Annotated in this window: 89 protein-coding genes and 2 pseudogenes (1 of these 91 cut by a window edge); 72 read left to right on the forward strand and 19 right to left on the reverse strand. The window is 43.7% G+C overall.

The features are described 5' to 3' along the window. Positions 1–243 precede the first annotated feature (243 nt). The 3 genes from BM358_RS09995 to BM358_RS10005 all read left to right on the forward strand — a co-directional run bounded on the left by BM358_RS09995 (position 244) and on the right by BM358_RS10005 (position 3,797). Positions 244–1,884, forward strand: a complete 1,641-nt coding sequence (locus tag BM358_RS09995) for a helix-turn-helix domain-containing protein (RefSeq protein WP_049828401.1) — start codon at positions 244–246, stop codon at positions 1,882–1,884. Positions 1,885–2,012: 128 nt separating this feature from the next. Further along, on the forward strand, positions 2,013–2,984 hold the full coding sequence (locus BM358_RS10000; protein WP_023988518.1) for an ABC transporter substrate-binding protein: 972 nt from the start codon (positions 2,013–2,015) through the stop codon (positions 2,982–2,984). 24 nt (positions 2,985–3,008) lie between these two features. Further along, positions 3,009–3,797 carry a hypothetical protein gene (locus tag BM358_RS10005; protein ID WP_028541349.1) on the forward strand — a complete coding sequence of 263 codons (789 nt, stop codon included), beginning with the start codon at positions 3,009–3,011 and terminating at the stop codon, positions 3,795–3,797. A gap of 95 nt (positions 3,798–3,892) precedes the next feature. Here the strand turns inward: BM358_RS10005 and BM358_RS10010 are convergent, their stop codons facing one another. Beyond that, entirely contained in the window at positions 3,893–4,117 is a 225-nt protein-coding gene (locus BM358_RS10010; protein WP_028541348.1) for a hypothetical protein, read from the reverse strand. A gap of 146 nt (positions 4,118–4,263) precedes the next feature. Here BM358_RS10010 and BM358_RS10015 point away from each other — a divergent pair, with 146 nt between their 5' ends. Beyond that, complete coding sequence (locus BM358_RS10015) at positions 4,264–4,839, forward strand: TetR/AcrR family transcriptional regulator (RefSeq protein ID WP_028541347.1); 576 nt, start codon at positions 4,264–4,266, stop codon at positions 4,837–4,839. A gap of 165 nt (positions 4,840–5,004) precedes the next feature. Here the strand turns inward: BM358_RS10015 and BM358_RS10020 are convergent, their stop codons facing one another. The 3 genes from BM358_RS10020 to clpP are packed head-to-tail and all read right to left on the reverse strand — an operon-like array spanning position 5,005 to position 6,568. Then, entirely contained in the window at positions 5,005–5,670 is a 666-nt protein-coding gene (locus BM358_RS10020) for an MBL fold metallo-hydrolase (RefSeq protein ID WP_028541346.1), read from the reverse strand. 48 nt (positions 5,671–5,718) lie between these two features. Continuing rightward, positions 5,719–5,925 (reverse strand): hypothetical protein, encoded by a 207-nt coding sequence (locus BM358_RS10025; RefSeq protein ID WP_028541345.1) that lies wholly within the window; start codon positions 5,923–5,925, stop codon positions 5,719–5,721. Positions 5,926–5,983: 58 nt separating this feature from the next. Continuing rightward, positions 5,984–6,568: an ATP-dependent Clp endopeptidase proteolytic subunit ClpP gene (gene clpP / locus BM358_RS10030; protein ID WP_028541344.1), complete on the reverse strand. Its 585-nt coding sequence runs from the start codon at positions 6,566–6,568 to the stop codon at positions 5,984–5,986. A 200-nt stretch (positions 6,569–6,768) separates the two neighbouring features. On the opposite strand from clpP, the gene BM358_RS10035 reads away from it, so the two are divergent. From BM358_RS10035 to BM358_RS10040, 3 genes are all read left to right on the forward strand, one after another. Then, a complete protein-coding gene (locus BM358_RS10035) occupies positions 6,769–7,494 on the forward strand; it encodes an RNA polymerase sigma factor (RefSeq protein ID WP_028541343.1) in 726 nt (241 codons plus the stop codon). Between the two features lie 43 nt (positions 7,495–7,537). After that, positions 7,538–7,699 carry a hypothetical protein gene (locus BM358_RS26425; protein WP_155252341.1) on the forward strand — a complete coding sequence of 54 codons (162 nt, stop codon included), beginning with the start codon at positions 7,538–7,540 and terminating at the stop codon, positions 7,697–7,699. Between the two features lie 212 nt (positions 7,700–7,911). After that, positions 7,912–8,319, forward strand: coding sequence for a hypothetical protein (locus tag BM358_RS10040; RefSeq protein WP_028541342.1), 408 nt, complete (start codon positions 7,912–7,914; stop codon positions 8,317–8,319). Positions 8,320–8,467: 148 nt separating this feature from the next. Here the strand turns inward: BM358_RS10040 and BM358_RS10045 are convergent, their stop codons facing one another. After that, positions 8,468–8,998, reverse strand: coding sequence for a DUF4303 domain-containing protein (locus BM358_RS10045; protein WP_028541341.1), 531 nt, complete (start codon positions 8,996–8,998; stop codon positions 8,468–8,470). 249 nt (positions 8,999–9,247) lie between these two features. Between BM358_RS10045 and BM358_RS10050 the strand changes: the two genes are divergently transcribed. After that, entirely contained in the window at positions 9,248–9,721 is a 474-nt protein-coding gene (locus BM358_RS10050) for a DUF2798 domain-containing protein (protein ID WP_028541340.1), read from the forward strand. Between the two features lie 237 nt (positions 9,722–9,958). Here BM358_RS10050 and map read toward each other — a convergent pair whose 3' ends face one another. Together map and BM358_RS10060 are read right to left on the reverse strand one after the other, a co-directional pair. Further along, positions 9,959–10,705, reverse strand: coding sequence for a type I methionyl aminopeptidase (gene map / locus BM358_RS10055; protein ID WP_023988527.1), 747 nt, complete (start codon positions 10,703–10,705; stop codon positions 9,959–9,961). Positions 10,706–10,731: 26 nt separating this feature from the next. Beyond that, on the reverse strand, positions 10,732–11,454 hold the full coding sequence (locus BM358_RS10060) for a TetR/AcrR family transcriptional regulator (protein ID WP_028541339.1): 723 nt from the start codon (positions 11,452–11,454) through the stop codon (positions 10,732–10,734). 399 nt (positions 11,455–11,853) lie between these two features. Here BM358_RS10060 and BM358_RS10065 point away from each other — a divergent pair, with 399 nt between their 5' ends. The 6 genes from BM358_RS10065 to BM358_RS10085 all read left to right on the forward strand — a co-directional run bounded on the left by BM358_RS10065 (position 11,854) and on the right by BM358_RS10085 (position 20,761). Then, positions 11,854–12,126, forward strand: a complete 273-nt coding sequence (locus BM358_RS10065; protein ID WP_028541338.1) for a CD3324 family protein — start codon at positions 11,854–11,856, stop codon at positions 12,124–12,126. A 261-nt stretch (positions 12,127–12,387) separates the two neighbouring features. Beyond that, entirely contained in the window at positions 12,388–13,359 is a 972-nt protein-coding gene (locus BM358_RS10070) for an alpha/beta hydrolase fold domain-containing protein (RefSeq protein ID WP_028541337.1), read from the forward strand. Then, positions 13,359–13,490 carry a hypothetical protein gene (locus BM358_RS26770; protein WP_256253353.1) on the forward strand — a complete coding sequence of 44 codons (132 nt, stop codon included), beginning with the start codon at positions 13,359–13,361 and terminating at the stop codon, positions 13,488–13,490. Before BM358_RS10070 ends, BM358_RS26770 begins: the two co-directional genes overlap by 1 nt. A 98-nt stretch (positions 13,491–13,588) precedes the next feature. Further along, complete coding sequence (locus BM358_RS10075; protein ID WP_028541336.1) at positions 13,589–15,655, forward strand: thioredoxin domain-containing protein; 2,067 nt, start codon at positions 13,589–13,591, stop codon at positions 15,653–15,655. Positions 15,656–16,055: 400 nt separating this feature from the next. Further along, on the forward strand, positions 16,056–18,056 hold the full coding sequence (locus tag BM358_RS10080) for a methyl-accepting chemotaxis protein (protein WP_023988532.1): 2,001 nt from the start codon (positions 16,056–16,058) through the stop codon (positions 18,054–18,056). A 143-nt stretch (positions 18,057–18,199) separates the two neighbouring features. After that, positions 18,200–20,761 carry a hybrid sensor histidine kinase/response regulator gene (locus tag BM358_RS10085; protein WP_028541335.1) on the forward strand — a complete coding sequence of 854 codons (2,562 nt, stop codon included), beginning with the start codon at positions 18,200–18,202 and terminating at the stop codon, positions 20,759–20,761. Between the two features lie 5 nt (positions 20,762–20,766). Here BM358_RS10085 and BM358_RS10090 read toward each other — a convergent pair whose 3' ends face one another. Then, positions 20,767–21,453: a response regulator transcription factor gene (locus BM358_RS10090; protein ID WP_023988534.1), complete on the reverse strand. Its 687-nt coding sequence runs from the start codon at positions 21,451–21,453 to the stop codon at positions 20,767–20,769. 591 nt (positions 21,454–22,044) lie between these two features. Here BM358_RS10090 and ectB point away from each other — a divergent pair. After that, a complete protein-coding gene (ectB, locus tag BM358_RS10095) occupies positions 22,045–23,307 on the forward strand; it encodes a diaminobutyrate--2-oxoglutarate transaminase (RefSeq protein ID WP_023988535.1) in 1,263 nt (420 codons plus the stop codon). A gap of 88 nt (positions 23,308–23,395) precedes the next feature. On the opposite strand, the gene BM358_RS10100 is transcribed toward ectB, so the two are convergent. The 3 genes from BM358_RS10100 to BM358_RS10110 all read right to left on the reverse strand — a co-directional run bounded on the left by BM358_RS10100 (position 23,396) and on the right by BM358_RS10110 (position 27,740). Next, a complete protein-coding gene (locus BM358_RS10100) occupies positions 23,396–23,914 on the reverse strand; it encodes an NAD(P)H-dependent oxidoreductase (protein WP_028541334.1) in 519 nt (172 codons plus the stop codon). A gap of 170 nt (positions 23,915–24,084) precedes the next feature. Then, a complete protein-coding gene (locus BM358_RS10105; protein ID WP_028541333.1) occupies positions 24,085–25,209 on the reverse strand; it encodes a GGDEF domain-containing protein in 1,125 nt (374 codons plus the stop codon). Between the two features lie 95 nt (positions 25,210–25,304). After that, on the reverse strand, positions 25,305–27,740 hold the full coding sequence (locus tag BM358_RS10110; RefSeq protein ID WP_028541332.1) for a glycoside hydrolase family 94 protein: 2,436 nt from the start codon (positions 27,738–27,740) through the stop codon (positions 25,305–25,307). A 224-nt stretch (positions 27,741–27,964) separates the two neighbouring features. On the opposite strand from BM358_RS10110, the gene BM358_RS10120 reads away from it, so the two are divergent. Next, positions 27,965–28,699: a thioesterase II family protein gene (locus BM358_RS10120; protein ID WP_028541331.1), complete on the forward strand. Its 735-nt coding sequence runs from the start codon at positions 27,965–27,967 to the stop codon at positions 28,697–28,699. Between the two features lie 19 nt (positions 28,700–28,718). Then, on the forward strand, positions 28,719–29,573 hold the full coding sequence (locus BM358_RS10125; protein ID WP_023988540.1) for a sugar phosphate isomerase/epimerase family protein: 855 nt from the start codon (positions 28,719–28,721) through the stop codon (positions 29,571–29,573). A gap of 92 nt (positions 29,574–29,665) precedes the next feature. Here the strand turns inward: BM358_RS10125 and BM358_RS10130 are convergent, their stop codons facing one another. Then, complete coding sequence (locus tag BM358_RS10130) at positions 29,666–30,034, reverse strand: DUF423 domain-containing protein (RefSeq protein ID WP_013310289.1); 369 nt, start codon at positions 30,032–30,034, stop codon at positions 29,666–29,668. Positions 30,035–30,350: 316 nt separating this feature from the next. Between BM358_RS10130 and BM358_RS10135 the strand changes: the two genes are divergently transcribed. The 16 genes from BM358_RS10135 to BM358_RS10210 all read left to right on the forward strand — a co-directional run bounded on the left by BM358_RS10135 (position 30,351) and on the right by BM358_RS10210 (position 48,047). Next, on the forward strand, positions 30,351–33,299 hold the full coding sequence (locus BM358_RS10135) for a glycoside hydrolase family 48 protein (protein ID WP_177235821.1): 2,949 nt from the start codon (positions 30,351–30,353) through the stop codon (positions 33,297–33,299). Between the two features lie 134 nt (positions 33,300–33,433). Further along, complete coding sequence (locus BM358_RS10140) at positions 33,434–33,937, forward strand: ferritin (RefSeq protein ID WP_013310291.1); 504 nt, start codon at positions 33,434–33,436, stop codon at positions 33,935–33,937. A 289-nt stretch (positions 33,938–34,226) separates the two neighbouring features. Continuing rightward, positions 34,227–34,775 carry a GNAT family N-acetyltransferase gene (locus BM358_RS10145; protein WP_023988541.1) on the forward strand — a complete coding sequence of 183 codons (549 nt, stop codon included), beginning with the start codon at positions 34,227–34,229 and terminating at the stop codon, positions 34,773–34,775. A gap of 57 nt (positions 34,776–34,832) precedes the next feature. After that, positions 34,833–35,951, forward strand: coding sequence for an LLM class flavin-dependent oxidoreductase (locus BM358_RS10150; protein WP_028541329.1), 1,119 nt, complete (start codon positions 34,833–34,835; stop codon positions 35,949–35,951). A gap of 216 nt (positions 35,952–36,167) precedes the next feature. Continuing rightward, entirely contained in the window at positions 36,168–38,195 is a 2,028-nt protein-coding gene (locus BM358_RS10155) for a S9 family peptidase (protein WP_028541328.1), read from the forward strand. Positions 38,196–38,307: 112 nt separating this feature from the next. After that, entirely contained in the window at positions 38,308–39,411 is a 1,104-nt protein-coding gene (locus tag BM358_RS26430) for a DNA alkylation repair protein (protein WP_028541327.1), read from the forward strand. 177 nt (positions 39,412–39,588) lie between these two features. Next, on the forward strand, positions 39,589–41,178 hold the full coding sequence (locus BM358_RS10165; protein WP_028541326.1) for an acetate--CoA ligase: 1,590 nt from the start codon (positions 39,589–39,591) through the stop codon (positions 41,176–41,178). A gap of 47 nt (positions 41,179–41,225) precedes the next feature. Continuing rightward, positions 41,226–42,458 (forward strand): aminopeptidase, encoded by a 1,233-nt coding sequence (locus BM358_RS10170; RefSeq protein WP_028541325.1) that lies wholly within the window; start codon positions 41,226–41,228, stop codon positions 42,456–42,458. 230 nt (positions 42,459–42,688) lie between these two features. Further along, positions 42,689–43,279: a TetR/AcrR family transcriptional regulator gene (locus tag BM358_RS10175; protein ID WP_023988547.1), complete on the forward strand. Its 591-nt coding sequence runs from the start codon at positions 42,689–42,691 to the stop codon at positions 43,277–43,279. An 18-nt stretch (positions 43,280–43,297) separates the two neighbouring features. Then, positions 43,298–43,924 carry an HXXEE domain-containing protein gene (locus BM358_RS10180; RefSeq protein ID WP_023988548.1) on the forward strand — a complete coding sequence of 209 codons (627 nt, stop codon included), beginning with the start codon at positions 43,298–43,300 and terminating at the stop codon, positions 43,922–43,924. A gap of 120 nt (positions 43,925–44,044) precedes the next feature. Then, positions 44,045–44,740, forward strand: a complete 696-nt coding sequence (locus tag BM358_RS10185; protein ID WP_028541324.1) for a DUF4309 domain-containing protein — start codon at positions 44,045–44,047, stop codon at positions 44,738–44,740. A 150-nt stretch (positions 44,741–44,890) separates the two neighbouring features. Beyond that, the gene (locus BM358_RS10190) at positions 44,891–45,418 is read left to right on the forward strand and encodes a TetR/AcrR family transcriptional regulator (protein WP_028541323.1); all 528 of its coding nucleotides are present in this window, start codon (positions 44,891–44,893) and stop codon (positions 45,416–45,418) included. A gap of 213 nt (positions 45,419–45,631) precedes the next feature. Beyond that, positions 45,632–46,222 (forward strand): sulfurtransferase TusA family protein, encoded by a 591-nt coding sequence (locus BM358_RS10195; protein ID WP_028541322.1) that lies wholly within the window; start codon positions 45,632–45,634, stop codon positions 46,220–46,222. Further along, the gene (locus tag BM358_RS10200; protein WP_049828400.1) at positions 46,219–46,734 is read left to right on the forward strand and encodes a DsrE/DsrF/DrsH-like family protein; all 516 of its coding nucleotides are present in this window, start codon (positions 46,219–46,221) and stop codon (positions 46,732–46,734) included. Before BM358_RS10195 ends, BM358_RS10200 begins: the two co-directional genes overlap by 4 nt. A 76-nt stretch (positions 46,735–46,810) precedes the next feature. Continuing rightward, positions 46,811–47,077, forward strand: a complete 267-nt coding sequence (locus tag BM358_RS10205) for a metal-sensitive transcriptional regulator (RefSeq protein ID WP_013310304.1) — start codon at positions 46,811–46,813, stop codon at positions 47,075–47,077. 289 nt (positions 47,078–47,366) lie between these two features. After that, a complete protein-coding gene (locus BM358_RS10210) occupies positions 47,367–48,047 on the forward strand; it encodes a YetF domain-containing protein (protein ID WP_028541320.1) in 681 nt (226 codons plus the stop codon). A 25-nt stretch (positions 48,048–48,072) separates the two neighbouring features. Here the strand turns inward: BM358_RS10210 and BM358_RS10215 are convergent, their stop codons facing one another. Beyond that, positions 48,073–48,513: a GerAB/ArcD/ProY family transporter gene (locus BM358_RS10215; RefSeq protein ID WP_231517176.1), complete on the reverse strand. Its 441-nt coding sequence runs from the start codon at positions 48,511–48,513 to the stop codon at positions 48,073–48,075. On the opposite strand from BM358_RS10215, the pseudogene BM358_RS10220 reads away from it, so the two are divergent. The 9 genes and pseudogenes from BM358_RS10220 to BM358_RS10260 all read left to right on the forward strand — a co-directional run. After that, positions 48,513–48,722: pseudogene (locus tag BM358_RS10220) on the forward strand (IS3 family transposase); the annotation flags it as partial. The gene BM358_RS10215 and the pseudogene BM358_RS10220 sit on opposite strands and share 1 nt — an antisense overlap. Positions 48,723–49,006: 284 nt before the next feature. Beyond that, the gene (locus tag BM358_RS10225) at positions 49,007–49,858 is read left to right on the forward strand and encodes an alpha/beta fold hydrolase (protein WP_028541319.1); all 852 of its coding nucleotides are present in this window, start codon (positions 49,007–49,009) and stop codon (positions 49,856–49,858) included. 319 nt (positions 49,859–50,177) lie between these two features. Beyond that, positions 50,178–52,100, forward strand: coding sequence for a BglG family transcription antiterminator (locus BM358_RS10230; protein ID WP_231517172.1), 1,923 nt, complete (start codon positions 50,178–50,180; stop codon positions 52,098–52,100). A gap of 133 nt (positions 52,101–52,233) precedes the next feature. Continuing rightward, the gene (locus BM358_RS10235) at positions 52,234–52,551 is read left to right on the forward strand and encodes a PTS sugar transporter subunit IIB (protein ID WP_023988560.1); all 318 of its coding nucleotides are present in this window, start codon (positions 52,234–52,236) and stop codon (positions 52,549–52,551) included. Between the two features lie 58 nt (positions 52,552–52,609). Continuing rightward, positions 52,610–52,924, forward strand: a complete 315-nt coding sequence (locus BM358_RS10240) for a PTS sugar transporter subunit IIA (RefSeq protein ID WP_023988561.1) — start codon at positions 52,610–52,612, stop codon at positions 52,922–52,924. Between the two features lie 69 nt (positions 52,925–52,993). Then, positions 52,994–54,286, forward strand: coding sequence for a PTS cellobiose transporter subunit IIC (gene celB / locus BM358_RS10245; protein WP_023988562.1), 1,293 nt, complete (start codon positions 52,994–52,996; stop codon positions 54,284–54,286). A gap of 104 nt (positions 54,287–54,390) precedes the next feature. Then, positions 54,391–55,863 (forward strand): glycoside hydrolase family 1 protein, encoded by a 1,473-nt coding sequence (locus tag BM358_RS10250; protein ID WP_197032078.1) that lies wholly within the window; start codon positions 54,391–54,393, stop codon positions 55,861–55,863. Between the two features lie 517 nt (positions 55,864–56,380). Further along, positions 56,381–57,106, forward strand: coding sequence for a YjjG family noncanonical pyrimidine nucleotidase (locus BM358_RS10255; protein ID WP_028541317.1), 726 nt, complete (start codon positions 56,381–56,383; stop codon positions 57,104–57,106). Then, positions 57,103–57,568 (forward strand): annotated as a pseudogene (locus BM358_RS10260) (GNAT family N-acetyltransferase). Before BM358_RS10255 ends, BM358_RS10260 begins: the two are co-directional and overlap by 4 nt. Before the next feature lie 122 nt (positions 57,569–57,690). On the opposite strand, the gene BM358_RS10265 reads toward BM358_RS10260, so the two are convergent. Further along, entirely contained in the window at positions 57,691–59,967 is a 2,277-nt protein-coding gene (locus BM358_RS10265) for an alpha-galactosidase (protein WP_028541316.1), read from the reverse strand. Between the two features lie 82 nt (positions 59,968–60,049). Continuing rightward, the gene (locus BM358_RS10270) at positions 60,050–61,036 is read right to left on the reverse strand and encodes a LacI family DNA-binding transcriptional regulator (RefSeq protein WP_025723649.1); all 987 of its coding nucleotides are present in this window, start codon (positions 61,034–61,036) and stop codon (positions 60,050–60,052) included. A 177-nt stretch (positions 61,037–61,213) separates the two neighbouring features. On the opposite strand from BM358_RS10270, the gene BM358_RS10275 reads away from it, so the two are divergent. The 16 genes from BM358_RS10275 (at position 61,214) to BM358_RS10355 (ending at position 80,563) form a co-directional block, all read left to right on the forward strand. Further along, the gene (locus tag BM358_RS10275; RefSeq protein ID WP_028541315.1) at positions 61,214–63,022 is read left to right on the forward strand and encodes a cache domain-containing sensor histidine kinase; all 1,809 of its coding nucleotides are present in this window, start codon (positions 61,214–61,216) and stop codon (positions 63,020–63,022) included. Further along, the gene (locus BM358_RS10280) at positions 63,015–64,118 is read left to right on the forward strand and encodes a response regulator transcription factor (RefSeq protein WP_028541314.1); all 1,104 of its coding nucleotides are present in this window, start codon (positions 63,015–63,017) and stop codon (positions 64,116–64,118) included. The genes BM358_RS10275 and BM358_RS10280 overlap by 8 nt, the downstream gene beginning before the upstream one ends. A gap of 197 nt (positions 64,119–64,315) precedes the next feature. Continuing rightward, complete coding sequence (locus BM358_RS10285) at positions 64,316–65,617, forward strand: ABC transporter substrate-binding protein (RefSeq protein WP_028541313.1); 1,302 nt, start codon at positions 64,316–64,318, stop codon at positions 65,615–65,617. A gap of 79 nt (positions 65,618–65,696) precedes the next feature. Then, a complete protein-coding gene (locus BM358_RS10290) occupies positions 65,697–66,575 on the forward strand; it encodes a carbohydrate ABC transporter permease (protein WP_023988569.1) in 879 nt (292 codons plus the stop codon). Positions 66,576–66,603: 28 nt separating this feature from the next. Beyond that, positions 66,604–67,446, forward strand: a complete 843-nt coding sequence (locus tag BM358_RS10295; protein ID WP_028541312.1) for a carbohydrate ABC transporter permease — start codon at positions 66,604–66,606, stop codon at positions 67,444–67,446. 489 nt (positions 67,447–67,935) lie between these two features. Beyond that, on the forward strand, positions 67,936–68,637 hold the full coding sequence (locus BM358_RS10305) for a response regulator transcription factor (protein ID WP_023988571.1): 702 nt from the start codon (positions 67,936–67,938) through the stop codon (positions 68,635–68,637). Further along, entirely contained in the window at positions 68,634–69,620 is a 987-nt protein-coding gene (locus tag BM358_RS10310) for a sensor histidine kinase (protein WP_028541311.1), read from the forward strand. Before BM358_RS10305 ends, BM358_RS10310 begins: the two co-directional genes overlap by 4 nt. 101 nt (positions 69,621–69,721) lie before the next feature. After that, the gene (locus BM358_RS10315; RefSeq protein WP_023988573.1) at positions 69,722–70,501 is read left to right on the forward strand and encodes an ABC transporter ATP-binding protein; all 780 of its coding nucleotides are present in this window, start codon (positions 69,722–69,724) and stop codon (positions 70,499–70,501) included. Beyond that, positions 70,467–72,479 carry an ABC transporter permease gene (locus BM358_RS10320; protein ID WP_028541310.1) on the forward strand — a complete coding sequence of 671 codons (2,013 nt, stop codon included), beginning with the start codon at positions 70,467–70,469 and terminating at the stop codon, positions 72,477–72,479. Before BM358_RS10315 ends, BM358_RS10320 begins: the two co-directional genes overlap by 35 nt. A 209-nt stretch (positions 72,480–72,688) precedes the next feature. After that, the gene (locus BM358_RS10325) at positions 72,689–73,792 is read left to right on the forward strand and encodes a TolC family protein (protein ID WP_028541309.1); all 1,104 of its coding nucleotides are present in this window, start codon (positions 72,689–72,691) and stop codon (positions 73,790–73,792) included. A 35-nt stretch (positions 73,793–73,827) separates the two neighbouring features. Continuing rightward, positions 73,828–75,297: an efflux RND transporter periplasmic adaptor subunit gene (locus BM358_RS10330; protein ID WP_028541308.1), complete on the forward strand. Its 1,470-nt coding sequence runs from the start codon at positions 73,828–73,830 to the stop codon at positions 75,295–75,297. After that, positions 75,294–76,031 carry an ABC transporter ATP-binding protein gene (locus BM358_RS10335; protein WP_023988577.1) on the forward strand — a complete coding sequence of 246 codons (738 nt, stop codon included), beginning with the start codon at positions 75,294–75,296 and terminating at the stop codon, positions 76,029–76,031. The genes BM358_RS10330 and BM358_RS10335 overlap by 4 nt, the downstream gene beginning before the upstream one ends. Next, positions 76,028–77,242: an ABC transporter permease gene (locus tag BM358_RS10340; protein ID WP_028541307.1), complete on the forward strand. Its 1,215-nt coding sequence runs from the start codon at positions 76,028–76,030 to the stop codon at positions 77,240–77,242. Before BM358_RS10335 ends, BM358_RS10340 begins: the two co-directional genes overlap by 4 nt. A gap of 68 nt (positions 77,243–77,310) precedes the next feature. Continuing rightward, positions 77,311–78,204, forward strand: a complete 894-nt coding sequence (locus BM358_RS10345; protein WP_028541306.1) for a polysaccharide deacetylase family protein — start codon at positions 77,311–77,313, stop codon at positions 78,202–78,204. A 40-nt stretch (positions 78,205–78,244) separates the two neighbouring features. Further along, positions 78,245–78,721 carry an RNA polymerase sigma factor gene (locus tag BM358_RS10350; protein ID WP_023988580.1) on the forward strand — a complete coding sequence of 159 codons (477 nt, stop codon included), beginning with the start codon at positions 78,245–78,247 and terminating at the stop codon, positions 78,719–78,721. A 240-nt stretch (positions 78,722–78,961) separates the two neighbouring features. Continuing rightward, positions 78,962–80,563: an alpha-amylase family glycosyl hydrolase gene (locus BM358_RS10355; RefSeq protein WP_028541305.1), complete on the forward strand. Its 1,602-nt coding sequence runs from the start codon at positions 78,962–78,964 to the stop codon at positions 80,561–80,563. A 333-nt stretch (positions 80,564–80,896) separates the two neighbouring features. Here BM358_RS10355 and BM358_RS10360 read toward each other — a convergent pair whose 3' ends face one another. The 4 genes from BM358_RS10360 to BM358_RS10375 form a co-directional block, all read right to left on the reverse strand. Then, on the reverse strand, positions 80,897–81,679 hold the full coding sequence (locus BM358_RS10360; protein ID WP_049828399.1) for an HAD family hydrolase: 783 nt from the start codon (positions 81,677–81,679) through the stop codon (positions 80,897–80,899). A gap of 30 nt (positions 81,680–81,709) precedes the next feature. Continuing rightward, complete coding sequence (gutB1, locus tag BM358_RS10365) at positions 81,710–82,759, reverse strand: 2-amino-2-deoxy-D-mannitol dehydrogenase GutB1 (RefSeq protein WP_028541304.1); 1,050 nt, start codon at positions 82,757–82,759, stop codon at positions 81,710–81,712. Between the two features lie 33 nt (positions 82,760–82,792). Continuing rightward, positions 82,793–84,034, reverse strand: coding sequence for an aspartate aminotransferase family protein (locus BM358_RS10370; RefSeq protein WP_023988584.1), 1,242 nt, complete (start codon positions 84,032–84,034; stop codon positions 82,793–82,795). 114 nt (positions 84,035–84,148) lie between these two features. Then, positions 84,149–85,357 (reverse strand): MFS transporter, encoded by a 1,209-nt coding sequence (locus BM358_RS10375; RefSeq protein WP_028541303.1) that lies wholly within the window; start codon positions 85,355–85,357, stop codon positions 84,149–84,151. Positions 85,358–85,849: 492 nt separating this feature from the next. Between BM358_RS10375 and BM358_RS10380 the strand changes: the two genes are divergently transcribed. The 14 genes from BM358_RS10380 to BM358_RS10440 all read left to right on the forward strand — a co-directional run. Continuing rightward, entirely contained in the window at positions 85,850–86,758 is a 909-nt protein-coding gene (locus tag BM358_RS10380; RefSeq protein ID WP_023988586.1) for an AraC family transcriptional regulator, read from the forward strand. A gap of 117 nt (positions 86,759–86,875) precedes the next feature. After that, the gene (locus BM358_RS10385; protein WP_028541302.1) at positions 86,876–87,940 is read left to right on the forward strand and encodes a Gfo/Idh/MocA family protein; all 1,065 of its coding nucleotides are present in this window, start codon (positions 86,876–86,878) and stop codon (positions 87,938–87,940) included. A 429-nt stretch (positions 87,941–88,369) separates the two neighbouring features. Continuing rightward, entirely contained in the window at positions 88,370–91,210 is a 2,841-nt protein-coding gene (locus BM358_RS10390; RefSeq protein ID WP_028541301.1) for an alpha-amylase family glycosyl hydrolase, read from the forward strand. Positions 91,211–91,475: 265 nt separating this feature from the next. Continuing rightward, positions 91,476–92,504, forward strand: coding sequence for a helix-turn-helix transcriptional regulator (locus BM358_RS10395; RefSeq protein ID WP_028541300.1), 1,029 nt, complete (start codon positions 91,476–91,478; stop codon positions 92,502–92,504). Positions 92,505–92,663: 159 nt separating this feature from the next. Continuing rightward, positions 92,664–93,458, forward strand: a complete 795-nt coding sequence (locus tag BM358_RS10400; protein WP_028541299.1) for an SDR family NAD(P)-dependent oxidoreductase — start codon at positions 92,664–92,666, stop codon at positions 93,456–93,458. Positions 93,459–93,551: 93 nt separating this feature from the next. Next, a complete protein-coding gene (locus BM358_RS10405; RefSeq protein WP_028541298.1) occupies positions 93,552–93,854 on the forward strand; it encodes a putative quinol monooxygenase in 303 nt (100 codons plus the stop codon). Positions 93,855–94,380: 526 nt separating this feature from the next. After that, a complete protein-coding gene (locus BM358_RS10410; RefSeq protein ID WP_028541297.1) occupies positions 94,381–94,908 on the forward strand; it encodes a GNAT family N-acetyltransferase in 528 nt (175 codons plus the stop codon). Next, entirely contained in the window at positions 94,905–95,108 is a 204-nt protein-coding gene (locus BM358_RS26775) for an SAM-dependent methyltransferase (protein WP_231517168.1), read from the forward strand. Before BM358_RS10410 ends, BM358_RS26775 begins: the two co-directional genes overlap by 4 nt. A 42-nt stretch (positions 95,109–95,150) precedes the next feature. Beyond that, positions 95,151–95,549, forward strand: coding sequence for a class I SAM-dependent methyltransferase (locus BM358_RS26780; RefSeq protein ID WP_231517167.1), 399 nt, complete (start codon positions 95,151–95,153; stop codon positions 95,547–95,549). A gap of 374 nt (positions 95,550–95,923) precedes the next feature. Next, on the forward strand, positions 95,924–96,709 hold the full coding sequence (locus BM358_RS10420; RefSeq protein WP_028541296.1) for an S-layer homology domain-containing protein: 786 nt from the start codon (positions 95,924–95,926) through the stop codon (positions 96,707–96,709). Positions 96,710–97,338: 629 nt separating this feature from the next. Continuing rightward, entirely contained in the window at positions 97,339–98,559 is a 1,221-nt protein-coding gene (gene fabD / locus BM358_RS10425) for an ACP S-malonyltransferase (RefSeq protein WP_028541295.1), read from the forward strand. Then, on the forward strand, positions 98,534–104,614 hold the full coding sequence (locus BM358_RS10430) for an aminotransferase class III-fold pyridoxal phosphate-dependent enzyme (protein WP_231517166.1): 6,081 nt from the start codon (positions 98,534–98,536) through the stop codon (positions 104,612–104,614). Before fabD ends, BM358_RS10430 begins: the two co-directional genes overlap by 26 nt. 565 nt (positions 104,615–105,179) lie before the next feature. Continuing rightward, positions 105,180–114,053, forward strand: coding sequence for an amino acid adenylation domain-containing protein (locus BM358_RS10435; RefSeq protein ID WP_371263075.1), 8,874 nt, complete (start codon positions 105,180–105,182; stop codon positions 114,051–114,053). Positions 114,054–114,076: 23 nt separating this feature from the next. Next, a protein-coding gene (locus BM358_RS10440) for a non-ribosomal peptide synthetase (protein WP_028541294.1) crosses the window boundary here: on the forward strand, positions 114,077–115,343 show its start. It continues 3,359 nt past the right edge of the window; only the first 1,267 of its 4,626 coding nucleotides appear in the window; its start codon is at positions 114,077–114,079; the stop codon falls past the right edge of the window.

Here is a 115,343-nt window from a genome sequence, read left to right on the forward strand (position 1 = left end):
AATCTGTGATCAATCTCTTATCGGACGTTCTACCTTTTATAGTCATTATTTGGATAAGTACGACTTGCTAGAAAAAATAGTTAAACAGTATGCTTGATGTCTATTCAGTGGGTTTTGAAAAATGGCAAAGATGCGAACATCATTTTTCTTTTAGATCAAATGCAAGAATATATTATTAATCAGTTAAAGTCTGACTTGTATCAAGGTTAAATGTTTTAGCTAGTATGAGGGCGGTGAGATTACTTGGTTGAGATAGAAAAGAACTTTAAACATAAAGAATATGCACCCCTCGAAGGGATGTGTTTCAAGCTACGAGAAATTGAGCATATCAAGAATCAAGCAAATGATTGGGAGCTAAGACTTCAGTTTATCGAATCCCACATGATTCTTGTTGCGGCAAGCGGTCAAGGCTGGCTAACGATTGATGGGCAATTCATCGAACTTCGACAGGGCAGCGTTTACGTGTGTACGCCAGGAGAACTCATCGAAGCAGCCGCGCACTCCTTTGATGAACGAGGGTTTTATTATCTTCGATTTGATGTTATGGACGATGAGGTATCTTCAGCCCATTCGATGCAGATTATTAAGAAGAACAGCCCGTTTCCGGCTAAAGGGGAAGTTATCGTTACGTCGCCTGTTTCTGTTAATACGTTGTGCGATACCATTAACCAATACTTGCAGGATGAGGATCATTTAAAACGATTTCGCGGGCAAATTCTCTTTCAAGAACTGCTGCATACCATCTTGCAAGATGCCCATCTTGAACAAGGAAACGATTCGGAAACAGCCCTAGACTATATCAAAGGCTATATAGAGCAGCATTACCAGAAAGAACTGACAATCGATCACTTGGCCAAGGTGGGGGGAATGAGTACCCGTCATTTTATGCGATTATTCAAAAAAAGGTATGGCTGCAGCGCGATCGACTATTTGGCAGTGTTCCGAATCGAGCAGGCACAACAGCTGATGAGGTCGGGTGGGCAAAATCGTCTTCGAGATATTGCACGACATGTAGGTTACCATGACGATACTTATTTTCGGCGCAAATTTAAACAGGTATCGGGCGTGCCTCCAGCGGCATTTATGCAGAACAGCAGAAAAAAAATAGTCGCCTACGATTTCCCCAACATTGGACAATTGATTGCGCTTCAAATTAATCCTTTCGCCGCAGCAGCCGATCACCCATGGACTGGTTATTACAAGCGAAAGTATCACATGGATGCCGTGCTTCCTCTAAGTTCAAATCAATGGATCAAGAGAGAAGAAATTCGACTTGCTGAACCCGATTTTATTGTTGGTATCGACACTCTGGTATCTCCTGAGGAACAGGAAATGCTGAGGAAAATTGCACCTGCATTTTTTGTACCCTGGGTGAAGAACGATTGGCGTACGCATTTGCGCTTAATTGGGAAATTTCTGGACAAGACCGTAGCAGCCGAGACTTGGCTTGAAAAATATGATCGAAGGGCTCTTTTTGTAAGAGAGCAAGTGAAACATGTATTCAAGGATGATCGTCTCCTCATTCTGAGAATCACCGGTGATCGTTACAATGTTTTGGGCAGTAGAAGCCTAGGCACAGTATTTTACGATGATCTGCATGTTCTGCCTGTGCAAGGTGTCGATCTTTTGAGTCAAAATCAGCAGATAACGCCTGACCAACTAGCGAATTTTGATCCAGATCGTTTATTGCTCATCGTAGACGAGGACATTCAGTCACAATTAAGTTGGCAAACACTCATGAATTCTAAGCTATGGAGTGATTTGAAAGCTGTCAGGAACAGCCGGGTGGACTTCCTTCCCTCATATCCTTGGGTAGAATATACGGCTTTCACTCATGAGCTTATGCTGGATGAAGTTTTAAAGATTTGGCGGGATCGTGCATGAAAAAAAGTCGCTATCGTCAATATTCCGAAATTATAAATTCATCTATACTCCTAATATATGATAATGATAATCAATTTTAATTAGAGGTTGTCATAAATAAATCAAATGATCAGGAGGACCACCGAAGAATGAAGCAACAACGACATATAATCGCAGGTTTAATTATCGTATTGTTCGTCATTGTAAGTACTGCTTGTGGAGCCAATAATGCAGGAAACACAGCTAGCAATTCTGAAAAAGCGAATAAAGGAGCCACTGCTGAGCAGCACGTTATTTCAACTTTAAAAGGGGACCTTAGTATTCCAACGGAGCCCAAAAGGGTCATTGGACTCTCTGTTGTTTACCCAGAGTTGTTATATGCACTTGGCGTTACGCCTGTTGCGGTACAAAACTATCATCCGGATTTCCCATCCTATTTAAAGGAACCGTTTAAAGATACACTGAAGATGGGAATTGCCCAAACTCCTAATTTTGAAGCTATTCTGGCCTCTAAGCCGGATTTAATTATTGCCCCTACGTGGTGGTCCGATAAGGATTATGCTCAGCTTTCCAAAATTGCACCAACGGTGCTTTTACCGCAGCGGGATGATTGGCGTGATGAGTTACGGGATATTGGCAAGGTTCTAGGCAAAGTGGAACAGGCTGAAAAGGTCATTCAGGATTTGCAAACGAAAGAAACTGAAGCGAAGGAGAAACTTCATTCTCTAGTTGGTGACGAGACAGTCATGTACATGATGATTATGGCGAAGGAGATCGTTATTTACGGAGAAAATAGTGATCGGGGAATCTTCATCCATAAGACATTAGGTCTAAAGCCGATTAAAGAATATCCACAGGGTGAGCTAAGTCTATCCATTTCATTGGAAAAAATACCGGAATATAATCCTGACCATATCATTTTGCAGTTAGATGATGACTCCAGTCAAGAAGTTCGGAATAGATATGAGGAAATGCTGAACAGCTCTTTATGGAAAAACATGACAGCCGTGAAAAAAAAACAGGTTCACATGATGGGAGGCAAGGAATGGTTTAGTCTTGGCATGTCTCCATTGGCAGATCTTCATGCTATTAACGATGTCGTTCATGCTTTTGAAAAATAGAGAACAATAATGGGAGTGTATGCTATGGGCACGGTTGATTTTCAACATTTGGAAGAAAAATTTTTCCTTACTTTGAATGAGCTCGATAAAACCGTGCTTACCATCCCTGCATTTGATCTATTAAAAGTTGAAAATATGAATCACTTAATCGACACATACGGCACGCTCATCAAAGCTAAAGAACGTTCAGCAGCAGCAGCTTTTTTTATTAGCTGGTACGCCGGGGTATGCGGTGCGATGCAGCACATGCTGTATCAAGGCAACGTGTTGCTGTTGGATTTATCATTATCTAATTTATCCGTACAATTATATGTAGTTGACGGCTATCCGCTTTTTTCATTTAAAATCAACGAAGTGCGATTTAACCAAATTTCGATAATGGACTGGGATGAGGGGGAGAAGAAATCGCTTGATTCCTTTTACAGGGAACAGGTAACGCCTATAATCCAACTTTTGTCCCAACTGGCCCCCATAAACGCTATTCCATTATGGGGACAAATCGTTAATGCGTTGTATGCTCAAATGGAAGAAGAGTTGGCCGAAGCGTCTGATGAAGAAAGTAGAACCAGGATCATTTCTTTTTTCAAATTGCTCACACACGATGTCGATGCTAGTGCGTTCGGACTCCGTAATAACCCGTTTAATGTTAAACCAAATTTCATTGAACACCCAAATATCCCTGATCAAAAAATGTTAGTGAAAACAGCTTGTTGCCTGGCTTATTGCTTGGATCGTGAATTTGGTTACTGTTACGCATGTCCGCGATTAAAAGAAAAGGATCGGGCATTAATGAGAGCGAATGGACGTTGTTGAAAAAACATCTGCTTTGATTGGATAATAACGATTGAAGCTATGGAACTACGATTTTGATGGGCATGTTGCGTACGAACAATATATTTTTACAGTTGTTATATGAATTTCTTCATTTCATTAAATGCTAACTCCCTGTGACCTGCTACCACCTGTTTCTTTAGTAAATACTTTGGTGTAATGGACGCAGCATTGATTAATTCTTGTTGGATTTGTGCGAGTCGGCTAATAGGTACGTATTGATCATCTTCTTGATAATAATCATTGATAAAACGATTAATTTGAAGATTGAATTGTTCATTATTGACATAGGATTTAAACATATATTTTCCTCCTTCAATTTGGGTATGTGCTTACTATAGAGTATAGTTACTACATAAAAAATAATTAGTATCGCATAATCTGTAAGATGTCTTACATGTTATATATGAAGTGTTCGAAAACTTACACATAAGGAGCAAGTGGTTGAATGAATGAAGATATCAGAATTTATAAAACAAAAATAGCTATTGAGCGAGCTTTAATAGAATTACTCCAACAAAATCATTTTAAAGAAATTACGATCAAAAAAATCTGTGATCAATCTCTTATCGGACGTTCTACCTTTTATAGTCATTATTTGGATAAGTACGACTTGCTAGAAAAAATAGTTAAACAGTATGCTTCTGATTTTAAAGTTGAAATTGAGCAGCGTTTTGATCCCATCGAAGATGGTAAGGTGGCAAATGCCATAGAACTTGTAACCGATAAAATGATTAAAAATAAGCTCGAAATTTCAACATTGTTAGCCGTTCATGAAGTAACAGCAGATCTACGTAAGGAATTTGAACAAATTTTGTTTAGGACTTGCTTAGATTATTTAAAGCAACAGAATTCTTCAACTTCGATCGCATTAGAGTATTTAGCAGAACTATATGCTGCTAACTCAATGATGTCTATTCAGTGGGTCTTGAAAAATGGCAAAGATGCTAACATCATTCTTCTTTTAGATCAAATGCAAGAATATATTTTTAATCAGTTAAAGTCTGATCTATATACAAGTTAGCACACGTGGAGTATGGGTTGCAGGAATAAACAATGAAGATCTATTTTGTGAAATGCAAAATAACACTTTGTTAAAGTTCAATCACGAATTAACAAAGTGTTATTTTAAATAATCTTCTCGTTCACAACATTGTTTCACCAAAGATAACTTACCGGAACTTTAACTTTATAATCCTTGGGTAAGTCCTAATATCTGATCATTCACATGTACATTACTTAATCCCCCGTGATAACAAACTACGGATGCAATGTCGAGATCCAAATACTTTTTTAATGAGAGATGAGCTACTTTTATATCGGGTGTGGTCGGGACATGAATTCCCGCGAGAATCCCGTTTACACTGTACATCGAATCCCCGGCAATAAGAGTTTTACTTTGCCTTAAATAAAGGCTGATATGACCCGGAGTATGCCCAGGCGTATGGATGACGCGAATCCTGCCGCAAAACGGCAGTTCCTGACCATCTATTAAGGTATCGTCCACTTTGCCCTTCGGGGGATTCACAAGGTGACCATCTTTTAAAAGAGGGATCTCCCCCTGAATATACGGCTTATCCAGTTCGTGTGCATAGACTTTAATATGACTGCCACACTCCTGCAAAATCTCAGGAAGACTTCCTATATGATCCACATCTTGATGCGTCAAAATCACAGCTTTTAGTTGGTCAAACGACACGCCTACCTTTTCCATAGCCACGCGTAAATCTTCCATTTGCCCAGGGAGTCCTGTGTCTATTAAAACAGCCATTTCTTGATCCCACAAAAGAATAGGGTGAATCATATTCCCATGAAAATCTAGCTGAAGCATTTCTACCCCCTGTGAAATTTCCATAATATCGGGCCTCCGTACAATGTAATTGCCACCCATGCTAGAATAGGTTCATGGGGCGAATCCAACTCTATAGCGTTGCCGTTCCTTAATGTCAATGGATACGGTGCGAATGGATGTAATAGGAATAACAAGCGTCTGATATTGCGTAAGGTATTTAACGAACTTGTCGTCAATCTGATCCAATATCCCGTCGCATACATTTGTCCCATCTATAAAATGAATAGTTACTTCCTTGCCTTGTAAGTTTGCTAACATGATATCACCTCGTATTATTTCTTGAAGTTTCTTGAAGATCATTAGGTTTTGAGCATCTTTACAAAGAAGTTATCACTTGATCAATAACACCATATTCCAGTGCCTCTTGAGCGGACATGTAAAAATCCCGGTCCATATCTTTTTCGACTTTTTCAAAAGATTGCCCGGTCCGTTCAGCTGTGATACGGGTTGCCTTTTCACGAGTCCATAAAATTCGTTCTGCGCTGATCGCAATATCGCTAGCTTGACCTTGTGCGCCGCCGTGCGGCTGATGGATCATGATTTCACTGTTCGGCAACGCCGAACGTTTCCCTTTGGCGCCCGCCAGCAAAAGGATCGCGCCAAACGAAGCAGCAAATCCCGTACATATCGTGTGCACATCGGGTTTGATGTACTGCATCGTATCATAAATGGCAAATCCTGCGGAAGTAGAGCCACCCGGGCTGTTGATATACATGTAAATTTCTTTTTCCGGATCTTCTGCCGCCAGGAACAATAATTGAGCAATAATACTGTTAGCCAAATGATCATCGATGGCTGCCCCGACAAACACAATACGATCCTTTAAGAGTCTGGAATAGATATCGTACGATCTTTCACCTTGAGCGGTTTGCTCGACAACATAAGGAACATAAACACTCATTTTTTATACCCCCAATTTCCTGTTTCCAGTTGATTTCTCCTTGTAAACGAACCGAGGCCGTAAAAAGATACGGAGGTTTCAATGGGAAAACGATTTACGTAAATGGTGTAACTTTTACAACCACTTGTTCGTTTACATTGGAGGTAGCAAATGGCTTTGCTCTAGGAAAGGGCAGAATAAGACCGTGGAGGAGAGGACCTATGCGCATAGATGATTCTATACAAATGACAGATAATATAATAAACATCGAGAACTTGGAGGAATTACAGGCGGTCCTGAAACGTTACTGTCTGTCGCTTACGAAATCAAATTGGGATGCGGAAGAACTGGCTCAGGACACTTGGATAAAAGCATTAGGTAAGTTAAATAGCTTCGAGCATACAAATCCCGAAGCGCTTTTGCTACGGATTGCTAAGAACACCTGGATTGATGATATACGGAGAAAAGCAGTCTACACTCGGATATTGAATAGGGACCAAGCGAAAGTAACTGTACCCGATCATGGATCTTTTGAAATCGAGATAGCGTTGCAATCCTTAATGAATCATTTATCTCCGCTTCAGAGAACTGTTTTTTTGCTGCGAGATGTGTTTGGATATTCGATTCGTGAAACATCCGACATGCTTGAAACAACGGAGGGAGCGGTAAAAGTTGCACTCCACCGGGCACGAAAATCGCTTGGAGCAGTCAGGGAAGATCTTCTCAAAGGAGAGTTATCCTTACCGGAAAGTGAAAACTCGAAAACTTTTCTGAGAGCGTTGACGGCGGCATATCAGATGGGAGATATTGCAGCAATGGTTATGCTCTCCCATCAGGATGAAATGGAGCCGGACGTGGTGATCGGAATCGTCAATCATAAGCTGCACCGGAGTCTCGCTACAATAAAACAAACGGATTCCCATACCATGAGTATGATAGCGGCGTAGTTTGCGAAAAGAAATGCGGAGCTGATCATAGTGGTTGTTTCTGATGAAACAAGTTTCAGCCAATCCAATTTACGAACAGATTGTTCGGGATTACAGGCAGCAGGGTGAAATCATGCGGGGCAGTAACAGAGGCAGCGCACAGCCAATAATGGCAAAGAGTCCATGGTGGCTGTGCGGAAATATCGGGTTTATCATTCAGGAATAATATTTAATTTTTTATATTAGAAAGTGAACCCTGAGAGCTAACCCTTTTAACGTGAAGGAGCAGTGTTTTATAGAATAGCCTTTGCTTGATGCAGTGAAAAAGTTAGACCTGCCAACAAACATTGCGCATGACGACCAGCCCGTTTTCTGACTAGTACAAGCTAAACGGGCAAATTTTAACTTCAGGTACCCGTTGATTTTGGGAGGTAAACAATGAATTTGAATGAAATTAAAAAGTTGCCAGATAATATGTCTAAAGAACAATTAGAATCCTATCTTATTCATTATTTGGATTCGATTGAAAATATAGAGAAGATTAATACGCTTGAAATGTTAGAATGTTTTTCAGAATTTGCTGATAGGAGAGCTAACACCTATGAATTGTTAAGTGATTCGTTCAGAAAAAGAGTAGATCGTTTTGTACTTAAATTATGGAATGATACATCTTCGGAGATAGTCGATGTTTATTCATCCGTTGTTGTTAATCTAAATTTAAAAATGAGTTACAACTTAATGAAAGACTCTTTAGAAAGAGATCTAAATGAAGAAATCCGAGAAATTATCGAGGATACAATTAACGAGATAGGCGAGGATATAGAGGTCCCATTTAAATTGAATTGATATGTAGATTTTAAAGTTATATTGGGGAAGTGTCAGCTTAGCTAGTACGCCCCCGTGTAGATCAAGAGGATACTATCGGTGCATTGGACAAGCACATTGCGAATTTGTCTGGTAAAACAATCTACCTGTAATATTTCAAACTGTACTTCTATTGATAACGATGCAAGAAGTCATCAACTAATTTGGCGTTTGTCATCTGAATTACAGACTGATTTTCCAGTTCCTCGGCCATATCATCATCCGTCATGGACACGAAAAAAATAATATCTTCTTTGGATTGGCCGAATTGATTAAAGAGTACATCGTCTGTTTCCTTAACTACCTTGGCCATAATTTTTATCACTTCATCTTTATAGTCAAACACATTTTCGGTTGCATACAGAAATTTGCTAATATGATTGAGATGTGTTGTATCGCCATATTGATATTCGCTTAATCCCCATCTATAATAATTTTCATCTTCCTTGCTGTTGCACAGGCCTTGGGCTTTCATGTTTGTGATATGTCTAACAAGTGATTCCTCCGTATTAACAGCAAGAAACAAGGTGATAGAATCGCTGTCTGTGCCAAAAGCACAAGCGTAAACCCGCTCATTCTTCACTTCTTCCAGTATGCTTTTAAGATCATCCAAAAATCCTGCCCTAAATCTTTCCTCAAATTCACTTAGAAAATTGCTCATCTGATTCATATACTCCTTAATGTCTCTTTTGATAAACTTAGATTATCAGATTTCTCTAATTAAAGTTAGCTGGAGTTTGTTCAATTAACTGAAAAAAAATGTTTTAGAAACCCTTTTATTTGTTTAAAAAAAGTTGTTATAATTGTTAGATCAGTGTGTAGAGATATTGGTACTAGTTTTAATGACCAAAAATATATGTCGCATGATACGTCTACCATCTGAAATATTTTTATTTCGGAGGGAAACAATATGTATAAGGAAGAAAGACTGCCTCAAAACGCAAAAGAAGGTATATTATTTTTATTGATTATTTCAATTATTTCAGTAAACACGATCGCCCCAATTATTATGGGATTGGAGCGCGGCTTTAGTAAAGAAAATTATTTAGAAACGCTAAAGATTATTCCGTTTATGTGGATTATCGTTGTTTTGTTAGTAAGATTGGTTGCGGGACCGTTAGTGGGTAAAGTGATACCCAAATTCGTAGGACAAACAGATGGATTTAATGCTAGAGTTTTATTGAATACTTTATTGAATGTTACGGTCTTATCTGTTCTTCTAACCATTATAGGAACTTGGGTTGGTACGAAACAAATAAGCCTAGAACCTTTTCAGAACTTCTTTCATAGTTGGTTTAGAAATTTTGGTGTAGCATTTTGGATTGAGCTATTGATTGCTCAGCCAATAGCAAGATTTGCAATGAAAAAAATACACGCAAGATAGGCTAGCCAAGAGAGAGTGTAAATCCGTAACACGATACCAAAGTCATAATAAAAAACCGCATAACAATGTGGTTTTTCGTAAATCGGTAAAGTTACAAACCATGTAGAAAAAGCGCTGGTCCCAGGCTGGAACCAGCGCTTTTTCGCGTTTCAGATTACGAACTTTCGTCAAGCCAGGCAGGCCGGGTTGGCGACTTATTTCCTAAAATGACGCATTGCCGTCCGTTCGCCTCTATGCTTACTGGGCCGTTAAAATCAGTGGTCCGTCCGACGTAACTGCGATCGTATGCTCATATTGCGCTGACAACTTGCCGTCGGCCGTTCTCGCCGTCCACTGATCGTCGTCGATCGTGATACGGAACGTACCTTGGTTGATCATCGGTTCAATCGTAAACACCATGCCTTCCTTTAACCGAATGCCTTTGCCGGCTACGCCGATATGCTCGTAGCTTGGCTCCTCGTGCAGGCTCCGCCCGATCCCATGCGCCAGCAGATCGCGTACGACCGAAAACCCGTTTGATTCCGCATGCTGTTGAATCGCCGACGTTATGTCGCCGAGCCGGCCCCCCGGGAGTGCCCGGGCGATCCCCAGATCCAAGCATTCCTTTGTCACCTTCATTAATTTTTGCGCTTCCGGCCGGATATTGCCCACCGCATAGCACCAGCACGAATCGCCAAACCATCCGCCGTATTCCACGACGATGTCGAGCTTCAGCAAGTCGCCGTCCATAAGCGCCTGGTTCGAAGGAATGCCGTGGGCCACCACATCGTTGACCGAAATGCAGGTTTCGGCGGGGAAACCGTTGTACCCTTTCGTAAACTGCTTGCCGCCCAGCTTGGTGATGTGTCTGGCAACAAAGTCATTGATTTCCCGGGTGGTGATCCCAGGCTCGATCAGTTTGGCCACCTCGCGGTAGCAGTCCGCAACGATTTGGCTCGCCGGCTTCATTTCTTCGATTTCCCTAGGTGATTTTAGAATGATCATCTTTGTCTATTCGCTCCTTATCAATTCTATAATTTTAAAAACCGGGCGATATCCATGGCCTCCTCGTGCAGCTTTCCGCGGCGAAGCGAAAGCGAGGCGCAGCCGACCAAGGCGGCCAGCAGCATTTCCGCGCGCTGTAGCGGATACGGCGGCTCCGCCGCGTTTCCGCCGGAAGCGGCAGTCCCGTCCACCGCATGACCGGTTTCCAGCAGCGCGGCAAGCGGCGCGAGCACCTCCCGGCGAAAGGCGGCCGAGAGCGGGGCCGAGCGCGCTTCAGGCAGCGAGGCAAAGCCCTCACCGGCCAGCTTATGCAGCAGGTACAGGGCGTGGTCCTCCGCCCAAAGCTGCAGCAGCCGAATGCCGGCGACGGCGACGGGGCCAAGCTCTGCGGCAGCGGCCGGTTCGCGGCTTTCGCTTTGGGAATCCGCGGCAGCCGAGTTCCCGGTGTCCGCCGCAGCAGCCAAGCCGAAATGCCAGCCCGTTGGCGCCTCCCCCGAAGCCGAAGCGCGCGGGGCCTCCAGCCATCCCCCGGCCCGCTCCAACGCGTCCCATAGCAGATCGTGGAGCAAATTGCCCTTATTGCTGTAATAATGGTATACCGTGCCATAGCCGAGTCCCGCCTGCACAGCCACATCGCGGATTTCCAGTAAAGGCCCTTTATTCAAAAACACATCGGCAGCGGCTTTCCGGATTTGCGCCAGACGCCGCAGCCGGATCTCTTCGTTTTGTTCCTTCGTGCGTGGAGACATCTCGTCCGTCACCTCTTTTATTTTTGACCTTCTCTTATGTCAATATAAAACATCGGCTTGCAAATAACAAGAGTCGGGCAAACAAAAGTCCCGGCAACACCTCATAAACGAATGAAGATCAGTTATATATCAGCTCAATTTTAATGGTTGGATTGTACTGATATCATTTAGCTGGTCCCAGGTGAGCAGAAGTTATGCTATACTTGCGAAGTAAAAGGGGGTGCCTACTAATGGAGAATCTATTGGGATTGTCTGTGACTTCTTACACTCATGCAAAGCCAATTATTAGGAAAGCGTTACTTTGTATGGGGCGAAACAATTTTTAACGCTGAACAAGCTTTTTTAATATTTTTGGCTTTGCACCTTATTTTAAAGAATCAAAATAAGGGGCGAGCAAAATTGAAATATACGAATGCTACAAAAGTTTTACCTCAAAAACTAATTATGGAAATTCAAAAATATGTTCAAGGAGAGACTCTGTATATTCCCAAGCCAAAAACGGAATATATGAATTGGGGCAGTTTGAGTGGCGGGAGAAGGTTGCTTGAACAGCGAAATGCCGCAATCAGAAATGCTTTTCAAAATAGCAGCAGTATCGAGCAATTAGCTAAGGAGTTTTTCCTCTCTACCGAAACCATTAAGAAAATAGTTTATTCACATAAAAATACCTAGTTTGTAAAGTGGCGTGGTACTCTACCCGCATAAATGAATTTAATTTTGGCCTCATAACGTGGTGAGCTTAGGGCGTGATCGGATGATCGCTGTGAACGACCAATCCGTCACGTCTTTTTTTATGCCAAAAATGATTCTAACTCGTTGTTTTCATTTATAAAGCTTATTTTAATCTTTAAAATATGAATATAAACGACAGCAACAATTGAAATATGTATTGATTCATTGTCTTTAAAACAAGAAAGCGGGGAAACGATTACAATGAGGGAGCAAAAAAGTAGAAGTAGACATCTGATTGATCCAGAAATTATCAGTGCAGTTGATTTAATACCAACAACCGATCTTACCGAATCTACACTAATGGAAGCACGTAAAAATCAATCTCAAATGATGCAACAAATAGATGTAACGCAGATGTTCCCTATTACATTAGAAAAAAAGATTGTGCCAAGCTATTTTAGGGGTCCAGATATTCAATTAGAAATCATTAAGCCCAAACAATCAAAGCATCATAAGATGCCTCTATATTATTCGATACACGGAGGCGGGATGGTCTTAGGAAGTCCAGTCGTGGATCGTCCTGCTAATGCATCTCTTGCTTCACAACATGGTTTTTGTTGTGTATCTGTGTACTATCGCCTAGCACCAGAGCATGTACAGCCAAGTCAGTTACAGGATTGTTATTCGGGCCTAAAATGGTGTATTGAACATGCGGAAGAGTTAGGGATAGATACTCAGAAAGTTGCCGTAGGGGGCAGCAGCGCTGGCGGCGGATTGGCGGCTGGCCTAGCCTTGTACATTCGTGATCAGAAGGAATTCGAAATCCATCATCTAAGATTAATGAGGCCAATGCTAGATGATCGCACAAGCACCGCACCAGAGCATCCATACGCAGGAGAGTTTATTTGGACAAAACAAAGCAACTATTTTGGCTGGAAATCTGTATTGGGGGATGAACCGGGTCAGGAGGAGGTAAGTGAGTATTATGTGCCGGCCCGTGCTAAGTCATTGGCCGGATTACCACCGACTTATATAAATATAGGTACCCTTGATTTATTCATTGATGAGGTCTTAGTTTTTGCAAAACAACTGGCCATTGATGGTGTCTTAGTGGAATTACATGTCTATCCCGGGTACCATCATATGTCTCCCGCGTTTCCGGATGCGCATTTTTCAAAAGAAGGGGCTAGAACAAGTGAATATGCCTTACTGAAAGCTCTGGAGATGTTCTAATGAGTATAATGTTAAACTCCTCTAATAAGCTCCGACCTCAGCGTGTCAATGTCGCCAAGGTGATTGCGTTAAAACTCAAGTTGATCGTGCTGGATGAGCCGGTGAGGGAGAGGGATACTGATATATTCTAATCTGATATTATCTTTTTTCATCCCTTCCGACTTTTACCATTCATTTAGGGTAAAATAGTACCAAGCATAAAATCCAACTACGGAAGTGGTGATGTCCCATGACAACGAGCAGCAAACCGAATAGACTAGCCAAGGAAAAATCACCTTATTTGCTACAGCATGCTCACAATCCAGTAAATTGGTTCCCTTGGTCAGATGAGGCTTTTGAAACTGCTAAGCGTAATAACAAGCCTATTTTCCTATCTGTCGGCTATTCCACTTGCCATTGGTGCCATGTAATGGGGAGAGAATCTTTCGAGGATGAAGAAGTAGCTGAGGTATTAAACAGGGATTACGTATCCATTAAGGTGGATCGTGAAGAACGTCCGGATGTGGATCATATCTATATGTCCATCTGCCAGACGATGACGGGGCATGGAGGCTGGCCACTGACGATATTGATGACGCCGGATCAGAAGCCTTTTTTTGCGGGGACGTATTTGCCCAAGGAGCAGAAATTTGGCCGTGTCGGACTGTTGGAGCTGCTGGACAAGGTGGGTACCCGGTGGAAAGAACAGCCTGAAGAGCTGGTGGAGTTGAGTGAGCAGGTGCTTACCGAGCATGAGCGGCAGGACTTGCTTGCAGGTTATCGCGGTGAACTGGATGAACAGAGTTTGAATAAAGCTTTCCATGAATTCAGCCACACCTTCGATAAGGAATATGGCGGCTTCGGGGAAGCTCCTAAGTTTCCTTCTCCGCATAACCTGTCTTTTTTGCTGCGATATGCACAGCATACGGGAAATCAACAGGCACTGGAAATGGCAGAGAAGACGCTGGATGCGATGTCCCGGGGCGGAATCTACGACCATATAGGCATGGGGTTCTCACGATACTCCGTGGACGAGAAATGGTTGGTGCCGCATTTTGAAAAAATGCTGTATGACAATGCTCTGTTGGCCATCGCGTATACAGAGGCTTGGCAGGTGACAGGCAAGGAACTGTACCGACGGATTACAGAACAAATCTTTACATATATCGCAAGAGACATGACGGATGCAGATGGTGCCTTTTATTCGGCGGAGGATGCGGATTCCGAAGGAGAAGAGGGGAGATTCTACGTCTGGGACGACTCTGAGGTAAGGGCTGTACTAGGCGATGAGGATGCCGCCTTTTTCAACGATTTGTATGGAATTACACCTTACGGAAATTTTGAAGGCCACAACATTCCAAACCTGATTGATATCAATCTGGAAGCCTATGGGATCAAGCATGACTTGACTGAGCAGGAACTGGAGCAGCGGGTTAGTGAGCTACGCGCCAAGCTGTTTGCTGCCAGAGAGCAACGTGTTCATCCTCACAAGGATGACAAGATTTTGACCTCGTGGAACGGGTTGATGATTGCTGCTCTGGCGAAGGCGGGACAAGCTTTTGGAGACACGAGATATACAGAGCAAGCTCGGAAGGCTGAGACGTTTTTGTGGAACCATTTGAGACAGGAGAACGGACGGCTGTTGGCACGTTATCGGGACGGAGAAGCAGCTTATCCCGGTTATGTAGATGATTATGCTTTTTATGTGTGGGGCTTGATCGAGTTATACCAGGCGACCTTCGATATAGAGTATCTGCAACGGGCGTTGACGCTCAATCAAAATATGATCGATTTGTTCTGGGATGAGGAACGGGACGGATTATTCTTTTATGGGTCAGATAGTGAGCAGCTAATTGCCAAGCCTAAAGAAATCTATGACGGTGCGATTCCGTCGGGTAACAGCATCGCGGCCTATAATTTTGTGAGGCTTGCGCGGCTAACGGGTGAATCTCAATTAGAGAACTATGCAGCCAAGCAGTTTAAGGCTTTTGGCGGTATGGTTGCTCATTACCCGTCAGGCCACTCCGCGTTACTCAGCGCGTTGTTGTATGCGACGGGAACGACGAAGGAGATTGTGATTGTAGGTCATAGGGACGATCTGCAGACCGTACAGCTCATTCAGGCAGTTCGAGCTGGGTTCAGGCCGAATACGGTCGTTATTTTGAAGGATGAAGGACAGTCGGAGATTGCAGAGACGGTTTCTTATATCCGTGATTACGATCTTGTGGAAGGCAAACCAGCCGTATATGTGTGTGAGCATTTTACCTGTCAGGCACCTGTTACCAGGCTTGAAGATCTGAAGGTGTTGTTGGATTGAACGGAATAAAGCGATCAAACCTAATCCCCTTGGGGGTAGTAAGCATATGGTGATTATCGAAAATGACCCTATGTTTGCTACCTTCAAGGGGATTATTTTCATGTTAAGAGGTAGGTATAGTGAAATGAAACTAATATTTTCTTAACATGTGCTACGCATTTTTTTTAATATTTTTTAGGTATATTATATCAAAGAACCGGTTCCGACCAGCCTTGCTGTTTTCGAAAATAAGTACATATACCTATTTAACTAGCGTGTTTATATCTTTTATGTCCAAGCGTTTTAGCAGCAGATGTGAAAAATGTGAAAGAGAGTCTGTCGGGTGATTGTCATCATCGGCAAGACGAAGAGGTTCACCATAGGTTAGGAAATCTAGGTAATGAAATGGAGATGTTTATTAATGAAGAAGTTATCGGGAAAAAAGTGGCTAGTCGCAAGGATGCTCAGCAAAAATTTTAAAACGAAGCTAATGGTCGCCTTTATTGCCTTTCTGATTTTACCGTCCATGATCGTGGGGGCTTTGTCGTTTGTGAGCGCCAGTCAGCAGATTCGAAACCAGATTGAAGAAAGTGCCGAGCAGGCTATCATCCGCACTAATTTTATTATTGATAGTACTATCGAACCCAAGGTACATGACGCAGAATATTTTGCAGAAAGACTAAAAGGCAATCGGGTAGAGACGGAGGAACAAGCGGCCAAACTGGAAGAATTTTTCAAACAATATGCTGCACTTCATCCTGAAGCAGAATCCATCTCTTATGGTACGAAGGATGGTAAATTTATAACCTATCCACAGAAGCAATTACCGGACAATTATGATCCACGGGTCAGACCTTGGTACGATGAAGCGATAAAAGAGCAAGCAAAGACAGCGATTAGTTCCCCCTATCTTTCGGCAAGCTCGAAGCAAATGACGGTTACGGTGTCCCGGGCAACGTCAGATGGATCGGGTGTTATTGGCATTGACCTGAAAATTAGTGGTATTAAAGAGACGTTGAACAATATTAAAGTAGGTCATGAAGGTTATGCCATATTGCTGGACAGCAACCATACCTACATTGTACATCCGACGAAGGAAGCAGGCACCAAAATTACAGATATTGAATCACGCATGTTTCAGAGCGATACTGGTGAATACGAGTATGAGTATGAAGGCCAGCCCAAATATATGAACTATGCGACTAACAAGCTGACTGGCTGGAAGATAGGCGGAACGCTGTATTTGTCTGAAGTCGATGAAGCAGCAGGACCGATTTTGATCAGCACTTTACTAACCATCGTCGGTTGTCTTGTGATTGGTATTATCATTGTTTATTTCCTGATTCGTTCCATCATCAAACCGATTTTAAAGTTAAAAGAACAAGCGGTAAATGTGAGCGCCGGAGATCTAACACAGGACATTCAAGTAAAGAGCGAGGACGAGATCGGAGAATTAGGAGTGGCTTTTCAAAATATGCAGAATAACCTGCGATCTGTCATTCAGAACGTAGGGAACAGTGCAGATCATGTCGCAATTTCTTCGAATGAACTCACAATAAGCGCGGAACAAACCAGTGCTGCAAGTGAGCAGGTGTCCCAGGCTGTGCAAGAAATTGCCAGTGGTGCAGAGAAGCAGACTACAGGGCTGGAAAATAATTCGGTGGCCCTGGATGAAATTGCACAAGGGATCACCCAAATTGCTGAACGATCGATTTTGGTAGCTGATTTGGCCAAACGATCTGCCTTGCAAGCCGAGGAAGGACGAAAGTCTGTTGAGCAGACAGGCGAGCAAATGAATTCCATTCATCAATCAGTAGAGCGTTCCAACCAGATGATTCAAACCTTGCAAGCCCGCTCTCATGAAATCGGTGAAATTACGAAAGTTATCGGTGATATCTCCAATCAGACAAACCTGCTGGCATTGAATGCAGCTATTGAGGCAGCCAGAGCGGGTGATCATGGAAAAGGCTTTGCCGTCGTTGCTGATGAGGTGCGTAAGCTGGCAGAGCAGTCTCAGACATCCGCCACACAGATTGCCACCTTGATTGCCGAAATTCAGCATGAAACCGAAACAACAGTGAAGACGATGGACAGGGTCACGACTGAGGTGCAGGATGGACTGCAGATTTCCAAAGCAACCATTGTCAAGCTAGGTCATGCGATGGAAGGCATTCGAGAGACAACGCCTCAGGTAGAGGAGGTCGCTGCGATTGCAGAGCAAATATCAGCCAGTGTACAAGAAATTGCAGCGACAGCCAACGAGCTGGCGACGATTGCAACCGGTAATGCCGCCACATCTGAGGAAGTTGCTGCCTCCTCACAAGAGCAACTGGCTTCCATGGAGGAAATATCAGCTTCTGCACAGTTGCTTTCAACGATGGCTGCTGATTTGAAGGTAATGATCAGTCGTTTCAAATATTAAAATGAACTTGAACCCTATGGAATGTATAGTACAATGAATGCTCGGGACAGTTCTTTAAGCCTTATGGCATAAGGAATCTGTCCTGAGTTTTTTTATATTTTCGATATCTCACAAAACATGGAAGATTATAAGGGGGCGAACACTTGGTTCGAGATTTAGTGCTATATGCTATCTTGATATTATTGTTAGTTTTGATTTTTCAGCGGCAGCTTGTTCGTCAGGCGATTACAGGTGTTTTTTATGGAGTGGCAGGAATTCTGTTCTTATATTTTGGCATAAGTGATAAAACACTGCTGACCTGCGTGCTGGAGCTGGGGATGGGTCTAATGTTCATGACGCTGTTTGTGCACGCTTTAACCACCGCTAAGTATTCATATGGACAACGTTTGTTAGACAAAGATCGTGATCTGCTGAATTTACTTCGGGTTCAACCTGGCTTTACCTTTAGGCTGGAGAAAAGTGGTGATGAATTTTATTATAGGCTGCTTGAAGGTGAATTGCTGGAGCGCGTGGGTCTGAATCTACAAGTCAACTACAATAAAAGGGAGCATGTGAAGCGTCTCGGGGACATTTTGGAGCTTTCCTCTGAAACGATGGAGCAGCTAAGTCAATACTACAAACAGGCCTGGTTCGGTGATCGGACCGTATTTGAATTGGAGTTTTGGGAATATTCGGCTCTCATTACCTTACATCCGGTTAGGGAGGACGGGAATACCAGGCATGTTATCGGTCACGTGTTGGATATTACAGAGTATAAAGCCTCTGAGCAGAAGCGAAAGGAGATGGACGAGGCTAACCGTGCGAAAAGCACTTTTTTGGCTCATATGAGTCACGAAATTCGCACCCCGCTGAATGGAATCATCGGTCTGTCAAAGCTGTTAAATAAGACTGAACTGACTGCCGTTCAAAGAGATTACCTCCACAAGCTTCTCGCTTCCTCTCGTACCCTTTCATCCATGCTCAGTAACGTATTGGACTTTTCCAAAATGGAAGCCGGCAGTCTGGAACTGGAAAAGGTAGAATTCGAGCCGGAAAAAATGCTTCGGCATCTCGCAGATACCGTTGGAACTTTACTTGAAGATAAGGAAATAGAGGTCGTATTTATAACGGACCCGGCGTTACCGAAAAGCTTTAAGGGAGACCCTCTTCGAATGGAGCAGGTGCTTTCAAATCTTCTGACCAACGCCATCAAGTTTACGGATCAGGGACATGTATTGTTACAGGTAAAAATGCTAAGTCAGCAGGAAGGGCGAGTAGGCGTTTCTTTTATGGTAGAAGATACGGGCATAGGAATTTCCGAGACGTGTATAGACAAGCTATTCGTCCCTTTTATCCAGGCGAGTACATCAACCAGCCGCAGATATGGGGGCTCTGGGCTGGGTTTGGCCATTAGCAAGCATTTGGCTGAAGCTATGGGCGGGAAAGTAGAGGTGAAAAGTCGATTAGGAGAGTACAGTCAATTTTACTTTAATGTCGAGCTGGAAACTGGGGAATTGAATGCAGGAAGCACACGAATAGAAAAACAAATCAAAGGCAAAGCCTTAATTGTTGCGCAGCATGAACTGGTGAGATACAGCTTGAACGAACTACTGCAAGACTTGGGATTAAAAACATTCACTAATTCATCCTTCCAAGAAAGTGTGGACGCTTTTCAAAAGGGTGAGCATTTTGATTATGTTATCATCGATATGGGGATGGAAGGTTTGAGAGAACTGGACTCCCGGAGGCAGTGGCTTCAAATGCTGGATAGGCAGATAACTCAGATTATTGGACTTACAACCGTGTTTCAGATGGAAACAATAGCTGCAGGGGACATGAATCATAGTGTGGATGCCTTTTTGTCCAAGCCCGTTACCCGAAACGCTCTGCTGGAGGTTCTCTGCTGGAAGAAGGAACAGTCAGTGCCAGCAGATGGTAATACTCTGGAGACTCATGCGACGATGAGTTCCCACAATGAGATAGGGGATACAACACAGAAGTATCAAATTCTCATAGCAGAGGATAACGAAATTAACCAGGTGGTGATTACCGAGTTTTTAGCAGAGCGTAACTTTGAGGTAACGATGGTCACGAACGGAAGAGAACTAATAGCGTTACTGGAACTGCGTTACTGGGATATGGTGCTGCTTGATTTGCATATGCCAGAGATGGATGGTTTTGAGACGGCGAGGCATATTCGGAGAAACAAAGCTTTTAACAGGCTTCCCATTATCGCTTTTACCGCTGATGCTGTGCAGCATGAACAGGAAGTTTGTCTTCGTGCTGGTATTAATGCCGTGTTGTTCAAGCCTGTCCATGAACTGACCGCTGCTAGAGTATTAACTAGCTGGATTAATTTAGCGTGGCTGCAAGATTTACATGGTATTCACGCTGAGCAGTCGATAGCAGGCATGGATGGCAAGGTGTATATTTTTCAATTTGCCCTTTATAAATGGATACAGGAATACCAGTATCTCGATAAAAGAGTTGTGAGAAAAATGGACAATGGGCAGTTATCTTCTGCTCTTCGATTAATCCACTCACTTAAGGGAGGAACGGGGAACCTGTGCGCGCCTGAGTTGCTGGCAAAGGTAATAGAGCTGGAAAAGGCATTGAAGCGCAGCAATGAAACCTCAACAGGAGCACTGTATCCAGACTGGAAAAAGCATCTGAGCACGGTTCAGAAGGATATTAACCAAATCAAGTCATCACTTCCCTGGAGCTGACCGTGTTATTGCATAAATTTGTAGCCGATTCCCCAGATGGTCTTGATTAATTGCGGTTTCTTAGGGTCTTTTTCGATTTTTCTGCGTAAATGGTTAATATGTACGTCCACAGCCCTTTCATTAATAAAGGAGTCTGTGCCACGGAGAGCCTGAATCAAAGCATACCTGCTGAATACAATTCCCCGGTTCAAATAAAAAAGCTTCATGAGCTCAAATTCTGAATATGTTGTCTCCACATTCTGTCCGTTAACGGTAATCATTCTTCTCGCTAGATCCAAAGTAATGCCGGTTTCAGGTTCAGGTGCTCTGCCTCTTCCTTGCAAGCGCGTGATTTCAATACGACGGAAAAGAGCCTCCATCCGTGCTTTTAGCTCTTGCATACTAAAAGGCTTGCAAATATAATCATCTGCTCCCAACGTAAGTGTACGAATACGCTCTGATATGTTGTTTTCTGTAGAAATCACGATGATGGGCACGTCCGTATGCTTGCGTATGAGTGGGCAGGGATTTACCCCATCCAAATCTGGAAGCAGCAGATCCAGCAAAATAATATCGGGCTGTACGATCTCAAGCCGGGCAATACCCTCAGACGCTTGTTCCACTCGAGTAACGTTGTAGTCTTCTCCTGTTAAATACAAGGAAAGGGTCTCTCCCAACATATTGTCATCTTCAATAATTAAAACATTAGACATGATCATATTTCCTTATCTTTCTATCAAATTCGAGCCAAATAGTTAGGATAACTGCAATGTTTACAACAAGTTTTTGGCAGGTCCTGTTGATAGAGTAAACTCCTTTGGACAGTCTGTCAAAAGATCAGGTTTGTTGTGACAATCCTGTGGACAATTAGTCCAGATGTATATCTATTTGATATGGAAATGTACTATTTTTGAGATTTATTACTATAATACGACATTTTTCGTTTTCTTTTAACAATATACTACAAGCCATTGATGATAAATTACAAAAATTTAACAAAACACATCAGAAACATGCATTGACTTAAATGAAAATTATGGTATTTTATTACATAGGAGTTGACATCCTCTGATAGGCCTCTTAGAAAAACCCACTATTTAATCTTCTACTAACATACTCTCATGTGCTATCTCTGTATTTAATTTTCGTACTTTAATTGTTCTTGTGATCATACTTATGATTCTTTGGTGTGGATATCCCAGTGTGAATTCAGACTGTCTACTCATTTAGATTACATATTTACATTTTTTTTGCTTTCCATGCTTGTATTTTTTAAAATCAGGTCAGCGGGAGGACGAGAGATCATGAACACATTCGAAGCGCTGGAGTCCAATGTAAGATCCTATTGCAGAAGTTTTCCAGTTGTTTTCAACAAAGCTAAAAACGATGTACTGTACACGGAGGCAGGCAAGGGTTATATTGACTTTTTTGCTGGGGCAGGGGCTTTGAACTATGGGCATAATAATGATTTTATGAAAAACCGGATATTGGATTATTTAAGTTCCGATCGGATTATGCATGGTCTGGATATGTACACGACAGCTAAGCAAGAGTTTATTGAGTCTTTTTCAGAGCGTATTCTCCAGCCCAAGGGCTTGAATTATAAGCTGCAATTTTGCGGACCGACCGGAACCAATGCGGTGGAAGCAGCACTGAAACTTGCACGCAAGGTGAAAAACAGAAATGGTATTTTCGCTTTTATGGGCGCGTTCCACGGAATGTCGCTGGGTAGTTTATCTATTACCAGCAACAACTCCATGCGAGAGAGCGCAGGGGTTCCCCTGAACAATGTTACCTTCATACCTTATAACAGCACATTTAACGGAATGGATACCATTTTGTATATGGAGCAGCTTTTAACAGACACCCACTCGGGTGTGGAAAAGCCTGCCGCGATCATTTTGGAAACGGTACAGGCTGAAGGCGGTATTCATATTGCAGATACCGAATGGCTGCGTGATTTGCGACAGCTGTGCGATGACCATGATATTTTGCTCATTGTTGACGATATTCAAGTCGGTTGCGGTCGAGTTGGTTCGTTCTTCTCATTCGAGCGGGCGGGAATTGTTCCTGATATGGTTGTTTTGTCCAAATCGATCAGTGGATACGGTTTGCCAATGTCTCTGTTGCTACTCAAGCCAGAATTGGATATATGGAGTCCAGGTGAGCATAACGGCACCTTCCGTGGAAATCAGCTTGCTTTTGTCGGGGCAAAGGCTGCGCTGGAGTTCAGAGATACGGTAGAGCTGGAAGCACAAGTGAAGGAAAAAGAGGCTTTTGTTCAGCAGTTCTTGCGTGAACATATCCAATCGATAGATCCTCTAATTGAAATTCGCGGCATGGGACTAATCTGGGGAATTGATGTATCCCATCTGGGAGAAGCGTTCGCCAAGGAGGTAGCGACTCTCTGCTTTAGTAGGGGACTCATTATTGAACGTGCTGGGCGTAACGATACGGTAATTAAAATCATGCCAGCGTTAACGATAAGCTTGGAAAACTTGCGTAAGGGCTGCGACATTATTAAAGAAAGTATGGCACAGGTAACCAGTACGTTGGTTACGATGTAAATCGATCAGTAAAGCCCCTTGGCTGGAGCTGCCGTCTGCTGTAAAGCAGGTATGGCAGGCGCCGTCCAAGGGGCTTTCTAGTAAAAAATTAAGAAATAACCGTTTGCGCGTATTTTTGTGCGGATTGCTCTAGTTGCTCATCGGTCAAAACTGCAGCACCATATTGTACGAAATAAGGGAGCAATTTGACACCAATCATATGGCCTGTAGCTTCCAGAGGTCTCAACAGCTCTTCGATCGTATACCTGTTCCGTCCGTCATGTTGGTAATTTTCCTCAACGCTGGCAGCAGACAAGGCGATCAACAACTCTTTGCCCTGTAGCTTGCCACCTTCGCTTCCATAAGCCCAGCCGTAGGTTAGAACCTTATCCAGCCATTTTTTCAGTAGGGAAGGAGTGCTGTACCAGTAAAAAGGGAATTGCAGAACGATACGGTCATGCTGCTCTAGCAGTTCCTGCTCCTGGGCGACATTGATTTGCTCATCAGGATATACTTCATACAGGTTGTGAACGGTCACGCCGGATTGTTTCTTGAGTTCTTGCACCCATCTTTTGTTAATGCGAGATTCCGCAAGATCAGGGTGAACGACAATAACGAGGGTTGACATTTAAAAAACCATCTCCTTCGAACTTATTTATTGTTAGTAAATAACCAATACATATGTAACTATTTTAGTTTCAACTTATGGAATTGTCAACTCTATTACATTTTAAGTTCTATATTCAAAAGACTCCGGCAAGCTCATGCCGGAGTCTCATCAAATGAAGTGTTTTTACATTAAGCGATATGATTAAGAGCAACAATTTTGTTTTTCCCGGAGCGCTTAGCTTGATACAGATAGTCATCTGCTTGCTGAAAAAATACATCTTTATCTTTGTTCATTTCCTCTGTATAGCTTTTCAGTCCAATGCTTACGGTTACAGAAACGAGTTGCAATTTCTCCTGAAAGGTCATTTTCTCCACTTCACGACGGATGTTTTCGACGATCTGATAAGCTTCTTCGAAAGTATGCTCGAACATCAAAATAGCAAATTCCTCACCGCCATAGCGAGCCGGAATGTCATTTGCGGTAATCTGTTCTGTAATGATTTGCGAGATGCCTTCCAAAATTTTATCTCCGAACTGGTGTCCGTAAGTATCATTGATCTTCTTGAAATTATCAATATCCACTAACGCCAGATGGATGATCGCGCCTTGTTCGGCATATTCGAGTGCTTTTTCATAAAAGTTTTGAAAGGACAAATGATTGTACAGCTTTGTCAAACCATCAGTCATTGACATTTTGCTGATAATCGCGTTACTGATCATTAATTCCTGTTGCGCGCGCTTTGTTTTATACAAATCCACTAACAAATCGCGGCCGCTGGCCTGAATAATGAGAGCAATAAAGGTGGACATAATCAAAAAGGTTGGAATCGCCACGATATCAAAGTCTGACAAATAGGTACGAAATGATGCATCCACTGCCAGCAACAGAAAAAAGACGACTACTTGTAATACAAAGGAAAGCCATATTAAGCGGCGATTGAAGAACAGGATAGAAGAGAAAATAGGCAACAAGCACAACGCTGTAATAATCCGGATATCATAGTTTAGGCGAATAATCATCCAGCAAATGACGGTACTTGCCATAAACAGGATCACAAAAGAATACCTGTTAAATTTAAAATGAGCCAACTCTGCCAGTAAGTTGGAACCACTCATGATTAGCGTGGGAACAATAAGGGTTCCGACGTAAAATTCATAAGGCGAAGCGTGGTAATCAAGAAATAAGTAGCTGCCCAGCTGGACGATAAAATGTACAGCTATAATCATCCAATACAGTAATAACATTTTGCGTACCCAGCGGGCTTGCTTTGTTTTGTAATCCATGGTTTGAGTAAGCCGTTTTGTCTTGTTCATGATGTCACCACACTTAATGTATCTTTAGCCATTCTCGTATTATAAGATACTATGTGATGAAGTTGAAGCTAATTTTTTTGAAGGCCATGAACTTGTTAGCCTAGCAACACTTTTACTTGGTGGATAGCCCCGTCCCCTGCAACCGGCAGAATATTATTCGTAAGGACGGTGCCATCTAAGGTAACTGTGACTACACCCTTGGAGACATGCTGTGGATTCGTGATATGAATCACGTAGGTATCACCGCGGAAGACACGGGTGACTGTGAATTCGTCCCAGGCTGTAGGAATGCACGGATCAATACGCAGACCATCCCATTCGGGCTGAATACCGAGAATGGATTGAGTAATAGCTATAAAGTTCCATGCCGCTGTACCCGTCAGCCAGGAATTTTTGGCTTCGCCTGCATGAACAGCATCCTTGCCCGCAATCATTTGAGCGTACACATACGGCTCGGTGCGGTGAATGTCGCTAATGTCCTCTAGATAGGCGGGGGCAATTTTGCTATATAGCTCGAAAGCGCGATCCCCACGTCCTATTACGGCTTCCGCCATCATAATCCAAGGGTTATTGTGACAGAAAATACCGGCATTTTCCTTATACCCGGGAGGGTAAGATGAGATTTCGCCCAGATTGATGTAGTAGCGAGAATACGGTGGATTTTGCAGCACAATGCCGTAGGGAGTTTCTAACCGATCACGTGTAGAATCGAGAGCTTTTTGAGCTAGACCTTCTTCAACGCCAATTCCTGCCATGACACAGAAACCTTGAGGTTCAATGAAAATTTGGCCTTCCTCACAATCCTTGCTTCCTATTTTGTCTCCATAATGGTCATAAGCACGTAAGAACCATTCTCCGTCAAAACCATGCTCCAATGTGGCTGTTCGCATACGATCCACATATGCCTGAGCGGTTGCTGCTTCTTCATCCAGTCCTCTGCGCTTGCAAAGCTCAATAAAATCCGGTCCCGTATATACAAATAGTCCGGCGATGAACACGGATTCGGCTATTCGACCCTCCAGATTCTGAGTTGTCTGATAGGACTCATCTGGTGTAGCAGAAAAACAGTTGAGATTCAGACAGTCGTTCCAGTCAGCCCGGCCAATGAGTGGAAGACCATGCGGGCCCAGATTACCCACAACGTGGTAAAAAGAACGCTTCAAATGTTCAAACAGCGTAGCCGTACGCTCTACATTTCCGTCAAAGGGCACTTGTTCATCCAGTATGCCAAAGTCTCCCGTTTCTTTGATGTACGCTGCGGTACCGACAATAAGCCACAACGGATCGTCGTTAAAGCCACCGCCAACCTCGTGATTTCCTTTTTTGGTTAACGGTTGGTACTGATGATAAGCTCCGCCGTTTTCAAATTGAGTAGAGGCGATGTCGATAATCCGTTCTCTTGCCCGCTCCGGTATTTGGTGGACGAAGCCGAGCAAGTCCTGATTCGAATCCCGGAAGCCCATTCCACGCCCGATACCAGATTCAAAATACGAGGCGGAACGCGACATATTGAACGTAACCATACACTGATAAGGGTTCCATATGTTTACCATTCGGTTCAGCTTGTCGTCGTGGCTTTGAAGGGTATACTTGGACAGCAGATTATTCCAATAGGTCCGCAGCTCACTCAACGCTCGTTCTACATCAGCTTCATCCGCAAACTGCTTAATCATGGCATGTGCTTGTTTTTTATTAATAACACCGGGCGACTCCCATTTTTCTTCCTCGGGATTTTCCACATAACCGAGTATAAAGTTACAGCTTGTTTCTTCGCCTGGCTCCAGCGTTACCTCAATGCAATGTGATCCGACAGGGGACCATCCGCTGGCAATAGAGTTCGAGGCTTGCCCAGCGGCGACCGATTGAGGCTGATCTAATCCGTTGTAGAGCCCCAGAAAAGCTTCACGGTCTGTATCATAACCCGCTAGCGGACGATTAGCAGAGAAAAAAGCATAGTGATTGCGACGTTCACGGTATTCCGTTTTGTGATAAATGACAGAGTCTTGTATTTCAACCTCGCCGGTGTTCAAGTTGCGCTGATAATTGGTCATATCGTCATAGGCGTTCCACAGACAAAATTCCACGAATGAAAAGAGTTTGATCTTTTTGGTTTGTAACGATGTGTTCTGAAGCTTAACCTGATGGACCTCGCCGTCAAAGGAAAGGGGCACAAAAGCCAGCTGGGTGGCCCGAATACCGCTGCGTTCTCCCATAATTGAGGTATAGCCAAGTCCATGGCGGCATTCATACTGCTCCAGCTCCCGTTTGACTGGCATCCAACCTGGAGTCCAATAATCCCCATCATCATAAATATAAAAATATCGACCACCGTTATCGACAGGAATATTGTTGTACCGGTAACGTGTTAAGCGACGTAAGCGAGCATCCCGGTAAAATGCATAGCCGCCACTTGTATTGGAGATTAGTCCAAAAAATCGTTCATTACCTAAATAATTAATCCAGGGATAAGGGGTTTGAGGGGTGTGGATGATATATTCTTGATTGACATCATCGAAAAAACCGTACTTCATGGCGCAGAACTCCTTTCGATTTGAAAAAATAAAAGACCCAACACATGATTATATTCAAACATAAAGCCGTTCTTTCTTTAGAAAGACATTTCCTGCCTTATATAAAATGTGCTTGATTTTCTCAACCTATCTTCTGGAATTTGCAAAATATTTGAAATGGGTAAATATACCTTTTTATGCTAAAATGAAAAAGTTAGAACTTAGCAAGGCAGGAGGTTGCAAGAATGGCACCTATCACATTATTTTTCATCCCGTATGCAGGCGGATCGGCGTCGGTCAGCTTCAAATGGAAAAAGTTGCTGCTTCCGCAGATTAAGCTTGTTCCACTGGAATTAGCGGGCAGAGGTATTCGTTCTGGGGAACCGCTAAAGGAAAGCATTGAGGAGATGAGCGAGGATCTGTTGCACAAGATCAGCGAAGAGATAGCCCCCGGCGATCCTTATGCCATATACGGCCACAGTATGGGGACGATGATCTCATTCGAGCTGTACTACAAGCTGGTGGACGGTGGATATGGCAAGCCTGCTCATCTGTTCGTTTCGGGTGGACGGGCACCGCATGTCCCAAGAAATTCCCCGTGGTTACACGATCTGCCCGCAGATCAGTTCAGGACGCATTTGCAGCGGTACGGTCAGCTTTCGGAAGCGATTTTTGACAATCGGGAATTATACGACTATTTTATGCCGGTGTTAAGAGCGGATTTCAAAGCTGTCGAGTTGTATAGGTACATGGCTAAAGCCGCACCTTTACATTGTCCTATCACCGCTTTGACGGGAATGACCGATAACACGGTGACCTTACAAGATGCGGAGGCATGGGCACACCATACGGATCAGCAATTTCGTATGTTTACCTTTGAGGGAGGACACTTTTTTATTCATGATGAAGTGGAACGGATTACGCACATCATCAATGAGACCTTGGAGCAGAGTACGGTAAAAAGTAGCATACAACAATAAAAATAAGAGGTGATTTTTAGTGACAGTAGGTGTATTGGCACATTTGTTTGGCAAGTTGCCTTATCGTGAATTGGCTGCAAAGGTAGGCGCAGCGGGCTTTACTCATGTTCAGCTGGCTCCGTGGAGAGCGATCAGTGATGTGGATTTTAATAAACCGGGTAAGTTCAATCCGGGATTGGCACTGTCTATCGCAGAAGAATTTCGTAAGCATGGTGTATCCATATCGGTGCTCGGGTGCTATTTACATTTTTTTATACAGGATGAGGAATTGCTGCGTGAAAATGTAGAGCGCTTCAAAGAGCTGATCCGATATGCGGGTCTGTTAGGAGCACCAATGGTTGCAGCCGAAGTCGGACGTAATGAGGATGGTACCGCCTATACGGAACGTGACTGGAGAGTTGTAAGGGAAGTAGTGCGTGAATTAGCAGATGAAGCGGAGAAGTGGGGCGTATTCGTAGGATTGGAAGCTGCAAACGATCACTTGGTCGGAACTGCCGTAGAGTTGGCTGCCTTTCTGGAGGAAGTACCTTCTTCACACATCGGTGTTGTGATTGATCCGGGTAATCTGCTGAAAACGGAAAATCTGGCGCAGCAGGATGAGATCATCCGCGAAGCTTTCCAACTGCTGGGCCCTCGGATTATCGCAGCGCATGCCAAAGACCGGCGGTTGTCATCGTCAGGTAAAATTGAGACGGTGCCGCCAGGTTTTGGTGACATGAACTATGCCCTCTACATGGAACTGCTGGAGCAGTACAAGCCGGGGGTTCATATTATTATGGAAGCTGCTCAGGAGCATGAGATGGCAGAATCCAGACGTTATATCGAAGGTCATCGGATAGCCGCTCAGAAGGCGCAACAAGTGCAGACGAAATAATGTATTCTTTCATATACTCAGGAATGCTACGTCAATAATTCGAGAGACTTGGAAGCGCCTCCTTTTCCAAGTCTCTGTTCCTTTATCCTTGTTTAACCTTGCACAACCGCCACGATCACAATGACCCAGCTTGCCAAAAAAGCCAACCCGCCAATGGGGGTGATTGCCCCAAGCTTTTTCACACCAGATATACTAAGGGCATACAGACTGCCGGAGAACAGGAGAATACCCACCAGCATAACCCAGCCTGCGGTAACGATGAGAGAAGAATGGACAAGGCTGTCAGCAAGAACTCCAAGCAGCAGCAAACCCAGTCCGTGAGCGATTTGATATTGAATTCCTGTCTGGAATATGCTCATCATGTCTACGGAAAGTCTCTTTTTCAATGCGTGTGCGCCGAACGCTCCCAGAGCTACGGCTAAAAACATCACGATACAACCAAGCAATAGCAAAATTTTCATGTTTTAACGCCTCCCTGTGAAATAGTACCGATTCCAATCGATTTCGTCAATTTTCCTTGTGAATCTCTAAACTTATAGAATTTTTCGACTCTCATTTGGCGCCTAGTGTGGTATATTTTTTCCAGGGCCAATGCGAAGCATTTGGAGCAATAGACAGCGTGTCCTCCACCTTTTTTATGGGAAAGTGAGGTGATGATGCTGTCTTTTTGTGCTGTCGTTTTTCGGAATAAAATCTTGTGTAAAGCCAAAATTGATAATGGAGAGGATGAATGCAAAAGTGATCAGCAGAAAATCAGTGTTCAGGAAATCTGTCTCTATGGTCATGTCAGCCATTTTGGTACTTCCGTTAACCTTGGGCTTATTTCAGGCAGGACCCGACCGTGCATCAGCCGCAACACCGGAATCGACACGCTTTTTACAATTGTATAAACAGCTGAAGGATCCGGCTAGCGGATACTTTTCAAAAGAAGGCATCCCTTATCATTCCGTTGAAACGCTTATGAGCGAGGCTCCAGATTACGGACACTTAACGACTTCGGAAGCGTACAGCTACTGGATGTGGCTGGAAGTGCTGTATGGTCATTATACCGGGGATTGGGGGCATTTGGAATCCGCATGGGACAACATGGAGAAATATATCATTCCTGTTAATGAAGGCGACGGTAAGGAAGAGCAGCCGACAATGAGTAACTACAACCCGAACAGCCCCGCCACCTATGCCGCAGAATACTCACAGCCGGATCAATACCCAAGCCGTCTGAGTGGACAGTATGGTGGTGGCAAGGATCCACTGGACTCTGAGCTGAAGGCAACCTATGGCAACAACCAGACTTATCTGATGCACTGGTTGTTGGACGTGGATAATTGGTACGGCTTCGGAAATCTTCTGAATCCGTCGCATACAGCAGCCTATGTAAACACCTTCCAGCGCGGGGAACAGGAATCGGTCTGGGAGGCTGTACCACACCCATCGCAAGACAATCAAAAGTTTGGCAAGCCTAATGAAGGCTTTATGAGCTTGTTTACCAAGGAAAATAATGCCCCGGCACAGCAATGGCGTTACACGAATGCCACCGATGCAGATGCACGGGCAGTTCAAGCGATGTACTGGGCTAAGGAATTGGGATATGACAACTCCGTATATTTGGATAAAGCCAAAAAGATGGGAGACTTTTTGCGGTACGGCATGTACGATAAATACTTCCAGAAAACCGGAAGCGCTTCCAATGGAAGTCCAATTGCTGGTACGGGCAAGGATGCCAGTCTTTATCTGATGGCATGGTATACAGCCTGGGGCGGCGGACTTGGCCAAAGCGGCAACTGGGCTTGGCGTATTGGTGCCAGCCATGCACATCAGGGCTACCAAAATGTCGTCGCAGCGTATGCGTTGTCCGATCAAGATGGTGGATTAATACCGAATTCACCAACGGCGGGACAGGACTGGGCGACCTCGCTGAAGCGCCAACTGGAGTTTTATACTTGGCTGCAATCCGATGAGGGGGCCATTGCAGGTGGAGCGACGAATAGCTGGGATGGTGCCTACAAGGCTTATCCATCTGGCACAAGTACCTTTTATGGCATGGCTTATACAGGGGCTCCTGTATATAACGATCCACCGTCGAACAACTGGTTCGGGATGCAGGCTTGGCCTGTCGAGCGAGTTGCCGAGCTGTACTACATTTTAGCCAAGAAAGGGGATACTTCGTCCGAGCAGTTTAAAATGGCTAAACAAGTGACGGAAAACTGGATAGCGTGGTCCAAGAGCTATGTATTTGCCAACGAACGGCCTGTGACTGATGCACAGGGATACTATTTGGACGCTCAAGGTAAGCGTATTCTGGGTGGCAAGAATCCGAAAGTGGCTACTACAGCGGCTAAAGGTGAGTTCTGGCTACCGAGCAATCTGGAATGGAGCGGAAAGCCTGAAACCTGGAGCGGATTTGCCAATCATAAAGGGAATACCAATCTCCATGTGGTAACAAAGAATCCGGGGCAGGATGCCGGAGTGCTGGGCAGCTATGTTAAAGCACTTACTTTCTTTGCTGCTGGAACGAAAGCTGAAAAAGGAGACTATTCCGAGTTAGGCAAGGAAGCTAAGGATCTGTCTAAAGCTTTGCTTGATGCTGCATGGGGTTATAACGATGGTATAGGCATTACAACGAAGGAAGCGCGCGAAGATTATTATCGTTATTTTACCAAAGAAGTGTATATCCCGAGCGGCTGGAGTGGTAAGACTGGGCAAGGCAACACGATCCCTGGCACCGACGCTACACCGTCTGATCCGTCTAAAGGTGGTAATGGTACGTATTCCAGCTACAGCGATATCCGCCCTAATATCACCAAAGATCCGCAATGGTCCTATCTTAAAGATAAATACACGACTTCATGGAACAAGCAGACCAAAAAATGGGATAAAGGCGCTCCAGAATTTACGTATCACCGTTTCTGGTCCCAAGTTGATATGGCAACGGCTTATGCCGAGTATGACCGTCTCATTAACGGTAGTGGACCAACCGAGCCTACAGCTCCCAAAGCTCCGGCAAATGTGAAGGCAAACGCAGGGGATGCTCAGGTTACACTGACCTGGAGCAAAGCGACGGGTGCCGATAGCTATACGGTCAAGCGCTCCACAACCAGTGGTGGCCCATATACTACAGTAGCAACAGTAACAGACAGCACTTACAAGGATACAGGAGTGGTGAATGAAACCACTTATTATTATGTGGCAAGTGCAACAAATTCTTTAGGAACCAGCCCGGATTCTGCCGAGGTCAGTGCCAAGCCTACGGCAGCACCCATTCCAGCAACGGGAGATGTGATTGCCCAATACCGCGTGGGCGACACCAACCCGGGAGATAACCAGATTCGGCCACTGTTCCGTGTTGTAAACAAGGGTAAAGAGGCAGTTGATCTGAAAAATGTCAAGCTGCGATACTACTACACCGTAGATGGCGACAAGTCACAGGAATTCCATTGTGACTATGCACAGTTGGGCAGTAGTAACGTTCAGGGACGTTTTGTGAAACTGGATAAGGCCGTTACAGGCGCAGATTATTATCTGGAAATCTCCTTTGGAGCTGGTGCGGGAAGTCTGGCAGCAGGGGAAAACACAGGGGACATTCAGATTCGCATGAACAAGACGGACTGGAGCAACTATAACGAAAGTGATGATTTTTCCTATGATCCAACCAAGACATCTTATACGGATTGGGGCAAAGCACCATTGTATATAAATGACAAACGTGTCTGGGGTCTGGAGCCTTGATTGTAAACTAATTGTAGAGATTACGGGCGGAATGTGAGATCATTTAATTCACTTCCGTCCGTTTTTTTGTGATCGGATTCGTGGTACACTATGATCGTTACATTATTACATACATGACCGAGGTGACCTGAGACATGAATGACAATTTGGCACAGGCTCTGAATGAGCAAATGAACTTTGAATTTTACTCCGCTCACGTATATCTGGCGATGGCTGCTTATTGCTCCAGTGAAAGTCTGGATGGGTTTGCAAACTTCTTCCTGGTACAAGCTGAGGAGGAACGGTTTCATGCCATGAAACTGTATAAATACATTAATGACCGTAGAGGACGCGCCACATTGGCTGCATTGCCGGAGCCAAAAAACAGCTACGATTCCATGCTGGACGTATTTGAGCATGGCTACAAGCATGAGCAGCAAAACACGCAAAAATTTTATCATCTGGCTGACTTGGCCCTCGATGGACGCGAGCATGCAACGATCCATTTCCTGAAATGGTTTATTGATGAGCAAGTCGAAGAGGAAGCTCTGTTCGACAGTGTTATCCAGAAGCTTAAGCGCATTGAAAGAGACAGCAACGCCTTTTATATGCTGGACAGCGAGTTTGCCAAACGCAGCTTTACTGCCCCTGCGGAGTAATACAGCATACATGGTTTGTTTTGAATGCCGGAGATAAGACCAGCATTTTATTCGTCTAGAAAGTAGAGGAGCCCGATTTTCGGGCTTTTTTGCGTTGACTTTAATTAACGAATTCCCATCTTTCGAGGGGCTATTGTTATTTTAAATGGAGTTATAGAAAAAATTAATTTGTCGCTGGATGGTGAGCATGCTACAGTTATGTTAACTTTTATATCTCATTAAGTAGATAGGATTAATTATTTTGGTGATTCACGAGCATTATAATAACACTATAGGGAGGCGGGTTAGTATGAGTGAAATCTATCGTCTGGCACTCCAAGAGGATGCAGAAAGATTGCAGTATGTGACGTATGAGGCGTATGAAACAATTCGGCAGTTGGAGCTTCGATGGCCTGCCGCTCAGGCAGATGTTGCTCTCATTCAAGAAAACATTAAAAATAATGATTGCTATGTGCTGGAAGTAGACGGTGTCATTCAGGCTACCGTTAGCCATCTCAAAAATAGAGCCCTTAATTTTATAACCGATCTACCGTTTGTGATGTGGTTTGCTGTAGACCCGGCTGCCCAGGGCAAAGGATATGGGAAAAAACTGCTGAATTGGGTAGAGCAAACGATTATTCGTGACAAGGTCGGTGCTCCTGCTGTGACACTGGCGACTGCGGAAAAGCATCCCTATTTGCTATCCATGTACGAGCGTTGGGGGTATGAACGTATCCATGCTTTTGACCATGGAACAGGGGACGGGACGATGCATTTACTGCGTAAAGTGGTGAATCCTGAATTATTCTCCACCTACATTCGTGAAAAAAATGAAGCTGAGACAGCTAACCGAAATTAGACGCGACCATAGGGAACGGACGAAGCCGATTCGTTCGCAGAAGGGGGGCAGGAGCGAATGAAGTTTGTATTGTTCAGCCTAATGGCTAATCTGCCTAATGCGATTACCGGAGAAGCCTGGAGTTCGCAGCAAAAATTCCAAAATGTAATTAAGCAGGCTGTGCTCGCAGAGGAGCTTGGTTTTGATGCGTATGGTGTGGGGGAACGGCATGGTACGCCTTTTTTGTCGTCTTCACCTCCACTCGTTCTGACCGCTATAGCAGCGAGAACTGAACGGATTCGTCTGCTGACGATGGTAACGGTGCTTAGTATTCTTGACCCGGTACGCGTAGCTGAGGATTATGCGACATTGGATCATTTATCGGGCGGAAGATTAGAACTGATTATCGGAAAAGGCAATGATCCACGCCATTATCCGTTGTTTGGAATTACGGAGGAAGAGCAGTGGGAATCGTTAGCAGAACGCTATCGTCTGCTCAAACGGCTATGGAGCGAGGAAGAGGTTACGTGGGGGGGCAACTATCGGCCCCCGCTGTATCAGGTCACGACACAGCCACGCCCGTATCAACAGCAAATTCCGATATGGCATGGAAGTGCCTCCAGTACATTATCGACGGAGCTGGCTGCACAATATGGAGAGCCGTTATTTTCCTCAAATTCTTTCCATCCTCAGGCCAAGTATAAAGCCTTAATTGATCATTACCGTGAACGGCTCGCTTATTACGGTCATGATCCTGCTCAAGCCGTAATTGGTGCCGGAGCCGGGAGCTTGTATCTGGCGGATACAGACGAGGAAGCGATCAGACGCTATCGCCCGTATTATGATGCTTACCACTCGACGACGGCGGCTCAACATAATCAATCCCCGTTTACAAATTTGGAGGACAATATCCGCAACGGTCCAGTTCTGATTGGTTCTGCGGACAGCGTTCTTGAAAAAATACGGAACTATTATACTGCGTTCGGCCATCAGGTACTCAGCATAAGCGTGGATGGGCTGGGAGAGCAGGAGCAGCTTGAACAGCTGCATCGGTTTGCCGAGGATATCATTCCTGTGCTGCGGCGCGAGATTCCCAGCACTATTTGGCAGCAGATGCCGAACCTACACAAAGAAAATAGATCACTGGCTGCTTTACCTAAAGGGGCTTCCTCCATTTCTCCTATTTTCCAATTGTGATTGATGAATAACGTTACCCTCTCTCATGAAAGCAACCGAAGTAGCGGTGTTTTCGGGTCGATAGCGACTGAGAGAGGGTCTTTTTATTTTTAGACAAATTGACAGAGATAAATAAAAAGAGTAACGTAATTGTATATTTACTAAAATCATATAAAATTAATCGGGTTAATTAAAATGTGAGATGTAGAACCTAATGATATATAAGGAGGAATTTTTTTGAGCAACTCGCAATCTAGCACGACTAAGCGCTGTATAACAGCCGAGGATTTATATCGACTTCACTGGGTTAGCGATCCAGCTATTCATCCCCTCAGCGGTGAAATCGCTTACGTAGAGCAGCATATTAATAAAGAGCGGACAGATTATAACTCAGGAATTTGGCTATTATCGTCCGAAGGCGCTAGCGCATTACCCTTTACATACGGACCGAAAGATGAAACGCCTGTCTGGTCACCAGATGGATCACAACTAGCTTTTCTCCGTACAACAGACGGCAAGCGCCAGGTGTGGATTATTCCAGAACGCGGAGGGGAGGCACGACAGCTTACACACGTAGAGAACAATGTTCGTTCATTAGCCTGGTCTCCTGATGGGACCTGCATATCGTTTGTAGCTAAAACGGCCGAGAACCCGTCAAGCCCTACATCCGATGGAGGAACTCAGGAGGCACAACTTAAGGGACGAGTCGTTAATCGAACGAAAGCTAAATCCGACGGATATGGACTGTGGGATGATACTCGTGATCACTTGTATGTAACTGATGTGACTTCGGGGCACACAGTTCAACTGACTTCCGGCGCTTATGATGTGGCGGAGCCTGTGTGGTCACCGGATGGTCAACGTATTTTATTCGTCGCCAGAATAGCAGAGCATTCGAAAGAGGATACGGATTTACGTAAGCAAAATGATTTGTTTACGATAGCCCCTGCGATTTCAAATGGTGATGCAGCAGCACCGCTTAAGCTGACCCATTCTAAACTGCACATCGAGAGTGCCGCTTATTCTCCCGACGGTTCAACGATTGCCTTTTACGGTCATGATCGACATGCCAAAGACGCTACTCAGACCCGACTGTACACGGTTCCTTCCAGTGGGGGGACGGCAGTATGCGTTAGTGAGACGCTTGACGCTCACCTCGGTAATGCGGGTATGAGCGACATGCGTTCACATCTTCATGTAGGACCACCACGCTTCAGTGCGGACGGTCAATCTCTGTATACGCTGGTTACCCATGAAGGAAATGTGCACGTATATCAGTTTGCGCTTGATAGGACTTTTAAAATTTTAACCCAAGGAGAGCGGGAAATTTACCAATTCGAGCTTACTTCGGATGAGCAGCATATCATTGCCGCCTCCACCGATGTAGCTTTACCAGGTGATTTATTCCAGATTGCGATTCATTCAGGAACTGAGGAACGGCTGACACGAGTGAATGATTCTCTGCTTGATGAGATTGAGATCAGTGTGCCTGAGAGCTTCTGGACTGAGGTTGAGGATGGACGACGGGTGCAGGGATGGGTGATGAAGCCTGCTGGGTTTAAGGAGGGGGTATCCTATCCTGCTATTTTGGAGATTCACGGTGGTCCTCATGCCATGTATTCCAATTCTTTTTTTCATGAATTTCAGTTGCTGGCCGCTCAGGGGTATACAGTCATCTACACGAATCCGGGAGGAAGCCGAGGGTATGGACAGTCTTTCACCAATGTCGTCCTTGGAGATTACGGCGGACACGATTACACCGATCTGTTGAGTGCAGTGGACGAGGCTATACGTCAGTTCCCATTCATTCATCCGGAAAGGCTGGGTGTAACAGGAGGCAGCTATGGTGGCTTTATGACAAACTGGATTGTCGGCCATACCGATCGTTTCCGCGCAGCTGTGACCCAGCGCTCCATATCTAACTGGCTGTCCATGTATGGAGTGAGTGACATAGGGTACTCGTTTACTGAAGATGAAGTCGGCGGGAATCCGTGGGACGATTGCGAGCTCTTATGGAAGCAATCTCCGCTGGCTTATGTGCAGCAAATCAATACACCGCTGCTCATATTGCACGGGGAGCAGGATCTGCGATGTCCTATAGAGCAGGGAGAGCAGCTGTTTACAGCATTACGTCGCTTGGGGAAACCTACGCAATTTGTCCGTTTCCCAGCTTCAAGTCACGAGCTTTCACGAAAAGGGCACCCGCAGCTTCGCGTGGAACGATTGCAACGTATTACCAATTGGTTTGCCCAACACGAATTATAAGTAAATCGATTTCTTGTATTAATGTAAAAATGTCAGGTCCTAATCATAGGACTTGGCATTTTTAGTATGCCTTGCTACAATTCTCTCAACCTCATACAAAAGGAGATATATAATGGCCGAGCCCTTAAAAAATATGTACACGGAGAATTTTCTTCAACAATTCGGTGAAAAAGTACAGTCTGCGTACAGGCCGTTCGATACCATCGGATTCATCCATCAAGTGATGGATAAAAAATGGGATGAGCTGGAGCTAAAAGAACGAATACGGCGTATTTCGTTAACATTAGGGGCATTTTTGCCCAGTAAATATGAAGAAGCTCTGGATATTCTTTTTGCTATAGACGAGCATTGCAGCGGTTTCCCGTACTTATTCTTTCCGGATTTTGTGGAGGTGTATGGGCAGGGGGAGGAGCATTGGACGCTTTCCATGGAAGCGCTGGAGCGTTTCACACAGAAGTCATCTGCGGAGTTTGCCGTCAGACCCTTCCTGCTGCGCGAACCGGAACGGATGATGCGCCAGATGACGGTCTGGGCAGGGCATCCGAGCGAGCACGTCCGCCGTCTTGCCAGCGAAGGCTGTCGTCCACGACTGCCGTGGGGGCAAGCGTTGCCCATATTTAAGCGCGATCCCGCTCCGGTATTGGCCGTGCTGGAGCTGTTGAAAGCCGATCCCTCACTGTATGTACGTAAAAGTGTAGCCAACAACCTGAACGATATTGCCAAGGATCATCCTGATGTGGTCATTGCTACGGCTCAACGGTGGAAAGGAACACATCCTGACACCGACTGGATTGTGCGTCATGGCTGTCGGACCCTGATTCGCAAATCCATCCCCGAAGTGATGGCAATGTTCGGCTATGCGGATGAAACAGACGGGGCGCCGTTAGTCACGGGAGCCTCTTTCACCACAGACCCTGCCATGCTAAAGCTTGGTGATAGCTGTGAGTTGAGCTACGCGCTTCAGCTTCGTGAAGGTGACCCGGTACGAGTCCGCATCGAGTACGGCATCGACTTTGTGAAGGCGAGAGGACAAGTCTCACGTAAACTGTTTTTGCTATCTGACAAAACGGTCCCTGGAGGAACCCATCTTACAGGTACACGGACACACCGTTTTGCAGACCTGACAACTCGTCGCCATTATGCGGGAGCGCACCGGATTGCACTGCTCGTAAACGGTCAGGAAGCGGCTTCTACAGTGGTAGAACTCCAGTTGTAAATCACGATAGTAGTGAAGAAAAAGAGCCTGTAATTAGGCTCTTTCTTTTTGTCGTTCGCTTTACCAAATTTATTTTTTTCCAAAAAAATGATTCTGGTATTAGAACCTGGTACTAAGACGTGTTATACTACAGTAAGAAAGTGGATCTCATCTTATGTATAAAGGGGAAGGTATAATTTGACAGATCAACAACAATGGCTTGCGCCTGAATATTACAATATGACTTCGGAAATGGAACACCATGATGCTGGTAAAACCGCACTCAAGTGGCTGAGTGAGACAGGAGAATACGAAGAAATCACCTACGGAGAGCTGCTGAAAAAGGCTAACCGACTGGCTGGAGGACTCGCAAATCTGGGATTTAACAAAGGTGACAGAGTTCTGGTCGTAGTACCACGGCGTATTATTGCGTATGTAATTTATCTGGCCTGCTTGAAGCTGGGGCTTGCTGTCATTCCATCTTCAGAAATGCTACGTGCCAAGGATATTGCATATCGTCTTCGCCATTCAGAAGCGCGCGCAGTCATTGCCTGGACCGGAGTAACAAGCGAAGTGGACAAAATAAATGATGATTTGCCTGCTCTGGATTATCGCATCGTGGTCTCCGGGGACGACACGGCAGATGTATCTGGCTGGCTCTTGCTGAATGAGCTGATGGATGGACAGGAAGATACTTTTGAAGCTGTGAAGACGCACCGTGACGACATGGCTATTCTGGCCTATACTTCGGGCACCACGGGAAATCCTAAAGGTGTTGTACATAGCCATGGCTGGGGATATGCTCATCTGCGGATAACATCACCATGGTTGGATATTCAAGCTTCAGATATAGTATGGGCTACTGCTGCGCCGGGATGGCAAAAGTGGATTTGGAGTCCGTTTTTATCCGTACTGGGAAATGGAGCGACCGGATTCGTATATAATGGTCCGTTTCGTCCAGGTCGGTATTTGCAGTTTATGCAGCAGTATGGAATCCAAGTATTGTGCTGTACGCCGACAGAATATCGGATTATGGCGAAAACGGATGGTTTGGATCAATATGATCTATCCCAATTGCGCAGCGCAGTTTCAGCGGGAGAGCCTCTCAATCAGGAGGTCATTAACAAGTTTCAGGAGCAGTTCAACATTACGATTCGTGACGGCTACGGTCAAACAGAGAGCACATTAATTATTGGTAATTTAAAGGATGCACCTCTGCGTACAGGCTCGATGGGCAAATCCATTGCACCGGGACTCGTTGAGGTCGTAGACGAGGATGGCATTCCGCTGGCTCCGGGGCAAGTGGGGGATATTGCAGTGCGTGCCGATCTGCCGGCGTTATTCCATACGTATTACCATGATCCAGAACGCAAATTAGCTAGTGTCCACGGAGATTATTTTGTTACGGGAGACCGGGCTCGCAAAGATGAGGATGGATATTTCTGGTTCGAAGGACGTGGGGATGATATCATTATCAGTTCTGGCTATACCATTGGTCCTTTTGAAGTAGAGGAAGCGCTTATGAAGCATGACTCCGTGCAGGAATGTGCTGCCGTAGCCAGCCCTGACGAAATCCGTGGACATGTTGTAAAGGCTTTTGTCGTACTCAAAGCTGGAGTAGAAGGATCACCGGCGTTAGTGAAGGAACTGCAACATCATGTGAAAACATGGACGGCGCCTTATAAATATCCACGAAAAATAGAGTTTATTCAAGAGCTTCCTAAAACTAGCTCGGGCAAAATACGAAGAGTGGAGCTGCGTGAACTGGAGAAGCAATCCGTACTGTAGTGATGAAATCATTCAATATAATCAAAACGGAACAGGAGCGTGGAAAAATGAGTACATTTGAATCATTGTTGGAGCAATACGCAGAACTGGTCGTAAGAGTAGGGGTTAACATTCAGCCCGGACAGGCGTTTTTGGTAACTGCACCACTGGAAACTGTTGAGTTTACACGCCTGATTGTCAGCAAAGCCTATGAAGCAGGCGCTAAATATGTACAGGTAGAGTTCGAGGATGATTCCATTACACGTAGTCGTTTTGAACATGGTGACGAAGCCAGCTTTGATTACTACCCTACTTGGAAGGCAGAAATGATGGAGAAATTTGCCGAAGAGGGTGGAGCCACACTAACGATTAAAGTGCCGAACCCGGATTTATATCAAGGCATTGATCCACAAAAGGTATCTCGTGCGACTAAGGCGGCAGCTACGGCGAGAGAAGGTTTTTCCAAATATACCCGAAATCATAAAATTAGCTGGTGTTTGATTAAAGCGCCGACGAAGGCTTGGGCCGATAAAGTATTTGCAGATATAGCAGAAGAGGATCGTATACGTGTCATGTGGGATACAATCTTCCAAATGAACCGTGTAGATGGCTCTGATCCTATTCAGAATTGGCAGAAACATTTGAAAAACCTTGAACAGGTACAAGACAAGCTGAATCATAAAAAGTATAAAAGCCTCCATTATCGTGCACCAGGAACAGATTTGAGAATTGAACTGGCTGACGGTCATATTTGGCGCAGCGGTGGTGGTGAGAACGAGCACGGAGATTATTTTGTCGCGAATATGCCGACAGAAGAAGTGTTCACGATGCCTAAGCGTACAGGTGTGAATGGTCATGTCACAAGTACCATGCCACTCAATTTAAATGGACAACTGGTGGATCGCATAACGTTTACCTTTAAGGACGGTAAAGTCACTGAATATACAGCAGAATCCGGCGAGCAGCATCTGACTCATTTGCTCACTACGGATGAAGGGGCCAGCTATTTGGGAGAAGTTGCACTGGTGCCGCACGATTCACCGATTTCCAATCTCAATCGCATTTTTTACAATACAGGTATCGACGAAAATGCCTCCTGCCACTTGGCTCTAGGCAGTGCGTATCCATTTAATATGGAAAATGGGACACAAATGAACCGGGAGGAGCTGCTCCAGAACGGTGCCAATGTCAGCCTGACTCATGTGGACTTCATGATCGGCTCAGCTGAACTGGATATTGACGGCGAATTGCAAGACGGAAGCAAAGAAGCCGTGTTCCGCAAAGGAAATTGGGCTATTTAGGCCTTTTTTCAATCTCCATTCAATCGACCCGCAAACGATCTCATTCGTTATGCGGGTTTTTCTATTCCCTAAATCTCAAATTGCTCCTTGTTTTGTGAAATATAAAGTGCTAAACTGAGTTCAAACAGTAATTTAAACAACGTTTTAATTATTGTTTGAAAAGTCATTTACATAAAATCGTCCCATTTCATTCATCCGTTATGATGGGACGAAACAGGAGGAGGAAAAACATGAATCACCCAGACAAAAAACAACAAACCAAAGAAAAAATCTTAGACGCTACGCTGGAATTTATTCAAAAGGAAGGTTTTGAAGCGGTTACAATCAGAAAAATTGCCGACCTATCTGCTACTAATATTTCTTTAGTTAATTATTATTTTGGCTCCAAGGAAAATCTGCTCAGTGAAGCTATTGAAGTGATATTAAATGGCTTTCAGCACACCTTTTCTATTTTGGACAATACAGCGATGCCCCCCCAAGATAGACTGAAACAATTTTTACTTAACTATCTACAGGTCATTCGTCAATATCCAGAGCTTCTTTCGCGAATTATTGCCATGGGCAGCACGCCCTTTACATCTCAACAGGAATACGGAAGGTTTTTAAACATCATGGGATTTCCAAAGGTTCAGAGCACGATCAAGGAGCTGACAGGTGAGCAACAGCCGGAGCGCTTGTTAGCGATGATGCTGCAAATATTTGGAGCTATTTTTCTGCCTGCACTGATGAGTCCGATTCTTGAATCAGGGGCAGTTGTGGAAATACCTTCAATAGAGGAACAATTAAATCTGCTGTTCGAAAGATATTTTGATCAAAAATAAATCATAGGGGTGACTAATATGAATTTTTTAAGAAAATATTGGCAAGATGCAGGGGCTATAATCGGTGTGGTTGTATGTATTGTTTTACTTATGAATCCAGCTATCCTTTCGGATATAACAGGCATGTTATGGTTGAGTTTTGTAGCTATATTATTTCATCAATTTGAGGAGTACCGCTGGCCTGGATATTTTGCTGGTTTATTTAACAATGTTATGTTTAAAAGTGATACACCGGATCATTACCCCTTAAACACTCAATCAGCGATGATTATCAATGTAGCAATTGCCTACGTGTTTTATCTGCTCCCCGTATGGTTCCCGCAAGTAGTCTGGCTTGGACTCGCACCAATTTTTATGGGATTCTTTCAGGTCGTTTGGCACGGTATCGTTGTCAATATTAAAGCAAAAACCTTATATAATCCTGGCTTGTTTACGGCACTTCTCCTGCATGTTCCAGTCGGAATCTGGTATATTCATGAAATAGTACAGCGAGACATCCCAACGGCAATAGACTGGATTGCGGGTACGATCTACTTTGTTTTTGCTGTATACATCTTCATCATTAAAGGGAATATATGGTTGAAGAAGAGTGACTCTCCTTACTCCTTTTCTAAACAACAGCTGGGAGCTTACGGTCGTAAATAGGGTATGTTAGAAAATCATCAATGTCCTTGTTTACAAGTTGGATACAAGTAGAGGTATTCTGGAAACGAGGTTCGGTTACACTTGCTTTGTACCCATGAACAAGGAAAGAGTGATCTTATAATGCAGCATACACATCAATCTCATGATCGTAAAAAATTGGCTTGCAAGCTAATCACCACTAGTGCTTTCTTGGCTATAGGTTTTGCTGTGATGACAGGATGCAGCAATAGCGGGGAAGCAAAATCAACTGCTCCTACTAAAGCAGAAACAGTCAAATCACCTGCTAGTTCTACAGATCAAAACACGGATCCCAATACTAATGGGCAAGGCTCAACCTCTACCCATCAAGAAACTGCCAGTAGTACAGCTTCATCTCACAGTAAACACAGCTCCGCAGCCGCTATATTCAGCGCAGCCAAGCAGGGGACCTTACCGAATTTGCCTAAAGGTCTTGGCTTGGGAACTAGCAGCGATCTGTTATTTGAGCTGTGGGGGAAATCCGAGTCAGGTTCTACAGGTCCTATGAGAAGCTACGCTAAGTATCATACAGACATCGTGCTGGATGGAAGCGATAAAGTTACAGAAATTACATCTTCCGATCCAGACTATAAGAAGTTGCTTATCAAACAAGTTGTTGACGAATTGGGCCAACCTACGGAAACCGTTGACACCTCTAGAGACATACCTGACACAGCAGAAGCTTATTATACGATCAATAACACATCAGGACTTAGTTATTATTTAGTATTTTCCTATCAAACCAAAACGCAAAAGGTCAATTATATCCGATTATATTTTAACTCTAAGACGCCATAATTGGATGTATATAACAGAGTCGTTTCCGTCAGAATTGCGGAGGCGACTTTGTTCAAACTCATTGCATTTTTAGGTTATGTCGTTTATACTCATTTGTAATTGATTAATCACTAATCAGAAAACTGTGCTAAATAAAAGGATGAAAAAAACATGGCTAAAGCTACGTCAACATCTATAAATCGCCAAAAGGAAATCATATCTGCTGCCATTGAAGTGTTTGCAGAGATGGGCTACTACCGAGCTACAACAGCCAAAGTTGCGGAACGGGCCAATATTTCTCAGCCCTATGTCTTTCGTTTTTTCGCTACCAAGGAAGCGTTGCTTGTTGAAGCCTTGAAGGTTTCATTTGCACGTATCATAGACTCTTTTCACAGAGTTATTCATTCGGCCTCATCTGAACAGCTCGAGCAAGAGCTAATTGCAGCCTATTCGCAAATTATGATGGAATACCGCAATGAAACACTTTTGCAAATGCAGGCGCAGACGATCCGCGAGGATGAGGTTGTAAGCGTGATGCAGCAAGGATTCCGTGAAATTCATACGACGGTTTATGATGCTTTCCGACGGGCAGGTATTGAACAAGCAATGGAAAGAACGATGCTTTTTCTCGCCAGAGGTATGCTGTGTAATATTTCGATGTCGCTGGATCTACCAGAACTGATGAAAAAAGACGATTAATTTTGGTTTATGTATTAGAGTCGCGTTTTTGCGCGGCTTTTTTTGCTTTTAATTTTATTTTGTTCAAGACATGATTTCATTTGCTTCTGAGAAAAAACGGCCAAATAAGTTGACAAGAGAAGCGAGTCTCGTTATTCTAATACCCATAGGGGTATATGTATAAAGAAATTTAACTAAACTAAGTCCCCTCAAAAAACAGGCGGAGGTTATAGAATGTCATCAACTAACAATATCCAAGCAGATCATATTCTTGATTGCAAAGGGCTAGCTTGTCCTATGCCTATTGTAAAAACAAAAAAGGCTATGAATGAGCTCGTTCCCGGAAAGATTATAGAGGTTCAGGCGACTGACAAAGGTTCATTAGCCGATTTTCAGAACTGGGCTAAAAACACCGGACATCAATATTTGGGCACCCTCCAAGAAGGAGATGTAATGCGACATTATTTACGAAAAGCAAATCCGGCTGAAGTGAAGAAGGAGCAAATATTTTCTTCTACGATAAGCCATGAAGAGCTACAAGCAAAATGTTCTGGAAAAGAGAACTTCATTTTGCTTGATGTTCGTGAACCCGCTGAATTTGCGCTTAAACATATCCCTGGATCTAAGCACATCCCTCTTGGCGAACTGGAGAACAGACTTTCTGAGCTGAACTTGGAAGAAGAGATCGCAGTGATTTGCCAAGCTGGAGCACGCAGTGAAATGGCTTGTCAGTTCTTAGTTTCCAAAGGCGCTAAAAAAGTCAAATCTGTGCTTTCAGGCATATCCGAATGGGCTGGAGAAACTAAGGGAAGCGAATCCATATGAGTACAACAGCAGGAATTTATACAAATAATCAAGAACATGTTCAGTCCAAAACAACGATTGTATTATTCAGCGGGGAGCTGGATAAGGCGATTGCTGCATTCATTATTGCGAATGGAGCGGCAGCATATGATCATGAAGTAACTATTTTCTTTACTTTTTGGGGGCTAAATACGCTGCGCAAGGATGAAATCGTGAGCACCAATAAGGGAATGCTCGAAAAAGCCTTTGGCTGGATCATGCCTCGTGGACCCAAAAAGCTTGCACTATCCAAAATGAATTTTGCCGGACTCGGTCCACAGATGATCAAGCATGTCATGAAAAAGCACAATGCGCTTTCCTTGCCGCAGCTTATAGAGTTGGCACGAGAGCAGGGGATCAAGCTCGTCGCCTGTACCATGACCATGGATTTGTTAGGACTGCAGCAAGAAGAGCTAATCGACGGTTTGGAATATGCTGGAGTAGCCGCCTACTTGGGGGATGCTTCGCAGGGGAAGGTGAATCTATTTATTTAGGGTATCCTATTTATTTTTTTGGTTTATAATATACCTATACGTGTATATGGTAAGTCAAAAAAGGAGTGCATTACTTATGGATTACAATTACAGTGATGAACTGAAAACGCGCCTGAGGAGGATTGAGGGACAGGTACGTGGGGTACTTCGTTTAATGGATGAAGGTAAATCGTGCAAAGACGTCGTTAGCCAGTTATCTGCCGTACGTAACGCATCAGATAAAGCGATTGCCCAAATTGTAGCAGAGAATCTGCAACGATGTATATTGGAAGAGCAAGAGGCAGGAGGAGACACGGATAAGCTGGTTAAAGAAGCGATTCAGCTTCTTGTGAAAAGTAGATAATCATGTCTCCAGAGTCCATGCTAGCGGGCAATGATGTTACTATGTACAAAATTACGGGAGCTGGCATATTGCCTTTACCCAGCCACATATATTGGACGTTGTTAAGAAGTTTTTTGATAAACATCTGAAAGATTAAGATTATATACTAGCCATAATTTAAAAGTTCGCTGCCTCTAGTTGGTAGCGGCTTTTTTAATTGGACAATTTTAGGAATAACCCTCTGTTTATGCTGAGGTAGACAGGTGTATATAACACATAAGGAAAACAACTTCTTCCGGGAGGCCTATTTATGGAGGTATTTGTTACGATTGGTGTCAAATTGATCATCAGCTTTTTTGGCTTGTGGATCATTACTTTTATTACAGGTCGAAAAACACTCAGTCAGTTAACACCACTCGATTTCCTAACATCATTGGTGTTAAGCGAAATTGTGGGAAATACGTTATATGACGATAAGGTGACCATTGGGCAGCTTTTATTTGCTTTGGCACTATGGTGCGCGCTGGCCTACTTTTTTGAAAAGGCGACGACCCGTTTTGTGAAATTTGGATATATGGCAGAAGGTCGAACAGTGCTACTCGTGGATAAGGGCCAGGTCAATCAAGAGATGCTTGAAAAATATGATATAGAATTTACCCAGCTGCTCTCCATGCTACGCCAGCAAAATATTTTTTCTCTTCGTGAGGTCTGGTACGCCACGTTAGAAACGAATGGTTCATTGTCAGTCATGCGCAAACCCGAATACGAGCCACCCGCCGCTCAGGATATGGGAATAGATGCACAGCCTGACCTTTTTTCTGTAACAGTCATTGATAAAGGAAAGCTCCTGAACGAATCTATGCGTGGGAAGTCAATCGATATTGAAGAGATTAAAGTAAAGGTGCGCGAGCAGGGATATGATAGTATCGACGAAATCGCCTACGCAGAGTTTAGCGAGGATGGAACAATTCACATCGTGCCGATGAAATAGAAAATGTACAGTAAAAGAGGCTGAATTACGAAGCAGGCTGTTTTTTTAGCTTCTTTCTTTTTCTAATAACTATTACTATAAAAAGCAATAATGGGAGGATAAACTGAAAAACAGGAAACCAAAAAGTAACCACAGTCTTCCGACCCGTCATAATATGATGAGTGTAGTTAGGGGATAGAAATGAAAGCCCATAAATGAGAGCCCCGAGAGGCAGAACCCATTTTTTAAATCCAATTTTAGTTATTCTTTCAAGCCCTATCACAGCACTATTAAAAAATGCGACCATTTTAATAATTAAGCCAAGAAAGAGGAGCAAGGTGAAAAGTGCATCCATGCGTTCGAACACTTCTGCCAATTCAATCAACTGAACAGTTTCCAAAAGAGGCAGTGTGCTGCCTGCGGCGATCTTGGGACCCAGAACAAAAATAATTAGTTGATTAATAAATGTCAGGGCAAGAGCAGTAATCAAGGCGTGGAAATTGCCTAGACAATGCCTGTATAGAATCCTTCTTTTCCCATCTTAAAACAGAGAAGATTTATTTAACGAAACCCGGAACCCTAGCGGAGGTAGAACAACACGTACGGGAGTACATTTCATTTTATAATGAAAATAGATTTCAGAAAAAATTAAACAACCGTTCCCCGATTGAATACCGAGAAACGGTTGCTGCTTAAAGATGTCTTTTTAGTTCTGTCTACTTGACAGGGGTATGACCATTATCGCGTTTTTTTTGTTTCACAAAAGATGTGCTTGTCAAAAATCCAGTATGGATCCCATAAGTCAAGACAAGTAAGACAAAAATAACCCAGTTTTGTTTTTGAAAAAGCCATGTTAAACTTTTCTCCTAAAAATAAATGTACTTTCTGAGGTGAGTTGAAGTGTTGGAACGTTCTATGGAGAATACAAGGGAATTACACAAAGGAAAGGGAGTGATTTAAAAAAGAAAAGGAGATTATAAATGAGCACTTATCAAACAGTTATTAGTGATGGATTTGAGCTGAAATATGCTATAACAGGTAACGGAAGGCCGATATTGGTGATCGGCAGTAGTGTATATTATCCTCGCTTATTTTCAGACCATTTATATAAAAAGTTTCAGTTTATTTTTCTGGATCATAGAGGGTTTGCAAAACCGACTCGAGCTTTAAAACCAGAAGACTATACTTTGGATAAAGTTATTAATGATATAGAAACAGCAAGACAATGCCTTAATCTAAACGAATTTATCATATTAGGACATTCCGGGCATGCCTTTATGGCTTTGGAATATGCTAAACAATACCCGGACTATGTTCAAAAAGTGGTGCTTTTAAATTCAGCACCTACGAACAGCCAGGAAAGACAGCGGCGAAGCGCTTCATTCTTTTATGAAACGGCCAGTCCAGAAAGAAAGGAACGTTTTGAAAAGGACATTGTTTTATTAGAGGAAGATATCAAAAGAGACCCTGATAGAAGGTTTGTTCACATGTGTATACGAATGGGAGCCCAAAGCTTTTATGATTATGCCTATGATGCGGCTTACACGTGGAATGATGTGTACACGAACATGCCTATCATTGATTATTTATGGGGAGAAGCTTTCGGTAACATGAATTTGATACAATCCCTGGCGGATATCCATAAACCCGTATTTATTGGTTTGGGAAGGTATGATTATTTGGTTGCACCTGTTTCATTATGGGATAGGGTCGATGACACCTACGAGAACGTGAAAAAGGTGATTTTTGAACATAGTGGGCATAACCCGATGTTTGAAGAACCACATTATTTTGATCAAACATTAGCCAAATGGATTAATGAAGATCACTAGGATTTTAAACGGTCGATTCCTATTTAATAAGGAGTCGACTTTTTTGATGTTAACAAAGATCATAACTGAGCTTAGGAAAGGCGTATAACATGGAGTTGAAGAAACTTGTAATCACGTTTAATAAGGTCATTAGCAATTGACTTCATGCTGCGCCCAAACAGAGCTTATATCGAGTATTTTCTTCGGATGTCACTGCCATGTTCGGTGAGTTTGTTTGACAGAGAATAAAATTAGTAATACTGTGAATTCTAAATGACACTCCGTCTGTCATTTCCATGACTTAAATTTAATAAGTAAGTTTAAAGAAAGAGGGATAAGATTGTTTTCAAAACGGCAAAAAGAAATACTCTTATACTTAATTAGTTCTAATCATCCTGTTACTGCTGCATGGATTTCTAAAGAATTAAATGTTAGTGATCGAACCATACGTAATGATTTGAAATATATACAAATTAAGTCTGCTTCATTGGGTCTAAATTTAGAATTGATTAGGGGAAAAGGATACGACATAAAAATTACCGATAAAGATTTGTTTAATCAAAATTTCAATGACTTAACTAATGATAAACTCAGTCATTCTACAATTGACTTTTCTGAACAAGATAACCGAGTTATTTATTTGTTGAGCCGTTTCTTGTTAGAAAATAGCTATATAAAATTAGTGACTATTGAAGAAGAAATGTTTGTATCTAAATCTACAATACAAAACGATTTAAAAGAAGTGCGAAAAATATTGGAAAAGTACAACCTGAATTTAGTAAATCGCCCCCACTACGGCTTGTATATAGAGGGTGATGAATTTATGAAACGAACATGTTTATCAAATTATTTATACAAAAGAGAAGAAAACTTCGATCAATCTCATGAGGAATTTCCTTTATTTGATAAAAAGGAATACAAGAAAATTAAAGAAGTAATAATCGAAAAAGTAAACAAATACAAAATTGAAATATCAGATATTTCTTTAGAAAACCTTGCTATTCATTTAATTATTGCTTGTAAGAGGATCGAAGAGGGATTTTTAATTGATAATCCGTCGGTATATTTACAAAAAGACTACCCTTTCGAAGAAATAGTGGCCCATGAAATTGTCAAAGAAATAGAAGACATTACAGGATTGCTATTTCCTGATTCGGAGATCAATTATGTTATTACCCATTTGGTAGGTACTAAATTGCTTCCAAAAGAAAGTTTGTCAGAGTACAGTAAGTTGGATGAAGTCGGATCCATTGTGAGTTGTATTCTGAATAAATTACAGAAAGAATTAAATTGGGATTTCAATCATGACGTTGAATTCATTCAAGCACTCACACTTCACATTAGGCCTGCAATGAACAGACTTAGGTACAAAATGAATATTAGAAACCCCTTATTAAATGAAATTAAAGTAAATTATCCAGCGGCATTTGAAGGAGCTCTTATAGCCAGCAAGTGTATTAACAATTTTTTGAATTTAGAAGTTGGAGAACATGAGGTGGCTTTTATCGCTTTACACATTGGAGTTGCTTTAGAAAGAATGAAAAATAAAAACAACAAGATAAAAAAAGTGATTATTGTATGTGCTTCAGGTGTCGGAAGCGCAAAATTACTGTATTATCGATTAATTAATTTATTTGAAAATAAGTTACAAATTGTAAATACAATCAGTTATTATAAATTAGCAGAAGCCGATTTATCCTCTATAGATTTTATAATCAGTACAGTTCCGATCAAAGAGGATATAGGGATACCCGTCTATGTAGTAAATACCTTTTTAGATGATAAGGATCTAAATCGAATCAGGAACCTCTTATCCTCTTCAGAACAGCAAAGAGAAGCTCATACTTATCTTGAGCCATCCCGGGTGTTTGTGAAAAAAGAATTAACAACAAAGGAAAGCGTTATTCATTTTTTAAGTAGTAAGTTGGTTAAACAAGGTCTTGTACCTGATGATTATGTATCTTTAGTATTAGAAAGGGAGGCATTGGCTTCAACAAGTTTTGGTAATCTAGTAGCCATTCCACATCCGACTCTTCCCGTTACGACAGAAACTTTCTGGACCATATGTACGTTAAAACGCCCAATTCGATGGAATGATAAGCAAATGGTACAGTTGATTTGTTTGTTAAACATTAAAGAAGGAAACAATGTCGATTTAGAAAACATGTATAAGAAACTCGGTTCGCTTATAGAGAATAAGGAGATCGTCCAACGAATTCTTGCCAAAGACTCCGTGGAAGAAATCATGCAGTTACTAAACTGAAACAACAAGGAGCCGTTTTTTACACCACAAACGTTTCCTATTGTTTTTGGAAAAAGGTTCGGTTAAAAAGAAAGCGATTTAATTGTAAACTTAAGTTGTTCAGTAAATGAAGGAATTTAAGGGGGAAAAGATTATGAATACAATTATGTTAGTATGTGCAGCAGGAATGAGTACAAGTTTATTAGTAACGAAAATGCAAAAAACAGCTGAGGAAAAAGGCATAAAAGTAGATATTTTTGCCAAATCGGCTTCTGAAATTGAATTTACTTTGAAAGAGAGAAATGTAGACGTCATATTATTAGGGCCTCAGGTGAAATATTTGAAAAAGCAATTAGAAACTAAATTGGCAGATAAAAATATTTTTATTGAAGCTATTAATATGCAACATTACGGTATGATGAACGGTGAAAAAGTGTTAGAAGATGCATTACAGTTAATAAAAAGCAAATAACAAAGGATTTGAATTAAGAATTTGTTACTAAACAATAAAAGATAAGAGGGGAGAAGTTATGGTAAAAGAAGAATACTATACGGTGGCGTTTAACATTATTAGTAACGTAGGTACAGCTAAAAGCTTAGTAATTGAGGCACTTTATGCGGCAAAAGAAGGAGAATTTCAATTAGCAGAAGGAAAGTTAGAAGAGTCAAAGCAATTTTTTAGAGAAGGACATAGAGCGCATTCTTCATTAGTAAAAAGAGAAGCAAATGGAGAGCAACTTGATTTCTCACTGATATTAATGCATGCAGAAGACCAACTCATGAGTGTAGAAACCATTTCACTGCTTGTTACAGAAATGATCGAGCTATATAAGCGTTCAAAATAGAGATTGTTCAAGCCAAATAGAAGTGGCATCGCTACAAGAAATTACATCTTCGGGAGAGGACACGATGTTATGGGTAAAATAACTGAGTTTTTAGAAGAAAAGGTAATGCCAATTGCAGGCAAAATTGCTGGTCAACGGCATTTACAAGTACTTCGCGATGCAATGGTTCTAACAATCCCATTTATTATTATCGGTTCCGTGTTTCTAATCTTAGCAAATCTGCCAATTCCAGCTTATATAAACTTCTTAAAAGCTCATCCAGATATCAAAGCAACCTTACTTTATCCTTACAATGGTACATTTAATCTGGTCGCATTAATTGCCACCTTTGCTGTCGGATATAGGCTAGCTGAGAGTTATAAAGTGGACCCACTTGCTTCAGGGGCTGTAGCATTATGTTCGTATTTTGTTGTCACGCCTAATACAACTTTTACGGTAGATAAAGTGGTCACAACAGCAATGAATGTTAATTACTTTTCGAGTCAAGGCTTATTCGTAGGATTGCTTATTGCAATTTTCTCGACAGAAATTTACCGTAGGGTCGTTCAAAAGAATATTGTTATCAAAATGCCAGATGGAGTTCCGCCCACTGTTGCAAAATCCTTTACAGCAATTATTCCAGGTTTTATTGTCATCGTGAGTGTATGGGTTATACGTTTACTTGTTGAAAACTTTACTCATTTTGAAAACGTTCACACTATCGTCGCAAAACTTCTACAACAACCTTTAACCAATGTTGGTACAAGCCTAGTTGGTACAATCTTTGTATTCTTATTAATCAATTTGTTATGGGCGATTGGGTTACATGGTTCTACAATTGTAGGTTCTGTCATGTTACCTATCTGGTTACAGTTGACATCAGAGAACGCAGCTGCCTACGCAGCAGGATTACCCGTCGATAATATTGTTACGGCAGAATTTAGATATCTTATCTTTATCGGTGGATCCGGTGCAACACTTGGTCTTGTGCTCGCAATGTTTTTCTTTTCTAAGAGTAAACAATTGAAGCAAATGGGACGACTAGCCATTGGACCCGGACTATTTAATATCAATGAACCGTTAATCTTCGGTATGCCAATCGTATTAAACCCAATCATTTTGATTCCGTTTCTTATAACACCAGTTATTAGCGTGTTGATAACCTATCTATCTATGTATTATGGATGGGTAGCGAGCCCCATTGGTGTGTTGCCTCCTGGGACAATGCCGATACTTATAGGCGGATATCTGATGACTGGCAGTGTCTCGGGGATCGTCTTACAGCTTATTTTGTTTGCTGTATCCTTTGTTATTTACTTCCCGTTCTTTAAGATCATGGACAATCAGAAATATAAAGAAGAACAGAAGGCGCTTGCAAGCTAAGATGAGATCATCAATTAAAGCCTGTTAGAGTTTCTTAATGCATTTCTGTTCATAAAAATAATAGTTTGTTGACATAGGATCTATGTACTAATAGGAGGGTTATCATGTTTCAAATGAAAACAAAATTTCCAGAAGATTTTTTGTGGGGTGGAGCAACGGCTGCAAATCAACTAGAAGGAGCAAGTGATGTTGGCGGCAAGGGACTTTCTCTGGCTGATGTATATACGTTTGATGAAAAGATGCCGAAAGAGCAATGGTCAGATCAGTGGCATTTAATGACTCATAAGCAAATAGAAGAAGCTCAAGATCCTGCAAGTAAAAAATATTATCCCAAAAGACATGGGATAGACTTTTATCATCATTATAAAGAAGATATCGCATTATTTGCAGAAATGGGCTTTAAAGCTTATCGCATGTCAATTGCTTGGACTCGTATTTTTCCGAATGGTGATGAGTTAGTACCCAATGAGGAAGGATTGTCGTTTTATGATCGTGTTTTTGATGAACTGAATAAGTATGGAATAGAGCCTGTTGTTTCCTTATCTCATTATGAAATGCCACTACATCTTTCAACAAAGTATGGTGGCTGGGTGAATCGTAAACTAATAGATTTCTTTGTTCGTTTTGCTTCAACTGTATTTGACAGATATAAAAACAAAGTGAAATATTGGATGACTTTTAATGAAATTAACTGTGTGACTCATCACCCATATGTAAGTTTAGGGGTTATTGAGGAAAATCACCCTAATATTGAACAAGCAAAATTTCAAGGCGCTCATCATCAATTTGTAGCAAGTGCTCTTGCAACCAAAGCATGCAAAGAGAGTAATCCTAAAGCAATGGTAGGATGCATGGTTAGTTATCAGTTACTTGTTCCTTATAGCTGTGATCCAGATGATGTTCAAGCTACAGTAGATAAACAGCGTACCTCATTGTTCTTTACAGATGTTCAGGCGAGAGGCTATTATCCTGCTTACACAGCTAAAATGCTTGCAGAAAAGAATGTAGTACTGGAAACAGAACCCGAAGATGAACAAATTATGAGAGATTATCCGGTTGATTACGTGTCCTTTAGCTACTATATGTCTAGCGCAGTCAGTGCACATCCAGAAAGAATCGAAGGAGCGGTAGGAAATCTACTTACAGGAGGAGTTAAAAATCCTTATTTGCCAACAAGTGATTGGGGATGGCAGGTTGACCCTAAAGGTCTACGAACTGCTTTAAACCAATTGTATGATCTTTATCAAAAACCATTATTTGTTGCTGAAAATGGATATGGCGCTTTAGATGTATTAGAGGAGGGCGATAAAATTGAGGATGATTATCGTATTTCTTATTTAAAAGAACATATTAAACAAGTAAAAGAAGCAATTGCAGATGGTGTAGATGTATTTGGCTACACGAGCTGGGGCTGTATCGATATGATTAGCGCCGGAACTAATCAAATGTCAAAACGCTATGGATATATTTATGTAGATCAGGACGATATGGGCAGAGGTACAAAACGTCGCATAAAGAAAAAATCATTTTATTGGTATAAAAATGTTATTGCTACGAATGGAGAACAATTAGACTAAATTTTTAAAAGGAGAATGGTTACCTATAGGCTTGTCTCATCAGGGGCAGCTTGAGGAAGCATTCTCCTCTTTTTATAAATCGATATGTCAGCGGCTTGGCAAAACGCATGCGCTTCTCACTAGCTCAAATCGTCAATCAGTTCATGTTCGTCACCAATATCCAACTTTAGCGAAATATTGTTATCATAGGTTCCAACGGTAATCTTTTAATTTCAATTAGGACAGCCAGAAAATCAAAAACATATAGAAGATGATAAACAATAAACAAGATTGACAAAATATTAGAAGAAAGATACGATCTCGATTTATCTGATAAAACAAACAAAGTAAATAAACTGTTGGGTAATATTACTTCATCCTGGTTGTCGTGACTTGACGGCTTAACTAGGATCTGTATAATAACCGGGAGATCATGTTACATTGATAGTTTAATTCCCGTTTTTTATGCCCTATCAGAAAACAATTCTAAGACTCATAGAACTGAACAATTTAGTAAAGCAATGATATGGAGGTCGTTATGAAATACGAAATTATTTTATTTGATGTCGATGATACGCTGTTTGATTTTAAAAAGGCAGAGAGTCATGCGCTACATAATACGTTTACCCAATTTGGCTTGCCCCAAGCGGCAACTGAGTATAAAGCCAGTTATGATGAAATCAACGGCGCGTTGTGGCGAGAGGCAGAGGAAGGACACATTACCTCAGCGCAACTGCGTGTGGAACGGTTTAAGCGATTATTTACTATTCATGATCTAGATTTCAATCCAAATGCCTTTAGTGCAGCATATTTACGTTATTTGGGTGAAGGTGCTTTTTTGATGGACGGAGCGGTAGAATTATGTGATATGCTGTCTGATTGTCGTTTGGCGATTATTACGAATGGAATCAAAGAGGTGCAAACCTCCAGAATTCAGCTTTCACCGCTGCGTGATGTATTTGAGCAGGTAATTATTTCAGAGGAAGTGGGTTGCCAAAAGCCACAAGCTGGTATTTTCGATTATGCATTTACTAAGCTAGCCATTTCAGATAAAAGTAAGGTTCTCATGGTCGGTGATTCTTTGACCTCGGATATTCAAGGAGGGAACCAATACGGAATCGATACCTGCTGGTTCAACCCTGCTGGGAAAACAAACGTGTCTGGCATTCAACCCACTTATGAAATAAAAAGCCTGATGGAGTTATCGAATCGTGTACTTTCAAAGCGTCTCGTACTGAAACGTACATCGGCTGAAATTAGATGAATAATGTCGAAATCAGAAGGCCGGAAATTAAGGACATCGAAAAGATAAATGAATTGTTTAGAATTGTGATTATAGACACGTTTACTAAAGAAGGCATTGGTCATATGCTGGAAGACATAGATGAGGAAATTGAGACTAAGAGGGTATATTTGGAACGTGACTTTGAGAGTCACGGTGAACAACGATACTTCTTAATCGCTGTAGATGGGAATCATATAATAGGTTCTATTGAATATGGACCAGTAAGTGAACTAATAAGTAAATCTACCAATGCTACATTTAAAAATTTGTGCGAGGTAGGAACTGTACTTGTTCACCCTGACTACAGATAGTAGATATCGTATTGCGCAGAAAATATGGAAAAAGAAATTTGGAACTCCTGATTATTTATTAAAAGATTATTGGGGAGCAGGCTCTGATCATATGATATGGAGAATCAAAGTCAAGGATGCTATTAAATGATCAATTGCTTGGCAATCTCTTGTGTGTCTTTAATCTACAAGGACCAAAGTTATAAAACAAGGCAGGCCGGAAAATCGGCCTGCCTTGTTTTAATTTTTTTATCGTCACTGGCTGGTCCATGATTAGCAGGAGACAGCTTTAAGGCGGAAGGTAGAGCTGGCGAAATCTCCAGTGAGATCGGAGACCACAAGCCCAATTCTCATTAGGCGGTCACCTCCGAAAATTTCTCCATCAAATGCTACGCGGAAGGGGGAACCGTCATCTTCCACTAAGGTATTACCCGTATGGACTGCAGTGTTGCCCGTCGCTCCGTGTTCGATTATATACTTTTTATCTGGGTCAAGTCCTTTTAGAGTTAGTCGCCGGATGGGCCCATTCGGTTCAGCTAGTACACGGAAGTAAGCGACAAAAGCTTCGGACTGGTCCTCGCTAACGAACATCCAGGCCGTGTCGCCTCGGCCCTCAAATGGACTAAGGAGTCGATACATATCTCCTTGCTGTACAAGGGAACGAATTTCCTTATACTGGGCGATTTGTTTGGCAGCGAGCTCCTTTTCTTCATTTGTAAAGGCAGTTAGGTCAAGTTCGTAGCCAAAATTCCCGCTCATTGCCACGTCGCCGCGTATAGCGAGGGAGGTGATTCGCCCCACCTGGTGATTCGGTACATTCGATACGTGTGCGCCCATGGTACTGGCCGGATACACGATGCTTGTGCCATACTGGATAGCCAATCTTTCAATGGCATCAGTATCGTCACTGGTCCATGTCTGCGGCATATAGTAGAGCATTCCTGGATCGAATCGTCCACCGCCTCCGGAACAGCTTTCGAACAAGATGTCCGGGAACTGGGAAGTCAGACGTTCCAGAAGATCGTAAAGTCCGAGCATATAACGGTGCGCAGTTTCCTTTTGTCGCTCGCTAGGAGCTGTAGCCGAAGCAATCTCCGTCATATTACGGTTCATGTCCCACTTGACATAAGTAATCGGAGCGATCGAGAATACGGAGCTAAGCGTCTCGTACAAGTAGTCGCATACTTCCTTGCGGGAGAGATCGAGCACCAGTTGGGATCGGCCTTCCGTCCGCCGCCGACCTTCCGCATGCAGGCACCAGTCGGGATGGTTACGATACAATTCACTATCAGGTGATACCATTTCCGGCTCAACCCACAAGCCAAACTGTAATCCTTGTTCATTAACCCGTTTGGCCAGGTCGGCAAGGCCGCCAGGCAGCTTTCGGCGATCTTCAAACCAGTCCCCAAGCGAATTGTCGTCGTTGTCGCGCTTACCAAACCAACCATCATCTAGAACAAAGAGCTCAATTCCAAGGGGGCCTGCTTCCTTGGCAATTGCTTCGATTTTATCGGCGTCGAAGTCGAAATACGTGGCTTCCCAATTGTTCACGAGAATAGGACGCTCTTTGTCACGGTAAGTCCCCCGGCACAGGCGTGTGCGATAGAGTCGGTGATAGGTGCGTGACATGCCCCCAAGACCTTCTTCGGAAAAGACCAATACGGCTTCAGGAGTCTGGAATGACTGACCTGGCTCAAGCCGCCAGGAGAAGTCAAAGGGATTGATTCCGATACTTACACGAGTCTGATTGAACTGCTCTACTTCCGCCTGTGCGACGAAGTTGCTGCTGTAGATTAGACTGAAACCGTACACATCCCCACGGTCTTCAGTCGCATCAGGACGAAGCAATGCCAGAAATGGATTCATTTGGTGACTGCTGGAACCCCTTCGGCTCTCGAGTCGAATGGAACCAGGTCCGAGATCGCGTCGTTGGATATGTCTTTCCCGAACCCAGGCTCCAGGTAAGTAGAGAGCTTGGTAGTTGGAATCGGCGAAGTCGACTGAGGCGCTCATGGCGTGTTCAATATTCATGGTAGCGCTTCCCTTTTGTTCAAAAAGAGTAGACCTCGCAATGGCACTGTGATTCGCAAATACAGTATAGAGCAGTGTAGTCTTAAGCCCAGAGTATGGATCTTCAAGGATCAAAAAGAGGGTTGTGGCTTCATCATCCGATTCGGTATAGACGGAAGGAAGTCCCTCGAGCTTTGGTTTACCCGGTTCAATACGGTAACCACTATATTTCAGCTCCGTAGTCCGAGTCCCGTCCGCAAGTGCAACCTGGTAAGCTGGTTGACGAAAGTCGCTTGTTCCATACTGGGGGTATTCCTGTGGAAGCGTGTCCAAAGAAATTGTACGGCTGGAAGAAACGGGAGTGGGAGAGAAGGAGCAACGCTCCCTAAGCTCCAATATACTTGCGAGACTTTGGTCATGATGAAGTTGAGCTCCCCAATAGACATGTGCGGGATATCCTTCTACAAGCTGGATAATATAGCTGCAATCCTTGGACTGCAAATGAAACAAACCAAGCGCCTCGTTAACATGAATGTTCATGATATTCACTCCTTAGGGGGTTATCATTATTGTTTTACGTAAGGATACTGATCAATGACAATAAGACTCTCAAGTACTGATTTTAGCCTTTTTTGCATGAACTCTCCCGAATGACAAGCTTAGTCCCGATCACGCTATACGCAGGTGGTTCACGCCCCTCAAACCGTTCAGAGAGCAGTTGCACGGCAGCCTTTCCCATCTGTTCAGGATAGGCACGGACGGTGGTTAGCGGAGGCTGCACGAAGGCTGCCATCTCAATGTCGTCGAAGCCGACAACAGCCATATCCTCTGGTACCTTGACTCCATGTCCATGAAGGGCGCGGAGGGCACCAATAGCGAGCGGATCGCTTGCAGCGAAGCAGGCCGTCGGTCGTTCCTGTTGGGTTAGAAGCTCGTTCATCATGAGATAACCATCCGCGGTACTCCAGGCACCTATACGGACGAATTGAGGATTGTACAACCCCTGTTCCCGCATGAATCGTTCAAAATAATGCGCTCTTCGCTCACCGTCGCTCTTACCGCCGATAAATCCGATTTGTCGGTGGCCAAGCTCAAGTAGATGTCCGAGTGCCTGATCAACAGCTTGCCGGAAATGAAGTCGTACAGAATCATACTCCAGCTGTTCATGGTACTGGTCGACAAGGACAATGGTGTTCTTGTCAGGATGAAGTTTGAATACCTCTTCAGGATCAACGCCGCCCACAACAATCAGACCGTCCGCCTTCTGCAGGGTGCCGATGGATGAGCGGCCTCGCAAGGTCTGGCCCAACGTCAGTCCAAGCTCTTCACAGCGCAGTTCGATTCCACGGCGGATCGAGGCGTAATACGGATCGTCTCTTTCCTCCTCAATAGAACACCATAGCAGGAGGGAGACGGTTTTCCCGGCACGTTCCGTATTCTGCTTTAATTGCCTCAGCCGGGTAGGCTTATACCCGAGTTGCTCGGCAACCAAAAAAATTCTGCTTTTGGTGTCTGGGCTTACGGACAGTGACAGATCGTTATTTAAAACCCTTGAAACGGTTGCGGCAGACACACCCGCTTCGCGGGCAATGTCTTTAATGGTTGCCAAAAGAGCTCACACCTTTTTAGTTAATAATTTTACTAAAAATCGACTTTATCCTAACACATCTTTAAAGCACTTTCAAGATGGACGGTTGAATTTTTTTAACATTATTTTTGATCTACTACTGTAGAGATTGTTTGTGTTAACATGATGAATATTCTCTTGATGACGGAGGGGTCCTAGTTGAATATTCTGTCACTAGCTCGTAAGTGGTTTGGTCGACTTCGCTTTAAAAGCAAGGTTATAACGGTATTTCTTCCGCTAATTATTGTTTCTCTGCTTACTCTTGGACTGTTGTCCAACCAGCTTTTCAGCCGTTCTTTGATAGACCGAACCACCAGCAACGTGGTCGATGAGTCTCAGCTTATCTTGTCTCGGACCGATTACATATTCAGCAGTGTGGAAACAGCGGCCAATATTATGGTGACGAATATTAACCGGATGTATGATTCATACGGTGCCAAACCTGGTACTGCGATGGAGTCTATTCAGTTTGGAAACTTGATGCAGAGCCGCCTATCCATTGATTTGTCAATCTTTCGTGAGGTGGATGCCGCTGTATTTATTGATAATGAAGGGACAATTTTCGCCTCTTATACCGAAAGCGGGGATGATCGCAAGATCTATAGCATGCTTAAGCGGGTAAGGGAATCTGAAAGTTATGGACAGGCACTCTGGTTTGATATGGAGAAGAGGGATTTCCTAACACCAGATCCGAACTCTCCGGTTTTGACGTTGGGGAAGACGGTCATTAATATAGACACGGGCGAACCCTACGGAACCCTTTTTCTGTTAGTGAAGGAAGAAGGTTTGGCCGATTACTTCCGTTCCAGCGATCCGGATGCGCCCAAATCTTATTATTTTTTAGATAACGGAATGCGCGTGGCGGTGGCAGAAGACAATGAGATGCTGATGAATCCGGTGAATCCACAGCTAGGTGAGGCCATCCAACGTTGTGCGCCTAATGCATCCCAAGGAACGTGCTCATTCGAGGATGAGGGCAATCTGGTAACGGTCACTGATTATACCCGGATGGATTGGAAGTTGGTCAATATCGTATCTCTTAGCCTGCTTACGGCTGATGTCCGGCAAAATGTTAGATTGTCGCTCTTAATCGGCATATTGTGCCTTGTTTTTTCCTGGCTGGGCGCTAGCTTTCTATCCAAAATGGTCGTTAGCCCTCTCGAACATCTGACTAGGGCCATGCGAAAAGTAGTAACTGGTGACCTGCAAGCGGTTACGACAGTCCGCACAGAGGATGAGATCGGTACGATTGCTGAAGCGTTTAACTTTATGGTAAGAAGAGTTCGGGAGCTGCTGGATGAGGTAAGGCAGGAACAGAACCGTAAGCGTGAATATGAGCTCGCACTGATAAGCGCCCAAATTAAACCGCATTTTCTGTACAACACTTTGGATACCATTTATGCACTCAATGAGTTAGATCGTAATGATGAGGCTAGAGATACTACAAAAGCGCTAGCAGATTTTTATCGAATGGTGCTGAACAAGGGACGGGAATTAATTACTTTAGAAAAGGAAGCTCAGATTACTGATGATTACCTGACGATTTTGCAAATCCGTTATCCCGATGTGTTTCGCTATGAAGTGGATATCCCTGCCGAGCTTGCAGGTACACCTATCCCGAAGCTCTCGCTTCAGCCGCTTGTCGAGAATTCGATTTACCATGGTCTTAAGAAGAAAGGAACAAAAGGTTTTATCCGTATTTTTGCCTTTAAACAGGGTGATAAGGTGATCGTTCGGGTGGAGGACAACGGTGTGGGGATGGATGAATTCCAAGTTCAGACTATTATGTCCAGACATTTACCGAAAGAAGGAATACGATCAATCGGTACCTACAGTGTTCAGCAACGACTGAGTCTGTATTTTGGCGAGGAGTATGGGATATCCGTTCAAAGTATTCTCGCGGAGGGAACAACTGTTGACCTGTCGTTGCCGATGCTGCCAAAGGGGAGTGAACACCAAGATGTATAAAGTGATGATTGTCGATGATGAGCCGCTGTTCCGAGACTTTCTGCGTATAAAGATAGATTGGGAAAGTCATGGCTTTCGGGTTTGCTGCGAAGCAAGGAACGGACAGGAAGCACTTCAAGAAGCCGAGCGGCATCAGCCGCATCTCGCCCTCGTAGATATCAATATGCCCTTCATTGATGGAATTGAATTAGCCGAGAGGTTGAAAGTCAAGTTCGAACGCATCGTTATTGTATTCATATCTGGACATAACGAATTTGAATACCTACAGAAGGCGGTTCGAACCGGAGTGCAGGATTATTTGTTGAAGCCGTTCAATGCAGAAGAAATGCTCTCGATGTTGGAACGTATTAAGCCGAAACTACCGGTGTTTCTGCAGGAGAGCGAAAGTACCGAGTGGGGTCATGGTAGCGAAGCGTTGCACGGCAGAGCAAGTATGCCTGATTTGGGCCATCTGCGTGATGCAGTCGTGCTAGACCTTCGATTGAAAGACAGTGAAACGTTAGAGGAAGTCCGTAAGGCAATCCAGCAGCTTAGTATATATAAGTGGGGGGACGAATACGCGGACGCGATGCTTATGGGAATCGTATCTCTAGCACTTTCCTTTGCAAGTGAACGCGGCATTCCTTATGATCGGCTATGGGATGAAGGTTTGAACAAGTCTCCTTATGACCGGCTTCGGGAGTTAGATTCCTGGGAGGCTGCTGAAGGATGGATGCTCGCTTTGTACCGCAGGCTGATCCAATTGATGGAGAATATGCACTCTACGAAGGCTTCCAATCTTTTTGCTGCGGCGATCACCTATATCGAGGAGCATTATGCAGACACAGAGTTGTCTGCTGAGCAGGTTTCGTGTGGGGTTTTCGTCGATCCCAGCTATCTGCGGCGCGTCTTCCGCAAGGAGTCCGGCTTCTCCATAGTGGATCATATTACACATATTCGGATGAAGAAGGCTAAGGAGCTCTTACTGAACAGAAATCGGAAGTTGGCGGAAATCGCTGAAAGTGTTGGATACAGTGACCCCAATTATTTCAGCAAATGCTTCAAGAAACGCTTTGGCATGACACCGACTGAATATGAGCAACTCCAAAAAAGGTAGCTCTTGTCCTGCGAGGCAGAACAACATCGATTTAAGCCTGGCGGTTTTCCTATATGGAGAACCGCTGCTCTATTTGTCCCGTTTTTTACTGATTATGCCCGTTTTATTCCTTAATCAAGAAAAGAAGCGGGAGTATACTGTAGTTATGAAAATGAAAGCGCAAACATAAAACACACTGCATAAGGGGGATTAAACAAATGAAAAAAACTTACAGAAGTTGGGGTGCAGCTTTGCTAGTGCTCACCATGTCTATTGGATTGGTCGCTTGTGGCGGAGATAAATCAGCTTCCTCCCAGGGCGGGACGGGAGACACAGCGATCAAATTGAAGGTATATGCGCAGCATTTTGACGCCGATACCACCAAGCCATTCGATTATGCCGTGGAAGAACTCAAAAAGGACATGCCAAACGTTGAGATTGAACTGGATCCTGCCGTTCAGGACGGATACCAGAAGCTAAAGACTTATGCAGCGACAGGAAACATGCCGGACATTTATTTCACGGATTGGCCAACTCTGCAAACTTTAGCAAAATCGAAAAATGTCGAGGTGCTGGACAACTATGAGACAACGGCTAAATTCAAGGAGAATCTTAATCCGGGTGTTGAATCTCGTTTAGTAGCTCCAGATAATCATGTGTATGCTTATCCGGATACAGGCATTGAATTCCAGCTTATCTATTACAACAAGTCGATTTTTGAGAAGGCGGGGATCGAAACGCCGATTAGGACGATTGATCAAATGGGCGAAGCAGCTAAAAAGTTGAAAGCTGCAGGTTATGTGCCCATGTCGATCTTTGCCAAGGAAAAGTGGATTACGACTGCTTTTTATAATGGGCTGGTCACAAGAGAGCAGCCACAAGGATTCGGAGCACTTGATCAGAAAGGTGTAAAAGCATTGCCAGAAGCGTTTGTAACGGCAGCACAGCAGATGAAGCAATTGCAGCAAGCCGGATTGTTCGACGCAAATGCCACGAACACCAATTATGATCAGGCATCGTCCCTGTTCTATCAGGGAAAGGCTGCCATGTTTGTGAACGGACAATGGGAAATTTACAGTTCACAGGAAAAGCTGGGCGACCAGGTCGACTGGATGTACTGGCCAGCAAAGGATGAAGCAACCTACGAGAAGTCCAAATATTTTATCGACGGTGCAGGTTCGCCACAGGGTTACGCAGTATCGTCGAGTAGCGAGAACAAGGAAACTGCCGTAAAGGTAGCAGCATTCCTTGCGACAAAGTCAGCCGAGTACAAATATACCCAACTCGGAAGTCCTATCGTTTCGCCGAAAGTGGATAAGCAAATCGCCTCCAATGTTCCAGCAATGATGCAGCGAGTCGCCAAAGAGTTGCTGCCAAACGCCAAGGAATATGCTCAGCTTCTGAGCAATACCAAAATTCAGAACACAATCAATGACAATACCCAGAATCTGATGGTGGACAACTTTTTGGTAGAGGGTTTTGTGAACAATCTGAACAGTACATTGGAGAAAGAAAACTGATAATCCAGGGACAAGCAACCTCTGGCGACATAAGTCGCTGGGGGGGAGCCGTCCCGAAAATAAGGGGTGGAAGCAACACATGAATAAATATTTGGGGAACAAACCGGCGCTGGCACTGTTTCTGCTCCCTGCTTTGATCCTGTACAGTGTGATCCTGATTTATCCTGTTCTGCAGACCGTTCTTCGTAGCTTTTATGAATGGGATGGCCTTAGTACGCCGATCTTTTCGGGATTGAGTAATTACCGGGAGCTCTTTTCCGATCCTTTACTTTCCACTTCGCTTAAGAACGGATTGATATTTGCAATTGTACTGGTGGTCTTTCAGATTGGACTGGGAACGCTATTGGCGCTGATTTGTGCAGACCCGCGTACACGCGGGCGGAAAATACTGAAAACGGCTTATTTTATTCCGGTTGTTCTGTCGGTAACTGTGGTGTGCCAGCTGTGGATCGCCATTTACGACCCGACCAACGGACTGATCAACCGGCTGTTCGATCTTTTGAATATCTCGTATCAGCAAAATTGGCTGAGCTCCCCGACAGCATCAATTATTGCCATCGCCTTTGTTAATGCCTGGCAGTTTATGGGGTATCAATTCGCGCTGCTATATGCAGGGGTTAAGTCAGTACCTGAGGACTACTTTGAAGCCGCCACGATTGACGGTTGCAGCAAATGGAGAGCGCATCTGCATGTTACACTTCCTCTGATGAGGGAAACGTACAAATTCTGCTTCATTATCGCGATTACCTCTGGGATAGGCGCCTTTGTGCAGATGCTGATTATGACCAACGGGGGACCTGGTACTACAAATTATACAATGACATTCATGATTTACCGCTATGCTTTTATGGAGAGCAACTATGGCTATGCGTGTGCTGTATCTGTGCTGCTTGTACTGATCTCGCTGCTGGCAACTTTAGTTATCAATAAGCTGTTCGATCGCGGACAAACCGCCTGATGAGGTGCGTATTGAAAAGGAGAACGAAATGAGTAAAACCGCTGTGAGCAAGTTCAGACAAGCTGTCCTGCAGATACCGCTGTGGTTGTATGTGATTGTTTCGATTTATCCGTTGTTCTGGATGGTTTCCTACTCGTTGAAGAACAATGATGAGATCTTTGTTACCAACCCATTCGGACTACCAACGCATTTTCGTTACGAAAATTACATCAATGCTTGGACGCAATTTAATATTCCTCGTTACTTTCTAAACAGTCTGGTCGTATCAACGATTTCGACTCTGTTCATCCTTTTATTGGCACTGATGTTTGCCTTTGCAGTGGCTCGCATGAGATGGAGGTTTCGTTTTGCTGTCCGAACTTATATGATCATAGGAATGTTTATGCCGCTACAGGTTATTATGATACCGCTGGCGATTCTGGTTCGCGATTTTCATCTTACGAATACGTATGGAGCTCTTATTCTTCCCTATATCGCAATTGGCCTTCCTTTCTCGTCAATGATTTTCTATGGGTTCCTGGCAGGAATTCCTAAGGAGATTGAAGAGGCGGCATGTATGGATGGAGCTAATATTTATAGACTGTTCCTGAAAATCATTATGCCGCTTGCAATGCCTGCAATTGCAACTGTAGCCATTTTTCAGTTCTTGAACAACTGGAATGAGTTCACTTTGGCCTATATTCTGATTTCTGATGAGAATATGAAGACCTTGCCGCTAGGCTTGCTTTTCTTCCAGGGCTCCTACAGCACGGATTGGGGGGCCATGGGAGCTGTTATGACTATCGCTTCCCTACCGATGGTACTAGTCTATCTGTTCTTGAGTGAACAAGTGGAGCGGGCAATGACGGTGGGTTCCGCTGTAAAAGGATAGAGAGGATAAAATGCCCGGGCTTGAGAATCAGAAAAAAGATTCTCTAGCCGGGCATTTTTGTTATGTACATACGCTAGTTTAATCTGACGATGGTTTGTGGCTAATCAGAAACCTTACAACAAAATAAAGGTTTTTGTAAGTTTCAACTGTTGTTCATTATGTAGAAGCTGTTATGCTGGTAAACAGCTAGGCAAGGAAAGAAGTGAGCAGATTTTGAAAGATCCAAAGCAAAGTTTCAATGAAACATTAAAAATTCCTAAAAGAACCATTATAACAGTCACCGTTATTGTTATTATAATTATATTGTTAATCACTCTGGTGCTCGGCACCATGCATATTATTCGGGATTCAATATACACCACCATGAAAACCTCCTAAATCTACAACCAAGGGGGTTAGATTGTTGTTATTGCTTGAACGATCGAATAAAGGCATTATATAGAGAAATCAGTTGTTAAAAATTCAAGCACTAAGAAGGTAGAAAACACGATGCAAAAGATATTAATAGTAGAGGATGATCCTCAAATCAGTTCCTTGCTCCAATCTTATCTTGAGAAATATGGTTATCAAGGGATTAACGTTTCAAATTTTGATCAAGTTCTGGCTATCTTTCAAGAGGTAAAGCCTGATTTGGTACTACTTGATGTGAATCTACCTCGCTTTGATGGATTTTATTGGTGCAGGCAAATACGGACTCAGTCTACATGCCCCATCCTTTTTGTTTCTGCACGCGATGATAAAATGGATCAGGTCATTGCTTTGCAAAACGGAGCAGATGATTACATTACGAAACCATTTTATCCCGAAGTACTGTTAGCCAAAGTAGAAAGCAATCTGCGACGTGCCTATGGCTCTTATGCTGTTGCCCCAAAATCACGTTCCTTAAAAGTGGCAGATTTGACGCTATATCCCGATATTATGGAACTTGTATTCCATGACAAGCAGGTAGAAATTAGCCAGAAGGAAGCAGCACTGCTAGAGCTATTGATGACGTATCCTAAGCAGGTTGTGGGTAGAGTTCATCTCTTAGAGGCTTTATGGGATGATCACCAATATGTGGGCGAAAACACACTGAATGTTTATGTCACTCGGGTCCGCAAAAAGCTGAGTGAGCTGGGACTAGGGGATATCATAGAGACGGTTAGAGGGGCTGGCTATCGGCTTCACTTGAGTGAGGAGGAAGAACGGTGAAGCTTTTTTGGCGTGACCATTTTTCGCTGGTGATTTTTAATATCATCCAACTTTTTCTTGTGTTAAGTATCTATTGGATGGATGGTTACCGCAACTGGTCGACGGCCCTGTATTCCGTCTTTTTTGGGGCCTCCATATTGCTGGTTTATTTGCTCTTCCGGTATGTCATGTACTCTGGTTTATATCGCATATTATCCACTGCAAACATTAGAGATTTAGATGAGCTTATTCAGATGAAGGTACTTAATCCGTTAGCCTCTTCTTTGCAACATTTGCTTTTACAATATTATCGATTGTATCAGTCCCGAATTCATCAGTTAGAGCATCAGCAGCGCGATCATATTACGTTTATCAATCAGTGGGTTCACCAGATGAAAACTCCTCTTTCTGTTATTCATTTAATCCTCAAAGGAAAAATAGATCCCGAATCGGATCAGATACACGATGAGATTGATCGAATGGGAAAAGGACTGGACATGATTTTGTATATGTCACGATTGGAATCCTTTGAACCTGACTTTCATGTCGAGCCTGTTGTATTACGAAAACTGGTTAGTGATGTGATTTATGATAACAAAAGATTATTGATTCGCAACGAAATTTATCCTTCCAATGAAGTGGACGAGCAGTTGAGTGTGATTACCGATGCCAAGTGGCTAAGATTCATAATTAACCAATTGGTGACCAATGCGGTGAAATACTCTTCAGGTCATGCCCACAGTCTGAAACTAATGTCTGACGTAAGAGAGCATGTCATTGTGTTGGAAGTACAGGATGAGGGGATTGGTATCCCTAAAAAAGATGTAGAACGGGTATTTGAGGCTTATTATACAGGTGAAAATGGGCGGAAGTATCGTGAATCAACCGGGATGGGACTCTATTTGGTGTCTGAAATCTGCGAAAGACTGAATCATGATATTCAACTGAAATCGACAGTTGGTGAAGGGACAACGGTTCAAATCCTGTTTTCAATTCACAAATGAGAAACCTTACAACACATTTAAGGTTTTTGTAATGTTAATCGATCGCTTCACTTGTCTGGATGGATTATGATCATAACATAGAACAAGGAAAGGAATGAATTATGGAGATTGTACGAATGGATCAAGTCACCAAAATATATTATGGCAAGGTTCCCTACCGAGCCCTTAACAACATCCATTTAACGATCAAACAAGGTGAGTTTGTTGGTATTATGGGGCCGTCTGGTAGTGGGAAGACCACATTATTAAACATGATTTCGACCATTGATATGCCGACTTCTGGCGAGGTTTGCATTAAAGGTGAAAATCTAAATCAGCTCAAGAAGGATAAGCTGGCTTTATTTCGTCGCAAAGAGCTGGGACTTGTATTTCAGGACTTTAATTTGCTGGAAACCCTCACTTTGGGAGAGAACATACTGTTTCCTCTGATGCTGAATAAAAAAGGATTAAAGGAAATGGAGCTTAAACTGGAAGAGGTAGCGAAGAAACTGGATATTTTTGATGTTTTGGATAAACGGCCTTATGAGGTGTCAGGGGGACAAAAGCAACGGGCAGCCATTGGTAGGGCTATTATTCACTCTCCTTCACTCCTGCTCGCAGATGAACCCACTGGAAATCTCGATTCCAAGTCTTCACGTGTTGTGATGGAAATGCTGGGACTTATCCACCGTGTAGATTATTCCACAATCGTGCTGGTAACACACGGTGCAATGGAAGCCAGTTATTGTGATCGGGTAATTTTTATAAAAGATGGTGAGTTATATAATGAAATCCACCGTAGTCATAGTCAGCAAATATTTTTTCAGGAAATCATAGATATGCTCTCCTTTTTGGGGGGAAGTAGACATGCACATGAGCTTTCGTCTGTTAGCATGGAATAATCTCAAACGCAATGTACGTGCTTATGTACCTTATTATTTAAGCAGCTCATTGATGATTTCGATTTTTTTCGTATATGCGATATTTATTTTTCACCCGGATGTCTCAAATGCAATCACAGCAGCTAATGTAAAAAAAGGATTACAAGTTGCTGATCTGTTGATTTTTGTATTTTCCTTTTTTTTCGTATTATACACAAACCATATCTTTGTAGCTGCACGTAAGAAAGAATTGGGTATATTGACCATTTTAGGGACACATCACAGACAAATATATTTTTTGGTCGCATATGAAAATCTAATTATAGGTTTTTTATCCTTGGTTACCGGGATTATCGGAGGATTTATTTCAGCGAAATTCTTTCTGCTTTTGGGCTCCAATGTCATAGGAATGTATTTAACGTTTTATTTTCCTTGGAAAGCACTGGCTTTCACAGGAATTGGCTTTATGTTTTTGTTTATATTGATCTCACTTGTGTCTGTTTTCTTCATACGCCATTTTAAATTACAGCAGCTTTTTAACAAGGTTCCACAGCTCAAAAAGGAATTAAAAGCTTCATGGAGTCTTTCCTTTCTTGCGATAGTGTTAATAGGAGCGGCTGTATATTTAATGAAGCTTGATTTTCCACCATACATTTATCTGGCACCGTATCGTTTAGGGACTCTTTCTTTTTATATATTGCACTATTCGGTTGGAGACACATTTAAATACACAATTGTAATGGGGTTTATTGGTACTTACTTATTTTATACTCAATTATGTGTACTATTCATTCAACTGCTTAGAGCTAACAGGAAATGGTCTTGGAGCGGAACACGTTTGTTATGGTTATCTGAGATCACATACAAAATTAGGAATAATGCCGGGCTGTTTTCATTGATTACCTTAATTTCTATCATTTCCTGTGTAGGAGCAGCGTCAACTTTTGACTCCATGCAGCAGCAAAAAAGATTTCTAAGGGAGCAATCTTATTCATTTGCACTTTCTTCTGATGTAGTAAGTTCTAGAGAGCTTGAAAAAGAGATTGACCAAAATCTTTATACGGCTGGGGTAGATTATTCGAAAAGTGAAATACTGATCTTTCCCTTTCGTGAACAGTTCGCACCTGTGATGAAACAATCCAACTATGAAGCTCTTATTTCCAGGTTTAAGGAACTAAAACAGACAGCCGCACTTCGGGATCATCAAGGCTTTTTCATTTTTGATTCTAATGGAATGTCTTTAGAAGAACAGAAAACCTTTTTTGAAAAAAAGCTAACTTACAATCAAGGAAAATCTCAGATTATGAATATTCAGATTATGGATACTCAGAAGATAGACCACAGCATAAAGTTTGTTGAAAACATCATCTCTGAACTAGGAAGGTTACTTGTTGTTTCAGATCGAACTTACGACCATTTAGTTGAACAACGGTACTTCAATGTTCCATTAGCATACAAATCTGTTTATTATTTTGTGCCAAAATGGAAGAATGGTCAACTTTCATTAGAAACTTCTGAAACTCAACAGGAGATATGGTTGTATTCCGTGTTGGCCAACAAGGTGAACAAAGGGGTACTTAACTCTAGAGCAGTGGATTATTTGACATCGGAGATGGATCTGAATATTAGTGAATTTATTGGCGGATTTATCGCCATTATTATGTTGGCAAGCACTGTAAGTCTGTTGTATTTCAGATTGTATGTAGATCTTCAACGGGATGAGGAAATATACCGAGCTTTATCGAAAATCGGATTAAACTCAAGGGAAATGAGACGAGCTGCATCCAGACAAATTGCTTTCCTATTTCTTCTGCCATTAGTCGTATCATCCGTAGGAGTAGTGCTTTGTTTATTTATGTCAGAACCATCTGGAATAAATGTAGCACCCTTTCATCTTACGCTTATTCAGATTATGCTTTGCTTTTGGGCAATCCAATTCTTTTCCTTTCTTATTGTACGTTTCCTGTACCTTCGTCAATTGGATTTAAAGATGCTGTAAAGAGCGATAAGCCGTGTGTGAAAGAATAGCAGGAGGGCAGGATTATACCTCCCTTCTGGAATCTGCACGGATGATAGAAGATGCAGTTCTCAATTCATGACATCCTTGATGGAGAGTTGTGCAAAGAAATTGTAATGAAGAGGAAGAATAAAAATTCATATAACAACGTATTTATTAGACTTAATGAAACTTAGAAAGAGGGGGGTTCTATGAAAAAACGTATGTTCATTTTATTGTTGTTGGCCTTATCGGCCAGTTCATTTTCAGAGTCCTTTGTTCATGCAGAGCGGCAGCAGGTTTCCAATGCAAGTGTGAAAATAACACTGAGTCAAGCACAGCAATGGGCACGATCTAATAGCTTTAGCTTGAAGGAGGCTCAGCAAGCGATAGATCGTAACCGGATTAACCTAAAAAATGCAGGTAAGAATCTGGATTTCATCCCAGCAGGTGCGGGCAACGGTGAAGAGGACGCGGCTAGTAGTTCAGCCTGGAAAGGGTATGCCTCATCGACGGTTTCTTATTTGGAATCCAAAAAGCAAATCGAACTTGCCCAAGATCAGGCGGATTACTCTGCAATGAAGAATTATTATGACGTACTTCTAGCTGAAAACAAAGTAAAGAGCAGTGAGGATGCACTTTCGCTCGCACTACTGGAAGAAAAAGCTGCTGAAGCGAAGGCCAACCGTGGAAAAATTTCTCCAGGTGATCAAAGCACGATTATTCAGACTCGTATAGAGGCTCAAAAGAATGTAGACATTGCAAAGGCTGCACTGCAAAAAGCGATGGATTCACTAAATACGCAAATGGGCCAACCTCAAGGTACGGTGTATGAACTGGTGGATCGACCTGTTTACCGGAAGATGGATAACACGAATTTAGATACGCTTGTGACGCGTGCCATCTCGGCGAGTCCTTCGGTATGGAGACAGGAGGAGGCAGTCAAGCTAGCAAAAATGGAAATTAAATATTACACGTGGAACTCGGGAACTGACGATTATGAAATTAAACAGATTGATGTAGACTCAGCGGAAGGCGGATTGGAAAATACCAAGGATCAATTAGCAGAAACACTGAAGAATATGTACTTTAACTTACAGCAGAGTTATGAACAATACGAACAAATGCAAAGTAATCTACAGAACGCCAATAAAGTATTAGATATATCTCGTAAAAAAAAGGAACGAGGATTTGCTACAGGTACGGAGGTAGCCACGAATCAGTTAAAAGTGAAGCAAATTGAACGGAATAAGGATGAACTAATTGTTCAAATGACGCTGCTGCAACATGCTTTAAACAAACCGTGGAGCGTATAGGTTTTAGAAAAAATACATTTTAAGGGGATATAACATTGTCGGAAACAGAAAAGAAAGATGCATTGCAAGTGTTAAGAAGGAAAAAAAGATTGAGAGGGATCATAGGTATTCTTGTCTTGATCATTATAGCGGGAATTGGAAGTTTTGTTTATATGAAAAAGGGGCAGGAAAAGCCCGTGGAGAGTCCTGCGAACCAGATTGTACAGGTACAGAAAACAAACATGACGGATTCGCTTAAAGTGACTGGGACCGTTCAGGCTTCCAAGGAAGTAAATATTAATTTTACAAATGTCGAGGGTGCCAAGCTCATCGCTGTCAATATCAAAGCAGGAGATAGTGTCAAAGCAGGTCAGGTTCTAGCACGATTAGATGATTCGGATGCCAGGCTGCAAATTAAGGATGCCGAATCCAATGTCGCGATTGCAAGGGCCAAGCTGGAGGAAGCCAAGCGCGGACCCAAAACCAATGATATCGAGCTCCAGAAAACCAATGTCTTAAAGGCACAAATGGCGATTAAAACAGCCAAGAACGATATGGAGTTAGAGGAAGCCGCTGCACAAAAGGTGGCAGTCAAGGTGACTTTGGATAAGGCCCAGAAGGATTATGATGACCAGGCTTATCTGGTTCAGAATGATGCGGCAGCAGAAAGTGACCTGGCGACAGCCAAGCAAAATCTGGATAAGGCAAAACTGGATATGAGCAATGCGGAGCTGCAGTACAAGAAGGCACAGACCAAACAGACTGAGGCAATTGAGGAGGCGGAAATGGGCTTTAAAACAGCTTTAATACAATTAAAGGCTGCACAGTCCCCGCCTGAAGCTTCCAACATCCAATCTGCACAGGCTTCTTTACAGCAGGCTGAAACGGCATTAGAGCAGAAGAAAAGTGTCCTGAGAAAATTACAGGTTACGGCACCGTGGGACGGGATCATTTTGAAGGTCAACGGCGATGTGGGTACTAGTCCTACTGCACCTTTTATTGTAATGAATAACTCCAATACAGGCGTTATGAAGGTTCTTGCCAAGGTTAACGAAAGTGATATTGCTAAATTGAAGACCGGACTTCAGGCTACAATGCACTCGAATTCATTCCCGGACAAACAATTTAAAGGCGAAGTACGCTTTGTTTCTCCAGAGCCGGTTACCGAATCTAATGTGACTACATACAAAATTGAATTGTCTTTGGATAGCCAAAAAATAAGGCTGCAACCGGGGATGAACATGGATGTATCACTCCTCTTGGCTGAACGTAAAGATGCGCTGTCTGTTCCATTGTTTGCACTGAGATCTGAAGGTGGAGTGGACGGAGTATATGTAGCGAAGAACCCAGCAAACCCTGCAGATTATGAATTCAGACCTGTGAAGCTGGGTGTTTATACAGCGGATCAAGCCGAAATCAAGTCAGGTGTTAAGGAAGGCGAGACCATTATTATTCCGCCTCAGGACGGTGCTGGTTCGAATGGCAGTCAAGAGGGCCAGGACCCTGATGGGGGTCAGGCACAATGAAAGAAGTCCAATTAAATAAAAACGTTATTGAAATTAAAGCATTAAAAAAAATATATGAGGTAGGCGGGCAGGAGATTCAGGCTCTACGTGGTGTGAATTTATCTATTAGCGAAGGTGAGTTTGTTGCCATAATGGGTCCCTCTGGTTCGGGTAAGTCCACCATGATGAATGTCATTGGTTGCCTCGATCATCCTGATACCGGGAAGTATTATCTGGATGGGTATTCCATATTGGATGCTCGTGAGAACGAGCTTTCCGAGATTCGAAATCAGAAACTGGGTTTTGTGTTTCAAAAATTCTATCTACTTTCCCGAACTACAGCATTAGCAAATGTAGAGCTACCTATGATGTATGCAGGTATACCTGCCAAGGAACGCCGGGAACGAGCAGTGGAGGCGCTTCGAAGTGTAGGCCTTGCAGAACGGATGTACAACAAACCTAACGAGCTTTCTGGCGGTCAGCAGCAACGTGTCTCTATTGCGCGTGCGTTGGTGAATAATCCTGTTATTCTGCTGGCGGATGAGCCAACGGGGGCACTGGATACGAAGACGAGCGTCGAGATTATGGAGCTATTTCAGGGTTTGAATGAGCAGGGGAAAACCATCGTCTTGGTTACTCATGAGCTGGAAATCGCTGAATATGCCAAGCGGTTGATCAGCTTTCGGGATGGAGATATTGAGCGTGATGAAAGCATTACCAATAGAAGAATTTCATCAAGGATGGCGAGCCTATGAATTTGATGGAAACGATCCGTGTATCAATTAATAGTTTAACGACCAATAAGCTGCGCTCCTTTTTAACGATTCTCGGTATTATTATCGGGGTGGCAGCGGTTATTGCCATTATGGCGATCGGAAACGGCTCTACAGCCCGCATAAAAGCAGAAATTAATAAATTAGGGAATAACGTATTGATGGTTGCTCCAGCTATGACAATGGTCGATGGTGAAATAGATTTGGACAACACGCCCTCGTTTACTTGGGCTGATGTCGAGGCGTTGGAACAAAAGAATTCTATAGATGCATTGATGCCAAATATATCGAGCAATTCAAAAGCTGCGTGGGGGCGATATAACTATAACGCTACTATTGTAGGGACTTCCACTTCATTCTATAAGGTCAAAAAGTTTTCCTTTGCTGAGGGCAGAACATTTACCAACGATGAGATGGATAAACGCATGAATGTCGCCATTCTTGAAAGCCAAGCGGTTCAACGTCTTTTTGGTGGAGATACCCAAAATGTATTGGGACGAACGTTTCAAATTAAACAGATTCCTTTCAAGGTGATCGGAGTATTGAATACTCAGCCAGTTACGAACTTAAGCTATAGTACTAATGAACAAATTTACATCCCTGCTACAACCATGATGAACCGTCTGGGTGAGAAAAACATTACGGGATTGGACGTGTCTGCCAAGTCACCAGCTTTGATGGATCAGGCTCGTCTAGACATATTGGAAAGCTTGCGTGTGACGCATCAGCTAAAACCCTCGGAACCGGATCAATTTCAAATTATGAGTCAGTCAGAGGCAGCAGGTGCAGCTTCCGGTGTAGATAATATCATGACCAGCTTACTGGGTGGTGTAGCCGCGATATCGCTCGTGGTAGGGGGAATCGGAATTATGAATATTATGATGGTTTCGGTTATAGAGCGTACAAGAGAAATCGGTATTCGGAAAGCCATTGGTGCCAAGCCGAGAGATATTATGATTCAATTTCTATCTGAAGCGGTCATCTTTGGTCTGTTAGGAGGTACAATCGGGGTTGTAACAGGCATAGGAGCGTCCAAAATAATCGAAGCAACGACACATATGACCATTGAATTTACGATCTCGCCTATTATATATTCGTTTCTTAGCTCTGCGGGCACAGGCATCCTATTTGGAGTATACCCGGCTTATAAAGCAGCAAGTTTAAAGCCTATAGATGCATTGAGATACGAATAATTTCAATTGGCACATGGTCGCAAAATGAAACGTAAACAGCTTCTAGATTTTTGGAGGAACATATACTAATGGAAAAAAGCTATACGCATAATAGAACCAGAGCTCATCGGATGAAGAGAAATAGAAGAAGACTACTGTTTATTATTATCATTTGTATTGTTCTAATTATTTTAAAACTCTTTGATATCTTTAGTAGTAAACAACAGCCGGTATTAAATAACGAATCCAAAGGGAGCGAATCACCTCTAAAAAATGTTTCGGGTGTTGAAGATGCAGCATTTGTTGAAAAATACTTGAATCAGCAAATGCAAGGACATCGGCCTGAGGGGATAGACGGTAAAAAAGTAGTCTATTTATCTTTTGATGATGGCCCATCGGTCACCGTAACGCCTAAGATATTGGATGTTCTTAAAGAAGAAAATGTGAAAGCAACGTTTTTTGTGGTAGGAAAGGCAGTAGAAGAAAATGAAGTGGCTAAAAAAATAACAAAAAGAGTAGTTAAAGAAGGACATGCTATCGGAAATCATACCTACTCACATGACTACAGTTATTTATATCCTAATCAAACTGTGAATTCGAGCATTTTTATGAAGGATATTGAAAAAACAAATCAAGTTTTAAAGCAAATATTGGGGCAGAATTTCTCCACAAGAGTAATTCGTTTTCCAGGTGGCCATATGACATGGCAGAGAAATGATCCCAATGGTATGGAAGTGCTGGACAAAGCTCTACATGATAAGGATTACCATCAGATTGACTGGAATGTGTTACCTAAAGATGCAGAAGGTGCACCTAAGAATGCTGAACAATTAATTCGCGAATTCATAAGGAACATGGGGACTAGAGAAAAAGCAGTTGTACTCATGCATGACACTTATGGGAAAGAAGAAACTGCCAAAGCCTTGCCTGAAATCATAACATATTTAAAAAAGCAGGGATATGAATTTAAGACTATAAAGTGACTTACCGATTCCAATCAAAACAGAAGGGACAAGCAGTAATATGGATATTAAAGATGTGGAGGATCAATATTTATCTTGCAAATCAGATCTCTTTGGCTATCTATTAAGGATATTGCATAACAAACAGGATGCCGAAGATTTGTTGCATGAGTGCTTTATTCGGTTTATAAGAGCTTCACCTGACTTGCCTCAAGATCGTATTCGGTTTTACCTTTTGAGAATTGCCAAAAATTTAGCTATAGATTTAATCAGAAAACGAAAAAAGATGGATGAATACAACTTACGCAAGGAACTGCTTTATTATCACTGGGATATCCTCGATTTTGAAATTCAGGAGGAGGTCAATCGAATTCTTTTGATGGCAAGTAATACCGAGCAAAGGACGGTACTTGAATTGCGTTTAGTCCGAGGATACTCCATAAAAGAAACGGCTAGAATCTTAAACAAGAGTGAAAATTCAGTAAAGTCTTCGCTGCACAGAGCTTCAAAACGCATTAAATTAAGATATATTTCCTGAACTGATTTGGACGACAGCAGACAATCTTTTATTCAGCAAATCGAAAGTACTAAATCTAAGAAAAAGAATAATTTCCGAAAGAGGAGTAGACATAGAGTCTGCTCCTCTTTCGTTCGATACAGAGATAAAGCAATAAGATCGATATTTTCCACCATAATAGATAATAAATATCCCCTTTTTTTGGATTGTTTCTATTTATAATGAAAACGCACCCATAACAATCAAAGGAGCTGATTTGTTTTGACACGTAACAAACGCTTAAGAAGATTGTCCACCGCCATGTTAACGGTGCCTATGCTCACGATGTTCGCTTCAGGTGCAATGGCAGAGCAGGAAATGAACGGACATAAGCCTCCGGTTTCTACTGGAAGCGGCGTATTTTATGAAATTTATATCAATTCTTTTTATGATTCGAATGGAGACGGACACGGTGATTTGAAAGGAATCACACAAAAACTTGATTACTTAAACGATGGCAAACCCCATTCGGGTAAGGATTTGCAGGTCAGCGGCCTCTGGCTTATGCCCCTTAATCCATCTCCAAGCTACCATAAATATGATGTAACTGATTACTATCAGGTGGACCCGCAGTATGGGAGTCTAAATGATTTCCGCACCTTGATGAAAGAAGCGGACCGAAAGGGCGTCAAGGTGATCATGGACCTTGTTATCAATCATTCGAGCAGCGAGCACCCATGGTTTAAGGAGGCCAGTGCCAACCCACAAAGCAAATACCACGACTATTACGTATGGGCGGATGAGAACACAGATCTGGAAGAAAAGGGCTCGTGGGGTCAGCAGGTATGGCATAAGAACCCGAATGGCGAAGGGTATTTCTACAGTACATTCTGGTCGGGCATGCCGGATCTGAACTTTGACAATCCCGAAGTCCGCAAAGAAATGATCAAAGTCGGCAAGTATTGGCTGCAGCAGGGTGCAGACGGGTTCCGGCTTGACGCGGCGATGCATATTTTTAGAGGACAGACGAAGGATGGTGCGGATAAGAACATCGCATGGTGGAATGAATTCCGTTCCGAGATGGAGAAGGTAAATCCAAATGTATATCTGGCAGGAGAGGTATGGGACAAACCGGAGACCATAGCTCCTTATTACGGACCGCTCCATTCCCTGTTTAATTTTGACCTCGGTGGAACGATTTTGAACTCCGTGAAAAACGGCCGAGATCAGGGTATCGCGGCATTCGCCGAGAAAACGCTGCAACTGTACAAATCGTATAATAAGGCGGCACTCGATGCTCCGTTCCTGAGCAACCATGACCAGACCCGTGTCATGAGCGAAGTGGGCGGAGATGTGCGAAAAGCCAAGCTGGCTGCTTCCATTCTTTTGACGCTTCCGGGTCAGCCGTTCCTCTATTATGGGGAAGAAATCGGCATGAAGGGAGAGAAGCCTGATGAGTATCTTCGTGAGCCTATGCGCTGGTACAAGGGAGATGGCCCTGGTCAAACGACGTGGGAGAAACCCAAATACAACACAGGCGAGGTATCAGTGGAAGCGCAGCTGAGGGACGATGATTCCCTGCTGGAAAGCTATCGCACACTCATCCGTCTGAGGGAAGAACATGAAGCTTTACGCAGCGACAGTCTGCAACCTATACAAGCAGGTTCTGCCAGCGTGACCGCATTTAAACGTACTTCAGGCAAAGAAACACTATATGTATATCATAACCTGTCTGGAGAGCCGGTTACCCTGCAGATGAAAGATTTCGATAAGGGTAAATGGAAAGTGGTCTTCTCCACCTCAAAGAATGTAAAGGTGAAGAAAGGAACAGTTACAATTCCGGCTTACAGTTCTCTAATTACCGAAGAAGACAGAAAGAGCTGAATATACGGCAAAATTACTGTTCAGATGAAGCAGGATATATATCGATGAATCCAGTTTGGGGTGTTAACAGCACCCCATTTTTCTATATAAGTTTTGCTGCATACGAATAGAGGATTTAAAACCGTCAGGAGATCAGTTAAATGTCAAAAAGACAGTTTTTACGACGATTGTGTGTTGAACCGGGAAAATTACTCGTTTCAACTAGACCACTTCGATGTAAAGCACGCCCCTTAGAGTACACACAGGGAAGGATAAATGCATTCTCCAGTGTATATTCCAAGGGGCATTATTTAATACCCTCAATCATAGTAAAGATTGGACGATTCCATATGATTATAAAGGGGGTATGCCTTCCGGTACATTTCGGCTCTTGCTCTTAGCAAGCAACTGCTCATCAAACGGCAGATTCTCTTTGATCGCCCACAGGTCGTCATAGCTGAGAATCCAGCGATCGGCTCTGGACAGATCCTGCCGGCCGGAGCCGGGGTTGTGGAAGCCGATGCAGTGCATTCCTGCGCTTTTGGCTGCCTGGACACCGTTCTGTGAATCCTCAATAACGATGCAATGGGCCGGTGCAATGCCTAGCTGTTCGGCGGCGTATAAGAAAATGTCCGGTGCCGGCTTACCCTGCAATACCTCTTCACCGGTGATTCGAATGTCGAAGTAACGGCCAAGTCCTGTCTTTTCCATAATGAGATCAATTAGCGCTCGTGGAGAGGAAGAGGCTACCGCGACCGGAATCCCTTTCTCTTGCAGCCAGTCCAGCCACCGTTCCAGTCCGTCGATCGCCACAAGGCCCTCGTGTGCAATCATCGTCTGCATCACATTTTTTCGGTGATAGGTCAGGGCCTCTTCCACCGTATTGGTGAGCTGATGTCTGTCCAGTACCTGACGCCACATAGATTCGAGTGTCACTCCAACATAGGTATGGTGCTCTTCTTCCGTCATGGACGCACCGAAATGGGCAAAGGAGCTGCGTTCAACTTCAAAATAAATCGGTTCGCTGTCTACCAACACCCCGTCCATGTCGAAGATGACCGCTTTGACTGGAACGGACGCTGATGGGTCTCCTGTGCATTCATGATTCGTCGGTGTAACATGATGAATGCTCGTCATGTCCATTCTCCCCCTTGTTAGTAGCTAAATTTAGTTGCCCGAGCCATTCGATTGCAGCACAATCTTGATCGCCTGAGACGAAGGCTGAAGTGTCCGTTCGCTGATATTGCATCCAAGTGTCTTAAAGGCTTCATGGTAGTCATCAAGCGGATACGAGTGGGTTATGATTTTTTTGGCGGGAATGATCTGCTGCTCAATCAGGTAATGCGCCGTGGAGAACGTGCCCAGAGAATCAATCGAGCCGATGATTTTAAGGCTACGGTCAACGACCTCTTTCGGATTAAACGAGCTTATCCCATCTCTCAGCCCCACCAGCATCAAATACCCGCCGCTCGCAAGCTGGCTTAATACCTCAGTGCCGACCACTCCTGTGGTATCCACAATCATGTCCACCTGATTCTTTAACGGAGCTAGCTCATGAATGGCCGACTCCAGTGTGGCGTGCGCGGACCATCGCTCAGGGGCAATGGAATCCGCTATGGCGAGCCGCTCCTCCGAGATGTCAACGAGGCAACCAGTTACACCTTTCGAAGCAAGAGCATAGCTGTACAGAATCCCGATCGGACCTGCGCCTAGAATAACGGTTGTGAAGTTCGGCAGCAGGTTAATCTGGTTGATCCCGGTTAGCATACAGCTCAGCGGTTCGGTCAGCGTCGCTTCTTCGTAGCTGATATGATCCTTCAGCTTGTACAAAAAACGGTCCTCAGTCACATAATAATCGGTGAACGTACCGTCGGCGCTGACTCCGGTCTCTGTTACGGCTTTATGTGTGCAATGATTCTGTCTTCCTGTCCGGCACATTTCGCATTGACCGCAGTAATATGTTGGATCAATCACCACACGGTCCCCAGGCTGCAGTGAACTGACGGCTGATCCTACAGCGATCACATCCCCCGCTGATTCGTGGCCCAAGATCGTGGACGGCACGGCATGATATTTGCCACTGATGATGCCTAAATCCGTACCGCATACGCCTGTCGCCCGGATCCGGACGAGTACATCGTTATCTTTTTTAATCTCCGGGACAGGTCTTTCCTCAAGTGCGACATCCCAAGCTGATTTGTATACCAGTGCAAGCATAAATAGTCCTCCTTTTGCCTGTTAGGCAGATGGTTAGTGTAGGGTGGTCAGAACAGTGTCAAGCCGCTTAACAATTTCGACAATCTCATCTTCCGTAGCCGTGAGGGAAGGTCTCACTTTGACCACATTGCCATAACCGTAACGGGAGCCTCTGAGAATTAGCTGCTGTTCGGCAAAAGCGCGGTCGATAATCGCATTGCTCTTAACTGCATCTGGGGCATTATCCTCGTCGACAATTTCCAGTCCCCACATCAATCCGACGCCGCGAGCCTCACCGATGATGCAATCGTGCTTGTCGGCCATCTCCGTCAGCAGGGTTCCGAGCAGGCTTCCTTTGGACCGAACGGCTTCCAGAAAACCGGGCTCAGATACAACCTCCAGCGTGGCTTTGGCTGCCGTAACCGAGATTAGATTGCTGCCTGAGGTGAAGGAGTGCTCGTGCTTCTCCAGGACATTAAGCCGAGACTGCATTAATACCGCTGCTACCGGTACACCAATGCCGCCGAGACCCTTGGCGAGAGTAATGATATCTGGCTGGATATCCAACAACTCACTTGCGAACATGTAGCCTGTCCGCCCAATCCCGGTCTGCACCTCATCAGCGATCAGGATCAGCCCATACTCGTTGCACAGCTGACGGAGCCGCTTAAAATATCCTGCAGGTGGGATGATATTGCCTCCGTTGCCCAAGATGGGTTCAATAATCATGCAGGCCACAGAGCCTGAGCTTGCATACTCAATGGCATCCGATATGGCTTCGACGCATTGATAACCACACTTGTCAGGCGAAGAATTAAACGGGCAGCGATAGCAGTAGGGAGCAGGTACATGCAGGGAATTTGCTGCAGCCGAGTTGGGAAATTTCCTCCGCCGGAAGGCGTTGCCGGATATGCCTGTTGCGAACTGGGTCTGCCCATGATGGGATAAATACAGGCTGATTATATCGAGCGCTCCTGTATATTTCTGGGCTAGCTTCACAGCGCATTCGTTCGCCGTGGAGCCGGTAATATCTCTCATCCATCCCGCGTCGATGCCGTTCGGCGTATACTGAATCAGATGATCCAGGACTTCCTCGACGTAAGGCTCGGTAAAGGATGAGGACATGTGGGCAAGATTGGCGACTTGTTCCTGTACCTTGGTGACGACATGAGGGTGATTATAACCGAGCGATAGATTGAAGGTGCCAGACACGCCATCCAAATATTCCTTACCGGAATCGTCAATCAGAGTAATGCCTTTTCCGTATCTGAAGCGTTCTTTGGTTAAGGTATGCACGATGTTTCCCTCCATATCAGAATATACATTCTCATTAAGTACATTCTTTAAAAATTGTACTGCCCTGCTACAACATAACGCGGCGGGCCTCACCTCCCTCAAGAATAAAGAATCTCATCCTTCCTTGCCCTGATGGACAAGGGAGTCAACTACCCGTCTGCTCCTGCCATTCCACAGATGCGAGAGAATGACTGCCAGCAGTAAAATTAGGCTGAAAGCCGCCAAAATCCAAAGGGTAGTCGTCACCGACCATTCGCTCATGCTCCAGCCTGTTACATATTGAAGAACTGCTCCGCCAATTCCGCCTGACGCAATCAGAATGCTGGTCGTTCTCTCGGTCATTCCCGGAATCAGCAGGTTCGCATAGACGAGGGCAATACAGAAGAGACCGGACATGAATAACCCTGCACCAAAAATCAGAAGGTATGTAGCCCACTGACTGGATACAAACGCCATTGCAACCAGAAAGCAGAAAGTTCCGATTCCGCTCCACAGCAGGAAAGGAATATATCCTGCTGACTCAGCAATCTTCCCTGAGAACATGCGGCCGATGATCATCGCAATCCAGAGTATGCTAACACCCAACGAGGCTACGGATTCCCGAATCTGCAGGGTCTCGATCAGAATAGAGGGCAGGAAGTTCATGAGCCCCAGTTCAAGCCCCATGTAAACAAAGAAGAATACAATGAATATTCCCAGTAACACACGGTGCTGTACCGAGTACCGGGCTTGTTCGACCGATCGCTCAGAGGTTTGGAGATCTGCTTGGATAAGGTGGGAAGAGGAGGAAGCAGGCATGGTAATCCAGAACAGTCCCAGAATAAACGTCAGAAGGGAGATGGTGTAGAAGGTCAGATACCACATTCCAAGCCAGATATACAGGCTTACCACTGCGGGAATGAGCAGTGCACCAAGTGCAAAATAGACATCCAGCTTGGACATGGCTACGGCTTTCTGCTCTTCGGTGAACTCAATCGTGAACGCTCCGATGGACGACTCAATGATGCCTGAGCCGAAGCCAACCCAGATGGTCATCACGATAACCCAGGTCCATGAGGGGAGTACACCCAAGAAGGCATACCCTGCCACGATACTAACCAGAGCAATGGACAGCATAGACTTGCGACCGATGTGTAGAGCCATGAAGGGGGAGAACAGAACGCCGACAAGAAATCCGAAAAACTGAAGGAACAACAATAATCCGCCATCGCTGTACCCCCGTCCATAGTAAGGCAGTAGAACCGGCAGTAATGCTCCAAGCACCACACTAGTAATGCCGATTAGCAGATAGAAAGCACAACTTAAAGCGAATAGTCTCTTCAAGGTCCGTCCCTCCATAAGTCTATATTTTTTATATGGATTCTGTTGCTTTACTAGATTATACCTTTTTATTGGAAATGTATATATCTCTTTATATAAAAAATGTAAAAATAATCGTTCGACAATTTTACACGTATTTGCTTAATCTAGTTAAGGCGAAACTTGGTTATCTGAAGAAACTGCAAGCGGAAGGGAGAAATAAGATCAGCCCAAATTGTTTTCGGGCGCCAAACCGCTCATAATTGAGGCATAACTTTGTGTTTGCAAAATTAGGTTAGTAAGGATACCTAACAGTGGTTTTACTTAATACAACTATGATTGATAGGGTAGGAAAAAGAATGTTAAACCGCTTACAATTCAAAAGGGAGAGGGAATTTTATTCGAAAGTTGAGAAGGAGAAAAATGAAGAGGAGAAGAAGGAATGCAGTGCAGCATAATTATCAATAGTCATGTGTACGGCTTTTTTGAACTTTACAACAAAAGGAGTCTACCAAAATGAATTTTTATTTGGAAATCCCGGAGCTTGACCGACATTTTCCTTTCCGGAGCTTTATTAATAAAGGTGACGTGCTTTGCTATCCTCATTGGCATAAAGAAATTGAAATTATTTATGTGACTCAGGGAACCTTGGATCTGGGAATTAACGATATTTCGATACGGATGAAAAAAGGTGAAGTTCAGTTTATAAATGGGGGTGATGTTCATTATTTTTTGGCTTCTCCCGACAGCGAACGGGTGGTTATTCAATTTGATCTGAGCTTTTTTCAAGAGGTTTCCACATTAAGTGATCAGAAACGCCCTCTTAGATATATATTTACGGAGATGGAGCAATCAAGCTGGAACTGGCCAGAAGAAACAGCAGCTAAAATGCTTCCTCTGATTCAAAGCATTTATGATGAGAACGTCAACCACCACGAAGGTCATGCTTATATGATCAAAGCCAAGCTGTTTGAGATGTTGACTCTTATTATGCGTGAAGTGCCGAGAAGCATGACGCCAAGGCTTTCTGAAATCTCTGAAAGAACCTTAACACAATCAAAGGACACCCTTTATAAACTGGAACGTATTTTTGAGTATGTGGAATGCCATTATCATGAAACCATCTCGCTGAAGAATGTCGCTGATTATATGGGTTTCAGTCCCTATTATTTCGCCAGACTGTTTAAGAAGAATACGGGGATGACCTTTGTAGCATTTTTGAATGATTACAGACTGAATAAGGCAAAATGGATTTTGTTGAATGAAAACAATCCGATCACTGAGGTCGCAGAGGCAGCAGGATTCAGTAGTGTAAAGACGTTTCATCATCTCTTTAAGGAAGCGACAGGAACATCACCATTGAAATACCGCAGGACAATATTCGGGAATAATACAGCAAGAAATGAGGAGGAAAGCTTTTCATGAGATTTGTATGATAGAGCTATCCGACGAAGTGAAGGGAGAGTTACGAGGACATTAAAATTTATGGATCCATGAGCAACCGCTTGATATGCGGTAGGCTTAAATCAGAAGTGGAGGAAGATGAAAATGGGCAATCGTATATACAATGTAGTCATTATCGGTTATGGAGGCATGGGAAGCTACCACGTTCAATTGATCGAATCTAATCAGCAACTTGCCGTTGGCGGTGTATATGATATTGTCGATTACCGAATGGAACTGGCTGCGGCTGCTGGCTATAAAACCTACGCTAGCCTGGATGCCGTTCTGGCCGATCAGGCCGTGGATATTGTTTTGATAGCAACACCTAATGATGTTCATAAGGAAATCGCGATCCAGGCGCTACAAGCTGGAAAACATGTCATTTGCGAAAAACCAGTTACGATAACGAGCGCGGATTTCTTGGATATTGTTGAGGTGGCGAAGAAAGAAAATCGTGTGTTTACGGTACATCAAAACCGTCGATGGGATGAAGACTTCCGAATTATAAAAGATATAATTGGCAATAAGACCGTAGGCGAGCTTTTCCAGCTGGAATCGCGAGTTCAGGGGGCTAATGGGATTCCAGGTGACTGGCGGCAACTAAAGGCGTATGGAGGAGGAATGCTGCTGGATTGGGGAGTACATCTATTGGACCAGCTGCTTCAGATTACGGACAGCAAAATAGAAAGCGTAGCTGCTACCCTAAGCTATATTTTGGGGACTGAAGTGGATGACGGCTTTACCAGCTTTATTGAGTTCAAGGACGGCCTGACAGCAGTCATTGAAGTGGGTACAACCAATTACGTAAAGCTGCCGCGCTGGTATATTAAAGGAACCGAAGGAACCGCAGTGATTAGGGATTGGGATTTGAGCGGAGAGATCGTCACCCGAAATCCAGATGTCGCTCACGTGGAACCCAAGCCGATTCAAGCAGGTCAAGGATTGACGAAAACGATGGCGCCGCCATCTGAGGAATCCACCCTTAAGTTCCCGATTGAGAAAATACCTGCTGCTGCAGAAAGCTTTTATGAAAATTTTGTCTCCACCATCGAAGGAAAAGCGGAGATTGCAATCAAAAGCGAAGAAGTACACCGTGTATTGGTGCTGATTGAGACGATTTTTGAGGCGGGGGCAACCAAAAGCGTGATTCGAAGAACTATTTAGATCTGCTGCTTTATTTTCGATCCGTCATAAGAGAGATATATAGGAGCCTGGAGAGAACCAAACAGATTTATTTAATGAAATTTTGGGATGCATTTAAGTAATCAGAAACCTTTGAAATGGTGAGCAAAATAATTTTGCCCACCATAAAACACAAGCGGGTATCGCTCCACAACCGAATTCTATTGCTTGATCATTTTTAAGTTGCTGAGATTTTGAATAGGTTTAATTTACACGAAAAAGAAAAAGATGTTTTACATAAAATCCGCTATTTCCTCCTTATAAATCAACATATTCCACTCTAAATTCTTCCATAAAAACATAAAATAATCCATGAAAGTGCTAGAATAATCATTTGTATGAGAAAGAGGAAGGGAGAGATCGTTTATTGTACTGTGCGACCAGAAGAATATAGATGAAGGGACGTAGAGAATGAGGAGTTATAAACGAAGATCTTGGAAACGCTTATTTTTACTCATGATCACGGGGATACTTGTATTAACATCAGTAAGTGTTGTTACGCCGATCAATGCTGATGAATCGCCTAAAAACGTTACAAGTACATCAGTAAAACTTTCATGGAAAGCCTCCGAAGACATCTCCAATGGTAGTAGAGTATCAGATTACGATCTCTATAGCAACGGTTCTCTCATCAAGCAGAATATCTCCGATGCAACATATGCCAATCTGCCGAAGAACCTTGATTTGACAGCCCTTCCAGACAACCAAGCGATAGTTTACTATTTTAAGAAAAGCCGTGGCTGGAGCGATGTAAATATCCACTATGCTCCCGATGGTTCATCCTGGACATCCCCGCCGGGTATCAGCATGAATGAAAACGCTTGCTTGGATTGGGCCAAAAAAACTATTGATCTTGGCTCCAAAACATCGATGAAAGCAGCATTTAACAACGGCTCTGTCTGGGATAATAATAAAGGCGCTGATTATCATTTAGCTGCTGGTTTAAGTACCATCAAAGACGGCATCGTCACAACAACAGGAGCTAAGAATCCGTGTAACCCTCCAGTTATTGATTTAGAAGCACCTTCTATACCTCAAGGATTGACAGCCAATGCCGATGGACTACGAATCCAATTAGAATGGGATCCTTCTGTTGATAATGTTGGTGGAAGTGGAATCGGCGGGTATGAGATCATTCGCACAGGAGGAACAAAAGGCAAAAAGGTCTATACGACGACCCGTACTACCTTCCAAGATTCATTATTGGAAGCGAAAACGACATATACGTATACAGTTAAGGCATACGATAAAGCAGAACCAGCCAACAAATCGGAAAGTAGTATTGAGGTGAGTGCAACAACAGGAACTTCATCACCTCCTACTTCAAAGGGAAGCCCGATCGGAACAGATATGCGTGAAGATTCAATTTACTTTGTGATGACTGCCAGATTCTATGATGGGGACCCTTCGAACAACCGAGGTGGTGCGAATCATGTTTCAAGCGGCAATGCAGCCAACAGTGATCCAATGTTTAGGGGCGATTTTCAAGGGTTAATCAATAAACTGGATTATATCAAGGCTCTTGGCTTCTCAGCGATTTGGATTACACCGGTTGTATTGAATCGATCTGATTATGACTTTCACGGCTACCATGGTTACGATTTTTTTCGAGTGGATCCCAGGTTAGAGTCACCAGGTGCAACATACCAGGATTTGATTAATGCTGCACACGACAAAGATATTAAAATTATACAGGATGTTGTGTACAATCACTCTAGCCGCTGGGGTGCAAAAGGTCTATTCACGCCAAAAGTATTCGGTATTCGAGATAATCAGTGGAGCTGGTACTATGACGAACCTCAAGAAGGAATCGAGTACGATGGCCTTCAGCAGAATGACGCAGGCAAGCCGTATAACGGTGACCTATGGTCAACGAAGGAACCGGAGGGCAACACCTGTCGGAATTGGGGAATCCCAATGAACTCAAAAACCTACAATTGCCAATGGCCCAACCCCACCTCTGGCATGTTTCCTTCACAGTACTATCACAGTTGCTGGATCGGCAATTGGGAAGGGGAAGATTCACGGAGTTGTTGGCTGCATGAGGATCTGGCTGACTTTAATACAGAGTCGAAGCCTGTCCAAGATTATTTAATTGAAGCGTACAATCGATTTATAGATATGGGTGTAGACGGGTTTAGGATAGACACCGCTGTGCACATTCCACGCGTTACCTGGAACCGTCATTTTCTTCCTGCAGCGCAGGAGCGGGCGATTGAGAAGTTTGGTGAAAAAGGACGTAATTTCTATATGTTCGGTGAAGTAGGTGCTTTCGTTAACGATAAATGGAACCGAGGTTCTGTGAATCATTCGGCTCAATTCTTCACTTGGAAGGAACGCAAAGATTATAGCACCAATGATGAAGTAGCTGCGTTGGAACAATATCAACACGAAAATAATCTTGGTACAGCCAATCAGCCTTTATCCGATAATGCATTCCTCAAAGGGAATTTGTATCATGAACCGGACCATTCGCAATCCTCCGGGATGAATGTAATTGATATGAGGATGCATATGAATTTTAGTGATGCGAATAACGCATTTTGGAATGGCAAGGATTCGGATGACAGTTATAACGATGCGACCTATAACGTAGTGTATGTAGATAGCCATGATTATGGACCTAACAAATCATCTACCCGGTATACGGGGGGCACGGCTGCATGGGCTGAGAATATGAGTTTAATGTGGACTTTCCGTGGAATTCCAACATTGTATTACGGCTCAGAAATCGAATTTCAGGCAGGCAAGCCAATCGACTGTGGTCCAACATGTCCATTAGCAACCACAGGACGTGCTTACTATGGAAATCATATTGAAGGTACAGTAGTAGCCTCCGATTTCGGACAGGTAGCTTCTGCTTCAGGTTCGGTTGCTCAAACCCTGCAGCACCCACTTGTAAAGCACATTCAGCGACTGAATCAAATTCGAAGAAGTATTCCTGCCTTGCAAAAAGGACAGTATTCTACAAAAGATGTAAGCGGACAAATGGCGTACAAGCGACGTTATACGGATTCATCAAAAGGCATAGACAGTTATGCTTTAGTTACTGTTAGTGAATCAGCTGTTTTTCGGAATATTCCTAACGGCACTTATAAAGATGCTATTACCGGAGACGTCAAAGAGGTCACGAATGGGACGCTCAATCTGGCAGTTTCGGGCAAAGGAAACTTAAGGGTATATGTACTTGATCTCCCGGGTAATCCTGCTCCCGGTAAGATCGGTGAAAACGGGCCTTTCTTGAAGCCTTAATTTTTAAATATAAGAAGCATGGAGGGAATGACATTCCTAGGAGTGTCGGTGGTTTGAGGTTTTAAAAACACACTCATAAACATATGGGTGTGTTTTTTTGGTGTTAAAGTAGCACAGATACCAAGAAGATGTAACATTTGCCGCAGCTTAGTACGTTAATGTAGACACCTTAACGTACTTAAGAGTATTCTTATGTGTACTTAAGAGGGACCCCATTGCAACCAAAACTAATGAATATGTAAGTATATAAAGGAGGCCCATATGTATGAAGTCTCATACCACTGACCGTATTAAAATCCCGCCAGGATTGTGGGCAGGATTATGTCAATTAGGGTTTGGCGCCCACGACGTCGCTCGCAAAGCACGATTGCCGATCACCATTATTACTGAACCAGTAGTCACCACCGCCCAATATTTCGCGATCTGGCAGGCATATTCTGATCTCATTGGTGATACTGCCCAAGGAATCATCAAGCTTGCGACCGTCTTTGATACAGCGAAGTACCCACCGTCCGTCTTAGCGACTTACCACGCTCGGGACTACCGCGACGCTCTAAACCGAATGGCTCGGTACAAACAACTGTGTCCCCCGGAAAGCCTACATATCACTGAGGAGGGCGAGCACTGCACAATTGATTTGGAATGGCTGTCTCCCGAGCAATCTGGTCCGCGGATGCTGGTTGGTATCACGCTGGCTTGTCTTCTGGAGATTGGACGCCGGGGCACAGGTCAACCTTTGACCGCGCAGCTTGTTGAATTTTCGAACTCCATGGGCGATGTACAGGCGCTTGAAGCTTACTTCGGCTGTCGTATCCGGATTGGTGCAAAACGTAACCGATTGACGCTACATCGAAGAGATCTGGGCCGCCCCTTTGTCTCGTACAACGAAGAGCTGCTGGAGATCCTGACTCCTGTTTTGGACCGGTCGTTGGATGAACAGCAGCGCAGCCGCTCAATTAGCGAGATGGTCAAATGGATCATGAAACGTAGCCTTACAGGAGGGCGCCCCGACATTCAGGCTGTGGCGAAGGAGCTCGGTATGAGCGATCGTACCTTGCAGCGCCGGCTTACTGACGAAAACACGAGCTTCAAGCTTCTGTTGACACAAGCTAGACATGAGCAGGCACGAAAGTACTTGGCAGACCCCTCGCTTGATATTAAAGAGGTGGCATTCTTGATTGGATATGAAGACCAGAACTCGTTTTACCGCGCCTTCCGCCTATGGGAGGGTGATACACCTTCAAATTGGCGGACTGAACATCAAGGTACAAACTCGATATCAGGAGCACGCTAGGACTGCCGACTATTCATTGATACAATTCCTAATAAGTTTTGTCATTTGGCGTGTTAAACAAGAACTTTGGCGCATTATACTAGTTACTGGACAATCCAGACAAGATAACATAATCACTATCCGGAGCACAAGACTGTTTTAAAAAAGGAGAAGTGTATTATGGATATGGGATTAAACCATAAAACAGCTTTAGTTACAGGATCAACGAAAGGTATAGGTAAAGCAATTGCCATTGAACTAGCCAAAGAAGGTGTTAATGTACTAATTAATGGACGAAATTATGTAGAGGTAGAACGAACTGTAAATGAAATTAAGTCAGATTTCCCAGCTACCTCTCCTCAAAATGCCACAGCCGATATTGTGGATATTGGACAAAGAGATGCTTTATTCGAAAAATACCCTAATATTGATATTTTAGTTAACAATACGGGTATTTATGAAATTATGCAATATGAGGACGTAGACGATGAAGTATGGGTAAAATACTTCCGCACTAACGTTCTTGCTGCAAATGGATTATCAAAATTTTATTTACCTAAAATGTTGAAAAATGATTATGGCCGCATTATTTTTATTGCGAGTGAAGAAGCAATTATGCCTTCAGGACAAATGCCGCAGTATTGTATGACAAAATCTATGTTGTTATCATTGTCAAAAAGCTTATCTAAATTAACAATAGGAACAGAAGTTACAGTCAATACGATCATGCCAGGACCAACACTCTCTGAGAATGTGCACCAAATCATTGAGAGTATGTATCCTCATGAAGATATGACTTTTTTAGAAAAAGAGAAAGATTTTATGGTTACCAACCTGCCTCAATCTGAAATACAGCGATTTATCAAGCCTATTGAAATAGGTAGACTAGCTACATTTGTATGTAGTCCTTATGCATCTGCATTTAAAGGTTCTCCAATCCGTATGGATGGGGGAATGGTACCGACTATTTTTTAGCGCTTGTGGAGAAGCTTGCTGAAATTAGCGCTGACATTGCGGAACATTATGATAAGATGAAGTCAAACATCACTCGAGGGTAGGATGAGGATCATGAACCATTTTGCTATGTATGGAAAGTTGACGGCACGTCCAGGGCAAAGGGACGCTCTTGCAGACATCTTGCTAGAAGCGGCCGATCTGTTGAAGTCGAATAATGACTGCTATTTGTATATAGTCAATGTGTCAGACGACGACCCGAATGCGGTGTATGTGACCGAACTGTGGAAAGATGCAGATGCCCATGCAGCCAGTCTTAAGAACGAAGAGGTACTGGCGTCGATACAACGCGGCCGACCGTTAATTATCGGAGCGGAGCCCATTAAACTGCGTGCTCTAGGGGGAAAAGGCCTGTAGGGTCATGATGCAATTGCTGCTACCACAGCAGCCGATCACTCGGTTGCTTTTAAGCTAACCAGCAGGATAGTCCTAATGAAACGCTTTTGTAACATGTGAAAGGTTGGCAGATAAAATTGGCCCTGGTATAATAAGGGTAATTCACTAAGGAGAGATTTTTTTGTCTGGAGCTGTTCTTTACTAATCCAATTCCATAAAAAGAGGTTTTCATGCACCTACTATTCGTCTGCCCAATTTTTGTATTACGGGTGGGATTTGAAAGCTTCGGAATTAGTTAAGAACAACGGATATTACCAGATCCTTAGGGATACCTGTTATAATGAGTCCAATCCGTGCTGGTTCAGCGCGGATTTTTTTATGGCTCAAATAGCAGGTGATATGAGGGTAGGAATGACGTATGTTCATTCCTGCCCTTTTCTAATTTTTAGCAAAGGGGGATAGAAGGGAATTACTCCAATTTGGTCAAATACATCCAGACTTCTTGAATGAAAGATTCAATCTAAGTAAATAGAAAGGTGGACAATACATGAAACTTCAAACGAATCGGCTCATATTAAAAACACTTGATCTTAATTTAATCGAAGCAGCAGCCCGACGTGATATAGGTGCTATTGAAGCTTTGGGTTATAAAACCAGTGATGAATGGCCGGGTCCTGATTTCTTTGAAGCTTTACCTTATTTTCGAGAACTTTTGATAAAAAATAATGGCACTAGAGGTTTTGACTCTTGGATCATTGTGGAGAAGGATACCCAAGAAATTGTTGGAGGGATTGGTTTTTTAGGAGACCCTGATCAGAACGGTATGATTGAGATCGGTTTTGCAACGAATGAAAGCCATCGCCGCAAAGGCTATTGCTATGAAGCCGCTCAAAAATTAATAGAGTGGTCCTTAAATCATGAAGAGGTCCAAATCGTAACGGCAAGATGCGTACCTGACAATATCAGCTCTAAGAATTTGTTATTGAAGTTAGGATTTCAAATTGATCACAAAGATGAAGAATTGCTTTATTGGAAATATCAAATGAAGAAAGTAGGAGGGGGTCAGCAGAAATGATCCGTCGAGATCTAGATGACGTAGATTTCATAAGAGCAAATTTAATGGGGCCTAGTTCGATTATCATGCTCGAGGAGCTATCGAAAAATTTGCCTTTGCAGAAAGGAATGCGAGTGCTGGATTTGGGCTGTGGGACCGGACTTACTTCTATCTATCTGGCGCAAAAGTTTGGCATAACCGTGTTTGCTGTCGATTTATAGATTAGTGCAACTGAAAACTATAGAAGATTCAGAGAGTTTGGTTTGGAAAGCCAAATTATCTCCATCCATGCAGATGCCTGCCACTTGCCTTTTGCGGAACAATACTTTGATGCAGTTATAAGCGTAGATGCGTATCAATATTTTGGAGCGAATGAGCAGTACTTAGATGACCATCTTACGCCGCTAGTTAAAGAAGGAGGTAAATTGGCTATAGCGATGTCAGGGGTAAAGATGGAGTTTGATGGGGATATACCCGTGGAACTGCAGCCGTTCTTGTCACTTAGTGAGGTTGATAATCAGTGGCATACATGCGATTGGTGGCGGAAATTATGGGAACCGTCGCCAAATATTTACGTTGAATCGGTAAGAGAAATGAAATGCTTCTCGAAAGCTTGGTATGAATGGCTTCAGTGCAACAACGATTATGCACGTGCTAATTAAAAACGATAGTTCAACGCTATCAAAAACAGCCGAGCGCTCGGCTGTTTTTTTAACTAGTGGGCAGATTACATGAAGTGGTTAATCGATGCCAGGGTCGAACTTACAGGCTTAGGTCGGAAGAGTAATACAGGAGAAATTGGCCCATGAAGGCCTCCACAAGCTTTCTCAATTCCCGACGGGCTACCCGAATATGGAGAGGCTTTAGAACTTGTATCCATAGCATTTTTTAAACACAGATTGTCGATATTCCAAAATACTGTTTAACAGTACTTTTTTTCTCTCTGATATCATCATTTTCTTTTGAAATGCCGATATAAAATTGAGTCTTGAGAACTATTTTATACATAAATTTTACCTAAAGGAAGTGTGAAGAGATGTTGAAAAAGAAATGGCTTATCACCCCGTTGGTTGCGACGACACTGTTTTTCGGTCAATCTGCATTCGCGGCAAACACGTTTTCAGATGTGGAAGGAACAAAATATGAATGGGCTGCCGAATCGATTCGTTCCATGGTCGACAAGGGCGTTGTCAAGGGCTATGCAGATGGGACCTTCAAGCCAAGCAAAACTATAACGAAAGCGGAATTTGTACATATGTTTCACAAGCTTTTTCCAGAAATCGATCATTCTTCCGGCAAATCTTCCGACTTTGTGGATGCGCGTAAACACTGGGCGAATAAAGATTTTGCAGCAATATTTAACGGTGACTATGTTTGGCCGTATGCTGAAAGTGTTGGGGGGAAATATCCAAACTATCAATTCTATGTCAAGCCTGACAAACCATTGACCCGCTGGGATGTGATGATGATTGCCTCTCTTCGGACGGATTATACCAATCAGACGCTTCATCCTGAGATTGAGGAAGTGATTTCCGCAGCTGCGCAGTACAAGGATATGAAAGTTCGTCAGGCCAATTACAATGACAATTTCTCGGCCTACTATCCGGTGCTGTACATCGACAAGACTGGAGAAGAGTACTTCTATGATGGCGATTCCCAGGATCAAAAGGCAGAAGCATTCTACACCCTAACCAAGATGGGGGTCCTTACCGCTAATGAAGGATACCTTCGCCCCAAAGCGCAAGTCACACGGGCTGAAGCTGTTACCCTTTTACAGCGTTTGTACGAAGCCACAACCAAGTCAGTGGAGAATCGACACTAGCCGCTTGCACATTGTAGCCGTCAAGGAAACTGCATAAGGAGATAAAGCGCTTTGGAGTTTTCTACTTATTTAGTAACGTATCTATGACGACGCCTAACCGTCGATTACTGTCGAAGGACAACAACTATGTATAAAAAGTCGCCAAATTGGCGGCTTTTTTGTTTTAACGATAGATGCCAGTCAATAGTTTAGAATATGAAATTTTCATGTAAATTCATTAAAAAGCTGAAAACAATTCCTTTTTTTAAACAAAAGAGGATATTCTTTTGATTTATAAAATATATGTAGTATATATCACTGTACTTTAATTCATTTTAATGTTTATAATAAATTAATAGCCTTAACCTATGTCTTACACTCATCTATGATGCTGAAGTTTCTAAGTATCAACTCTGAACTTCCAGCACACTCCATTTTTTTACACTTCCAAGTCTACTTACACACTTTTATTTCTGATTACATCATGAAACTCAAAAACGATTTACTTTAACATGTCGATTACTGTTTATTTGTGGCAAGACATTTTGTTGTTTTTGCTGTATCTATCTTAAATACATAGGAATGTGAACATCTGAATCCCATAAAACATTTGTTTTACCGCTTTTTTATGGTGAGGAAAGGGGTTGGACATGAATCGCATGACTTTGCTTTTTTCGGGACAAGGATCTCAGTATGTCGGGATGGGAGCGGCATGGCATGACGGTTTTTCAGAGGCAGGTCACATTTTTGAAGAGGCTGCTGATATTTTGGGGTATGATTTGAAAACTTTATGTATGAAAGGACCCATCTCCCAATTATCCAGAACATCCTACACCCAGCCTGCACTACTCACAATTAGTGTAATCGCATTCAGACGTTACATGCACGATGTTGGGATTATTCCCGAATTTTCTGCAGGGCATAGTTTGGGTGAGTATTCTGCATTGGTAAGCAGCGGAGTCTTATCGTTTGGCGATGCTTTGCGGGTGGTACAAGAACGGGGACGCTTTATGGAAGAAGCTTCAGAGGCCGGAGTGGGTTGCATGATTGCTGTTCGAGGGGCTGATTTAAATCTGCTAGAAGAGCTGTGCGATCACTATGACGTAACCAGTCAGCCTATTTCCATCGCTTGTTATAACTCCTCCTATCAATACGTCGTTTCTGGTCATCATGCCTCTGTTGCTGCGGTGGCGGGACAATTAGAGCAACGTGGGTTCCAAATTACCCGTTTGCAGGTAAGCGGCCCTTTTCACAGCCCGCTTATGCAGCATGCTGCTGACCGATTAGCATTGGAATTGCAAAAATATACGTTTCATGAACCGCTGTGGCCTGTCATTTCTAATGTTACAGCACTGCCATATACGGATGCCAACAGCATTCGTCAAGGTTTGCATTTGCAAATGATCCATCCAGTGCGGTGGATACAAACGATGCAGTATATGGAGAAACATGGGGTGAAGCAGGGAATTGAATTAGGACCGCGAACGGTGCTGAAAAACTTGGCGAAGGAAACAAACATTGATTTTGAGGTGCTTTCCTTGGACAGAGACTTGGATCGGATTGAATTGGAACGTCGTTTTTCGATCCGTGATTGGTTGGTCAAACCGTTGGCGCTGGCAGTGTCTACACCCAATGCCAATTGGAATGAGGATGAGTATCATAAGGGGGTTATTTTACCTATTCGCAGGTTGGAGGATTTACTCAAAAGCATAGAATCGGGCAGCTCTTCTTCTGCTTATGAACTAAGACGCGAAGCGCTGGAGTGTATTCGCCTGATATTGCAAACCAAACAAGTATCTGCAGGAGAGCAGGAGGAAGTTTTAGACCTTTTGAGGAGGGATCAGGATGGAGCAGTTTCAAACTTTAATTGAAATCATTCAGGACCGAGCCAGTAGAGCTGAAAATGGGATTATTTTCATTTCGGGTGATACACAGGAGGAGTATGTAAGCTATAGTCAACTTCTGGAGCAAGCACTGCAGGTACTTCATCAATTGCAGGAAAAAGGAGTACGGCCTGGCAATAAGCTAATTATGCAAATTGAAGACAATCATACCTTTGTGAATGTGTTTTGGGGCTGTCTGCTCGGCGGAATCGTCCCCGTACCTGTAAGTATCGGGAATAATGATGAACATAAAATGAAGCTGTTTAAAATCTGGAGTACCCTTACTTGCCCTTACATGATTGCGGATCATAAAGTATTAGAGCAGTTAGAAAAGTATTCTCATCAGCATGAGATGCTGGATTTCTTTGATTCTGTGAAAGAAGCGACCTTTTCTAGCCATGATTTTGATTATTCCGATCAGAACAAAGGGACCATTCATCAATCCAGACCGGAGGATTTGGCGTTTATTCAATTTTCCTCTGGTTCGACAGGTGATCCCAAGGGAGTCATGCTGACGCATGAGAATCTCGTATACAATATTCGGGATATCGCCAGTCAAACGGGAATGACTTCAAGTGATGCGTATCTGGGCTGGATGCCACTCACACATGATTTGGGATTGATCGCTTTTCATTTAACCTGTATCATCGCCCATGCCAAGCAGCTCATTATGCCAACAGCTCTTTTTATAAGACGTCCTTCATTATGGCTAAAAAAGGTGTCGGAGCATAAGGTGACTCAAATCTGTTCTCCTAACTTCGGTTATAAATTTTTCCTTGATCAATATAAATCCAAAACAGCGGATAACTGGGATTTGTCAAGTGTTCGCATGATTTTAAATGGGGCTGAGCCCATATCGGTGGAGCTTTGCCATGTATTTATGGAAGCCATGAGTGTACATGGATTAAAAAAAAATATCATGTATCCTGTATACGGCTTGGCAGAGGCCAGCGTAGGTGTCTCCACTCCACCTTTGGATAAAGATAATTTTGTTACTATTCATTTAAATCGGCAGCAGCTACATGTAGGTGAACCTATAGAAGAAGTAGATTCATCCGATAAGCGTTGTCTTACGTTTGCGGATTTGGGCTACCCCATGGCCAGCACCTCTGTTCGCATTTGTGATGAGCAAAATCAGGTACTAAAGGACGATGTAATCGGATACACCCAAATTTGCGGCAAAAATGTGACTGCTGGGTACTATAACAATCCTGAGGCTACCACAAAGGTCAAGACAGAGGATGGCTGGCTCATTACCGGAGATTTGGGTTTTATGAGAAACGGACGACTGGTGATTACAGGCAGAGCCAAGGATATTATTTTCGTGAACGGCCAGAACATTTATCCGCATGATATCGAAAGGATTGCAGAGGAACTGGACGGGGTGGATCTGGGGAAAGTAGCTGTCTGCGGTGTACATGATGCACAAACTAGACAGGATCGTATTGTTGTTTTTGTGATGCACACGAAAAAAATAGAGTTATTTTTGCCAACAGTCCAAAGGCTGAAAAGCCATTTGAATTATCGGGGAGGCTGGCATATTCAAGATGTAGTTCCAATTCGCCGTATTCCCAAAACTACTAGTGGAAAGGTTCAGCGCTACAAGCTGGCTCAGAGCTACGAGCAGGGAGAATTTGATGTAGTTTTGGCATCCCTAACCGAGGCCGCTCGAAATATACAGGAAGCGAACGATGCCCCTGTACCTCAAGGTGAGATCGAGCAAAAACTGATTGGGATTTGCCAAGCTATTTTAAATGTACAGTCAATTGGGAAGGAAGATAGCTACTTTGATATCGGCGTAACATCCTTACAACTCGTTCAGATCGTGGACCAATTAGAGGAACAACTCGGGATTCATATTGAGGTAACGGACTTTTTCTCTTATCCGACTATCGCCAAGCTAGCTGGTTATATATCCAGCCAGGATTTAGGTCATAAGGTGAACACAGCACCGCAATTGGAATCCAAAGAGGAGGTAGAGGACCTGGATATTGCTATCATTGGCATGTCCGGTAAGTTTCCTCATGCGGATACACTGGAGCAGTTTTGGGCGAATGTAGCTTCCGGTACAGATCATATCAGTCCATATAGCGATGAAAGAAAAAAGGATGCCGAAGCTTTTATTTCCCGTCTGAATATGGAAGGCCGAAACATGCAAATCGCCGAAGGTGGCTATCTGGACGAAGTGGACAAATTTGACTACACCTTCTTCAAGCTGACTCCACGGGAAGCTTCTCTGATGGACCCGAATCAACGTTTATTTCTGCAAACTGCTTGGAGCACGATTGAGGATGCAGGCTATGGAGGAAAACAGCTGTCGGGGAAAAAGGTAGGGGTGTATGTTGGATTCTCCAAAACCAGCTTTGAATATGAACGATTGTTGTCCGAAGTGGAGCCAGGGGCGATTCCAAACTTTGGCATAGGCAATCTTCCGTCCGTTATCTCCAGTCGAATTGCGTATTTGCTTGATTTAAAAGGCCCAGCACTGACCATTGATACGGCATGCTCCTCGTCACTCGTAGCGGTACATCTGGCGTGTAAGTCGATTTTGAATGGAGACTGTGAGATGGCTTTGGCCGGTGGAGTGAAGACCATTTTGCTGCCGTTGAAAGCTGGCATTGGCATGGAATCCTCCGATGACCGGGCACGAGCATTCGACGATCAGTCGGACGGCACAGGCTGGGGCGAAGGCGTTGGAGCCGTTCTCTTAAAGCCGCTCCGCCAAGCGGAAAAAGACGGAGATCACATTCTGGGTGTGATTAAAGGAAGTGCGATTAATCAGGACGGCAGTACGATTGGAATTTCTGCGCCTAATGCGCTGGCTCAATCAGAAGTCATTTCGCAGGCGTGGCGTGATGCACGGATTGATCCTGAGACAGTGAGTTATATTGAAGCTCACGGTACCGGCACCAAGCTGGGCGATCCCGTTGAGATTAAGGGCATTACCCAGGCTTTCCGCAGATTTACACAGCGCAAGCAGTTTGTGGCGATAAGCACGGTCAAAACGAATATTGGGCATTTATACGAAGCTGCTGGGATTGCGGGATTGATCAAATGCGTGCTGTCAATGAAACATCAGCAGATTGCACCGCTCGTTCATTTTCGCACACCCAACCGGAACATCCATTTTGAAGAATCTCCGGTGTATGCCAACACTAGACTGAGGGAATGGAAGACAGACGGATTCCCGAGAAGATGCGGGGTGAGTTCCTTTGGCTTCAGCGGGACAAACTGTCACGTGGTGCTGGAAGAATATATAGCGAAAAAGGGTGCGGACCAAGAAACCACCGACCGAAAAAATGGATCATCGCCATTGCTGCTGACACTATCGGCGCGAACTGAAGGAGCTTTAAGCGAGTTGATTGCACGGTACGTGGATCGCTTTGAACGTGAGAAAGAATTGCCGATGGAGGATGTATGCTATACGGCTAACACAGGCAGAAGTCACTTAACATATCGAGTGGCTGTGATAGCCGAAGGAGCGGAGGCCCTGAAAGCGAAATTACATCAGCTTCATGAGCAGGGCAAGGCCATTGAAGGTGTATACATTGGGAAAGTAGATAGTAATGTTGGTACAGAAACAGCCGTCGGAAGCTCAGACACTTTGCAAGCACTGGAGCAAGTAGCAGTGAAGTACGTACAGGGGGCACAGATAGACTGGGACACGCTATACGCAGGTCACCCGTACAAAAGGATTTCGCTGCCTACGTATCCGTTTGAAAGGAAAAGGTGCTGGATTCATGTTCCAGAACAGGTTCGAGCGGAGCAGACTGCACCCGTTTATAAAAATACAATAGTAAGGGAGTCTGAAATTATGGAGAATGAGTATTCGACGTCAGCGTCGTTTACGGAAAAGCATAAATATTCCATTCAACAAAAGCTAGCGAAAATGATCGGTAATGTGTCACAACTTAGTCTTGAGGAACTGGAACCGCGAACACATTTTCTAGAACTAGGGCTGGACTCCATTAATTTGTCCCAGGTCCGCCACAGCATCAAGGATACATTCGACCTGGATGTCCCAATGAATGAATTTTTTGAATCGCTGACCACGCTCGAATTGTTGACTAGCTACGTTGCAGATCAGGTGAGTTCCGTTTCTGACGAGGCAGCAGTTTGTGCTCTGGAAAGCCAACCGGAAATACCCCTTAATCGGGTAGATGCTACTACAGTATCAACCTGGACAGGGCAGGATTCCAGCGCAATTGGTACATCGACTCATGGAATAGTTACGTCCGGGCAAGAGCCATTTCAAAGCACAACAGTTATAGCGACTTCTGCTGGTATCGAGCAGATTTTGCAGCAGCAGCTGCACGTGATGTCACAGCAGCTTGATGTGCTCCGAACTCAACCGACATCCGTTTCTCAATCATTTCAACCGGAAAGGGGTTTGTCGTCAGCAAATAGAGGAAGCGCAGAGATCATTGAAACCAAACAGGAAGTCGCAACTGCATTAGCTACTGTTTCACCGGTACTAGCTGTTCCGAAGAAGGCAGGCCATGAAGCAAAACCGTTTACGCCTTATAAAAAGCTGGAGGTCAAAGCCCATGAATTGCTTTCACAACGACAAGAACAACATCTGCAAGAGCTGATTGAGCGCTATACTGCTCGGACGCGAAGCACCAAGCAGTACACTCAGCAGTATCGGTCTGTCTACGCGAATAACCGTAATGTAGCTGGCTTCCGGCCTATTTTAAAGGAAATGGTCTATCAAATTGTATCTCAACGTGCAGACGGGTCCAAAATTTGGGATTTGGATGGGAATGAATATGTAGATTTGACCATGGGCTTTGGTGTTAATCTGTTTGGACACAATCCAGCCTTTATCCGTGAAAAAATTGAGGCAGAGCTAAAGAACGGCATGTGTGTCGGACCTATGTCCAACATGGCAGGACAAGTCGCCGAGAAGATTTGCAAGCTGACCGGTGTAGAACGGATCGCTTTGTACAATTCCGGCACTGAGGCGGTTATGGTTGCTCTTCGTTTGGCGCGTGCTGCCACCGGGCGAGCCAAAGTAGCCATTTTTGCCGGCTCCTATCACGGTACATTCGATGGGGTGCTTGCGTTGGGTAGCGCTGGCAACAATAAGGAGCATTCCACACCTCTTGCGCCTGGCATTTTGCAGCACATGGTGGACGATATCGTTGTACTTAACTATGGAACGGATGAATCGCTGGATTATATACGCACACATGGGCAGGAGCTGGCTGCTGTGCTAGTGGAACCAGTGCAAAGCCGTCGTCCCGATTTTCAGACGAAAGTCTTTTTGCAGGAGGTTCGCCAATTCACGGAGCAATCCGGTACAGCTTTTATTTTTGATGAAGTGATTACAGGCTTCCGAATTCAACCAGGGGGCGCTCAAGCGTGGTTTGATGTACAAGCTGACCTTGTGACCTACGGTAAAGTTATTGGCGGAGGGATGCCAATCGGTATCGTAGCAGGGAAAGCCGCCTTTATGGATGGGATTGACGGAGGCACCTGGAGCTTCGGAGATAATTCCTATCCTCAGAATGAGCATCGGCGAACCTTTGTAGCTGGTACGTTTTGTCATCACCCGCTGGCGATGGCGGCATCCCTAGCAGTGTTGGATTATTTGGAAAGCCACGGCGAACAGCTGCAAAATCAGTTGAACAGCCGTACTTCGGCGTTGGCAGCAGAGTTAAATAGTTACTTTACCCATGAGCAGATACCCATGAAGATTGTTCACTTTGGTTCACTATTTCGCTTTGTACTCAAGGGTGATCTGGAGCTTTTCTTCTATCACATGCTGGAAAAGGGTATTTACATCTGGGAAGGGCGGAACTGCTTCTTGTCGACCGCTCATACGGAGGAAGATATTGCGCGGATCATACAAGCTGTCAAGGACAGTGTAGATGAGCTGCGTAAAGGGGGATTCTTGCCTGATCTGACCCCGAACGGGAAAGGCCCAGGTCCAGGTAAGCAAAGTGTGTCTATAGCCAACCCTTCAGAAGTATCGACAGTGGACGTGGATGAAACGGTCATCCCACTAACCCCGGATCAAAGGCAGTTCTGGTTCGCTTAATGTCAAGAAACGAAGTGACTTCCATCTTGATACGCGAACGTATATTAATGTGAGAAGTTAAGTGAACTGTCCAATCCCGCATTTATTTTGCTGAAAAATCGGGTAAAGTGCACCTTGGCGTCTTTACGCTCCAAGTTTGATAAAATGTCAGGTTCTATTCTTAGGACTTGGCATTTTTAGTAGTGCACCCAGTATGGGCATCAGTTATGTCATCGAATTCAATTGTCATAAATTGACGCATGTCAGCGAGTAAACGAAAAGATTTGAGTTTTTTTAGGATCATTACTGGAAAAAAACTATATCCTGCATAATAAGTTAGATAAGCGCATTTAGCCATTAATGGTTTAATAAAACAAATTAGATCCTCGCTTTACAGATGGATAATTATATTTTATTAGTATAAGGATGGTTCCTTATACAGTGGACCGTTCATATTTACCTTCCTATGAGAACTTTATCTTGTACCCCTAGCTAGGTTATATCGTGCTTTTTAGGCTAGCGTCACAGTTGGAAAGGATAAAATTAATTCCTTGAATACCCCATAGTAAAGGAGTCTGAAAAGATGGTGAATGAGTATTTTTCGACGGAATCTGCTTCCAATCCCCAAAAATCTACGATTACTAATAAACTGTCAAAAATAATCGAAAGTGTATCCCAACTCAGTCCAGACGAATTAGAGCCGCAAAAACATTTTTTAGAACTTGGTTTAGACTCTATTCTTCTGTCTCAGGTTAGACACAGCATTAAAAGTACGTTTGGCTTGGATATCCCGATGAACGAGTTTTTTGAATCACTGACTACGCTGGAGTTGCTGACAAACTATATTGCTGATAGGATAGCCTCGACCTCTGAAGAATTGTTCCAGAATTCGGAGGAGCATCAGCTGGCTGTGGCGTCTAGTATCACTTCTTCGGTACCTTCCGTTTTGTCGGGCTGGAGTCAAGAATCTACTATCCCTATAGAAGGTCCCGCACCACAAGAAAGCAAGCTATCAAATAAGGATGTATTTGCGGGGAGAGAACGAATTTTAGAAATGCAACTTCAACTCATGTCGCAGCAGATGGAAATACTGTGTCAATCTCGGCTTGCACCAGTGGCAATGCCTGAATCGCTTTCACTACAAACTGCTGTCGAACCTCAGACATCCGCGATGAAGGAGGTAGCTGCCACAGTTACTTCTGTTTCCCCCGTACAGGCTTCCGTGTCAGCTGTTTTGCCAGACAGAAAAAAATCGAAAGCATTTGTTCCCTATCAAAAAATAAATGTACAAGCTCATAATTCACTTTCACTTAGGCAGGAAAAGCATCTGCAAAAGTTGATTGAACATTACACGATGCGCACACGAAAGACCAAAGAGTATACTCAGCAATACAGGTCTGTATACGCCAATAACCGGAATGTGGCCGGATTTAGGCTTGCTCACAAGGAAATGGTGTATCAGATTATATCCCAGCGTGCAGAGGGTTCTAAAATTTGGGATCTGGATGGTAATGAATATATTGATTTGACGATGGGGTTTGGGGTCAATTTGTTTGGTCACAACCCATCCTTTATTCGTGAATCGATAGAAAAGGAAATACATAACGGAATGTGCCTTGGACCGATGTCCAATATGGCCGGGCAGATTGCCGAAAAAATTTGCCAAATGACAGGCATGGAACGAATTGCGCTATATAACTCGGGGACAGAGGCGATTATGGTTGCCCTTCGGTTAGCACGGGCTGCCACCGGGCGGGAAAAAGTGGTGATTTTTTCTGGTTCCTATCACGGTACCTTTGACGGAGTATTGGCATTGGGCGGAACAACGGATGGCAGGGAACAACATTCCACTCCTCTCGCACCTGGTGTACTACAGCACATGGTGGACGATGTCGTTGTGCTCAGCTATGGAACGGACGAGTCACTCCAATATATCCGCTCCCATGCCCATGAACTGGCTGCTGTTCTCATAGAGCCAGTGCAGAGTCGTCGCCCTGATTTCCAGCCCGCAGCTTTTCTGAAGGAAGTACGCCAGATTACGGAGCAATCCGGGGCCGCGTTCATTTTTGATGAGGTAATTACGGGTTTCCGTATTCAGCCGGGGGGTGCGCAGGCGTGGTACGGCATTGAAGCCGACCTTGTAACTTACGGTAAAATCATTGGCGGCGGTCTTCCCATCGGTATCGTGGCAGGGAAAGCATCGTTCATGGATGGAATTGATGGAGGAATGTGGAACTTCGGAGATGACTCTTATCCACCGCATGAGCAACAGCGGACGTTTGTAGCGGGAACTTTTTGCCATCACCCCCTGGCTATGGCAGCTTCCCTGGCCGTACTAAAGCGGTTGGAGAAGGACAGGGGGCAACTGCATAACGAGCTGAATAGTCGTACGAAGGCGCTCACAGCAGAACTGAATCACTATTTTACGGAGGAACAGATACCTATAAATGTCGTTTACTTCGGTTCCTTGTTCCGTTTCGTCCTTAAAGGTGACTTGGAACTATTCTTTTATCACATGCTGGATAAAGGAATTTATATATGGGAAGGCCGGAACTGTTTTTTGTCAACGGCTCATACTTTGGAAGATATAGAGCGGATTGTACAGGCAATTAAAGAGAGCGTTGATGAGCTGCGCAAAGGAGGGTTTCTGCCGGATCTGCACCCTCATGCAAACGATCTAAATAAGGCTTTTTTTCCTGAAACTGCAACTGCAAACCTTAAGGAATCGACGATTAAGCTGACTCCGGATCAGAAGCAATTATGGTTCGCCTCAGTCTCGGATTCAAAGGAATCGCAGTCGCTTCATGAGACTGTTTTACTGCGTTTCCGGGGTCCGCTACATGTTAAGGAATTTAATGAGGCTGTCCAACGTATCGTTAAACGCCACGAAGCCCTACGCACCTTTATGGGGGAGGACGGAGAAACGCAGATCATCGCCCCGGCAATGGCTGTCAGCATTCCGCTACATGATATCAGCAGTCTTTCTGTAGAGGAACAGAAACATGATATCCGTGCTTGGATGGATAAGGACAGGGAGACCGTATTCCCAATAAGTGCGGGGGAACCTTTATTCCGTATCCAGCTTTTAAAAACGTCGAATGAGAAGCACATCGCTGCATTTACATTTCATCATCTGATTGCAGATGGCTGGTCCATAGGTGTGTTTTTCCATGAATTGGAACGATTTTATTCCGCTTGTGTACGGGGGGAACACTGCACGCTTCCCGATCCTGTTCCGTTCCGAGATTTCGCAGCATGGCAGCAAAACCAGTTAGAGGCAGGTGGAGCGGCTGCCCTTGCTTTTTGGTCAGATGTACTTGCGAAGCCATTGCCCGCCCTTGACTTGCCGTCTATCCAACGCAACATCAGTTCTCCTTCTTCGCGCGGAGCACGGCACACCATTGTGGTGGATGCGCCTCTGGTGAAGCAACTGAAATCAGTCAGTATTCGGCTTGGCAACAGCTTATTTGTGACTTTATTGTCTGTTTTTCAGCTTTTCTTGCACAGACTGACAGGCCAAAATCAAATAATGGTAGGTATTCCAACCGCAGGGCAATCTCATATGGGTGTGTCCCCGCTAATTGGCAACTGCGTTAACTTGCTTCCAGTGATTTGTGAGGTAGACTCTGGAGCAACGTTCACGGAATTCACACAGACGGTCAAGCGAGTAATGCATACGCTGGATGCTTATCAGAAATACAGCTTTGCCGGACTTGCCCAGATAGGATTAAGCCATTTGCCCGTCCTTAAAGTGTTGTTCAATATGGATAGGCCGATTCCAGAGTTTCACTATTACGGACTGGAAACAGAATTGTTGGAGCATGAAATATTGTCCTGTCAATATGAGTTGTTTCTGAATGTTACGGAGTCTGGTCAGCAGTTGCGGCTTGATTTTGACTATGCTGCGAGTCTTTTTCAACAAGACACTATGGAAGTATGGGCGCAATACTTTGTACATCTGCTGAGCTCGATTGTGCAGGAAGACGGAATGCGTGTATCTGCACTGTCTTTGCTTCGAAGTACGGAAAGGGAGCGGCTTCTGGAAGTGTGGGCGACATACGCGGATTCTAAAGGGAATTATCCCTGTGTCCTGGACAAATATAAACATCCGTCTCCTACGGGTACCATCGGACAAGTATATTTGGCCACATCCGCTGGTTTACTGGGAACTACGCTGGAATGGGCTTATGTCGAGGTTGGAGGGAGAATTCGACATATCGGTGCAGCCAGCCGAGATGTTCTTATTCGCGGGCATCAAGTAAATCTTGAGCAGATAGAGAAACATCTTTTGCAAGCACTGGATTTGGATGCCTGTGTTTTGACGGCACGAAAAGACGGTGAGAGCAGTAACTCTTCGTATCTAGTGGCTTATATAGTGGACAATAATTCTAATTCGTGGGATATAGCGAAGCTGCAAGAGAGTGTTAGCTCAATACTTCCTGATTATGGGCAACCTCGCTTTTGGGTTCTGATGGATAGCATCCCTCTTTTGGCTGATGGGAAGCCGGATTTTCAATTATTGCCGAAACCAGAAGATATCAAGATAGAGGACTCGCAGAAGCAGGTTTCTGACGGCAATATGACTGAGGACAAACTGATATCTATATGTAAGGAAGTTTTAAATGTATCTGATATCGGATACAACGATAATTTTTTTCAAATGGGTGGAGACTCTTTAAAAGCGACTGTTCTTCTAAGCAGAATTAACAAGGAATTCGAAGTATATATTCCGCTGGTACAAATTTTACATTTGCAAACGATTGCACAACTGGCTGCACATGTAAAAGGAGGACAAAAGCGAAAGTTTGAGCCGCTTGTTCGGGCAGATTTACAGCCCTTTTATCCGGTATCTCCCGCTCAAAAAAGAATGTATGTGCTGGATCAACTGGGTGGAGGTGCAGCGTATCATGTATCGGGTCAACTGCATATAGAGGGAGAGTTACACGTTTCCAGGTTCATGGATGCAGTGAAGGAGGTATTTTCACGGCATGAATCCTTTCGGACGTATTTTGAGATAGTAGACGGGGAAACCGTGCAGAAGGTACAGGATATGCTTTCACTGGACATTCCTGTTACTCCAATTTCCGAAGAGGATGCTAATCACGTCCGTGAACTGTTTATTCAGCCTTTTGACCTGAGTAAGGCTCCTTTAATTCGTGCTGAGCTGTTCGCAATCCATCGTGACCAGTTTATGTTGCTGATCGATATGCACCATATCATTTCAGACGGCTTCTCGATGGCAGTATTAATGGATGAGATCAGCACGCGGTATCAGGGTGTGCCACTTGCCCCCGTTGACGTGCACTACAAAGACTATGTCGTTTGGCAAAAACAACATTATGTCGGAGACAGCCAAGCAAAGGATGAAGCATTTTGGTTAGACACGTTGGATGGCGAGCTCCCTGTATTAGACCTGCCAACTGACTTTGCTCGTCCGTCAAGTCAGAGCTTCGCAGGGGACAGCCTTACCTTCATTGTGCAATCCAAGCTGACGGATAGACTTAATCAATTGACAAGAGACACGGGAGCAACGCTCTTTATGGTGCTTTTGGCAGCTTATAATGTGCTGTTAAGCAAATACTCCGGGCAAGAGGACTTCCTCGTAGGTACACCGGCAGCGGGTAGAGGGCATGCGGATACGGAAGCAATGATCGGCATATTTGTGAATACTTTAGTTCTCCGTAATCGACCGCTGGCATCCCAGCCATTCAGTGCTTTTCTGGAGGACGTCAAACATAACACTCTGCTTGCGTTGGAGCACCAGGAATATCCATTTGACCAACTGGTCGACAAACTGGATCGAGTACGTGATGTAAGCCGCAATCCCATCTTTGATACGATGTTCAGTCTGCAAAATAAGGGAACAGAGGTCATTGAACTCGGCGGACTTCGTTTGCAACCGAATGAGTTTAATTTAGGTGTATCGAAGTTCGATCTTTCATTACATGTAACGGAAACTCAAGACCAGTTAACTTTAACCTGGGAGTATGCGACCAGCCTATTTAAGTTGGAGACGATTGAGCGATTTGCCCTCCATTATATAAAAGTGTTGGAAATCGTAACTCAAGATGTCGGAATTCGCTTGGCTGACATGGATATGCTGACAGAAGAAGATAAGCACTTATTACTATATGAGTTCAACAACACCTCTGCCTATTTTCCGCAGGATGCAACGATTCACGGAAGGTTTGAGCAGCAGGTTAGCAGGACTCCAGATGACATGGCAATCATATTTGGAGATAAGTGTATGACTTACCAAGAGTTGAATGAGCTGGCGAATCGTTTAGCGCGAACGCTGCGGGCGGATGGAGTGGGACCGGATCAGCCGGTGGGGATTATCGCTCAGCGTTCACCTGAGATGATGATTGGCATCTATGCAATTCTAAAAGCAGGTGGAGCTTATGTACCCATTGATCCGGGATACCCACAGGAAAGAATTCAATATATGCTTGAAGATTCGAGAACACAACTGGTGCTGACACAACCACAGTTTGCAGAACAGCTGAAGCAATATGCGGACTGCAAGGTAATGGTGTTGGATTATGCTCCCACGATCATGGTTTCTCAAACGTCCAGATCGACGGAGCCTACGACCGACTGCATGAGTAGCTGGCATGAAGATGCCTCCAACCTTGCGCCTGTAGCAGAACCAAACCATGCGGCCTATATCATCTACACATCCGGTTCCACAGGGAAACCGAAAGGGGTTATTGTTGAGCACCGCTCAGTCGTGAATCGGCTCTGCTGGATGCACAATAGATATGGGCTGAGCGAAGAAGATACGATTTTGCAAAAAACTGCCTTTACTTTTGACGTATCCGTATGGGAGTTGTTCTGGTGGTCGATGGTGGGCTCAAAAGTAAGCTTGTTGCCAATCGGTGGAGAAAAGTCTCCCGAACAGATCCTGAACACGATTAATGAAGACAAGGTGAGCACCCTTCATTTTGTACCCGCGATGCTGCATATTTTTCTGGAATATCTGGAGCAGCAACCAAGGGAAACGGTGCAAGCACAATTGAAAACGTTAAAACATGTATTTGCCAGCGGTGAAGCATTGCCTCCTCAGCAGGTGGCGCGTTTCTATCGAATTATGTCAGGGATTGGAAGCGCAAAACTAATTAACTTGTATGGTCCAACAGAAGCTACTGTAGACGTTTCATTCTTTGAATGCGAGCCTGTGGAAGAGCACTCGGTGATCCCGATCGGTAAACCGATTGATAATATTCAATTGTATGTTGTACAGGAAGGTACGGAGCGATTGCAGCCGATTGGAGTGGTGGGAGAACTTTGTATCAGTGGTATAGGAGTAGCCCGTGGCTATCTTAATAGACCGGAATTGACCAAGGAGAAGTTCGCTGCCAATCCGTTTAACAGCGGAGCGGAGGATTATGAGCGGATGTACCGCACAGGAGATTTGGCGCGTTGGATGCCTGATGGCAACATTGAGTATCTGGGTCGGATCGATCAACAGGTAAAAGTGAGAGGATATCGTATTGAACTGGGCGAGATCGAAGCGCAGTTGCTGTCTATAGACGGAATCCAATCAGCAGTAGTCGTAGCGCGGGAGAACAAAGACGGCTACAAGGATTTGTGTGCATACTTTGTGGCTTCTGAGCCATTAAGTCCGCTGGACGTGCAGAATGCGCTCAAGCAAAAGCTACCGTTTTATATGATTCCAGCATATGTGGTGCCAATGCAGCAGCTTCCTCTTACATCCAATGGAAAAACGGACCGAAAAGCGTTACCTGAGCCGGACCGACATGACTCTTTGCAAACGGATTATGTTGCTCCGAGAAATGATGTGGAAAAGGCGTTGGTTATGGTATGGCAAGACGTTTTGGGAAGTGATCATATAGGCGTTCGAGATCATTTTTTTCTGCTTGGCGGCGATTCTATTAAGGCTGTTCAGGTGGCCTCACGCCTGCGTCAGCATGGTTATTCCCTTGACATTTCTCTTTTGATGGAGCACCCGTTCATTGAGGATCTCAGCAAGCTTGTGACAACTTTGTTCCGCTACACAGACCAGAATTCGATACATGGAGAGATTCCAATAACATCGATTCAGCGGCAGTTGAATGAACTGGGCACATTTTACACCTTGCGGACGGCAACATCCATGCTATTTGCAGGCAACCCGGACTTCGATGAGGATCTGTTACGGTCTGTGCTGCAAACATTAACTACTCATCACGAGGGATTACGGCTTGGTCAGGCGTCGATCGACGAACCGTCAATCCTTGTATACCGAGATGAAAATGAAGAATTGTTCACACTTGATGTGTTCTCTCTAGTAGATGATGACCATGAAGCTAGCAAGCAATTACAGAGCGAATGCTTCCAGATTCAAAATAGTTATGGAATGTTTGAGGGACCCAGAGTACGCGCAGGCTTATTCCGGATGTCGGGCTCCGACCAGTTCTTCCTTTCTGTAGATCCGCTAGTGGCTGATCCCACATCTTGGCGTATCCTGCTTGAGGATTTCACAACTGCCTATGAACAAGCTCTCAACGGGGAACCGATAGTGCTTCCTGACAAAACAGATTCTTACCGCTCCTGGATGCGGTGGCTAGAAGACTATGCAGACAGCAAAAAGCTGGCCAAAGAGAAACTCTACTGGCTGGATAAGGTTAATTTTGATGGAGAATTTATACCGAAGGACCATAAGACATCTGCACATTCCGAAACACTTCGTCCAGTAGAACATTGCATCATACAGCTTTCGGACGAGGAAACAAGCCAACTGTTGACACGGGCTAACCAAACCTATAATACAGTGACCGCTGAGTTACTGCTTGCTGCATTGGGACTGACTATAGTGGAATGGTCCGGACAGTCTAAGATTTCCATTGGATTTGAACATTATGATCGGGAGCAACAAACTGTGACTTCGGACAAACCGGACCTTTCAAGAACCGTAGGTCAATTCGGTTCCATATATCCGCTTGTTTTGGACATGGAGCCTGGGGAAGACAGTTCTCTTTTGCTCAGAAACGTAAAGGAGACGGTCCGGCAAGTGCCCAACCAGGGTTTAGGATATGGATTACTAAAATATGGTTCTGCAACCTCCGGCAGATCGGAATTTAATGCTAAGTATTACCCGGAAATTGGCTTCCGCTTGATTCATTCTGAATCGGTCAGTTCCTCTCACTTTCATACATCGCCTATGGATGTTGAATTAGGGTCCAGCCAGAATTGTAGCATTTCAGATTTAGCCTATCCCCTCTATCTGGATGGGCGGCTGAAAGACGGTAAGCTTTCCATCTGCATGCTTTATAACCATCACGCGTATGAAGCAGATACTATCCGAATGCTTCTGTTGCGTTTTGAACATCATTTGTCGGGCATTATTCAGCATTGTCTGGACCAATCCGAACGGCAACTAACACCATCAGATGTGGGAGCACGTGGTTTGGATCTGGATGAGTTTGAAGACATGAGGCAGTTTTATGAGAATCTATAACGATTCGTACGAGGAGGATATCCATGATCAAAGGACTTGAAATTGAAAAAGTGGTCAACTTGACTCCCTTACAGGAAGGAATGCTCGTTCATGCGCTGATGGAACCAGAATCACAGGCTTATTACGAGCAATTACGTATTTCTATTCGGGGAGATTTGGATTGGAATGCCCTGCAAAAAAGCTTTCAGCTACTGGTTCAGCGTCATGAAACGCTGCGCTCGAACATTTATCATAAATCCGCTTCTCGTTCGCGGCTGATTGTCTTTAAAAAGCGAAACACGGCGATTACTTACGAAAATATGACAGAGCTGACCGGAAAGGAGCAAGCCGACGCTATTCGTAGATTTATGGATGTGGACCGTAACACCCATTACGATTTGAGCAGGGATATGCTCATCCGGATGGCTGTACTCCAAACGGATAAAGATGCTTATACGTTGCTTTTAAGTTTTCACCATATTATTATGGACGGCTGGTGTCTTGGCATCATAATGGACGAGTTGTTAACGGCCTATGAGGCCTATCGTACAGGCCGTTCCGTTCAATTGCCTGAACCACAACCTTACACCGGGTATGCCGACTGGCTTGAAGAACAGGATCAGGAGGCGGCCAAGGACTACTGGAGTTCTGTATTACAAGGTTACGAACAAACGGCTGGACTTCCGATGCTAAAAACTTCAGCTACAACTCCTGAAAAAGGCGGCTATCTGCTGCAGGAATATAGAACGACGCTGACGGAAAAAGAGACCAGCACTTTGCGTGCGATTGCTGAATGCAATGGGACCACGCTCAGCAGTCTTTTTCTGGCCGCCTGGGGAATTGTACTTGGCCGTTACAACGGAAGCAAGGACGTAGTTTTTGGCACGGTGGTATCTGGCCGCCCGTCGGAATTGGATGAAGTAGAGCGAATTGTGGGATTGTTCATTAACACTATTCCATTACGAATTAGATTAAATGAAGAAAAGAGTTTTGTTGAATTGTTGCGCGATGTCCAGAGAGCCTCTGTCCAAGGAAGGATGAACGGATACTGTTCACTTGCTGAAATCCAGTCGCAATCTGCACTCAAGCAACGCTTGCTTGATCATATCGTTGTATTCGAGAACTATCCGCTGGAAAACATGATCGGGAGACGGGACTGGCAAGACAAACTTGGATTCATTATTGAGGACGCCCGGTTATTCGAAGAAATACCGTATGACTTTAATATTGAAGTTGAAGACAAGAAGGCAATGAGTTTCATATTGTCCTATAACGGCAAGGTATACAACAGTGAAGCGATGAAGCATCTGG

Origin of the sequence: Paenibacillus sp. cl130, from assembly GCF_900116035.1 — a bacterium.
Classification (GTDB): Bacteria; Bacillota; Bacilli; order Paenibacillales; family Paenibacillaceae; genus Paenibacillus; species Paenibacillus polymyxa_B.

What these genes read in the sequence shown, in the direction of transcription:
- BM358_RS10195 (WP_028541322.1), top strand. Translation starts at nt 45,632, where the DNA reads ATGTCATCAACTAACAATATCCAAGCAGATCATATTCTTGATTGCAAA.
- BM358_RS10250 (WP_197032078.1), top strand. Translation starts at nt 54,391, where the DNA reads ATGTTTCAAATGAAAACAAAATTTCCAGAAGATTTTTTGTGGGGTGGA.
- BM358_RS10090 (WP_023988534.1), bottom strand. Translation starts at nt 21,453, where the DNA reads ATGTCTAATGTTTTAATTATTGAAGATGACAATATGTTGGGAGAGACC.
- BM358_RS10040 (WP_028541342.1), top strand. Translation starts at nt 7,912, where the DNA reads ATGAATTTGAATGAAATTAAAAAGTTGCCAGATAATATGTCTAAAGAA.
- BM358_RS10265 (WP_028541316.1), bottom strand. Translation starts at nt 59,967, where the DNA reads ATGAACATTCATGTTAACGAGGCGCTTGGTTTGTTTCATTTGCAGTCC.
- BM358_RS10280 (WP_028541314.1), top strand. Translation starts at nt 63,015, where the DNA reads ATGTATAAAGTGATGATTGTCGATGATGAGCCGCTGTTCCGAGACTTT.
- ectB (WP_023988535.1), top strand. Translation starts at nt 22,045, where the DNA reads ATGAACACATTCGAAGCGCTGGAGTCCAATGTAAGATCCTATTGCAGA.
- BM358_RS10150 (WP_028541329.1), top strand. Translation starts at nt 34,833, where the DNA reads ATGAAGTTTGTATTGTTCAGCCTAATGGCTAATCTGCCTAATGCGATT.
- BM358_RS26775 (WP_231517168.1), top strand. Translation starts at nt 94,905, where the DNA reads ATGATCCGTCGAGATCTAGATGACGTAGATTTCATAAGAGCAAATTTA.
- BM358_RS10185 (WP_028541324.1), top strand. Translation starts at nt 44,045, where the DNA reads ATGCAGCATACACATCAATCTCATGATCGTAAAAAATTGGCTTGCAAG.
- BM358_RS10325 (WP_028541309.1), top strand. Translation starts at nt 72,689, where the DNA reads ATGAAAAAACGTATGTTCATTTTATTGTTGTTGGCCTTATCGGCCAGT.
- BM358_RS10235 (WP_023988560.1), top strand. Translation starts at nt 52,234, where the DNA reads ATGAATACAATTATGTTAGTATGTGCAGCAGGAATGAGTACAAGTTTA.
- BM358_RS10190 (WP_028541323.1), top strand. Translation starts at nt 44,891, where the DNA reads ATGGCTAAAGCTACGTCAACATCTATAAATCGCCAAAAGGAAATCATA.
- BM358_RS10305 (WP_023988571.1), top strand. Translation starts at nt 67,936, where the DNA reads ATGCAAAAGATATTAATAGTAGAGGATGATCCTCAAATCAGTTCCTTG.
- BM358_RS10060 (WP_028541339.1), bottom strand. Translation starts at nt 11,454, where the DNA reads ATGTCTCCACGCACGAAGGAACAAAACGAAGAGATCCGGCTGCGGCGT.
- BM358_RS10010 (WP_028541348.1), bottom strand. Translation starts at nt 4,117, where the DNA reads ATGTTTAAATCCTATGTCAATAATGAACAATTCAATCTTCAAATTAAT.
- BM358_RS10240 (WP_023988561.1), top strand. Translation starts at nt 52,610, where the DNA reads ATGGTAAAAGAAGAATACTATACGGTGGCGTTTAACATTATTAGTAAC.
- BM358_RS10295 (WP_028541312.1), top strand. Translation starts at nt 66,604, where the DNA reads ATGAGTAAAACCGCTGTGAGCAAGTTCAGACAAGCTGTCCTGCAGATA.
- BM358_RS10135 (WP_177235821.1), top strand. Translation starts at nt 30,351, where the DNA reads ATGGTCATGTCAGCCATTTTGGTACTTCCGTTAACCTTGGGCTTATTT.
- BM358_RS10110 (WP_028541332.1), bottom strand. Translation starts at nt 27,740, where the DNA reads ATGAAGTACGGTTTTTTCGATGATGTCAATCAAGAATATATCATCCAC.
- BM358_RS10430 (WP_231517166.1), top strand. Translation starts at nt 98,534, where the DNA reads ATGGAGCAGTTTCAAACTTTAATTGAAATCATTCAGGACCGAGCCAGT.
- BM358_RS10070 (WP_028541337.1), top strand. Translation starts at nt 12,388, where the DNA reads ATGAGGGAGCAAAAAAGTAGAAGTAGACATCTGATTGATCCAGAAATT.
- BM358_RS10390 (WP_028541301.1), top strand. Translation starts at nt 88,370, where the DNA reads ATGAGGAGTTATAAACGAAGATCTTGGAAACGCTTATTTTTACTCATG.
- BM358_RS10105 (WP_028541333.1), bottom strand. Translation starts at nt 25,209, where the DNA reads ATGAACAAGACAAAACGGCTTACTCAAACCATGGATTACAAAACAAAG.
- BM358_RS10385 (WP_028541302.1), top strand. Translation starts at nt 86,876, where the DNA reads ATGAAAATGGGCAATCGTATATACAATGTAGTCATTATCGGTTATGGA.
- BM358_RS10035 (WP_028541343.1), top strand. Translation starts at nt 6,769, where the DNA reads ATGCGCATAGATGATTCTATACAAATGACAGATAATATAATAAACATC.
- BM358_RS10255 (WP_028541317.1), top strand. Translation starts at nt 56,381, where the DNA reads ATGAAATACGAAATTATTTTATTTGATGTCGATGATACGCTGTTTGAT.
- BM358_RS10340 (WP_028541307.1), top strand. Translation starts at nt 76,028, where the DNA reads ATGAATTTGATGGAAACGATCCGTGTATCAATTAATAGTTTAACGACC.
- BM358_RS10170 (WP_028541325.1), top strand. Translation starts at nt 41,226, where the DNA reads ATGAGTACATTTGAATCATTGTTGGAGCAATACGCAGAACTGGTCGTA.
- BM358_RS10200 (WP_049828400.1), top strand. Translation starts at nt 46,219, where the DNA reads ATGAGTACAACAGCAGGAATTTATACAAATAATCAAGAACATGTTCAG.
- BM358_RS10130 (WP_013310289.1), bottom strand. Translation starts at nt 30,034, where the DNA reads ATGAAAATTTTGCTATTGCTTGGTTGTATCGTGATGTTTTTAGCCGTA.
- BM358_RS10120 (WP_028541331.1), top strand. Translation starts at nt 27,965, where the DNA reads ATGGCACCTATCACATTATTTTTCATCCCGTATGCAGGCGGATCGGCG.
- BM358_RS10320 (WP_028541310.1), top strand. Translation starts at nt 70,467, where the DNA reads ATGCACATGAGCTTTCGTCTGTTAGCATGGAATAATCTCAAACGCAAT.
- BM358_RS10350 (WP_023988580.1), top strand. Translation starts at nt 78,245, where the DNA reads ATGGATATTAAAGATGTGGAGGATCAATATTTATCTTGCAAATCAGAT.
- BM358_RS10045 (WP_028541341.1), bottom strand. Translation starts at nt 8,998, where the DNA reads ATGAGCAATTTTCTAAGTGAATTTGAGGAAAGATTTAGGGCAGGATTT.
- BM358_RS10050 (WP_028541340.1), top strand. Translation starts at nt 9,248, where the DNA reads ATGTATAAGGAAGAAAGACTGCCTCAAAACGCAAAAGAAGGTATATTA.
- BM358_RS10420 (WP_028541296.1), top strand. Translation starts at nt 95,924, where the DNA reads ATGTTGAAAAAGAAATGGCTTATCACCCCGTTGGTTGCGACGACACTG.
- BM358_RS10335 (WP_023988577.1), top strand. Translation starts at nt 75,294, where the DNA reads ATGAAAGAAGTCCAATTAAATAAAAACGTTATTGAAATTAAAGCATTA.
- BM358_RS10175 (WP_023988547.1), top strand. Translation starts at nt 42,689, where the DNA reads ATGAATCACCCAGACAAAAAACAACAAACCAAAGAAAAAATCTTAGAC.
- BM358_RS10395 (WP_028541300.1), top strand. Translation starts at nt 91,476, where the DNA reads ATGAAGTCTCATACCACTGACCGTATTAAAATCCCGCCAGGATTGTGG.
- BM358_RS10345 (WP_028541306.1), top strand. Translation starts at nt 77,311, where the DNA reads ATGGAAAAAAGCTATACGCATAATAGAACCAGAGCTCATCGGATGAAG.
- BM358_RS10315 (WP_023988573.1), top strand. Translation starts at nt 69,722, where the DNA reads ATGGAGATTGTACGAATGGATCAAGTCACCAAAATATATTATGGCAAG.
- BM358_RS10100 (WP_028541334.1), bottom strand. Translation starts at nt 23,914, where the DNA reads ATGTCAACCCTCGTTATTGTCGTTCACCCTGATCTTGCGGAATCTCGC.
- BM358_RS10400 (WP_028541299.1), top strand. Translation starts at nt 92,664, where the DNA reads ATGGATATGGGATTAAACCATAAAACAGCTTTAGTTACAGGATCAACG.
- BM358_RS26430 (WP_028541327.1), top strand. Translation starts at nt 38,308, where the DNA reads ATGGCCGAGCCCTTAAAAAATATGTACACGGAGAATTTTCTTCAACAA.
- BM358_RS10180 (WP_023988548.1), top strand. Translation starts at nt 43,298, where the DNA reads ATGAATTTTTTAAGAAAATATTGGCAAGATGCAGGGGCTATAATCGGT.
- BM358_RS10005 (WP_028541349.1), top strand. Translation starts at nt 3,009, where the DNA reads ATGGGCACGGTTGATTTTCAACATTTGGAAGAAAAATTTTTCCTTACT.
- BM358_RS10025 (WP_028541345.1), bottom strand. Translation starts at nt 5,925, where the DNA reads ATGTTAGCAAACTTACAAGGCAAGGAAGTAACTATTCATTTTATAGAT.
- BM358_RS10285 (WP_028541313.1), top strand. Translation starts at nt 64,316, where the DNA reads ATGAAAAAAACTTACAGAAGTTGGGGTGCAGCTTTGCTAGTGCTCACC.
- BM358_RS10205 (WP_013310304.1), top strand. Translation starts at nt 46,811, where the DNA reads ATGGATTACAATTACAGTGATGAACTGAAAACGCGCCTGAGGAGGATT.
- clpP (WP_028541344.1), bottom strand. Translation starts at nt 6,568, where the DNA reads ATGAGTGTTTATGTTCCTTATGTTGTCGAGCAAACCGCTCAAGGTGAA.
- BM358_RS10000 (WP_023988518.1), top strand. Translation starts at nt 2,013, where the DNA reads ATGAAGCAACAACGACATATAATCGCAGGTTTAATTATCGTATTGTTC.
- BM358_RS10080 (WP_023988532.1), top strand. Translation starts at nt 16,056, where the DNA reads ATGAAGAAGTTATCGGGAAAAAAGTGGCTAGTCGCAAGGATGCTCAGC.
- BM358_RS10140 (WP_013310291.1), top strand. Translation starts at nt 33,434, where the DNA reads ATGAATGACAATTTGGCACAGGCTCTGAATGAGCAAATGAACTTTGAA.
- BM358_RS10015 (WP_028541347.1), top strand. Translation starts at nt 4,264, where the DNA reads ATGAATGAAGATATCAGAATTTATAAAACAAAAATAGCTATTGAGCGA.
- BM358_RS10380 (WP_023988586.1), top strand. Translation starts at nt 85,850, where the DNA reads ATGAATTTTTATTTGGAAATCCCGGAGCTTGACCGACATTTTCCTTTC.
- celB (WP_023988562.1), top strand. Translation starts at nt 52,994, where the DNA reads ATGGGTAAAATAACTGAGTTTTTAGAAGAAAAGGTAATGCCAATTGCA.
- BM358_RS10405 (WP_028541298.1), top strand. Translation starts at nt 93,552, where the DNA reads ATGAACCATTTTGCTATGTATGGAAAGTTGACGGCACGTCCAGGGCAA.
- BM358_RS10075 (WP_028541336.1), top strand. Translation starts at nt 13,589, where the DNA reads ATGACAACGAGCAGCAAACCGAATAGACTAGCCAAGGAAAAATCACCT.
- gutB1 (WP_028541304.1), bottom strand. Translation starts at nt 82,759, where the DNA reads ATGCTTGCACTGGTATACAAATCAGCTTGGGATGTCGCACTTGAGGAA.
- BM358_RS10145 (WP_023988541.1), top strand. Translation starts at nt 34,227, where the DNA reads ATGAGTGAAATCTATCGTCTGGCACTCCAAGAGGATGCAGAAAGATTG.
- BM358_RS10210 (WP_028541320.1), top strand. Translation starts at nt 47,367, where the DNA reads ATGGAGGTATTTGTTACGATTGGTGTCAAATTGATCATCAGCTTTTTT.
- BM358_RS10020 (WP_028541346.1), bottom strand. Translation starts at nt 5,670, where the DNA reads ATGGAAATTTCACAGGGGGTAGAAATGCTTCAGCTAGATTTTCATGGG.
- BM358_RS10360 (WP_049828399.1), bottom strand. Translation starts at nt 81,679, where the DNA reads ATGACGAGCATTCATCATGTTACACCGACGAATCATGAATGCACAGGA.
- BM358_RS26425 (WP_155252341.1), top strand. Translation starts at nt 7,538, where the DNA reads ATGAAACAAGTTTCAGCCAATCCAATTTACGAACAGATTGTTCGGGAT.
- BM358_RS26770 (WP_256253353.1), top strand. Translation starts at nt 13,359, where the DNA reads ATGAGTATAATGTTAAACTCCTCTAATAAGCTCCGACCTCAGCGTGTC.
- BM358_RS10225 (WP_028541319.1), top strand. Translation starts at nt 49,007, where the DNA reads ATGAGCACTTATCAAACAGTTATTAGTGATGGATTTGAGCTGAAATAT.
- BM358_RS10290 (WP_023988569.1), top strand. Translation starts at nt 65,697, where the DNA reads ATGAATAAATATTTGGGGAACAAACCGGCGCTGGCACTGTTTCTGCTC.
- BM358_RS10410 (WP_028541297.1), top strand. Translation starts at nt 94,381, where the DNA reads ATGAAACTTCAAACGAATCGGCTCATATTAAAAACACTTGATCTTAAT.
- map (WP_023988527.1), bottom strand. Translation starts at nt 10,705, where the DNA reads ATGATCATTCTAAAATCACCTAGGGAAATCGAAGAAATGAAGCCGGCG.
- fabD (WP_028541295.1), top strand. Translation starts at nt 97,339, where the DNA reads ATGAATCGCATGACTTTGCTTTTTTCGGGACAAGGATCTCAGTATGTC.